We start from the raw sequence: 115,343 nt of genomic DNA on the forward strand, positions 1-115,343 counted from the left end.
GGTGTTCCTGGTCTGGTGGATGCCGTTCAACAACGGGGTCCGGCCGGAACCGGTCGCCGCGCTGGGCTCGCTGCTGGCGATCTGCGCCGTCGAGCGCGCGCTGGTGACCCGCCGCCTGCTGCCGTTGTGCCTCGGGCTGACCGCGGCCGGGTTCACCCTGGCCGCGACGCCGACCGGGCTGATCGCGGTCGCGCCGTTCCTGGTCGCCGCGCGCCCGCTGTACAAACTGGTGCGGCAGCGCGCCGAGAACGGCTGGCTGCCGGTGCTCGCGCCGGTGCTGGCCGCCGGGCTCTTGGTGCTGGTCGTGGTGTTCGCCGACCAGACCTTCGCCACCGTGCAGGAGGCGACCCGGATCCGCACCCTGGTCGGCCCGAACCTGTCGTGGTTCCAGGAGCTCGCGCGCTACCAGCTGCTGTTCGAAAGCCTGCCGGACGGCTCCGTGCCACGCCGGTTCCCCGTCCTGCTGGTGCTGCTGTGCACCGGGACCTGCCTGGTGGTGCTGCTGCGCCGCGGCCGGATCCCCGGCGCCGCGCTCGGCCCCAGCCGCCGCCTGATCGGCACGGTCGCGCTGTTCTTCCTGCTGCTGGCGCTGACCCCGACCAAGTGGACGCACCACTTCGGCGCGTTCGCCGCGGTCGGCGCGGCGATGGCGGCGTTGACCGCGCTGGCGACCAGTTCGACGGTGCTGCGGTCACGGCGTAACCGGGCGGCGTTCCTCGCCGGGCTGCTCGTGGTCGGCGCGCTGGCCGCGACCGGGCCCAACTCGTACTGGTTCGTCTCGAAACTCGGCGTGCAGTGGACGGCGGTGGCGCCGTCGATCGGCGGGATCCCGCTGTCGACGATCCTGCTGATCGCGGCCGCGATCTCCGGGGTGTACGCGTTCGTCGAGAACGTCCGCGCGCACCGGCCCGGCCTGCAGGCGGGGCCGCAGGAAGGGCGGAGCCGGTCGCTGCGGCTCGGTTCGCTCTCGCTGGTGGTCGTCTGCGGCCTGATGGCCACGGGCGAGTTCGTCAGCATGGCCTGGGCGATCCACAACCAGTCCGGGTCCTACAGCCTCGGCGCCGCGAACTTCGGGCATCTGTTCGGCAAGAGCTGCAACCTCTCCGACCACGTGATGGTGGAACGGGACGCCGCGACCAGCATCCTGCGGGCCCAGCCCGAACAGCGGACGGTCCCGGTGAAGAAGGAGGAGCCGCCCGCCGGGCAGACCCCACCGCCGCTGCCCGATCCCGAACAGGACAACGGCCGCGTGCAGACCGGGTTCCACACCCGCGCGATCGACGACAAGGACCCGCTCGCGGAACCGCCCCACGGCTTCAAACCCGACGAAGTCCCGATGTGGAGCAGCTTCCTCGACCCCGAAACGCGAGCAGGGCGGCTGCGCAGCGACTGGTACGCCCTCTCCGAAAAGCCCGCCGACGGCCAGATCGTGGTCGCCACCGCGGGCGCGGCCCGGCGGCCGACGTCGGTCAGCCTCGACTACGGCGTGAACACCAGCGAGGGCGTGAAGGTCGTCCGCAGCCAGTTCGTGCTGCCGCCCGGCGCCGGGACCAACGGCTGGAACGACACCCGGATCAACCTGCGCGACCTCCCCGCCGAGACGACGTCCGTGCGGATCAACATCGTCGACAACGACCTCACCGAGGACGGCTGGATCGCCGCTTCCGCGCCCCGCGTGCCGACGTTCACCACGCTGACCGAGAAGATCGCGGGCAAGCCGGTGTACGTCGACTGGCCCGCGTCGTTCGTCTACCCGTGCGTGCAGCCGGTGACCTCGCACGACGGCATCTCGAAGATGCCCGAGTACCGGATCACCGCCGGCGCCGTCGCCGACGAGGCGAACTGGGCGTCCAGCACCAACGGCGGCCCGATCGGCTGGCTCGAAGAGGTCGCGGCCGAACCCGAGGTGCCCAGCTACCTGATCGGCCAGCCGAGCCAGTCCTGGGGCCAGCTGCTGCAGGTCGAACCGTTCACCGAGGGGATCGCGCCGACGATCGTCCACGGCGAGAAGGTCGTCCCCGGCTGGTGGTCGCCCGGTCCCGGCCCGCGGCAGCCGAACGGCAAGGACCCGACCCGCTGAGTGGGCTGAAAGCGTCCTTCACCGCATCAGACGCGGTGAAGGACGCTTTCGTCGCGTCTCATGCGGGGAAAGCGTCCTTCAGCGCCTCCGGAAGCGGGCCCTCGTGCAGGACGCCGAGACGCTGCGTAGCGCGCGTGAGCGCGACGTAGAGCTCAGCGGCACCGCGCGGGCCATCGGCCAGGATACGTTCGGGGTCCACGACGAGGACGGCGTCGTACTCGAGCCCCTTCGTCTCCGACGCGGGCACGGTGCCCGGCACCCCGGGCGGTCCGATCACGACACTGGTGCCTTCGCGCCCGGCCTCGTCCTTGACGAACTCCTCGATGGCACCGGCCAGCGAATCCGCGTCGACCTTCCGCGCCCACGGCCGGACCCCGTTGGACCGCACCGATTCCGGCGCCCGCACCTCGGGCGCGAACTCGGCGAGCACCGACGCCGCGACGGCCATGATCTCCGCCGGGGTGCGGTAGTTCACCGTCAGCGAGCGGTAGACCCAGCGGCCCGGCACGTACGGCTTCAGCATCGCGTCCCACGAGCGCGCCCCGGCCTCGGACCGGCGCTGCGCCAGATCGCCGACGACGGTGAACGACCGGTTGGGGCAGCGCCGCATCAGCACCCGCCAGTCCATTTCGGACAGTTCCTGCGCCTCGTCGACCACGACGTGCCGGTACGTCCAGTCCCGGTCCGCCGAGGCACGCTCGACGAGGCTGCGCGTGTCGGCCTCGACGAACCGGTCGGCGAGCTCGTCGGCGAAGAGCAGGTTCTCCGCCGACAGCATGATGTCCTCGTCCATCTCCTCGCGGTCGAGTTTCATCGTGTCGAACACGCCTTCGGCGTACTCGGCCTCGGCCTTCTTCTCCCGCGCGAGCGCCATCTCGGCGGCCTTGTCCTCCGCCTTGTCACGGCCGAGCAGGTCGACGAGTTCGTCGAGCAACGGCATGTCCGACACCGTCCAGGCCTCGCCGTCGGCGCGCAGGAGCGCCTGGTCGGCCCCCGCGGCGCGAAGCCGCTCCGGGGACGAGAGCAGCGACCCCAGCAGGCTCTCGGGCGTCAGGATCGGCCAGAGTTCGTCGAGCGCGGCGGTGAACGTCTCGCTCTCCGCCAGTTCCTTCAGCAGGTCCTTCCGCAGCCGCTCCCATTCGTCACGGTCGTCCCGGCTGAGCCAGCCGCGCCCGATCCGCGCGATCGCCCGCTCGGTCAGCACGTAGGTGACGATGTCGGTGAACGTCCCGCGCGCCTCGTTGTGCGGCAGGCCGCTCTTGCGCGCCTCGTCCCTGGCCCATTCCGCGGTGTCGGCGTCGATCCGCACGGTGACGTCGGCCAGGTCGATCAGCACCGGCTCCCCGGGCAGCCGCTGCCGGTCGGCGACGGCGGCCTTGAGGACGTCCAGCATCTTCAGCGAACCCTTGAGCCGCGTGGCCTCCGGCCCGTCCTCGGCGGTGACGTGCTTGCCGGGCACGAAATCGCCGGTGGTCATGAACACCACGTCGGTCTCGCCCAGTGACGGCAGGACGCGGCCGATGTGGTGCAGGAACGCCGGATTCGGCCCGACCACGAGCACCCCGTGCCGCTCCATCCGCTCGCGCTGCGTGTAGAGCAGATACGCGACGCGGTGCAGCGCGACGACGGTCTTCCCGGTCCCCGGCCCGCCCTCGATCACCAGCACCCCGGGATGCTCGTGCCGGATGATCTCGTCCTGTTCGGACTGGATCGTCGCGACGATGTCGCGCATCCCCTCGCCACGCGGCGCGTTGACGGCCGCGAGCAGCGCCGCGTCCCCCTCCGCGTCGCCGCCGGGGCGGCCGAACACCTCGTCGGTGAACCCGAGCAGCTCACGGCCGTGCGTGTGGAACTGACGGCGACGGCGCATCTTCTCCGGCGTCGCCGCGGTCGCGGTGTAGAACGGGCGCGCCACCGGCGCCCGCCAGTCGAGCAGCACCGGTTCGTAGTCGTTCTCCTCGTCGAAGAGACCGATGCGGCCGATGTGGGCGGTCTCCCCCGCGAGACTGTCCAGCCTGCCGAAGCACAGCCCGTTGTCGACGACGTCCAGCCGCCGCGACTCCCTGGCCAGCGCGCGCACCTCGACATCACGCTCCATGGCCGTCCCGCCGGTCCCGCCCAGCGCGGCCTGGTACTCCCCCTTCACACGCGCGCGTTCGGCGTCCAGGCGCGTGTAGAGCCCGGCGACGTACTCGCGTTCGGACCGGAGCTCTTCTTCATGACCCTGAGTTGACACAGACTCCCATTTCGCCAGGTTTCGGCTACGGCGAGTGAGTCTGAGGCATCACCGGGGTCTTGTGGCAAGTCCCCCCATGCGCTATATGTTTATTACGGAGGGAGTTACTCCGTCTCTTTCTTCGGCCCCGTCGGGCCAGCTGTCCACGCCGGGCCGGTGTCATCCGCACGGTGGCGCGTAGCCGAGCCCCGGGAAGTACCTCTCCCACTCTTCCCTGGTGATCCTCGGCGTCGCCAGCCTGCAGATCTCCTCGCCCACGCGCGCGGGGTCCGTCTGCCACAGCTGGACGCCGCTGCTCCCGATCGCCAGCGTATGCCCGTCGTCCCGGTACGCCAGCGAGTTGACCGTCGCGGCGAAGCCGGTGAGCCGCGCCGTCTCCACCGGTTTCCGCGGATCGGCCAGATCCCAGACGCGCACCGTCCGGAACGCCGAAGCCGCCAGTTCCCGGCCGCCGGGGCCGAACGCGAGCGGCCCGACCCCCTCGGAGTGCCCGCCCAGTTTGACCGGCCGCGCGACGTGCGCGCGATCGGTGATGTCCCAGAGATAGACGTTCCGGTCGGTGCTGCCCGCGGCGACCGTGCGACCGTCCGGGCTGAGCGCCATCTTGAACACGTCGCCGCCGTCGGGCCGCAGGGTCGACACCAGGCTCGGCCGCCACGGGTCGGCGACGTCCCACAGGGTCACCGCGGACGAGTCCGGCCCCTGGCTCGCCACGAGCGTCCGCCCGTCGGGGGTGAACGCGAGCGACCACACCGTGCCGTCGCCGACCGGCAGATCCCGCGGCGCGGCGAACCGCGCGGGATCGCTGACGTCCCAGAGCTGGATCGGTCCGTCGTCGCGGCCGGAGGCGAAGGTCTTCCCGTCCGGGCTGAAGGCGAGCGAGTAGGTCGGCGGGACCTCGGTCGACGCCAGCGGTTTCGGCGCCGTCGGATCGCTGATGTCCCAGCGCTGGAGCACGAACTTCCCGCCGACACCGGCACCGGCGTGCGCCGCCAGCGCGAGGCTCCGCCGGTCCGGGCTCACCGCGACCGCGGTGACGGTCGCTGGGCCGGGAAGCTTCGAAAGCTGCCTAGGGGCGCGAAGATCGTCCATCGCCCAGAGCCGCACGTCGTCCCCTGTGGTGACGAGGATCCGCCCCTGTTCGAGGAACGTGCCGACGTTCCAGCCCGCGCTCGACGCCAGCGCGAGTTCGCCGACGTCCTGCAGCCGGACGGTGCGGTCGGCGCTGGTGGACACGATGGTCTTGCCGTCCGGCGAGAACGCGGTCCACCAGATGGAGTTGGTGTGCCCGGAAAGCGGCGGCAGTTCCTTCGCCGGCCCGGTCACGTCCCAAAGGCGCACGGACTGGTCGTCCCCCGCGGTCACCACCAGCCTGCCGCTCGGGCTGAACCCGGCCGCCCACACCACGGCCGGGGTGGTCAACGTCGACAACGGCCGCGGCGCCGCCGGATCGGCGACGTCCCACAGCTTCGCGGTGCGATCCCAGCTGGTGGTGAGCAGCCGCGTGCCGTCCGGGCTCCACGACGGGGTGAGCTGAAGGTCCTTGTGTCCGGAAAGGACGGAGCGCCGCCGCGGCGCGGACGGTGTGGTGACGTCCCAGAGCTCCGCGGTCCAGTTCGTGTTCGTGACCGCGAGCAGCCTGCCGTCGGGGCTGAAGGCGGCGCGCGCGAGCTGCGCGGCCGGGGTCCCGCCGAGCACCAGGAGCGGTTTCGGCGCGCCGAGGTCGGTGACGTCGGTGAGCCGCACGGTGCGGTCGTCCGATCCGGTGACGAGCGTGCGGCCGTCGGGGCCGAAGTCGGCGGAGATCACGACCTCCCGATGCCCGGTGACGTCCGCTTTCCGCACCGGACGCCGCGGATCGGTCAGCTCCCAGAGCCGGACGCGATGGTCGCGGGTGACCGTCGCCAGCGCGCGCCCGTCGCGGCTGAACGCGAGCGGCCCGCGGACCTCCTCCGAACCGGGCAGCGTCGACAGGAGCTCCGGATGCCGCGAATCGGCGATGGACCACACCTGCGTCGCCCGATAGGCGTCGGAGGTGATCATGAGCTGCCCGCTCAGCGCGACGGTGACGTCGCCGGGATCGAAGACCATCCGGGTGGCGAACGGCGCCGCCATGGACGTGAGCAGGCCGTCGTGGGTCTCCTGGATCGGCGCGAGCCGGTACGCGGCGAGGCTGAGCTGCGTCGACAGCGCCGGATTCGACTCCCGCAACGTCTTCGCGTCGACGACGGCTTTCCGCGCGAGCGCCTCGTTCCGCTGGTCGGTCGCGGTGTTCCCGGCGTCGACGGCGTACACGACGGCCACCACCGCCAGGATCAGGAGCACGTGAAGGAGCGCGACGAGTCTTCGCAGCCTCCGCGTCCGTTTGCGGCCGACAGCGGTCTCCTCGGCTTCGGCGTCGAGCCCGGCCTGAAGGAACCTCCGCTCGCGCGCGCTCAGCGCGTCCGGCTCACGCTCGGCCCACTCGGCTGCGAGCCCCAGCCGCGTGCCGCGATAGAGACTGCCTTTGTCGTGATCCAGCGACTCCCACAGCTCGGTCGCCTCGGCCAGCTGCCGGTGCAGGCGGTGCCCTTCGCGATCCTCCGCGAGCCAGTCGCGCAGCCGCGGCCAGCTGCGGATCAACGCCTCATGGGCGATCTCGACGCCTTCGCGGTCGAGGACGAGCAGGCGCGCGTCGGCGAGACGTTCGAGGACCTCCGTCGTCGCCGGATCGTCGTCGAGTTCACGCCGGTTGAGACGGCGCTTCGTGTCTTCGGTGCCTTCGCCGAGCGCGGTCAGGCGCAGGAAGATCTGCCGTACGACGCGCTGTCCGTCCGGCTCCAGATCCGTGTAGACCGCCTCCGCGGTCCGCGCGATCGCGTTGAGGATCCCGCCCGCCGCCTCGTACGCCGCGCTGGTCAGCGTGATCCCTTGCCGCCGCCGCCAGGTCTCCAGCAACGCGTGCGACACCAGCGGCAGCATCGCCGGCTGGCCGGTGGCGTCGGCGACGAGCGTCGTGACCAGCGCCGCCTCGACCCGGCAGCCCGCGCGGACGGCGGGTTCGACGATCGCGGTCCGGAGTTCGTCGGCGGTCATCGGGCCCACCATCACCTGCGCGTCGGTGAGCGCCTCGACCAGACCGGCGTGACGGCAGAGGTGACCGTAGAAGTCCGCGCGGACACCGAGGACGACCCGCGTGCCGTGCTCGTCGCGGGAGAACGCGAGCAGCGCGTCGATGAACTTCTCGCGTTCGAGCTGGTCCCGGCAGAGCGTGTAGACCTCCTCGAACTGGTCGACGATCAGCAGCCGTCCCTCGGCGTCGAGGTCCTCGTCGAGTGGATGCGCCCCCGGCGTGCGAAGGACGACAGGGCGTTCGCTCGCCGCCGCCAGCCCGGCCCGCAGGACGGACGACTTCCCCGAACCCGAAGCGCCGAAGACGCCGACGAGCCGTCGTTCCGCGAGTTTGCCGGTCAGCTCGGCGACCAGCCGCTCGCGGCCGAAGAAGCGGTCGGCGTCGGCCGTCTGGAACGCGGCCAGCCCGAGGTACGGGAGTTCGGTTTCGTCGCGTTCGCCGGAGGCCGCGGCGAGCCCGGCGGCGACCGTGCGCCAGCGCTCCTCCCAAGCCTGGACGTCGCCGCCGCACGCGGTGACGTACGCGGTCGTGACCGCGAGCCCCGGGAGTTTCCGTCCGCCCGCGGCTTCGGAAAGCGCGGCGGCCGAATAGCCCGCGCGGGTCGAAAGCTCGCGGTACGTCGGCCCGCCCGCCTTCTCACGAAGCAGGCGAAGATCGGCCGCGAAGCTCACGACGACGTCGTCGCCCGGCCCCAGCGGGCGCTCGCGTCTCGGCACCAGGCCCCCCTGATCCATCGAAGCGTTATCGAATGGACATTGTTCACCGAAAACGGCCGGACACTGTACAAAAGTTCTGCGCTACAACCGATGGCGTGCCGATTCGAACCCATGCGGTGACCGTGGTCTTCGCGGGCGTCCCCGAACCGCCCGCGTCTTCGGAGCTGGAGGTGGTCGCCCATACCCCCGACGAACGGGAAGCGGTCTGGCACGCCACCGTACTGCGCCCGGCCGTCCTTGTTCTGTCCGTCCACCCGCCCGCGCTCGACGGGCTGGCCATCACGCGCGAGGTGTCGTCCCGCTTACCGGACACCGCAGTGCTGGTGCTGACCCCGCCCGGCGACGGCGAACTCGTGGTCGCCGCGATGCTCGCGGGCGCGCGCGGCGTCCTGTCCCGGAGCGCGGGCCACGACGATCTGGTCCGCTTCATCCGCGGCGTGGCGGCGGGCGCCGTCTTGTTCGGCGAGCGCGCCGCGGACCGGCTTTACGGCCTGCTCGCCGCTTCGCAGCCGATGCGGGCGTTCCCGCGGCTGACCCCGCGCGAGCACGAGGTGCTCGACCTCCTGGCCGGCGGCCTGACGATCCCGGCCGTCGCGCGGCGGCTGGGGCTCGCGCCCAAGACCGTGCGCAACGTCGTCACGTCGATCCACGCCAAGGCCGGGATCGACGACCGTGAGGTACTGCTCGCCCAGGCCCGGAACGCCGGGCTGGGCCCGCGTCACTCGTAAGTGCGAGGTGTCCAGACGACGCCGTTCTCGGCGCGGGTCTTCGACGAGCCGATGATCAGCAGGCAGCGCATGTCCACACTGGCCGGATCGAGGGTGCCGAGGGTGACCACGCGGACGTCCTCTTCGGGGCCGCCGACATCTCGGGCGACGACCACCGGCGTTTCCGGCGCGCGGTGCCGGAGCAGGACGTCGCGGGCCTGCGCGAGCTGTGTGGTCCGCGTGCGGGACGCCGGGTTGTACAGCGCGAGCACGAGATCCGCCGCGCCCGCCGCGTCGAGCCGTCGTTCGATGATCTCCCAGGGCTTGAGCCGGTCGGACAGCGAAAGCACGCAGTAGTCGTGTCCCAGCGGCGCGCCGACCCGGGACGCGGCCGCCTGCGCGGCGGTCACGCCCGGCACGATCCGCACCCGTGCACCCGCGCCGTGTCCGGCCGCGACCTGCTCCAGCACCGCCGACGCCATCGCGAACACGCCGGGATCACCCGAAGAGACCACCGCGACCTTGGCTCCGTTCGCGGCCAGCTCCAGCGCTTCGACGGCACGTTCGGCCTCGACGCGGTTGCCCGACGCGTGCCGCTGCTGGCCCGCGCGCTGCGGCACTCGCGCGACGTACGGGCCGTAGCCGACGATGTGCTCCGCCGCCGCCAGCTCCGCGGTCGCTTCCGGGGTCAGCCAGTCCGGACCCGCCGGGCCCAGGCCGACGACCACGACCTCCCCGCCGGTATGCGTTTCCCGTTCCTGGGTGACTTCGGGTTCGTCGGCGAGCCGGGACGCGTAGGCCGGGCTGGGCAGCAGCGCCAGCGAGAAGTACGGCACCGACTCCGGATCGACGTCGGCGAACGGCTCGACGCGCTGGGCCTGCCAGGTCGCGCGTTCGACGTAGAAGGCGTCGTCCAGTTTCCCGGCTTCGGCCAGCGCCTCGCGGACGTTGCCGAAGGTGCGGCCGAGTTTGAGGACCGCCGCGGCCTGAGTGTCGGCCAGACGGCGAGCGAGTTCCGGCGCGGGCAGCGTGCCGGGCAGGATGGTGAGGACCTCGTCGCGCTGCACCAGCGGGCGGCCGAGCACCGACGCCGCCGCGCTGACCGACGTCACACCCGGTACCACGGTCGCCTCGTAGCGGTCGGCGAGCCGTTCGTGCATGTACATGTAGGAGCCGTAGAAGAACGGGTCGCCTTCGCAGAGCACGACCACGTCGCGTCCGGCGTCGAGGTGTTCGGCGAGCCGTTTCGCGCTCAGCTCGTAGAAGTCGGCGATGGCGCCTTCGTAGCCGCCGGGGTGGTCGGTGGTCTCCGTGGTGACCGGGTAGACCAGCTTCTCCTCGATCTGCCCGTCCCGCAGGTACGGCTCGGCGACCGAACGCGCGATGCTCCGCCCGTGCCGCGCGCTGTGGTAGGCGATGACGTCGGCCTCGCCGATCAGGCGCGCGGCCTTGACCGTCATCAGTTCCGGGTCACCCGGTCCGAGCCCGACACCCCAGAGTTTCCCGAGCCCGCTCATTCGACCTCACTCGCCATCGCGTTGATCGCGGCGACGGCCATCGCGCTGCCGCCGCGCCGTCCGTGCACCACCAGGTACGGGGCGGGCGCCCGCTTCGCGAGCTCCACTTTGGACTCGGCGGCGCCGATGAAGCCCACCGGGACACCGATGACCGCCGCCGGCGCGCCGACGCCCTCTTCGAGCAGTTCCAGCAGGCGGAACAGCGCGGTGGGCGCGTTGCCGATCGCCACCACGGAGCCGGGCAGCTTGTCGCGCCACAGCTCCAGCGCGGCCGCGGACCGGGTGGTGCCCATCCGCTCGGCCAGACCGGGCACCTTCGGGTCGGACAGCGTGCACAGCACCTCGTTGGCGGCAGGCAAACGTTTGCGGGTCACCCCGGAGGCGATCATGTTCGCGTCGCACAGGATCGGCGCGCCCGCTTCGAGCGCGGCCCGGCCGGATTCCACCACGTCCAGGCTGTAGCGGAGATCGTCGACCAGGTCGACCATCCCGCAGGCGTGGATCATCCGCACGGCCAGCACCGCGACGTCGTCGGGGAGGATCGCGAGATCCGCCTCCTCACGGATGGTGGCGAACGAATGCCGGTAGATCTCGGCCCCGTCCCGGATGTAGTCGATCACTGCTGTCCCTTCACTGCCAACGTTCTCGCCAGCTTGCCGACCGGGACGAACGCCCCGTCGACCAGATAACCGTCTTCCGTCGCGAGCACGTCGACGTGCTCACGCGCGGGCTTTCCGCATCGCCGTTCACAACCGGCGAAATGGGCTCGCGGGGTCCGCCCGACCCGCGCCGCGTCGGCCCGCACGTCGGCGAGCGACTTCGCGCAGCCAGGCTGCCCGATGCAGGCGCTGATCCCGAGCGACGGCGCGCCCGGATCGGTGATCAGCCCCGTGTCCGCCGCCAAGCGGCCGAGGACCAGGATCGATCGCCACGGGGTGACCACGGCGTTCCCGGCCTTCGCGATCTCGCGCGCCTGAGCCGAGGTGAGCCTGCCGAAGACCGGGGCGACGCCGACCGCGTCGCCGACCGGCCCGATCGGAAGGCCCGGGTTCGCCTCGAACTCCCGCGGCTCCGTCGTTTCGCCCGGGATGCCCCTGAACAGCGGCTCGGTGTCGGCGAGTTCGCTGATCCGCCAGGCCGTTCCCCGCGTGCGAAGGAACGCGTGCGCGACCGAGAGCAGCGTCTCGACGGCGTGCTCGGCGGTGACGCGCAGGCCGGTGTCCTCGCCGGCGAGCAGCACGGCACCGTCGCGCCAGCAGACGTCGGCGCCCTCACCGGCGACGTCACCCTGGCCGCCGTCGAAAGCGAACAGGAAGCGCCCCGGGAGTTCGGCCAGTTCCGGGGCCGCGCACAGGGCCTTGTCGAGGGCCGAGGCCAGCGTTTGCGCGGTGCCGCTCAGCGGCGAAGCGAGGATGTTGCGGACGCGTTCGTGTGACGGCGAGGGCAGGAGCCCGGCCGCGGCGAGCCTGCCCGCGAGACCCGGCCGGGTGACGCCGCGCAGCTGCACGTTGCCGCGGGAGGTCAGGTGGAGGGCGCCGTCCCCGAGCTCGTCGGCGGCGTCGGCGAGTGCCCTGAGCTGGTCCGCGGTGATGGCGCCGCCGGGCAGCCGGATCCGGGCGAGCGGACCGTCGGCCGCGTCGTGCGTGGCGAAAACACCAGGGCACGCGTCGGCTCGGACACGTGCGCTCGTGGACATGCGCTCACTGTAGATGGCCCCTTCGAGCAAGAGTATGTCTCAGATCATATGTAGCAGATGTGCTACATTCGATCGCAGCACTGAGATGGGGGTGACCTATGAGAGATCCACACGACGTGATGATCTCCGTCAAAGATCTCCGGATGCGGTACGGCACGAACGACGTCCTCCACGGCGTCGATTTCACCGCGCATCGCGGCGAGGTGATCTGCCTGCTCGGCCCGAACGGGGCCGGCAAGACCACGACGATCGAGATCCTCGAAGGCTTCCGGATGCGGTCGGAGGGCGAGGTCAGCGTGCTCGGCGTCGACCCGGCGCACGCCGACGAGAACTGGAGGGCGCGGCTGGGGGTCGTCCTCCAGGCGTGGCGCGACCACGCGAAATGGCGTGTGCGCGAACTGCTGGAGCACCTGGGCGGCTACTACGCGCCGTACTCCACGGACCGCATCAAGCGGCCGTGGGATCCGGACGAGCTGGTCGCCGCGGTCGGCCTGACCAAGCACGCGGACAAGAAGGTCCGGATGCTCTCGGGTGGGCAGCGGCGACGGCTCGACGTCGCGATCGGCATCGTCGGCCGTCCGGAACTGCTGTTCCTCGACGAGCCGACCGCCGGGCTGGACCCGGAGGCGCGGCGCGAGTTCCACGAACTCGTGCACCGGCTCACCGATGACGACGACACGACGATCCTGCTGACCACGCACGACCTCGACGAGGCCGAGAAGCTGGCCGACCGGATCCTGATCCTGAACCACGGCCGCATCGTGGCCGACGGTTCGGCCGACGCGCTGAGCAGGCAGATCGCCGGCGAGGCCGAGGTGCGCTGGACGCTGGACGGCCAGCGGTTCGTGCACTCCACGACCGAATCGACGAAATACGTGCACGAACTGTTCAAACAGCACGGGGACGCCATCGGCGATCTGGAGGTCCGGCGGGCGTCGCTCGAAGACACGTACATGACCCTGGTCCGCAAGGCCGAATCCCTCGAGGCGGTGGGCGCGCGATGAACGCGATATCGCACAGTGTCCGGCTGGGCGTCCAGCGCGGCTTTCTGGAGTCGCGCCAGACCCTGACCAACCGCGAAGACCTGTTCAACACCTTCCTCTTCCCGGCGATCTTCGTCGTCGTCATGTTCTTCATGCGCGACTCGAAGCTGCCGGGGACCGAGTTCTCGCTCGGCGCCGCCACCGTGCCGAGCGTGCTGGGCGCGTCGATCGTGTTCAGCGGCATGCTCGGGATGGCGGGCGTCCTCGCCGTCGAACGCGAGGACGGCACACTCCTGCGCGCCAAGGCGACGCCGAACGGCATGCTCGGTTACCTCGTCGGCAAGGTCATCACGATCTCGGTCGGCACCGTGATCGGGATGCTGCTGGTGCTGATCCCCAGCCTGTTCCTGTTCGACGGCATCGCACCCGGCGGGCTGACCTCGTGGCTGGGCCTGCTGTGGGTGCTGGTGCTCGGCCTGCTCGCCACCATGCCCATCGGCGCGATCTTCGGCTCGCTGACCGCGAACGCGCGCAGCATCGGGCTGATCATGCTGCCGACACTGGGCATCGGCGCGATCTCGGGGATCTTCTACCCGATCACCGCGCTGCCGGAATGGTTGCAGTACCTCGGGCAGGTGTTCCCGATGTACTGGCTCGGCCTCGGCATGCGGTCGGCGCTGCTGCCGGACTCGACGGTGGTCATCGAGATCGGCCAGTCCTGGCGGCCTTGGGAGACCCTCGGCGTGCTGTCGGTGTGGGCCGTGATCGGATTGACGCTGGCCCCGGTCGTCCTGCGGCGCATGGCGCGGCGCGAGTCCGGGTCCTCGGTGGCGGCACGACGGGAAAAGGCGATGCAGCGAATTGGCTAGCTCATGAGCGAGGTCGTTTACAACCGGATCGCGATGTTGCGGGCGGAACGGGGCATTTCCCGCCGCGAACTCGCCGATGCGCTGGGCGTGCACTACCAGACCATCGGCTACCTGGAACGCGGCGAGTACAGCCCGAGCCTCTATCTCGCCCTGCGGATCGCGGGATTCTTCGAGGTGGCGGTGGAGATCATCTTCTCCACCGCGCCTTTCCCGCGGATCGGGGACTCCTCGTCGGAGCGGTCGGCGTGAGCCTGCTGGAGCGGGCGCACGCGCACGCGGTCCGGCTGGGGCACGACCGCATCGGGGGCGAAGAGCTTCTGCTCGCGGTTCTCGACGACGGCGTCGGGTACGCGCTCCCCGGCGCTTGGGGAATCTCGCGCGATGTCCTTGTGTGGCAACTGGAGAAGGCGGCTTCGTCGCCTGCCGCCGGGACCGTCGACGGCTATCCGGTCACGGCCGAAGTCCTTGGCGTGCCCCGATCCTCCGGCCTGGTGGAACTCGTCGTCGGCCTGCTGGCGGCCGGGGCGGAGCGGCTCGCGTCCTGGGCGAACACGGGGTGACCGAGGAACGGGTGCGGGAGGCTTATGCGCGGATCTGGGCTCCCTTTCTGGATGAGAACGCCGTCTGGGGAGGTTCCGGGCCCGGTGATCCGGTGCGCGGTCCCGCCGACCCGCCTGCCGAGATCGACGTGCTGACGTCCCAGATCGCCGAATTTCGGCGACGCAAGGAAGCGGCCGTCGACGCGCAGGAGTACACCCGGGCGGCCCTCATCCGCGACGAGGAGAAAGAGGTCGTCCGGCGGCGGTCCGAGCTCATCCGGGAATGGGCGGCGACCGTCGATCCAGTGGATCTGGCGGAGGCGGTCGTTTCACTGCGGGCAGAGGTTGCCGCCCTTCGCCGCATTTAGCCGGCTAATTGCGGCAACCCCCCTTCGCGTTTAGCCGACTAACTGCGGCACGCGTTTAGTCGACTAAATACGGGGGTTGCCCAAGGTGATTCGACGTTGACGACCGTTTCACTCTTCAGTGTTGTTCGCGCGTTTCGCTGGTCGCTTAAAATTACGAACACATGTTCGATTTCTTCGGGTATGATGGAGGCGTGTCCGAGACCTTCCTCCCCGAACTGCCGCAGGAACTGTGGCGTGCCGGCAAGCTGGAGCTTGCCCATGGCGTGCAACAGTCCTTGCAGGTGATCCGGATGGCGACCGCCGCGCTGGGGCAGTTCTTGGCGGAGATCGAATCTCGGGGCGTCAAAGATTTGTATGGCCATGGCAGCACGGCCAGCTGGCTCGCGGAAATGGCAGGATTGTCCCGCGGTGAGGCCGGGGCGATCGTGAAACGGGCCATCGCCCTGAACCCCACACGGGCTCTGGACGGCACCGAAGTCCCCGCCGCTGCTCCCGCCACCGCCGCGGTCGCCGCCGAAGGACTGATCGGGAACGAACGGATCGACCAGATCCTGGAGATCCTGAAACGACTCCCCGCCGAAACCTCTGCCGAGGATCGAGCGAAGGCGGAGAAGATCCTCGCCGACCTCGCCCCGAACGCCGGACCCGCACAGCTCACCAAAGCCGAAGCAAACCTGCTGGGCTGGCTCGACCCCGACGGCAAGGAACCCAAAGACCCCGAACCCAAGGAACCACGCCGCGAAATCACCCTGGAACGCCGCAAAGACGGCTTCTGGAAACTCACCGGCCTCCTCGACGACGAAACCGGCGCCCGCACCGCCGCCGCCCTGGAAGCCCATGCCCAGCCACGGCCAGTCGACGAATTCGGCCAAGCCGACCTGCGGATGAAATGCGAACGCCTGGGAGACGCCTGGGCCGACCTCCTCGACCTGGCCATCGCCTGCCCGGACCAGCCCGGCACCAGCGGCTACCGCACCCTCGTGCACGTCACCATCGGACTCGACGAACTCAAATCCGGCCTCGGCACCGCCTGCCTCGACTTCGTCGGCACCATGACCGCACGCGAAGCCCGGCTCGCCGCCTGCGACTGCCTCATGCTCCCAGTCGTCATGAGCACCTCAGGCGAACCCCTCGACATGGGACGCCTCCGACGATTCGTCACACCCGGCCAACGTCGAGCACTCAACATCCGTGACGGTGGCTGTGCCTTTCCGGGCTGTCATCGGAAACCCAAGAACTGCCACGCCCACCACATTCACCACTGGGCAGACGGCGGACCCACAGATCTCCGAAACCTCGTCCTGCTCTGCAGCTTCCACCACCGGCTAATCCACCACGGCGACTGGGAAGTACACATGGCCGCCGACGGACTACCGGAATTCATCCCACCCCAATACCGAGACCCGCTCCGACAGCCCCGCCGCAACACCCTGCACCACCGCTGACCCCGAGGAGCCCGCCAGCCACCCAGGCGACGGGCCCCTCGGCATGCCCGCAGTCGGTGACCGTGTGGAACCTCCGAGCCCCACACCTTGATCAACCGAAGATCCGCGACATTCCGCAATCCTCCGTCGATCAAGACCAACACGCCCAACGACCGAGCACAGCCCCGAACCAACGAGTCGACAGGCCCGAGCCGCCTCACACCCCATGACCGGACCGATCACGCACGACCGTGTGGATTCCAGGTCATCCAACGCCCCGAGATCCACACAGCCCGCCGCCAACGGCCCGGTCACGACCGAAAACCGGCGCCCAACCCGAGAACCCACGGAGCCCGCCCGACACCCACACGACCGACCGACCGAGCACAGCCCAACATGAAGACCTCCTCATCCGTCCTTAACGGACGATTCAGGAGCGCGTCACAAGCTCATCACCGTGACCGCCTACACCTACACGACCAGCCCGCCACGAAAGCCCGCCAACCCCGAGAAACCCAAGAGCCGCAAGGCGATCCCAGCCGCCGTGGCAGCAGCCGCGGCGCTGAGCACCGCGCTCCTGCCCGGCGGGCCGGGCTGGCAGGGCGCGGTGGTGCTGGCCGTCTTCACCGCCGCCGTGGGCGCTTGGGTCCTGACCCCGCTGGACGACACGTGGATCGCGCTGGTGGCGGTGGCCGTCCTGGCCGTGGCCGGGGTGCTGGCGCCGGCCGATCTGTTCGCCACCCTCGGCGCGGATCTGGTGTGGCTCCTGATCGCGGCGTTCGTGCTGGCGGCCGGGCTGACCGGTTCGGGGCTGGTCGACCGGTTCGTGGCCGTGGTTCCCGCGCGGGCGCGATCGGTGCGGGGGCTGGCGCATCTGTCGACGGTCGCGTTGGTGGTCTCGTCGCTGGTGGTCCCTTCGACGTCGGGGCGGGCGGCGCTGGCCGTGCCGGTGTTCACCGCCTTGGCGAGTGCGCTCCCGCGGATGGCCAAGGCGCTCTCGGTGCTGTTCCCGACGGTGGTGCTGCTGTCGGCGGTCTCGACGCTCATCGGCGCCGGCGCGCATCTGGTGGCCGACCAGCTCCTGCGTGAAGCGACCGGCGACGGTATCGGCTTTCTGCGCTGGCTGGTGCTGGGGCTGCCGCTGGCGGTGGTCTCGTCCCATCTCGCGGCCGAGATTGTCCTGCGGCTTTTCACCACCAGGGAAGACCGCCGTGAGCGGTTCGACCTGCGCGAACGGTTTCCGCCGCGGGGCCCGTGGACGCAGACGGAGCGGTTCGCGGCGGTCACGATCGGAGCCGTGCTGGTGCTGTGGTGCACCGAGCCGTGGCACGGACTGCCGCCCGCGCTGGTCGGGCTCGTCGGCGCCTTGGCGATGTGCGTGCCGCCGCATCGGGTCACCACGGGTACGGCGCTGAAGACCGTGCCGTGGTCCTTGCTGCTGTTCACCGCCGCGACGGCCGCGCTGGGCGGCGCGCTGGTGGGGTCGGGCGCCGCGGCGTGGGTGGCGGATGTGGCCTTGAGTCCCGTCCGGGGCGCACCGGCGTGGGTGGTGCTGCTCGTCGTGATCGTGGTGAGCACGGCCGCACATCTGGCGGTGCAGTCCCGGTCGGCGCGGTCTTCGGTGCTGGTGCCGGTGGTGATCCCGCTCGCGGCGGCCACCGGGCTGTCCCCGGCCGCGGCGGTGTTCGCCTCCACCGCGGCGGCCGGGTTCTGCCACACCCTCACGGCGTCCGCCAAACCCGTCGCCCTGTTCTCCGGCATCGACGGCGTGCCGACCTATTCGTCCCGCGACCTGCTGCGGCTTTCGAGCGTGCTCGCGCCGCTGCACGTGGTCGTCGTCACCGTCTTCGCCTTGCTCGTCTGGCCGTGCCTCGGCCTCGTGCCGTGAACCATCAGGAGGAAGTCATGCGGATCGTTGTCGCCCCCAGTGGGTTCAAGGAAAGTCTCGGCGCCGAAGCCGCCGCCGACGCCATCGCCGAGGGCGTGCTTCGGGTCGTCCCGTTCGCGGAGATCGACCGCGTCCCGCTGGTGGACGGCGGGGAGGGCTCGGCCGCGGCGCTGGCCGGGAGCACCGGCGGGAGGATCGTGGACACCGTCGTCACCGGGCCGGTCGGGCTGCCGGTGCGCTCCCATTTCGCGATTCTCGGCGACGGGTCGACGGCGGTGGTCGAGATGGCGGCGGCCGCGGGTCTTCGCCTGGTTCCCGCCGATCGCCGCGATCCCGGGCGCACCACGAGCCGGGGCGTCGGCGAGCTGATGATCGCCGCGCTCGACTCGGGTTGTTCGTCGCTGCTCGTCGGCTGCGGCGACTCCGGCGTGTCCGACGGCGGGGCCGGGGCGCTCCAGGCCCTGGGCGCCCGGGTGCTCGACCGCGCCGGTCAGGAGGTGGGCCCCGGCGGGGCGGAGCTGGCGCGTGCCCGGCATATCGACGTGTCCGGGCTCGATCCGAGACTCGCGGACACCGAACTCCGGCTGGCGGTCAACCCGCACAACGTGCTGTGCGGCCCCCGCGGCGTGGCCAGGGTGTTCGGCCCGCAGAAGGGGGCCACTCCCGAGCAGGTGGAGCGGCTGGCGGCGGCGCTGGACAACTGGGCCGACGTCCTGCGCCGCGATCTGGGCGCCGACGTCGCGCTCGTGCCCGGCTCCGGCGCGTCCGGCGGTCTCGGCGCCGGGCTGTGTGCGGCGCTGGGAGCCAGGCTGCTGCCGCGGTTCGAGGTACTGCTGGACCACGTGGACCTCGACGCGAGGCTGGCGGCTGCCGATCTCGTGGTCACCGCCGAGGGCACCATCGACGCCCAGACCCCGCACGGGAAGGTGCCTGCCGAGGTCGCGCGCCGGGCCAAGGCGCACGGCAAGCCGGTGGTCGCGCTCGCCGGGCGGATCGGCATGGACGCCGACACCACTTACGCGGTCGGCATCGACGCCTTCCAGGCCATCCAGCCCGGCCCGGTGGATCTGGACGAGGCGATCCTGCGTGGCGCCGAATTCCTGACCGACGCCGCCGAGCGGATGCTGCGGATAGTGCTGGTCGGCACCCGCCTCTCCACGCCCGTTATGTGAAGATTCCTTCATCTTGTCCTCATCTTCGCCACATCGACGACCAGGAGGGTGGAGCCATGGCCCGCTCGCGAATCGCCCTGCTCGCCGCCGCCGTGGCGCTCCCGCTCGGCGCGGCGGCGGTCACCTGGGCATGGCCGGAACCGCCCGCGCCGCGGGCTCCGGTCGAAGTGAAACTGCGGGAACACCCCGCGCCTCCCCCACCGGCGAGCAGTTCCACGCCGGTGGTCGTGCCCCCACCGCCGGTGGTCCCGCCGGGAGACGACCAGGACGACGACGGTGCCGACGACGACTGAATCCAGGAAGCGAGCGGTCCCCGCGCGGATCCGGATCATGGGCTGGCTGCTGCTGCTCGTCGCCGTGGTGACGGTGTCGACCACGCTGGTCACCTACAACCTGCTGCTGCGCGAGGTCGACAGCGACGTCAACGCCGCGCTCGAACAGGAGGCCGCCGAACTGGGCCAGGTGCTGGAAGAAGGCGTGGACCGCGCCACCGGGCAGCCGTTCCCGGACGTGCGGTCCGCGCTGTCGGCGCATCTGCGGCGCCAGTACGTCGACGACGACGAGGTGGTGCTGGCCTGGACGCCGTCGTCCGGGCCGATCCTGCAGGACCGCGAGGAACCGTTCCGGCTGGGCGAGAGCCCGGCGGTGCTGGACCCGATCCTCGCCGACCCGGCGCGCAGCGGCACCGCGCGGACCCCCGCCGGGGAGATGCGCTGGATCCGCGTCGACGCGTCCGGCACCCGCGAGGGCGACCGGGGCTCCTTCGTCGTCGGCTATTTCGTGGACCGCGACCGCGCGGAGATCGCCGCCACCGTGCGGACCCTGCTGTTCGTCGGGTTGCTCGGGCTGGTCCTGGCCGGGGCTGCGGCGTGGCTGGTCGCCGGGCAGATCCTCGCCCCGGTGCGGCTGGTGCGCCGCGCCGCCGCCGAGATCACCGAACACGACCTGACCCGCCGCATCCCGGTGGACGGCCGCGACGACGTCGCCGCGCTCGCCGAACAGTTCAACGCCATGCTCGACCGGCTCGATCTCGCGTTCGCCACCCAGCGGCGGTTCCTCGACGACGCCGGCCACGAGCTGCGGACGCCCATCACGATCGTGCTCGGCCATCTCGAACTGCTCGACGACGACCCGGTCGCCCGGGCCGAGGCGATCCGGCTGTGCGTCGACGAACTGGACCGGATGAACCGCATCGTCGGCGATCTCCTGCTGCTGGCCAAGGCCGAGCAGCCCGACTTCGTCACCCTCGCGCCCACCGACGTCACCGAGCTGACCAGCGACCTTTACGCCAAGGTCCGCACCATCGGCGATCGTCGCTGGCGGCTGGAGGCACTCGGCGAAGGCCAGGTGCCGCTCGACGAGCAGCGCACGACCCAGGCGGTGGTGCAGCTGGCCCAGAACGCCGTCCAGCACACCGAAGACGGCGACGAGATCCTGATCGGCTCGGCCGTGTCCGAGGACACCGTGTCGTTCTGGGTGGCCGACCACGGTCCCGGGGTGCCGCAGGAGGACGCCGAGAAGATCTTCCAGCGGTTCAACCGGGGGCCGTCGGGCGGCCATCGGAGCGGGGCCGGGCTCGGGCTGGCGATCGTGCGCGCCATCGCCGAGGCCCAGCACGGGCTGGTGCGCCTGGAGTCGGCGCCGGGCCGCGGTGCCCGCTTCACCATCGAAATCCCTGTTCACGCCGTCGAAGGAGGCACGCCGTGGCCCGTATCCTGATCGCCGAGGACGAGGAGCGCATCGCCTCGTTCGTCCGCAAGGGGCTCATCGCCAACGGCTTCACCACCACCGTCGTCGCGGACGGTGAGCAGGCCCTCCAGTACGCCCTCGGCGACGGCTACGACCTGCTGGTGCTCGACCTCGGCCTGCCGTCGCGCGACGGCCTGTCCGTGCTGCGGACGCTGCGCGAACACCACAACACCACCCCGGTGGTGATCCTCACCGCGCACGACTCGCCGCAGACCACCCTGGCCGGGCTGGAGGGCGGCGCCGACGACTACATGGCCAAACCGTTCCGCTTCGACGAGCTGCTGGCCAGGATCCGGCTCCGGCTGCGCCGCACCGAACTCGTCGCCGAGACCACCGTGCTGCACGCGGGCCCGCTGTCGCTGGATCTGCGGACGCGCCGCGCGGACGTCGACGGCGCCGGCGTCGACCTGACCTCGCGCGAGTTCGCCCTCCTGGAGCTGTTCATCCGCCACCAGGGCCAGGTGCTGACCCGCGAGCAGATCCTCTCCCACGTGTGGGGGTACGACTTCGATCCCGGCTCCAACATCGTCGACGTCTACGTCCGCACCCTGCGCCGCAAGATCGGGGCGGGCCACATCCGCACCGCGCGCGGCATGGGGTACGCGTTCGACCCCGGTCGCACATCACCTTGACTCGCGCCGGGGCGCACCGGAGAGTGAACTCCGACCCATGCGACGGCAGAGGGAGGAACCCGGTGAGAGTCCGGGGCGGTCCCGCCACTGTCACCCTCCCGGCACGGGAGGGGAGCCAGGAACTCCGGCCGTCGCGACCACCCGACCCGGGGCGCGGACACCCCGAGTGAGGACTGCCGTGATCCTGCTTCTGTCCACTTCGGACACCGACCTGCTCAGCGCCCGCTCCAGCGAGGCCGAGTACCGGCTGGCCAACCCGGCCCGCCTGGACCTCGCGGAGCTGCCCGCCCTGCTCGACGGCGCCAAGATCGTCGTCGTCCGGATCCTCGGCTCGGAACGCAGCTGGCAGGAGGGGCTCGACACGGTCCGCGCGAGCGGCGCGCACGTGGTGGTCCTCGGCGGCGAGCAGACGCCGGACGCGCAGCTCATGAAGCTGTCCACCGTCCCGGCGGGCACGGCGGCGGAGGCGCACGCGTACCTCGCGCAGGGCGGCCCGGCCAACCTCACCCAGCTGCACCGCTTCCTGAGCGACACGCTCCTTCTGACGGGTGACGGTTTCGAGCCGCCCGCTGTGCAGCCGCTGTGGGGTGTCCTGGAGCGCGAGCCGAAGAGCACCGAGGGCCCGGTCGTCGCGATCCTCTACTACCGCGCGCATCACCTGTCCGGGAACACCGAGTTCGTCCACGCCCTCTCCGACGCCGTCGAGGACGCCGGGGGCCGCGCGCTCCCGATCCACTGCGCCTCCCTGCGCACCCGCGAGCCGGAGATGATGGCCGAGCTGGCCAAGGCCGACGCGCTCCTGGTCACCGTGCTGGCGGCCGGCGGCACCCGGCCGTCGGAGGTCGGCGCGGGCGGGGACGACGAGGCGTGGGACGTCGCCGAGATGGCCGCGCTCGACATCCCGATCCTGCAGGCACTGTGCCTCACCAGCGACCGCGAGACCTGGTCGGCCAACGACGACGGTCTGTCCCCGCTCGACGCGGGCAACCAGATGGCCGTCCCCGAATTCGACGGCCGCCTCATCACTGTCCCGTTCTCGTTCAAGGAGATCGACGACGACGGCCTCCCCAAGTACGTGCCGGACGCCGAGCGCGCGTCCCGCGTCGCGAAGATCGCGCTGGCCCACGCCCGGTTGCGCCACACTCCCCCGCCGGAGCGCCGTATCGCGCTGATGCTGTCCGCGTACCCGACGAAGCACTCCCGCGTCGGCAACGCCGTCGGCCTCGACACGCCCGCGTCCGCGATCGAACTGTTGCGCCGCATGCGTGACCAGGGCTACGACCTCGGCGAAGACCCCTTCCCCGGCGTCGTGCCGACCGGCACCGATCAGCCGGACGGCGACGCCCTGATCCACGCGCTCATCGCCGCGGGCGGTCAGGATCCGGAGTGGCTCACCGAGGAACAGCTGTCCGGCAACCCGATCCGCGTTCCCGCCGGCAAGTACCGCGAGTGGTTCGCCCAGCTTCCGGCGGAACTGCGCGAGGGCATGGAGGAGCACTGGGGGCCCGCTCCCGGCGAGCTCTATGTGGACAACGGGGACATCGTGCTGGCCTCGCTGCAGTCCGGCAACGTCGCCCTGATGATCCAGCCGCCACGCGGCTTCGGCGAGAACCCGGTGGCGATCTACCACAACCCGGACCTCCCGCCGAGCCACCACTACCTGGCCGCGTACCGCTGGCTGGAGGAGGAATTCGGCGCGCACGCCGTCGTCCACCTCGGCAAACACGGTTCGCTGGAATGGCTTCCCGGCAAGACCGCCGGTCTCTCCGACTCCTGCGCGCCGGACGCCGTGCTGGGCAATCTGCCGCTGATCTACCCGTTCCTGATCAACGACCCGGGTGAGGGCGCGCAGGCGAAACGGCGCGCGCACGCCACGATCGTCGACCACCTGATCCCGCCGATGGCCCGCGCCGAAAGCTACGGCGACATGGCCCGCCTGGAGCAGCTCCTCGACGAGCACGCCAACATCGCCGCGATGGACCCGGCGAAGCTGCCCGCGGTCCGCGCGCAGATCTGGACGCTGATCCAGGCCGCGAAACTGGACCACGACCTCGGTGTCGAGGAACGCCCGCACGACGCGGAGTTCGACGACTTCCTGCTGCACATCGACGGCTGGCTGTGCGAGGTCAAGGACGCCCAGATCCGCGACGGCCTGCACATCCTCGGCGCCGCGCCGGTGGGCGAGGCGCGGATCAACCTCGTGCTCGCCATGCTGCGCGCCCAGCAGATGTGGGGCGGCAAGCAGGGCGCGGTCCCCGGTCTGCGGTCCGCGTTGGGACTCAAGGAGAACAGCGACACCCCACTGTCCGAAGTGGACGCCATCGAGCAGACGGCCCGCTCGCTCGTCGAGGCGATGGAGGCCAGGGGCTGGTCCCCATCAGCGGTCGCCGAGGTCGTCGCCGACGTGCCGGAACACCAGGAGGTCGCTCGCGTGCTGACCTTCGCCGCCACCGAGATCGTGCCGCGGCTGGCGGGCACCGGCGCCGAGATCGACGCCGTGCTCCACGCGCTCGACGGCGGCTACATCCCGGCCGGGCCCAGCGGTTCTCCCCTGCGCGGCCTGATCAACGTGCTGCCGACCGGCCGCAACTTCTACACCGTCGACCCGAAGGCCATCCCGAGCCGCCTCGCCTGGGAGACCGGGCAGGCGCTCGCGGACTCGCTTCTCCGCCGCTACAAAGAGGACACGGGTGACTGGCCGCGTTCGGTCGGCCTCTCGGTCTGGGGCACGTCGGCGATGCGCACGTCGGGCGACGACGCGGCGGAAGTCCTCGCCCTGCTGGGAGTCCAGCCCGTCTGGGACGAGGCTTCGCGGCGGGTCACCGGCATCGAGGCGATCCCGCTCGCCGAGCTCGGCCGTCCGCGGATCGACGTCACCGTGCGGATCAGCGGGTTCTTCCGCGACGCCTTCCCGCACGTGATCACCCTGCTGGACGACGCCGTGCGCCTGGTGGCGAACCTCGACGAGCCGGACGAGCAGAACTTCGTGCGTGCCCACGCCCGCGCGGATCTCGCCGCGCACGGTGACGAACGCCGGGCCACCACGAGGATCTTCGGTTCCAAGCCGGGCGCGTACGGCGCGGGCCTGCTTCCGCTGATGGATTCCGGGAACTGGCGCGACGACAAGGATCTCGCCGAGGTCTACGCGGTCTGGGGCGGTTTCGCCTACGGCCGCGACCTCGACGGCAGGCCGGCGCGCGAGGACATGGAGAACTCGTACAAGCGGATCGTGGTCGCGGCCAAGAACACCGACACCCGCGAACACGACATCGCCGACTCCGACGACTATTTCCAGTACCACGGCGGGATGATCGCGACGGTCCGCGCGCTGACCGGCACCGCGCCCGCGTCCTACGTCGGCGACAGCACCACCCCGGACGCCGTCCGCACCCGCACCCTCGGCGAGGAGACCGCGCGCGTCTTCCGCGCCCGCGTGGTCAACCCGCGCTGGCTGGCGGCGATGCGCAAGCACGGCTACAAGGGCGCTTTCGAGCTGGCGGCGACCGTCGACTACCTGTTCGGTTTCGACGCCACCGCGGGCGTGGTCGGCGACTGGATGTACGAGAAGCTCACCGAGTCCTACGTGCTCGACGAGGTCAACCAGGAGTTCCTGCGCCAGGCCAACCCGTGGGCGTTGCGCGGCATCATCGAGCGGCTGAACGAGGCCGCCGATCGGGGGCTGTGGGCGGAACCGGACGCCGATCTTTTGGCTCAGCTGCGCGAGGTCTACTTGTCGCTGGAGGGGGATCTCGAATCCTGACATCACCCGCTGGAGCAGCCCCGTGGCACTCCCGGCGGTACCACTGTCATATGCGCAGAACTTAGCGTGACAAGGGCGGTGGGATGGAAACGATCGGGAGGACAGCGATGATCAAGCGTCTGTTGAAGGTCGTGCTTCGCCACGGTTGCTGCTCGGCGTGCACCGGTCTGGGCTGCGGCTGCTGCGACGCCTGCAAGTAGTTCAGAGGTGGACACCCGGGATATGGGTGTTCGCGCGGCGGACGTCGGCGGCGAGGGCGGGTACCTCGATCACCCGGCGTCCGGCCGCCTCCAGTGTCTCGGCGCCGACGCAGTCGACGAACACCGACGGCTCGCGCCAGGCGAAGACGACGCGCGGGATGCCGGCGTCGAGGATGAGCTGGGTGCAGCTTCGCGGATGTGACGTCCGCGAGCTGCACGGCTCCAGTGACGTGTACATCGTCGCCTCCGCCAGCCTCGGATCCCCGGGTTCGAGCTTGGCGAGGGCGGCTTCTTCGGCATGGTTGGCGGGATCGCCGTCGCCCGAGAAACCGGTGGAGAGCACTTCTCCGTCGGCGGCGGCGATGACCGCTCCGACACGGAAGGTGCGCGGCGGGCAGTTCTCGGCGAGCGCGATGGCCTCGCGCAGGTGCTGAATGTCCACATCGGACGGTTCGGGCGTCGCGTGGTACTCCAGGACGGCGATGTCGCCCAGTCTCGTGCTTTCCACCAGAGTCAGCCCGCGCGGGAACGCGCCTGGCCCGACGAAGCGCGGTGCGCGCTCATCGCCGACGAAGAACGGCGCGACGGCCAGATGCAGTTCGTCGACCAGGCCCTCGGTGAGGAACTGGGTGTGGATCGCGCCGCCGCCTTCGACCATGAGGCGCCGCACCCCGCGCGCGTAGAGATCCGCCAGCATTTCGCTTAGGCCGACCAGTTCGACGACGGTTGCCTTCACGCCCGTGACGACGCCGGGCGGCGCGTAGACGAGCTTCTCCGTGTCGCCGACAGTGAAGAACTGCGCCGCCGGATCGAGTGACCCGCTCCGCGTGAGGGTGACCTTGACCGGCTGTTCCGGACGGCCCGCCGCGACCCGTTCCGCGACGAGCTCCGCCGAGCGGACCAGCAAGCGAGGGTCGTCCGCGCGGATCGTGTTCGCGCCGACGAGGATCGCGTCCGACGCGGCGCGCAGCCCGTCCACCCTCGCCCAGTCCTCCTCGTTGGACAGCACCAGCCGGGTGTCGCTCGCGTCGTCGAGGTAGCCGTCGAGCGAGACCGCGGCGGACAGCAGGACATGAGGGCGTTCGATCACGCCCGCCAGTATGCCCCCGCCGGTCGCGGGTCGCCGAGGCTGCACGGTGGGGCTTGCGGCAGGTCCTCAGTTGCCGGAAATCGGCAAGGGCTGGGCGGGGATCCCGGGCGTCCCGGTGTCGCGTCGGAGTCGGTGTGCCGGATTTCGGCGACGGTTGGCTACGGGGTCCGGGGAGCGGGCCGATGTCAGGTGATCGGGGGCGGCACCCGTGCTGTTGCCGGAATTCGGCGACAGCCGACCCGCCGGTCTCGGGGAACGACCCGAAGCCGCGAGACCAAGGCCGACACCTGGGATGTCGCCGGAATCCGGCGACGGTTGCCCAAGGGGCCGGGAACGACCCGCAGCTGCGCGGCCGAGATCGACACCGGTGTTGTTGCCGGAATCCGGCGACAGCCGACCCGCCGGTCTCGGGGAACGACCCGAAGCCACGAGACCAAGGCCGACACCTGGGATGTCGCCGGAATCCGGCGACGGTTGCCCAAGGGGCCGGGAACGACCCGCAGCTGCGCGGCCGAGATCGACACCCGTGCTTGTTGCCGGAATCCGGCGACAGCCGCCCCGCCGGTCTCGGGGAACGACCCGAAGCCACGAGATCAAGACCCACACCTGGGATGTCGCGGGATTTCGGCGACGGTTGGCCACGGGGTCCGGGGAGCGGGCCGATGTCAGGTGATCGGGGGCGACACCGGTGCTGTTGCCGAAATCCGGCGACAGCCGCCCCGCCGGCCCCGGGGAACGACCCGAAGCCGCGAGACCAAGACCGACAGCTGGGCTGTCGCCGAAATCCGGCAACCACCACCCACCGCTCCCGCGAACCCACCCGAAGCCACGCGACCAAGACCCACACCCGTGCCATCGCCGAAATCCGGCAACCACCACCCACGGAGCACCACCGACAGCGCAACAACGGTCGGCACACCGGCGACCATTACCGAAATCCGGCAATGCAAAGGCAGCGTTCAAGAAAACCAGTCTGCGCACTGCCAGGCGCCAAGCGCACGGCCGAACATCGACGACCAGCTTCGCGCAGCCGTCCCCCTCGGCCTCCTCACGGTGCCGCGGCGGATCATCACCGCCCCGCTGTCAGGCCGGGACCAGCACCGTCGGACGCCGGTCCTACCGAGTTCGACCTGGCTCGCGAAAACCTGACGCTTCGTCGCCGGTCCCCGCGAAAACCGATCGCCACCCGGCAACCCGCGGGCTACCCTGTCGCGGTGATCTTCTGAGACGAACCTGCGCCCTCATCCACCTCCTTCGCAGGGAGTCTCATGTCTTCTTCCTTGACGCTTTCCGACGTCACCTTCACCTGGCCGGACGGTGTTCCGGTGTTCGAGCGCCTCTCGCTCACGATCGGCGCCGGTCGCACCGGCCTGGTCGGCACCAACGGATCCGGTAAGTCCACGCTGCTCAAGCTGCTCGCCGACGAGCTGCGGCCCACGACGGGTTCCATCACCGCACCGGGTGAGCTCGGTTACCTGCCACAGAACCTCGTCCTCGACACCGGCCGCCGGGTCGACGACGTCCTCGGCGTCACCGCGATCCGCGCGGCGATCAGGGCCGTCGAGGACGGTTCCGCCACCGAAGAGCACTTCGCCACCATCGGCGACAACTGGGACGTCGAGGAGCGCATCCGCGCGATCCTCGACCGGCTCGGCCTGGGCGCCGTCCGCCTGGACCGGCGGGCGGGCGAACTGTCCGGCGGCGAACTCACGCTGCTCGGGCTGGCCGCCCTGCTCCTGCGCCGCCCCGCCGCGTTGCTGCTCGACGAGCCGACGAACAATCTCGACCTGCGGGCCCGGGAGCTCGTGCACCGCGAGGTGGCGGGCTGGGGCGGGATCCTCGTGGTGGTCTCGCACGATCGGGAACTGCTCGGGCTGGTCGACCGGATCGCCGAGGTCCGCGACCGCGAGGTCACGCTGTACGGCGGAAACCTCGCGGACTACGAACACGCCGTCGAGGTCGCGCAGGAGGCCGCGCGGCGGCATGTGCGCGCGGCGGAGTCGGACGTCAAACGGCAGAAGCGGGAGCTGGTCGAGGCCGGGATCAAACTCGCCCGGCGGGCCCGCTACGGCCAGAAGATGTGGGACACCAAACGCGAGCCCAAGGGACGCATGCGCAAACGTCAGGAGGACGCGCAGATCGCCGCGGGCAAGTACCGGAACCTGCACACCGACCGGCTGGAAAACGCCGTCGAGGCACTGAAGGCCGCCGAGGAGCTGGTGCGGGAGGACGCCGAGATCCGCGTCGAGCTCCCGGAAACGACGGTCCCCCGTGGGACGGACGTACTCCGGATCGACGCCGTGCCCCGGTTCGGCCCGGCGGTGGACCTGCACGTCATGGGCCCCGAGCGGATCGCGCTCGTCGGCCCGAACGGTTCGGGGAAGACCACCCTGCTGCGGACGATCACCGGCGAGCTGCCGCCGAAGTCGGGCGAGGTGGGGCTGTTCGTCCCCGCGAGGCTGCTCCCCCAGCGGATCGACGTGCTCGACGACACTTTGTCCATTGTGGACAACGTGCGGCACGTCGCGCCGTCGCTCACGGACAACGAGATCCGCGCGAGGCTGGCCCGGTTCCTGTTCCGGGGCAAGACCGCCGACCGCGAGGTGGCGTCGCTGTCCGGCGGGGAACGGTTCCGGGCGGCGCTGGCGACGTTGCTGCTGACCGAGCCCACGCCGCGACTGCTGCTGCTCGACGAGCCGACGAACAACCTCGACCTGGCGAGTGTCCGCCGGCTCACCGAGGCGCTGCTGGCCTACCGGGGCACGCTGATCGTGGCGAGCCACGACCGCCCGTTCCTCGCCGACATCGGCATCACCCGGCGGCTGGAGCTGTAGGGCCTCGTGAGTGGTAAGGACGGTTAGAACCGTCCTTACCACTCACGAGGCGTCAGGCGTCGAAGTCCACGGTGACGGCGTCGGAGACGGGCACCGACTGGCAGGTCAGGACGAAACCGGCGTCGACCTCGGCCTTCTCCAGCGCGAAGTTGCGCCGCATGTCCACCTTGCCGTCGCAGATCTTCGCCCGGCAGGTGCCGCATACGCCGCCCTTGCAGGCGAACGGCAGATCCGGGCGGAACTTCTGCGCGCCGTCGAGCACCGAGGTGCCGCGCGGCAGCGTCATCGTCGTCGACCGGCCGTCGAGCACCAGCGTGACCTCGCTGGACGCCCCCACGACGGCCGGATCGACGTGGTGCACCGGCTCCGGCGGAGTGTCCACATAGAACAGTTCCTGGTGGATCCGCTCCTCGGCGACGTCCAGGGACCGCAGGAGTTCCTGCGCGCCGGTCACCATCTCGAACGGCCCGCACAGCCACCAGTGCGCGACGTCCTCGACCGGGATCAGCACGGAGCACAGCCGCCGCAGCTTCTCCACGTCGAGCCGCCCGGTGAACAGTTCGGCCTCGCGCGGCTCACGGGAGAGCACGTGGACGAGTTCGAGCCTCGCGGGGTAACGGTCCTTCAGATCCGCGAGGTCGTCGGCGAACATGACGGTGTCCGTGCGGCGGTTGCCGTAGAGCACGGTCACCGTCGCGTCGGAGTCGCCGAGCAGCGAAGACGCGATCGACAACACCGGCGTGATCCCGGATCCGGCCGCGATCAGCACGTGATGCCCGGCGGCTGCCAGATCGGGGCTGAAGTTGCCGGTGGGCGGCGCGACCTCGATCTCGTCGCCGGGTTTCACCTCGCGTACGAGCCACGACGAGAACAGCCCGCCCGGCACCTCGCGGACGCCGACCCGCGGCGCCGCCCCGGCGGGTGCGCAGATCGAGTACGACCGGCGCTCGTCGCGGCCGTCGATCTCGCGGCGCAACGTCAGCGACTGGCCCGGTTTGAAGCGGAAGGTGTCCGCGAGGTCTTCGGGCACGTCGAAGGTCACCGCGACGGCGTCGTCGCACAGACGCTGGACGTCGGACACCGTGAGGGTGTGGAAGCCCGTGCGGCGCAGGGTGGCGGTCACGCTAGATCTCCTTGACGTGTTCGAACGGTTCGAGGCAGAACCGGCAGCGGCGCAGGGCCTTGCACGCCGTCGCGCTGAACCTGGACTGCTCCTCGGTGTCCGCGGAACCGCAGTTCGGGCAGCGGACCGACGACACCGGCGGGCTCAGCGTGAGCGGGATCGGCCCGGTCCGCCGCGGCGCGGCCCCCGGTGGCGCGATCCCGGCCTCGGCCAGTTTCCGTTTGCCGTCCTCGGTGATCCAGTCGGTGGACCAGGCGGGCTGCAGCACCGTGCGGACCTCGACCTCGCCGTAGCCCGCGCCGGTCAGCGCGTGCACGAGGTCGTCGCGCATGGTGTCCATCGCCGGGCAGCCGGTGTAGGTCGGGGTGATCGCGACGACCACCCGTCCGTCGGATTCGGACACTTCACGCAGCACGCCGAGGTCCGCGAGCGTCAGCATCGGGAGCTCCGGATCGGTGACCGTGGCGGCCACGGCGTACGCGGTCACCATGTCGCGTCCGGATGTTCCCTGGCGACACTCTGCAGGGTCGCCAGCAGGTAGCCCATCCGCTCGGTGTGCACGCCGTCGCGGCCCATCCGGCCGGAAACCCCGGCGATGGCACCGATTTCGGGACGCTTCAGCGTCGCGACGGCCAGCACCTGGTCGAGGATCGCGTCGAACTCCGGCCGCAACGACGGCGACTCGACGAACTCGACCTCGTGCGCCGCGAAAAGCTCGTCGACGTACGGCCAGACCGCGTCGAGGCCTTCCTGCATGCGCGAGTGGGACAGCTCGGTGCCGTCGCCGAGGCGCACGGCCCATTGGGCGGCGTAGTCGCGGTGGTACGCGACTTCCTTGACGCCCTTGTCCGCGATGGCCGCCAGCACCGGATCGACACTGGTCTGCAAACGCTGGAGCAGCGCGAGCCGCCAGATCGAGAACACCAGCAGCCGCGCGATCAGATGCCCGAAGTGCCCGCCTTCGAGCTCCGCGAGCCGGACGTTGCGGTACTCCTGTTCGCTGCGGAAGAAGGCGTACGAATCCTCCGAACGGTCGCTGCCGTCGGCCTTGCCCGCGCGGGCCAGCAGCAGCCGGGCCTGCCCGAGTAGATCGAGCGCGATATTGGCGATCGCGACCTCGTCTTCGAGCTCAGGCGCGTTCGTGCACCATTCCTGCAGCCGGTGCGAGAAGATCAGCGCGTCGTCGCCGAGCATCAGGCAGTAGGCCGCCAGCCGCGCACCGTCCACACCGGACGGGACCGTGGTGTCCACACCGGACAGCGGATCCTCGAACCCGGTGCCGAAGGCCCAGCGGGAGTCGTTCTCCTCGGTGATCGCCTCGTAGGCGTTGTCGAAGCTCATGTCAGATGTGGGGAACGTTGTCGGGGATGTCGTAGAACGTCGGGTGCCGGTACACCTTGTCGCCGCTGGGCGCGAAGAACGGGTCCTTCTCGTCCGGTGAGGACGCCGTGATGTCCGAGGCCTTCACGACCCAGATCGACACGCCCTCGTTGCGGCGGGTGTACAGATCCCGCGCGTGGTGCAGCGCCATGTCGTCGTCCGCCGCGTGCAGCGAACCCACGTGCACGTGGTTCAGCCCGCGCTTGCCCCGGACGAACACCTCGTACAACGGCCAGTCGTGTTTCATCACGAACCCTTCTTCGCTGCGTGCGCCGAGGCGGCTTCCCGCACCCACGCGCCGTCTTCCTGTGCCCGCCGCCGGTGCGCGATGCGCTCGGCGTTGCAGGGGCCGTTGCCCTTCAACACGTTCTTGAACTCGTCCCAGTCGACGGCGCCGAAGTCGTAGTGCCCGCGTTCGGCGTTCCACTTCAGGTCCGGATCCGGGAAGGTGACGCCCAGCGCCTCGGCCTGCGGGATGGACATGTCGACAAAGCGCTGGCGCAGTTCGTCGTTGGTGTGCCGCTTGACCTTCCACGCCATCGACTGCGCGGTGTTCGGCGAATCCGCGTCCGGCGGGCCGAACATCATCAGCGACGGCCACCACCAGCGATTCACCGCCTCCTGCACCATCTCGCGCTGCTTCTCGGTGCCGCGCATCATGGTCATCAGCAGCTCGTAGCCCTGCCGCTGATGGAAGGACTCCTCCTTGCAGATACGGATCATGGCGCGCGCGTACGGCCCGTACGAACTGCGGCACAACGGGACCTGGTTGCAGATCGCCGCGCCGTCCACCAGCCAGCCGATCACGCCGACGTCGGCGAAGGTCAGCGTCGGGTAGTTGAAGATCGACGAGTACTTCTGCTTGCCGTTGATCAGCTTGTCCGTCAGATCCGCGCGGTCGGCGCCGAGCGTGGCGGCCGCGGAGTACAGGTACAATCCGTGCCCGGCCTCGTCCTGCACCTTGGCGAGCAAGATCGCCTTACGCCGCAAGGAAGGCGCGCGGGTGATCCAGTTTCCTTCCGGCTGCATGCCGATGATCTCCGAATGCGCGTGCTGCGCGATCTGGCGGATCATCGTCTTGCGGTAGCCCTCGGGCACCCAGTCACGTGGCTCGATGCGCTGGTCGCGCTCGATGGTGGCCTCGAAATGCCGTTCGAGGTCTTCCTCGGGCAATGTCGCGGTCATGACTGCTCCTTCGCCACCAGGGTCAGCACGTCGTACTTGGCGACCGAGTCGCCGTCGGCGTTGGTGACGTCGGCGTCCCAGCGGACCTCGCCGTACTCCTGGTCGATACGCGGGGTGATCTGCTTGGCGGTCAAGGTCACGGTCAGCGAGTCGCCCACCTTGACCGGGGTGAGGAACCGCAGGTTCTCCAGGCCGTAGTTGGCCAGCACTGGGCCGGGCTCCGGCGAGACGAACAAGCCCGCCGCGAAAGACACCACGAGGTACCCGTGCGCCACGATCCCGCCGAACAGCGGGTTCGCGGCCGCGGCCTCGGGATCAGTGTGGGCGTAGAAGGTGTCACCGGTGAACTCGGCGAAGTGGTCCACGTCCTCCTGGGTGACGGTGCGCGGACCGGCGACCACGGAGTCGCCGATCTTCAGCTCCGCCAACGACTTCCGGAACGGGTGGACGTCGCCTTCGGTCCTCGGCGCGCCGGCGACCCAGCGCCCGGTGACCGTGCTCAGCACCGCGGGCGAACCTTGGACCGCCGTGCGCTGCATGTGGTGCAGCACGCCGCGGACGCCGCCCATCTCCTCGCCGCCGCCGGCGCGGCCGGGGCCACCGTGCACCAGCTGCGGCATCGGGGAACCGTGACCGGTGGACTCCTTGGCGTCGTCGGCGTCGAGCACCAGCAGGCGGCCGTGGTACGGCGCGACGCCGAGGACGACCTCGCGTACGAACTCCTGGTCCGCCGAGACGACGGAACCCACCAGGCTGCCGCCGCCACGCGCGGCGAGCTCGATGACCTGTTCGGTGGAGGTGTACGGCAGCAGCGTCGACACCGGGCCGAACGCCTCGACCTCGTGCGGCTCGGAGCGCTCCGGGTCGGCCTTCAGCAGCACCGGCGAGATGAACGCGCCCCGCTCGGCGTCCGCGCCGACGACCTCGACCTGCTCCGGGTCGCCGAAGACGACCGTGCCGACGTCCAGCAGCGCCTTGAGCGACCGCCGGACCTCTTCACGCTGCTCCAGGCTGGCCAGGGCGCCCATGCGGACACCTTCGGCGGTGGGGTTGCCGACGGTGGTCTTCGCCAGCCGCGCGCTCGCGGCCTCGGCGACGTCGTCCACCAGGTCGGCGGGTACGAAGGCGCGGCGGATGGCGGTGCACTTCTGGCCGGCCTTGACCGTCATCTCGGTGGTCAGCTGCTTGACGAAGAGATCGAACTCGGTGGTGCCGGGTTTGGCGTCCGGGCCGAGGATCGACAGGTTCAGCGAGTCGGCCTCGGCGTTGAACCGGACGGAGTTGCGCACGATCGCGGGGTGCGCGCGCAGCTTCTGCGCCGTCGACGCCGAACCGGTGAAGGAGACGAGGTCCTGCGCCGTCACGTGGTCGAGCAGGTCGCCGACGCTGCCCGCGACGAACTGGAGCGTGCCCTCGGGCAGGATGCCGGACTCGATGATGATCTCGACCAGCCGCGCGGTGAGGTACGCGGTCTGGCTGGCGGGCTTGATCAGGCTCGGCACCCCGGCGAGGAACGCGGGCGCGAACTTCTCCAGCGGACCCCAGACGGGGAAGTTGAACGCGTTGATCTGGACGGCGACCCCGCGCAGCGGGACGGCGATGTGCTGGGCGACGAAGGTGCCGCCCTTGCTCAGCGGCTCGACGTTGCCGTCGACGTAGACGGTGTCGTTCGGCAGTTCGCGCTTGCCCTTGCTGGAGTAGGCGAACAGGACGCCGATGCCGCCGTCGATGTCGACCATCGAGTCGCCCTTGGTCGCGCCGGTGCGCGCCGAGAGCGCGTACAGCTCCTCGCGGTGTTCGCGCAGGTGGGAGGCCAGCGCCTTCAGCAGCGCGGCACGCTGGTGGAAGGTCAGCTCGCGCAGCGCCGGTCCGCCGACGCGACGGCCGTAGTCGAGCGCGGCGGCGAAGTCGATGCCGTCGGACGAGACCCGGGCGACCTCCTCGCCGGTCGAGGCGTCGTGCAGCGGTACTCCGTCACTTTCCGCCGTGTGCCATCCGCCGGAGACGTAGCTGCGCAGCAATGCCATGGGGCGACCCTTCATGGTGGATTAACAGACCGTCCGTTCAGTAATTCACTGTAGCTCGTGACCCGGGTCTTGCAAACCCCCCGATGGCGGTGGACCCTTGACATCTGCCCGAAAGCGCGCCTTTACTTGCGACACCCTTTAACAACCGTCCATTCGGTCAGTAACAAGGTGGTCTGGCTTGACTAACGCCGCGCACACGATGTTCGCCGACGACCAGGCGTCGAAGGCGCTGGGCATCGAGCTGATCGAGGCCGCCGAAGGCCACGCCGTCGCCACCATGCGGATCACCGAGACGATGGTGAACGGCCACGACATCGCCCACGGCGGCTACGTCTTCCTGCTGGCCGACACGACCTTCGCCTGCGCCTGCAACAGCCACGGCCCGGTGACCGTCGCGTCCGGCGCGGAGATCTCCTTCGTCGCCGCCGGCAAACTCGGCGACCACCTCATCGCCACCGCCACCGAGCGGACCCGCTACGGCCGCAACGGCATCTACGACGTCACCGTGCACCGGGAGACCCCCGACGGGCCGGAGGTCGTCGCCGAATTCCGCGGCCGCAGCCGCACCATCCAGAAAGCATCACGATGAACGCCTTCAGCGACGACGCCGAGAACCTGACCATCGACGAGCTGCAGGCGCTGCAACTGAAGCGCCTCCAGTGGACGCTGCGGCACGCGTACGACAACGTGCCGTTCTACACCCGGAAGTTCGACGAAGCCGGCGTTCACCCGGACGACTGCAAGGTGCTGGAAGATCTGGCGAAGTTCCCCTTCACCACCAAACAGGACCTGCGCGACAACTACCCGTTCGGCATGTTCGCCGTACCGGAGTCGCAGGTCAGCCGCATCCACGCGTCCAGCGGGACCACCGGGAAACCGACCGTCGTCGGCTACACGTCCGAGGACATCGACACCTGGGCGACGGTGATGGCGCGCTCGATCCGCGCCGCGGGCGGGCGGCCGGGCGACAAGGTCCACGTCGCCTACGGATACGGCCTGTTCACCGGCGGGCTCGGCGCGCACTACGGCGCCGAAAAGCTCGGCTGCACGGTGATCCCGGCGTCCGGCGGCATGACCGCGCGCCAGGTGCAGATCATCACCGACTTCAAACCCGAGATCATCATGGTCACCCCCTCGTACATGCTGACGCTGCTCGACGAGTTCGAACGGCAGGGCATCGACCCGCAGACGAGTTCGCTCAAGGTCGGCATCTTCGGCGCCGAGCCGTGGACCGAGCAGATGCGCGCGGAGATCGAGGAACGCGTCGGCATCGACGCCGTCGACATCTACGGCCTGTCCGAGGTGATGGGCCCCGGCGTCGCGCAGGAATGCGTCGAGACCAAGGACGGGCTGCACATCTGGGAGGACCACTTCTTCCCCGAGGTGATCGACCCGTTCACCGAGAAACCCACCGACGCCGAGGGTGAGCTGCTGTTCACCTCGCTCACCAAACAGGCGCTGCCGATCATCCGGTACCGCACGCGCGACCTCACCCGGCTGCTGCCGGGCACCGCGCGGCCGGCGTACCGGCGGATGGAGAAGGTGACCGGACGCAGCGATGACATGATCATCCTGCGTGGCGTCAACGTCTTCCCCACGCAGATCGAGGAAGTCGTGCTGGTGACCCCCGCGCTCACGCCGCATTTCCAGCTGATCCGGTCCACGAAGGGCCGGATGGACCACCTGACCGTCCGTGTCGAAGCGCGTCCGGACGCGACCGCCGAGCAGCGCGCCGAGGCCGCCGCCCGGCTGATCGCCGGGGTGAAGGACGGGGTCGGCGTGAGCGTCGGCGTCGAGGTCGTCGACCCGGACACGCTGGAACGCTCGCTGGGCAAGATGCGCCGCGTCCTCGACGAACGGGAGCGCGCTTGAGCACCCCCGCCCGCCGGGGGCGCCCCGGTTACGACCTCGAGTCGCTGCTTCAGGTCGCGGTCAAACTGTTCAACGAGCGTGGCTACGACGGCACCAGCATGGAGGACCTTTCCCGCAAGCTCGGCATCACGAAATCCGCGATCTACCACCACGTGCCGAGCAAGGAGGAGCTGCTGCGCCTCGCCGTCGACCGCGCGCTGAACGGCCTGTTCGCCGTCGCCGCCGAGACGGAGTCCTTCGAGGGCAAGGCGATCGAAAAGCTGGAGCATCTGGTGCGGGGCAGTGTCCTGGTACTGGTCGACCAGCTGCCGTTCGTCACCCTGCTGCTGCGGGTGCGCGGCAACACCAAGATCGAGCGGGCGGCGCTCGCGCGGCGGCGCGAATTCGACCGGCTGGTGACGGAACTGGTGAAACAGGCCGAAACCGAGGGCGACGTGCGGCCCGACATCGATCCCGCCGTCACCGCGCGGCTGCTGTACGGCATGGTGAACTCGCTGATCGAGTGGTACCGGCCGCGCCGGGGTTCGGCCGGGACGGAGCTGGCGGACGCGGTGTGCAAGATCGCCTTCGACGGCCTGCGGACCCAGTGATGCTGAAGGACGCTTTCACCGCATGTGATGCAGTGAAAGCGCCCTTCACCGCGTCACATGCGGTGAAAGCGTCCTTCAGCCCTTCGGGGGCCGCCGCGCCTGCCAGACCAGCGCGTCGCGCAGCTGCTGGATGAGCTGTTCGTCGTCGGCCTCCGACGGATCCACCCCGAGCGGGATCCAGCGTTCGCAGACCTCGGCTCCGTTCTCGAAACTCGTGATCACGATCCCGGCGTAGGAAACGCATTCGTCCTGGACACGGACGTCACGATGCTGCAGCCGCACACTGACCCACCGCCCGGTGCGGCGAACCGGATCGCGCTCAGCACTGGCCATTCGTCCCTACCCATGACGTCCGGTCCCCCCGCCCGAACGTCGCCATGCGGGCCCCAGGGGTTACCGGCGGGTTGTTCCGAATGGATAACGGCAGGCGGTCACGTGAAACGGTTACGCTCGGCCCATGAGCACCGATCCGGAGGAGTTCGCTCTCTGACGTCCGCACCTGGACGACAAGCGCGGTAACCTCCGAAATCGTGGAACTCCTCCCCTTCGGCGACTACGTGGCTTCTCTCAACAGGAAACGCACCGCGGCCGGCGTACTTCTCCGCGACGACCGGTCGCGGGTACTGCTGGTGGAGACCACATACAAACCCGAGTGGGAGATCCCCGGTGGCGCGGTCGAGGCGGAGGAAACGCCATGGGCGACCGCGATACGCGAACTCCAGGAAGAGCTGGGCATCACCCGCCCCCTCGGCGCGTTGCTGGTGATCGACCACATCCCTACGCAGGGGGTCATGCCGGAGGGCTTGGCGTTCATCTTCGACGGCGGCTTGATCACTGAAGAAGAAGTACGCGCGATCAAGTCGACAGACGCCGAAGTCCGGTCGGTCGGGCTGTACTCGCCAGCCGAGGCGGAACACCGGGTGAAAGCGACTCTCCATCGGCGGATCAACGCGGCGTTGCACGCGGTGAACAGCGGAGAGACGGTGTTCTGCGAGACTGGTATCCCGTCCAAGCTTCCCTTTGAAACGGTTACGCTCGGCCCATGAGCACCGATCCGGAGGCCCGGCGGCGCCGCCTCGAACCGGCCGCCCGGCGCGCCGAGATCCTGACCGCGGCCCGGCGGCTCTTCGGCGAGGGCACGTACGCCTCGGTTTCGACCTCGGACATCGCGAAGGCCGCCGGGGTGGCCCGGCCGCTGATCAACCACTACTTCGGCGGCAAACGGGAGCTGTACCTGGAAGTCGTCCGGCAGATGATGATCGTCCCGGCGCCGGTCATCGAGAACCTGCCGGAAACGACCGCCGAAGAGCGGCTCGCGATCAGCGTCCGGCATTGGATCGAGGTCGTCGAGCGCAACGAGCAGGCGTGGCTGACGGCGATCGGCCCGGAGGCGGTGGGCCGCGACCCGGAGATCGAGCGGATCATGCTGGAGGCCGATGAGATCGCCGCCGATCGCGTGCTCGCGGCCGCGTTGATGAGCGACGTCACCGAGGGTCGCGAAGAACTCCGCGCGATGATCCGTTCGTACGGCGGGATGCTGCGCGCGGCCTCCCGCGAATGGCTGATCCGCGGCACGCTCGGCCGGGAGGAGCTGCGGGTGTTCCTCACCGAGTCGATCCTGCACCTGCTGCGGGTCACCTACCCGGCCGTGCTCGCAACGCGTTCCGCCGGGCATAGGCCGCCGGAGTCATCCCCTTCCAGCGTTTGAAGGCGTAGATGAAGCTCGACGCTTCGGCGTAGCCCAGCCGCAGCGCGACGTCCTCCACGGTGAGCGCGCCGGTGTCGAGCATCTCCTCCGCCAGCGCCTGGCGGACCTCGTCGAGCAGGGCCCGGTAGCCGGTCCCGGCCTCGAACAGCCGTCGCCGCAGGGTCCGCGGGCTGAGGGCGAGCTGCCGCGCGACCTCTTCCATCCCCGCGTCGACCCCGCCGAGCCGCACCAGTCTTTCCCGGACCTGCTGGGCGATCCCGGACCGTTCCCGTTTCCGCGACACCAGCAGCTCGCATTGCGCGGCACAGACCGCGACGGTCTGATCGTTGGCCTGCGGCAGGGGTTTGTCGAGGAAGAGCGGATCCAGGGTGGCGAGCTGCGACGGAGCGGAGAACGACGGCACCAGCCCGAAGGTCCGCACATATTCGTCCACTGTGGAGGGTTTGTCGTGCCGGAAGGCCAAGGAGCGCAAGGAGATGTCCGGCAGGATGTCGCGCATGACGGTGTGGATGGCGCCGAGGTCGCGCAGCAGCAGGAAGCGGGCGACGTCGCCGGGCACGCGGCTGTCGTCCATGGCGAGCGCGAGCCGTCCGGCCTCGACGGTCACGTGCGGGATGCAGAACGTGAAGCTCAGGTCCAGGTAGCGCAGGGCGAAACGCATCGCGTCCCCCAGCGTCGGGCTGCTGATGCACGCGAAGCCGAAGATGCCGAACGCGCTGACGCGGTATCGCCTGCTCAGCCGCAGCGCGACGGCGTCCTCGCCGCCAAGCCCGCGGACCAGCGCCCGGACGACCGCGAGTTCCTGACGCGCGTCGACCTGGCCGTCCACGGGGGCGTGTTCGTAGGACTCCAGCCCCTCGACACCGTTCTCGGCGGCGAAGCGGGCCATGAGCACGATGCTCGCCGTGCCGCGCGGGTAGTCCCAGTCCCGGATCACCGGCGGCGGTAGTTCCATGGCCGGGATTATGGATCCCCGGGCGACGATCGGCCCATTGAGGACCGTAACTGTCCTTGATCCCCTTTAGGGTGAGCGGTATGTCCGACACGTTGAGCAGGCGCGCGCTGAACCGCGCCATGCTGGACCGGCAGTTGCTGCTCCGGCGTTCGAAGATGACCGCGCTCGAAGCGGTCGATCATCTGGCCGGCTTGCAGGCGCAGGCGCCGAACCCGCCGTACTTCGCGCTGTGGACCCGGCTGCACGGCTTCCGCCAGGAAGACCTGGCGAGCCTCCTGCTGGACAAGAGCGTCGTGCGCATCGCGCTCATGCGCGGCACGGTGCATCTGGTCACGCCATCGGACGCGCTCGCGTGGCGCCCCATCGTGCAGCCGCTCTACGACCGCTCGGTGCTCGGCAACACCCAGCACGGCCCCGATATCAAGGGCCTCGACCACCAGGAGATCGCCCGCACCGCCCGCAAGCTGCTGGGCGAGCGGCCGCTTTCGTCGGCGAGCCTCGGCGCGGAACTGGCGAAGCACTGGGAAGGCGTGGCGCCGTCGTCGCTGGTGCACGTCGCGCGGGCGTTGCTGCCGCTGGTGCAGATCCCGCCGCGCGGCGTCTGGGGCAAGTCCGGACAGCCGACGTATCAGACCACCGGCGACTGGCTGGGCGCCGAACCGGACACCGCTCCCTCGGCGGAGGCGATGTTTCGGCGCTATCTGGCCGCGTTCGGGCCCGCCAGTGTGCAGGACGCGCAGGCGTGGGCCGGGATCACGAAACTCGGCGACGTCGCCGAGCGGCTGCGGCCGGAGCTGCGGACGTTCCGTGACGAGAACGGCCGCGAACTCTTCGACCTGCCCGAAGCCCCTCGTCCCGATCCGGACACTCCCGCGCCCGCGCGGCTGCTGGGCCCGTTCGACCAGACCGTGCTGTCCTACGCCGACCGCACGCGGGTGATCAGCGACGAGTACCGCAAGGTCGTCATCACCCAGAACGGCCTGGTCAAGGGCACCATCCTGGTCGGCGGCCTGGTGAAGGGCTTCTGGGAGATCAAGACCGTGAAGAAGGCGGCTTCGGTGGTGATCACGCCGTTCGAGCGCGTCCCGAAACGCGATCTGGACACGCTGGAGAGTTCCGCGCACCGGCTGCTGGCCTGGGCGCATCCCCAGGCCGAAAGCCATTCGGTGGAGATCGTGGCCGAAAATCTCGATTGAGTGGCCGCTCGTGCACTTCCACCGAGGGTGACCGCTGGGTAACTTCGATCGGCATGGGCGATACCAGCGTGCTGATCGTAGGGACGGGCTTCGGCGGGGTCGGAACGGCGATCGAGCTCAAACGCGCCGGGTTCGACGACTTCACCATCCTGGAGAGCGCGGACGAACCCGGCGGCGTCTGGCGTGAGAACACGTACCCCGGCGCGGGCTGCGACATCCCGTCGCCGCTGTACTCGTTCTCCTACGAGCCCAATCCCGACTGGCCGAAGCGGTTCTCGCTGCAACCGGATATCCACGAGTACCTCAAACGGGTGGTGCGTCGCTACGGGCTCGAACCGCATATCCGGTTCGGCGTCCGCGTCACCTCTGCGTCCTTCGACGAGGAACGCGGGCTCTGGCGGGTGGAGACCGCGGGCGGCGAGACGTACGAAGCGAACGTCTTCGTCCCCGCCGTCGGCCAGCTTTCCCGGCCGGTCCAGCCGGACATCCCCGGCCAGGAGACCTTCGAGGGCGCCAGTTTCCACTCCGCGCGCTGGGATCACGACGTCGACCTGCGCGGCAAGAAGGTCGCGGTGATCGGCACCGGTGCGAGCGCGATCCAGTTCGTACCCGAACTCCAGCGCCAGGCGGGCGAGCTGACGGTGTTCCAGCGCACCGCGCCGTACATCATGGCGAAACGGGACACCCGCTACCGGCGCTGGCAGCAGCGGCTGTTCCGGCATCTCCCCGCCACCCAGCTGCTCGGCAGGCTCCGGATCTTCCTGCTCGCCGAGTACGCGACCTACGCGATGACGAAACATCCGGTGCTGGCCAAGGTCTTCGAACTGCGGACGGCCCAGCTGCGCCGCCGCCACATCAAGGACCCGGCGCTGCGCGCGAAGCTCACCCCGGACTACCCGCTGGGCTGCAAACGGATCCTGTTCACCAACGACTACCTGCCCGCGCTGGCTCAGCACAACGTCGCCGTGGAGACGCGGCGTATCAGCGCGATCACGCCGTCCGGAGTACGCACCGAGGACGGTGTCGAGCACGAGGCCGACGTCATCGTCTACGGGACCGGTTTCGCGGCGACCGACTTCCTCGGCGAGCTGAAGGTGGAGGGTCTCGGCGGAAAGGCTTTGTCGGACGCGTGGAAGGGCGGCGCGCGGGCGTACCTCGGCATGACCGTGCCGGGTTTCCCGAACCTGTTCTGCGTCTACGGCCCCAACACCAACCTCGGCGCCGGCTCCATCATCTACATGATCGAACGGCAGGCCCGCTACATCCGCCAGGCCGTCGAGCATCTCGCCAAACCCGGAGTGTCCTATATGGACGTGGTCCCGGAGGTCGAGCAACGGTACGACGAGGAGATCCAGCGTCGGCTGGGCAAGAGCGTCTGGACAGCCTGCGCCAGCTGGTACCGCCAGGAGAACGGCCGCGTGAGCACGAACTGGCCCGGTCTGGTCACCGAATACGACCGCCGGACGAAGACGCTCGACCTCGGCGACTACCGGACGGCGGGACCGCGATGAACTACGACGTGCTGGTGATCGGCTCCGGTTTCGGGGGCAGCGTGACGGCGTTGCGGCTCACCGAGAAGGGCTATCGCGTCGGCGTGCTGGAGACCGGGCGCCGGTTCGCCGACGACGAGTTCGCGAAGACCTCGTGGCGGCTGCGGAAATACCTGTGGGCACCGAAACTGGGCTGTTACGGCATCCAGCGGCTGACCCTGCTGAAGAACACGTTCGTGCTGAGCGGCGCGGGCGTCGGAGGCGGGTCGCTCGTCTACGCGAACACGCTCTACGAACCGCCGGACACCTTCTACCGGGATCCGCAGTGGGCGCACATCACCGACTGGAAGGCCGAACTCGCCCCGCATTACGACCAGGCGAAGCGGATGCTGGGCGTGGTGGAGAACCCGCTGGTCACCCCGGCCGACCGCGTGCTGCGCGAAGTCGCCGAGGACATGGGCATCGCGGACACCTACCGGCCGACCCCGGTCGGCGTCCACTTCGGCGCGCGCGACGTCGACCCGTTCTTCGGCGGCGAAGGCCCGCTGCGGAAGCCGTGCACGCACTGCGGCGAGTGCATGACCGGCTGCCGGGTCGGCGCGAAGAACACGACCGTCAAGAACTACCTGTATCTGGCGGAGAAGGCGGGTGCGGAGGTCCATCCGCTGACCACCGCGGTGTCGGTCCGGCCGATCGATGGCGGTTACGCCGTCGACACCGTCCGAACAGGACGGTGGATGCGCAAGCGCAAGCAGACCTTCACCGCCTCCGAGGTGGTATTCGCCGCCGCTTCGCTAGGCACACAACGGCTTCTGCATTCGTTGAAGGACTCGGGAACGCTGCCGAACCTGTCTCCGCGTCTCGGCCTGCTCGCCAGGACGAACTCCGAGGCCGTGCTCGCCGCGCGCTCGCTGCGGAAGGACACGGACTTCACCCGCGGCGTCGCGATCACGTCGTCGATCCATCCCGACGCCGTCACGCACGTCGAACCGGTGCGCTACGGCAAGGGCAGCAACGCCATGGGGCTGCTCGCGACGGTGCTCGTCGACGCCGAGCCGGGCAAACGGCGGTGGGCGCTGGGCGTCCGCGAGCTGTGGCGGCACCGGCGGAACCTGGTGCGGCTGCACAATCCGCGGCGCTGGTCCGAACGGATGGTCGGGCTGCTGGTGATGCAGACGCTGAACAATTCCGTGACCACCTACACGAAACGCGGGCTCTTCGGCCGCAGGATGACCACGAAACAGGGCATCGGCGACCCGAATCCCGAGTGGATCCCGGCCGGACACGAGGTCACCCGGCGGGTGGCGGACAAGATCGGTGGGCTGGCGCAGGGCGCGTGGACGGATCTGGCGAACATCCCGGTCACCGGGCATTTCATCGGTGGCTGCGCGATCGGTGACAGCGCCGAGACCGGCGTCGTCGACCCGTACCAGCGGGTGCACGGGTATCCCGGGCTGCATGTCGCCGACGGCTCGGCGATCTCGGCGAATCTCGGCGTGAACCCGTCGCTGACCATCACCGCGCAGGCGGAACGCGCGATGTCGTTGTGGCCCAACAAGGGCGAGGAGGATCCAAGACCGCCGCTCGGCTCGGGTTACCGGCGCCTGTCCCCCGTCGCACCGCTGAAGCCTGTCGTCCCACCGGAGGCCCCTACGGCGTTGCGGTTGCCGCTCACTCCGCTCTGACATGGAAAGGGCGGGGCACCGTCGCCCGCGCGACGACGGTGCCCCGCCCCGGTCTAGCGGATCATCACGGGAGGCCGGCCAGGCCCGCGCTCACCGTGTTCGACCACGCGTAGCCCTGCGAGGCGTCCCAGTTGATCGACCAGGTCATCGCGCCCCGGATCGCCGGGTACGTCGTCGAGGGCTTGAACGAGCCGCAGTTCGTGCCCTTCGCCAGGCAGTTCAGCGCGTTGACCGTGTTGCCGGGCGCCTGGTAGCCGCCACCGGCAGCCGAGCCCGACGCGGGCAGGCCGAGACCGACCTGGTCGGCCCGCAGGCCGCTCTGCAGCTGGATGCAGGCCAGCGCGGTGAGGAAGTCGACCGTGCCCTGCGAGTAGACCTTCTGGTCGCAGCCGAGCATCGTGCCGCTGTTGTAGTACTGCATGTTGACGATGGTCAGGATGTCCTTGACGTTCAGCGCCAGCTTGAAGTACTCCGCCGACGGGCTCTGCATGTCGATCGTCTGCGGCGCCATGGTGATGATCGAGCCGCCCGCCGCGTGGATGCTGCGCAGCGCCTGCGCCATGTAGGTCGCGTTGACGCCGTTCTCCAGGTCGATGTCGACGCCGTCGAAACCGTAGGTCGCGATGAGCGACTTCATGCTGTTGGAGAAGTTCGTCGCCGCGGCCGAGGAATCGACGCGGATCGTGCCCTTCTCACCGCCGACGGACAGGATGACCTTCTGCCCGCGCGCCTGCGCCGTCTTGATGTCGGCCTTGAACTGCGCGTCGGTGTAGCCGCCGAGCTGGCTCGACAGACCGGAGTCGAGGGTGAAGCTGACCGCGCCCGGCGTGGCCGTCGCGTCGGCGAAGGACACCGCGATGATGTTGTACTTCGTCGGGACGTCGGCGAGCTTGAGCGCCTTCGCGCCGTTGTAGAAGTTCTGCCAGTAGCCGGTGATCACGTGCTTCGGCAGGTTCCCGGTGGGCGGGGTGCTGGTCGTGGTGGTCGGCGGGTTCGACGTGGTGGTCGTCGGGCTCGTGGACGTCGTCGGCGTGGTCGGCGTCGTGGTGGGTGAGCCGCCCGGGCCGTCGAGGTTCACGTCGTCGGCGAAGTACGCCGGCTGGCCGTACCAGCCGTGCAGGTAGATCTCGACGCTGCTGGTGGACGCGCCGGTGGTGAAGCTCAGCGAGAGCTGCGACCAGCTGCCGCCGCCCGGGGTCCAGGTGTTCTTGTCACCCGTCCCGGTGCCGGTGACACCGAGGTAGGTGTAGCTGCCCTGCACCCACGCCGAAAGCGTGTACGCGGTGTTGGCCTTGACCGGCACGCTCTGCGAGCAGCGGGCGTTGTCCTGTCCGGCCGGGGTGGCGCTGAGCGCGCGGCTGCCCGAGTGGACCGGCGTGGTGACCACGGAGGACGCGCCGGAGCAGGTCCAGCCGCTCGTGGTCCCGAGTTCGAAGCCCGGATTGGTCAGGATGTTGGCGGCCGAGGCGTTGCCCGAGACCGCGAAAGTCACCCCCAGGCACACGGCCAGTGACGACAGCAGGGCGAGGAACGCGTGTTTCGGCTTCACTTTCACACTGGCCTCCACGAACGGGTGCGGTCGGGGCCACATCAAAATGGTACAGACCAATACAACTGTCAAGGGTTCGGTTAGGGGAGGCCATACGAAAGTCGGCTCGGCGCGAGCGGCAGAATGCAGGGTCCGAGAGCACCCGAGGGCGGATTTCAGGAGCGTGGGAGTGAGCGTGCAGGGCCTGCAGACAGTCGAGCAGAAGATCGCCGAAGAACTCGGCGTGCGCGAAGGGCAGGTCAAGGCGGCCGTCGACCTGCTGGACGGCGGATCGACCGTGCCGTTCATCGCCCGGTACCGCAAAGAGGTCACCGGGATGCTGGACGACACCCAGCTCCGCACCCTCGAAGAACGCCTCCGCTACCTGCGGGAACTCGGCGAGCGCAAGGTCGCGGTGCTGGAGTCGATCCGCAGCCAGGGCAAGCTGGACGAGGCGCTCGAAGCGTCGATCATGGCGGCGGACACCAAGTCCCGCCTCGAAGACATCTACCTGCCGTACAAGCCCAAGCGGCGGACGAAGGCGATGATCGCCCGCGAGGCCGGCCTGGAGCCGCTCGCCGACGGGCTGCTGAGCGACCCGAACACCGACCCGCAGGCCGCCGCCGCGGTGTTCGTCGACGCCGACAAGGGCGTCGCGGACGCGCAGGCCGCGCTGGACGGCGCCCGCGCGATCCTCGTCGAGCGCTTCGCCGAAGACGCCGACCTGATCGGCGAGCTGCGCGAGAAGATGTGGGCGGAAGGCCGCCTCGCTTCGAAGGTCCGTGACGGCAAGGCCGAAGAGGGCGCGAAGTTCTCCGACTACTTCGAGTTCTCCGAGCCCTACACCAAGCTCCCCTCACACCGGATCCTCGCGATGTTCCGCGGTGAGAAGGAGGAGATCCTCGACCTGTCGATGGAGTCGGAAGAGCCTTCGGAGGAGCCGAAGACCGGGCCGACCGAGTACGAGAACCGCATCGCCCACAAGTTCGGCATCGCCAACGAAGGCCGACCGGCCGACAAGTGGCTCGGCGACACCGTCCGCTGGGCGTGGCGTACGAAGATCCTGCTGCACCTGGGGATCGACCTGCGGATGCGGCTGCGCCAGTCGGCCGAGGACGACGCCGTTCGCGTGTTCGCCGCGAACCTGCGCGACCTGCTGCTCGCCGCACCGGCGGGCACCCGCGCCACGATGGGCCTCGACCCGGGCTTCCGCACCGGCGTCAAGGTCGCCGTCGTCGACGCGACCGGCAAGGTCGTCGGCACACACGTGATCTACCCGCACCAGCCCGCGAACAAATGGGACCAGTCCATCGCCGAACTGGCCGCGCTGTGCGCCCGGCACAAGGTGGACCTGATCTCGATCGGCAACGGCACCGCGTCCCGCGAGACCGACAAGCTCGCCGGCGAACTGATCAAGAAGCACCCGGAACTGAAGCTGACGAAGGCCGTCGTCTCGGAGGCGGGCGCGTCGGTCTACTCCGCGTCGGCGTTCGCTTCGCAGGAACTGCCGGGCATGGACGTCTCGCTACGCGGCGCGGTCTCCATCGCGCGCCGGCTGCAGGACCCGCTGGCGGAACTGGTGAAGATCGACCCGAAGTCGATCGGCGTCGGGCAGTACCAGCACGACCTGTCGGAGATCTCGCTGTCGCGTTCACTCGACGCGGTGGTCGAAGACTGCGTGAACGCCGTCGGCGTGGACGTCAACACGGCCTCGGCGCCGCTGCTGACCCGCGTCTCGGGCATCACGACGACGCTGGCGGAGAACATCGTCGCGCACCGCGACGAGAACGGGCCGTTCAAGACCCGCAGCGGGCTCAAGGAGGTCGCGCGGCTCGGCCCGAAGGCCTTCGAGCAGTGCGCGGGCTTCCTCCGCATCCCGGACGGCGACGACCCGCTCGACTCGTCCTCGGTGCACCCCGAGGCCTATCCGGTGGTGCGGCGCATCCTTTCGTCGACCGGCACGGACATCCGTTCGCTGATCGGCAACACGCGGACACTGCAGGCGCTGAAGCCGTCGGAATTCGTCGACGACACCTTCGGGCTCCCCACGGTGACCGACATCCTCGCCGAACTCGACAAACCGGGCCGCGACCCGCGACCCGCGTTCAAGACCGCGACCTTCGCCGACGGCGTCGAGAAGATCGGCGACCTCAAGCCGGGGATGCGGCTGGAAGGTGTCGTGACGAACGTGGCCGCGTTCGGCGCGTTCATCGACGTCGGCGTGCACCAGGACGGGCTCGCGCACGTGTCGGCGCTGTCGAAGAACTTCGTCAAGGACCCGCGTGAGGTCGTGAAACCGGGCGACATCGTCAAGGTGAAGGTGCTGGAGGTCGACGTGCCGCGCAAGCGGATCTCGCTGACCCTGCGCCTCGACGACGAGCCCGGCAAGCCCGCTCGCGAAAACGGCGGTGGCGGCCGGGACCGCGGCCAGGGCGGCCAGCGTCAGGGCGGCGGCAACCGAGGCGGCCAGGGCGGCCGTGGCGGCGGCCGGGACCGCGGCGGGAACTCCGGTGGCGGCGGCGCCATGGCGGACGCGCTCCGGAAGGCCGGCTTCGGCAAGTAGAGCTGCTGAAGGGCGCTTTCCCCGCATGCGATGCGGGGAAAGCGCCCTTCACCGCGTCGGATGCGGGGAAAGCGTCCTTCAGCTCACGGGTTCATCGCGTAGGCGCCGGAGAGATCGCGGACCAGGGACCACACGTGGTCGAAACGGTCCGCGTCGACCACCGGCTTCCGGATCGAAGCGAGCGCCAGCGCCTGCTGCGCCTCGGTCGAGGACGACTTCCCGTGCAGGTCGATCGCCGCGACGCTGAAGTCCTGCACCAGCACGGCGAAGATCTGGTCGACGACCTCGGTCTCGATCCCGGTGATCTCCGCCTGCTCCAGCACCAGCTGCCCGTACACGACCAGCGTGAACAGCTCGGTCAGCGCGAGGCCGAAGTCGAGGTCCTGCTGCTGCGCCTCGTCCGGGGCCGCGTCGGTGAACAGCTTCACCAGAGCCTCGGCCTGTTCGGTGAACCGGGCGACGTTCGGGATCGCGGACGCCTTGGCGTAGGCCTCGCGCCAGTCGTGGAACCGCACCTTGGACAGCCCGCGCGCGGGGCCCTGGCGGAAGAGGAACTCGTCGTCCGCCGCGTCGGAGCGGGTCGGCACCGGCTCGTACGCCTGCGGCGCGAACAGGTACGCGGGAACGAACTTCGCGATCAGCGCGAGGTTCACCGCCACCGTGCCTTCGAGCTTCGGCAGGCCGTCGATGTCGTTCTTCGACATCGCGAGATAGGTGTCGGCCTCGAAACCCTTGGCCGCCACCACGTCCGCGACCAGGCCGATGACCTTCTGCGCCTCGGTGGTCACCTTCATCTTGGTGATCGGGTTGAACAGCAGGTACCGGCGGTCGTCCGCGTTCGCGCTGCGGAAGTAGTCCACCGCGCGGTCGGAGAACAGCTTCATCGCGACGAGCCGCGCGTACGCCTCCACGAATTCCCGGCGCACGTGCGGGAAGTCGGTGACCTTCTTGCCGTAGAGCACCCGGTTGTGCGCGTGCGTGATCGCCTCGTACAGCGAGTGCGTCGACATCCCGATGCCGCCGAAGCACAGGTTGAACTTGCCGATGTTGACCGTGTTCAGCGCCGCGGAGAACGCTTCGGCGCCGACGTGCAGAATGTCCTCTTCGGACACCGGGTAGTCGTTCAGCTCGAACTCGGCGACGTACATCTGCGACGGCACGACGTTCTTCACCACGCGGTAGTTCGGGTGTTCCGAGTCCGCGTAGAAGAACACGTACTGGTCCGGGCCCTCGACACCGTCGATACGGCCGAACACCGACACGGTCCGCGCACAGTTTCCGTTGCCGATGTAGTACTTCGACCCGTTCGCGCGGTAGCCGCCCTTGCCGTCCGGGGTGAGCACGAGATCCGACGAGTAGATGTCGGCACCATGGTCCTTTTCGGACAGTCCGAACGCGGCGACGCCACCGGCCGCGAGCGAGTCCGCCGCGCGTTTGCGGGCGGCCTCGTTCGCGCTCTGCCACACCGGGCCCAGGCCGAGGATGGTGACCTGCCACGGGTACCAGTAGTTCAAGCCGTAGAAACCGAGGATTTCCGACAGGGCCGCGACCCGCGCGGTGTCCCAGCGCTTGTCGGGATTCCCCTCGGCGTTGGCGCCGGGAGTGAGGAACGTCGAGAACAGGCCTTCCTTGCCCGCGAACTCGATGAAGTCCGCGTAGAAGGTCCGGTCGTGGTAGTCCTCGACGAGCTTGCGTTTGCCACGCTGTTCGAACCACTCGATGGTGGCACGCAACAGGCGACGCGTCTCCGGGTCGAACTGCTGGGGGTCGTACCCACCCGGGTTCAGCAACAACGCGGTCGCCTTTTCGCTCATGGTCACTCCTGGTCAGCCGAAGTTACTACCCGGTAACCGTAGCGCCTCGCTTCGCCGTCCGGCCACCGAACTCGACCGAAGTCACCCGTCCACGCTCGTCGCGCAGGAACCGCGCGGTGGGCTTGCGGGTGTCCGCGGCCGGGGCGATCGCGTCTCCGCCGACGAACACGGCCTCGAACGGCGGAGGCGACGGGAAGTCCTCGATCTCGGCGACCAGCTGGGCCCAGAGGGCGCCGTCCCGGTCGCTGACCACGAACGCCAGGTCACCGGTCTGGTAGCGGCCCAGGTACTCGGCGAGGTCCGGCTGGGCCACAGGCGGAGGGCTCACGAGCGGAGGCAGCCCGACCACGTGCTCCAGGCACCAGTCGACGATCTTGGCGCCCAGCGCGGACCCGCCCGCGCTGTTGGTCAGCACCGTGACGGCGAAATCGTGCTCCGGCAAGGTCACGAAATCCGACAGCTGCAGATTGCTCACGTTGCCGCCGTGCCGGACCAGCCGGGCCTCGCCGTGGGTGGTGTGCAGCCAGCTCAGCCCGACCTCCTCGAACCGCAGCGCGGCCTTGCGCTGCGGCGCGCGCATGAGGTCGCGGGTGGCCTCGCTGAGCGGCGGTTTCCCCTCGGCCTCGCCGGTGAGAAAGAACCGCGCCCACTTCAGCTGGTCGCCCGCCGTCGACCACAGGCCGCCGCTCGCGCTGTCGGCCCGGGTCAGGCCGACGGTGTGCTCGACCGCCGGCCCGCCGTCACGCAGCACGTGACCGACGGCGTGACGGCGCGTGAGCACCTCCCACGGCAGGTAATACGACTCGGTCATGCCCAGCGGTTCGAGCAGCCGGGCACGCACGACGTCCTCGAAGGCCTCGCCGGTCGCCACCTCGACGACCCGCCCGGCCAGCTGGAACCCGGCGTTGCAGTAGGAGAACACCTCACCGGGCGCGAAGTTCTGCGGGAGGTCGCCGAACCGCGCGATCGCGAGGGCCAGCGCGTCGTCACCCCACCCGGTGGTGAAGTCCACGTCGCCGAGGAACCCGGCCGAATGCGTGAGCAGATGGCGCAGGGTCACCGTCTTCCGCGCCACCGGATCCGCCAGCGGGAGATCGGGAAGGTGCTCGACGACCGGCCGGTCCAGGTCCAGCGTCCCGTCTTCGACCAGCGCCATGACGGCGGCCGCGGCGAACGTCTTGCTGGTGGAGCCGATCATGAACAACGTGCCGGGATCGACCGGGAGCCCGGTGTCCACACTGGACACTCCGGTGGCGAACACCGACTCCTCGCCCCGGTACGTCACCCCCACCACGGCCCCGGGGACGCTCGCGCGACGCGCCTCCTCGTCGAGCACCCCTTGCAGTTCCTGAACGTTCGACACCCGTGTCCCCTTTCGTACCGGTCAGGCCAGCGTTCCACCGCGAGGCCGGGTCCGGCTCGTACGAACCGACGAACATCACCGGGCCGGTGCGGGCGATATCACGTAGCCCGGGAGATCACGACCCAGTACACTGGACGACGCGGTCCGCTCAGTTCTGCCTCGGGCCGCGTTTCGTTGTCGAAGACCACGCGCCGCGGCCCCCCGAGGTCTGCGCCGGGCAGGACAACCGTTTCTACTCTTACGGAGATACCAGGGCGCCCGTGCGCCCACACGCTTATGAGCACACCTACTTTCACCGAACTCGGCCTGCCCAAGACCCTCGTCGACGCACTCGCCGAACAGGGCGTCACCAGCCCGTTCCCGATCCAGGCCGCCACGCTGCCGCATTCGCTGGCCGGCCGGGACGTCCTCGGCCGCGGCCGCACCGGCTCCGGCAAGACGTACGGCTTCGTGCTGCCCGTCCTCGCCCGGCTCGCCGAGGGCCCGACGCGGCGCCGCCCCGGCCGCCCGCGCGCGCTGGTCCTGGCGCCGACGCGCGAGCTGGCGACCCAGATCGAGGCGTCGTTCCTGCCGCTGGCCAAACCGCTCGGCCTCAAGGTCACCACGATCTTCGGCGGGGTCAGCCCGAACCCGCAGATCACCCGCCTGCGTGACGGCGTGGACATCGTCGTCGCCTGCCCCGGTCGCCTCGCCGACCACATGCGCTCGGGCGAGGCGAAACTCGACCACGTCGAGATCACCGTGCTGGACGAGGCCGACCACATGGCCGACCTCGGCTTCCTGCCCGACGTGCGGCGCATCATGGCCGAGACCCCGGAGCGCGGGCAGCGGCTGCTGTTCTCCGCGACCCTCGACGCGGGCGTCGACGTGCTGGTCAAGCGGTTCATGCACGACCCGGTGACGCACAGCGTCGACTCGGCGCAGTCGCCGGTCTCGACCATGAAGCACCACGTGCTGCATCTGGAGGAGACCCACCGGCTGCCGGTGCTGATCGACCTCACCGCCGCCCCGGGCCGCACCCTGGTGTTCACCCGGACGAAGCACCGCGCCAAGCAGCTGACGCGCAAGCTCATGGCCTCCGGTGTGCCGGCGGTCGAACTGCACGGCAACCTCGGTCAGACGGCGCGGACCCGCAACCTGGAGGCGTTCGCGTCCGGCGCGGCGAAGACGCTAGTCGCGACCGACATCGCCGCGCGCGGTATCCACGTCGACGACGTCACGCTCGTCATCCACGCCGACCCGCCGGTCGAACACAAGGCGTACCTGCACCGGTCCGGCCGGACGGCGCGGGCCGGGGCGTCCGGCACCGTCGTCACGCTGATGACCGACGCGCAGGTCGGCGACGTCCGCGACCTCACCCGCAAGGCCGGTATCAAGCCGACCACGACGCAGCTCGGCCCCGGCCACCCGCTGCTGTCGGAGCTGGCGCCCGGTGAGCGTTCGTTCACCGCGTCGCCGCGGCGGCCGATCGTGGACACGCGGCCGAAGAAGGTCACCGCTTCCGGTGAGGCCATCCCGGCCAGGGGCGAGGACGAGGACCGTCCGGCCCGCGGCGGGCGCGGTGCCCGTGGTGGTCGTGGCCGTGGTCCCTCGGCCGGTGGCCGTGGTCCCTCGGCCGGTGGCCGTGGTGCTTCCGGCGGACGTCGCGGTGGCTCCTCGGACGGCCGTTCGCGTCAGCCCCGTACCGAAGGCGACCGTCGCGGCGCTTCCGCGGGCCAGGGCCGTCGCGCGGCCGAGCCCACCGGACGTCGCGAAGGCGCGCCCAAGGGCGGCCAAGGCCGCCGCGCCGCCGCCGAGTCACAGCCGCGCCGCGGCTCCGGCGCGTCGAAGTCGCAATCCTCGCGGAACCAGTCCGGCGGTGCTCCGGCCCGCCGTGGCGGTGCCGCCGCGTTCTCCTCGGGAACCCGCGCCGGCTCGCGCCGCTCGCGCTAGCTCTCCCGGCCCCTTCACGCGAGTCCCGGCGGACGACACACACGTGTCGTCCGCCGGATCACGCGTGTCGTCCATCCGATCACACGTGCCGTCCGCCGGATCACGCGTGCTTGAAGCCGTAACTCGCGTGCCTGAAGGCGTAACTCGCGTGCTTGAAGGCGTAACTCGCGTGCTTGGAGCCGGATCACGGAGTTACGTCTCCAAGCACGCGAGTCACATCCCTGAGCACGCGAGTTACGGCTCTGCTCACGCGTGGCGGGCGGCGGCGCGGGCTTCGGCGGCCGCGCGACGCTCTTCGAAGCGCGAAGCCTGGGTGTCGAGGGCCTTCAGGAACTGGTCGAGCTCGTCCCGCGCCTTCTCCCCCACCTCGCCGAGCCCTTCGAGCTCGAAGATCTTCCACTGCCGCAGCAACGGCCAGATCACCTCGTCGTGGTGGATCCGCAGGTCGTAGATGCCCGCCTTCGCGATCAGCGCGGCCTTTCGCACGAAGCTCGGGATCACCGCGCCCGGCATCTGGAACTGGACGACCTCGTCGGTGATGGCGCGCATCATCGCGTCGGGTGAAAGCTCCAGCGACGCCTGCACCAGGTTCCGGTAGAAGAGCATGTGCAGGTTCTCGTCCATCGCGACCCGCGCGAGCAGCTTCTCGCACAACGGATCCTGCGTGTACTTCCCGGTGTTGCGGTGCGAGATCCGCGTCGCCAGCTCCTGGAACGACACGTACGCGAAGACGTTCAGCAGCGCCTTGTCGCCACTGTCGTACCCCGCCTCCATGGTCTGCATCCGCATACGCTCCAGCTCGACCGGATCGACCGCGCGCGTCACCAGCAGATAGTCGCGGATGCAGATGCCGTGGCGGCCCTCCTCGGCGGTCCAGCGGTGCACCCACGTGCCCCACGCGCCGTCGCGGCCGAAGGCGCGCTCGATCTCGCGGTGATAGCTCGGCAGGTTGTCCTCGGTGAGGAGGTTGACCTCCAGGGACGTCCGCGCGATCGGCGACACCCGCGACTGCCCGGGATCCCACGCCTCGCCGCCGAGGTCGGCGAAGTTCCGGCCCTCGTCCCACGGCACGTACTCGTGCGGCATCCATTCCTTGGCGACCGAGAGATGCCGGTTGAGGTTCTCCTCGACCGTCCCTTCGAGCTCGAGCATCAGCCGGGTGGTTTCGGGGACCGCCATGCGTTTCGTCCTTCCAGGGTACGGAAAACGCTACCTACGACACCGTAACTTACGGTGTCGTAGGTTTGCCACCCGCGGAAGGTGAACGCTCAGGAGCCGGGGACGGCCGCCACCTTCGGCACCAGCTGCTCGATCGCGTACGGGATGCTCAGCACGGTGTTGAACGAGATCGCGGCGCCCACCGGCGGATTCTCGTAGGTGATGAACAGATCCCGCTTCTCCGCCGACACCTTCAGCTTCCGGTACACCGGATCGGCCCGCACCCGGGCCTCGGCGCCGACGTCGGAGTTCAGCCACACCAGGCGGTCCGCGTCGAACAGGTCGAACCGCTCCGACGTGACCTCCACGACGTTGTTCTCCGGTTTGCTCAGCGCCTTGACCGGCTCGAAGGGCCGGAAGCCCAGCTCGGTCATGAAGATCATCTTCGGGTCGGTCGTGGTGAACGCGGAGAACTTGCCCGCCTCGAAGGTGTCGGCGACGACCATCGTCAGCTTCGCGAATTCGGGGTGTTCCGCCCGCGCCCGCGCGAAGCGGCTGTCGATTCCGGCGATCAGCTCGTCCGCTTTCCGCGGCAGCCCCAGCGCGCGGCCGACCATCCGGGTCGTCTCCTGCCACGGCGCCGCGTAGTCCGCGTACTTCGGCGGCTGCGCGACGACCGGAGCGAGCTGCGTGAGCTTGTCGTACTGCTCCTTCTTCATCCCGCTGTACTGGGCGAGGATCAGATCCGGCTTCAGCGCGGCGATCTTCTCGAAGTTGTAGTCGTCGCGCTCGCCGACGATCTCCGGCGCCTTGTCGCCCCAGCGCGCCTGGGTCCACGGCCACTTCCCGTAGGGCCGCTCCTTGAACCAGTCGACGGCGCCGACCGGCCGGATCCCGAGCGCCAGCACGGCGTCATGGTCGGACAGGCCGAGCGTGACGATCCGCGACGGCTGCTTCTCGACCGTCGTCGACCCGTACTTGTGCTCGACGGTCACCGGGAAGGTGCCGCGGGCCTCCGGCGGCACCAGGGTTTCGTCGGCCGAGTGCGAAGAACCGCAACCCGCCACCAGCAACGACATCATCAGCGCGGTCAGGAACGCCTTGACCCGCACCCCAGGAACAGACATGCGGGTAAGGCTAGCCTGTCCAAAGTCCTAAAGGGACGCGGTGAGACCACGGGCACGCAGGACCGAACGTTCCAGCGGACGGAACACCAGCAGTTCGATGCCGACGCCGACCAGCAGGATCAGGAAGATCGCCGAGATCACGCCTTCCATGCTGTTGAACGACGAGCCCTCGTTGAGGTACGCGCCGAGCCCCTTGCCCAGCGCCGGGGACAGCGCGATCAGCTCGGCGGCCATCAGCGAACGCCACGAGAACGCCCAGCCCTGCTTGAGCCCGGCCAGGAAACCCGGCAACGCGGCGGGCAGCAGGATGTGCCGGGCCGACGAGAGCCGGTTCGCGCCCATCACCTGGCCGACACGCGGCAGGATCGGCGGGATCTGGTCGATGCCCGAGACGAGACCGTTCGCGATGGAAGGCACCGAACCCAGCAACACCACGAAGTAGATCGAGGCGTCGTTCAGCCCGAACCACAGGATCGCCGCCGGCACCCACGCCACCGACGGAAGGCTTTGCAGCCCGGTCAGGAACGGCCCGACCGCGGCGCGCACGATGCGGACCTTCGCCACCAGCAGGCCGAGCGGGGTTCCGATGACCACGCCGATCAGGAAGCCCAGCGCGGCCCGGTGCACCGACGTCCAGACGAATTCGAAGATCTCGCCGTCGACGGTGATGCCGACGAGTTCGTCCCACACCGTGAGCGGCGCGGGCAGCATCGACTCCGGCCAGAACGCGGCGGCCCACAGCGCCTGCCACAGCGCGACCAGCAGCGCCAGGAAGACCACCGGCGGCACGAAGCCGCGCAGGAACCGCTTCCCCCGGCTTTCCCGGCGTTCCCCGGTCGGGGTGTCGAGTGAGTCGAGCCCCGCGCCGACGGCCTCGTCGGCGTCTTCCGCCGCGGTTTCGGGGCGGTCAAGCCGCGGCATGGGTACTGATCACCTCCCGGAGGTGACCGGTGATCTCCAAGGTGAGCTCTTCGGCGTCGGAGGTCTGGACGTCGCGCCATTCCCGCACGACGCGGCCCGGCCGCGACGAAAGCAGCACGACCCGCTGGCCCAGCCGGACGGCCTCGCGGACGTCGTGGGTCACGAACAGCACGGAGGTGCCGGTGCTGCGGTAGACGCGCAGCAGCTCACCCTGCAGGACGTCGCGGGTGATGGCGTCGAGTGCGGCGAACGGCTCGTCCATCAGCAGCAGCGCCTGCTCCGTGTCACCGCCGACGCGCAGGGTCGCGGCCAGCGCCCTGGCGAGCGCGACGCGCTGCCGCATCCCGCCGGACAGCTCGTGCGGCCGCTTGTCGCCCGCGCCGCCGAGACGGACGAGTTCGAGCAGTTCGGCCGCCTTCTCGCGGCGCTCGGCCCGGCCGAAACCGGCGAGCCGCAGCGGCAGTTCCACGTTGCGGGCCGCGGTCAGCCACGGCATCAGCGCGGCCTCCTGGAACATGACCGCGGGCCGGGAGGTCTCGAGCGTGATCGAGCCCGCCGTCGGCCGGTCGAGCCCGGCGACCAGGTTCAGCAGCGTGCTCTTGCCACAACCGGAGGCGCCGAGAAGGCAGACGAACTCGCCGGGCGCGACCGTCAGGTCCACCCCGTCGAGGGCCACGACGGCGCGGCCGGTCGGCCCGAACGCCTTCCGCACCCCGTCGAGCCGCACGGCGACATCGGTGGACAGGCCGGGCTCCAAGGTGGTCGTCATTCGCTGATCCCCTCCGGTCACTTCGTCAGCCCGGGCGCGTTCACGCCGGGCTTGCCCTGCTCGGAGAGCACGGCGTTGAGCGGGCCGAAATCGGCGAACCCCTTGAGGTCCACCGCGGACTTCACCACGCCCGCGGTCACCGAGTCCTGCGCGAGCTGGGTGAAGGTCGACGCCACCGGATCGATGCCGAGTTCGATGCCGGAGAACGCGCGGTCGAGAACGGCCTCGCTCAGTGTGCTGCCCGCGAGCGCCTTGAGTTCTCCGTTGACCACCTTCTTCGCCTCGGCGGGGTTGGTCTTCGCCCACTCGATCGCGGCGAGTTCACCCTTGAGGATGGCGGTGACGGTCTCCGGGTGCTGCTGCAGGAACTCGCTGCGGACGATCACGACCGTGGTCGGGAACTTGCCCTCCGGCCACAGGTTCTTCTCGTCCAGCAGGACCTTCGCGCCCGCGTCCAGCACGAGCCGCGAGGACCACGGCTCGGGCAGCCAGCCGCCGTCGAGTTCGCCCTTCTTGAAGGCGTCGAACGTCTTCGGGTTGTCGAGGTTCGTGACCTTGACGTCCGCCAGCTTCTTCTCGGCGACGAACTTCTTGAGCGCGACGTCCTGGGTGTTCGCCAGCGACGGGGTCGCGATGTTCTTGCCGCTGAGCTGCTCGGGCGTGGTGATCTCGGGCTTCACCACCAGCTGCGCGCCGCCGGTGACGGCGCCGGAGACGAGCTGGATGGCGCCCTTGGACTTGGTGAAGGCGTTGATCGCGGGCCCTGAGCCGATGAAGGCGATGTCGAGCGAATTGCCGAGCAGCGCGTTGACCTCTTCGGGACCGGCGTTGAACGTCTGCGTGGTGAGCTTCGTCGAGCCGAGTTCCTTGGCGAAGAAGCCGTTCTTGGCGCCGATCAGCGCGGGCGCGTGCGTCACGTTGGGGAAGTACCCGACGCGCACCTCGGCCGCGGCGCCCTGGCTCTTCTGTTCCACCTCGGTGCCCCGATCGGCACGCGAACACCCCGCGATCCCGCCGGCCAAGGTCAAGGCGGCGAAGGCCGCGGCCAGCAAGCGGGCTCTGTGGTGGGTGCGCACGGGAGGTCGCCTTTCGGAGGGTACGACTCGGCTCGGGTGATGGCGCGAGAGTCGCATGTCCACCCACATGCCTGCATCGCCATCCGAATGACGGGAAAGATGCTGAGAAAGCTTGACACCTGACGGAACAGCTGTTCCACATACCAGGACCGGTGTAACGGTTCGGGCCGAACGGACGAATCACGCTTAGTGGTGACGCACCCTCGGACCGTCGCGATGGCGGGCGTGCTGGCCGCCGGGATCGGCATGGGCGTCGTCGCGACGACCCTCAAGATCGCCGACGGCGGGCACACCGTGCTCGACACCACCCTGTCGTCCGCGACGGGGTTCCTCTTCCTCCTCGCCGGCGCCGTCGCGCACGTCCGCCGCGCCTCGAACCCCATCGGCCTGCTCATCGCCCTGGTCGGGCTCGCGTTGTTCACCGAGGATCTCCAATTCGCCGACGAGCCGCTCACCCACACCGCCGGCTTGGCGCTGGCGGCCGCGTCCAGCCCGGTGATCGCGCATCTCGTGCTCGCCTTCCCCCGCGGAAGGCTCCGATCGCGCGGGGAGCGGGTGCTCGCGATCTCCGCGTACGCCGTGGTCTTCGGGTCGGCCGTCCTCGGCCTGCTGGTCAACGACGATCCGCGGAACCTCGCCGCGGTCGCCGCCTCACCGGAGGCCGAGCACCTGGTCAAACGGCTGCTGGAGCTCGTCGGCGCGCTGATCGGCGGCGGGATCGTGGTGGTGCTGCTCTACCGCTGGCTCACCGGGCGGCTCCCGCAGCGGCGGCTGCTCTCCCCCGTCCTCGCGATCGCCGTGGTCGGCGCGGTGAGCACCACGATCGGCAGCGCGCTCGGCTCCGGGCATCCGTTGTCCGAACCGCTGCTGGACGTCTACCGGATCTCGTTCTGCCTGTGGCCGCTGACCTTCCTGATCGGGGTGCTGCGGGCGCGGGTCGGCAACGCGGAGATGATCCGGCTCCTGCTGGAACGCGACGGCTCCGGGCTGGCGGCGCTCGTGCAGGACGACGAGGTGTGGAAGGACAGCCGGTCGATCGACGCGCTCAACGCCGCGGCCGGGCTGGTACTGGACAACCAGCGGCTGGCCGCGGAACTGGAGGAGCGGCTCGTCGAGGTCCAGGCCTCCCGCGCCCGTATCGTCGCCGCCGCCGACGACGAGCGGCGGCGGGTCGAGCGGGACTTGCACGATGGCGCGCAGCAACGCCTGGTCAGTGTCGTACTGCTGCTGCGGATGGCGGAACGGCGGCTCGGGGACGACCTCACCCCCGCCGTCTCGACCCTGCTGAGGAGCACGATCGACGAACTGCAGGCCACCGTCACCGAACTGCGCGAACTCGCGCGCGGGCTGCGGCCGCCGATCCTCACCGAGGCCGGGCTGATCCCCGCCGTCCGGTCGCTGCTGGACCGGGTCCCGATCGCCGTCGAGCTCGCGGGGGCGGACGTGCCGCGGCTCAGCGGCGCGGTCGAGGCGACGGCGTACTTCGTCGTCTCCGAAGCGGTCACCAACGCCTTGAAACACGCGCGGGCCGAGCAGGTCCGGGTGTGCATCCGCGTCGAAGAGGACGGCCTGCGGGTGGACGTCCACGACGACGGCACCGGCACGGCCGACATCGGCGGCGGTTCCGGGCTGCACGGCCTTCGCGACCGGGTCCGCGCGCTCGGCGGCGAGCTGACCGTCGCGAGCGAACCCGGCTCGGGCACCACGGTTTCGGCCGTCATCCCGCTGGACGGCTAGGCACCTGCCCGGTGTCCGCGGCGCACGAACAGCGCCGCTAGGCCAGCCCGCGGATCGCGCGCGCGGGCGGCCGTACCCCCTGGATCGACGCGACCATCTCCAGCACCTGCCGGGTGCGCCGCACTTCGTGTACCCGGAACACCTTCGCGCCTTCGGCCACCGCCCAGGCGGTCGCGGCGAGGGTGCCGTCGACCCGCTCCGCGAGCTCCACGCCGAGCGTCTCCCCGACGAAGTCCTTATTGGACAGTGCCATCAGCACCGGCCAGCCGGTGTCCGCCAGCTCCCGCGCGTGCCGCAGGAGCGCCAGGCTGTGCCACGTGTTCTTGCCGAAGTCGTGCGTCGGGTCGATCAGCACTCCTTCACGCGGGACGCCGAGCGCCACGACGGCTTCGGCGTGGGCCGTCGTCTCCGCGACGACGTCCGCGACGATGTCCGGGTAGCGCACCCGGAACGGGCGCGTGCGCGGGACGGCGTTCCCGGTGTGCGAGCAGACGTAGCCGGTGCCGAACTCGGCGGCGACCTCGGCCAGTTTCGGATCGGCTCCCGCCCAGGTGTCGTTGATCAGGTCCGCGCCTGCCTCCGCGGCGCGCCTGCCCACCTCGTGGCGCCAGGTGTCGACGCTGATCACCAGGTCGGGGTGCAGTTCGCGGATCCGCTCGACGAACGGGACCACCCGTCGGATCTCTTCCTCGACGTCGACGTCCGCGCCGGGGCCCGCCTTGACCCCGCCGATGTCCACGATGTCGGCACCCTCCTCGACCGCCCTGGCGACGGCGGCGAGCGCGTCCGGATCCGAGAAGGTCGCGCCCTTGTCGTAGAACGAATCGGGGGTCCGGTTGACGATCGCCATGACCAGGGCGCGGTCCCGGGCGACGTGGCGCCCGCGGAAGGTCAGCTCGTTCACGCACCGATCCTAGGCGAGCGGGCGCCCAAGGAAGGGGAATGCCGCCCAGCGGGACCGTCCCGGCGACCGGGAGCGCCCATTCGAGTGGCGTATCTGATATATGACGTAAGAGATCGGATCTCTCTTGACTCGCCGCCGAACACGCGGGTAGACGTTGTTCAGCCGGGATGGCGACGGACGGCGGATCGGCATCCCGGCCACTCATTCCCCCGGTTTCCCCGGCGCAGGAAGGACCTCGAATGGCACCGGATCCTCTTCGCGCGGCACGGCTTTCCCGGCGCACCGTACTGGCGGGAACCGCGGGCGCCCTCGGCGCGCTCACCCTGCCCGGCGTGGCGGCCGCGGCCCCGGTGGACTGGTCCAGGGCGGTCGTCGACTCGACGATGAAGCGCCACACCCCGGCCACTCTCGGCGGCTGGGGCTACACCCGCGGCCTCTACCTCTACGGCCAGTACCTCGTGTACCGGCGCACCGGCGAGAAGTCCTACCTCGACTACATCCTCGCCTGGTACGACCGCTTCGTCACCGACAGCGGGATTTCCAACGGGTTCACCAACCTGGACGCCATGCGCTCCGGGCAGATGTTCCCCTTGCTGTACACCGAAACCGGGCAGGCGAAGTACAAGACCGCGGCGGAGCAGCTGCGCGGCCGCTTCCCGTCCTATCCCCGGACGTCCGACGGCGGGATGTTCCACGCCACGAGCCGGGTCGGGCAGCTGTGGGCGGACGGCGTGTACATGGCGCAGCCGTTCCTCGCCCTGTACGGCAAGACCTTCGGCGACGCCGGCTACTGCTACGACGAAGCCGCGAAGAACGTCAGCGTCTACTTCGACCACCTCAAGGAACCCGCCAAGGGGCTGCTCTACCACGCCTACGACGAAGACGGCTCGGAACCGTGGGCTTCGGGCACCGGACGGCATTCGAAGTACCACTGGGGCCGGGCCATCGGCTGGCTGGGGATGACGGCGATCGACCTCCTCGAAATCCTCCCCGCGACCATCCGCGACGACGTCGTCTCGTGGACGTCGTCAAATTCCTCGCGGCCGGCTACACGCGCTGGCAGGACCGCGCTTCGGGCCGCTGGTTCCAGGTCGTCGACCGGGGTGGCGACAAGGACAACTGGCTGGAGACGTCGGCTTCGGCGATGTACACCTTCCTGCTCTCCCGCGCGGTGCAGCGTGGCTACGTCGGCCCGGAGTACGGGCCGGTGGCCGCGAAGGGCTACCGCGGCGTCCTTTCCCAGGTTTCGACCGGTTCCGACGGATTGACCGATATCGCGAACATTTCCGAAGGCACCAACGTCGGCGACACGGCGTATTACTACGCGCGAAAACGCAACACCAACGATTTCCACGGTCTCGGCGCGTTCCTCATCATGAATGAGCAACTCGCCCGCTGAGGTCGCCGCACCGGCCGAAGGGCGCCTTCCCCGCTTCCGACCTGGGGAAAGCGCCTTTCGGTCGTTTTCGTGGGCGGGTGCCGGGTATTGACCGGAGGCGCTAACATCGCGTGCTGCGACGCCCACTCCCAGGAGGGACGACCGGATGCGCGAGACGCCGCCCCCGGCTTCTTATACCCGGCTCGAACTCGGTGACACCAGCACGATCCCGGTCGGTGTGACGGTTTCCCCGCACATCTCACTGGTTTCGATGCTCGTCGAGGTCGTCGGCGGGTACGACCGCGGCCTGCCCGCCGCCTGGCGCCGTCAGGTGGGCTCGGCGATCCCCGAGCAGGGGTACCGCGCGGCGGGCGCGCTCGCCCGCCGCGGCACCTCCGTGCAGCCGGACTTCATCGTCCCGATCAGCCCCGGCGAGGACTCTTCCGCCGCCGCGCAGGCGGAGATGCTGCGCGAACTGCCGGAAGCCGACGTACTGAAAGGCCTGGAAGAGGTCTTCGGCGACCGGTTGCCCGCACAGTGGCGGCAGGCCGCCGACCATCCGAGACGCTGGGTCGCCTCGCTCGCGGACGCCTTCACCGCGACCAGGCTGGCGACCGAGAATCTCTGGACCAAGGCCCGTCCCCTGCTCGACCGCGAGATCGAACGGATCGGCGTCGCCTCCGTCCGCGGCGGGACGGACGCGGTGCTCGGCCTGCTGCGGCCCCATTTCCGGTTCAGCAACGGGTGTCTCCTGCTGCCCGACGCCGAACCGGCGAAGTACACCACCCGCGGCCGCAAGCTGATCCTCGTCCCGATGCTCGCGGGCAGCCGCTCGGTGGTGTCCAACTTCGACGAAGAGGACGCCATCTGGATCGGCTACCCGCTGCCGGGGCTCGACGGTCTGCTCGACGGCGGCAAGACCGAACCGGCCCCCGGCGTCGACGGGCTCGACCTGGTGGTCGGCGCCCACCGCGCGAAACTGTTGCGGCATCTGGGAAAACCCGCCCGGATGGGCGAGATCGCGAATCTGCTGTCCTGCGCCGCGAGCACCGCGACCTACCACTGCGAACAGCTCGTTTCGGCGGGTTTGATCCAGCGGCACCGCGAGGGCCAGATCGTCCTCGTGGTCCGGACTCCTCGCGGTGACGCGCTGGTGGACCTGCTGTCCTGACTCGTGAGTGGCAAGGACGGTTAGAACCGTCCTCAACACTCACGAGGCCCTAGACCCGCTGCAACCCCGGCTTCCCCGCTTCGACGACGTAGGAACGGTCCGCGGCTAGGATCACCTTCGAGTAGTCGTACTCGGTGGTGTCCGAAACCGTCATGAAGTCCGCCCGCATCTGCGTTTGCGACGCCGTCACCCGGACATAGCCGCGCTTTCCCCGGCAGTACTTGATATGCGGGTTGTTCGAAAGCCACGTCGACGACGGATCGGTCGCGGTGTCGCTGTTGCTGGTGACGGAGGTCGTCACGAGTTCCGAACCGAACACCGGGTCGCTGTGGTTGAAGTAGTCGCGGCGCAGATCGGCCGCCCAGTGCCGGTGGACGTCGCCGGTCAGCACGATCGGGTTCGGCACCTTGCGGTCCACGATGCCCTTCGCGATCCGGTCGCGCGAGGCCTCGTAGCCCTGCCAGGAATCCGGGCTCTCGCACGTCGCCTTGTTGCCGTCGCCGTCACGGGTGGCGAAGAAGACCTGCTGGCCGAGGAAGTCCCACTTCGCCGGGTGCGTCTCCAGTGCCTTCAGCAGCCACGCTTCCTGTGTGGTGCCCAGGATGCTGCGAGACGTCGACCGCATGTCGGTGCACGACGGTCCCGTCGTTCCGGACGGGTCGGGCACCTGCGCGTTGCGGTACTGGCGGGTGTCGAGCATGTGGAACCGGGCGAGGTTCCCCCACGTGAACTGGCGGTAGAGCCGGATCGACGAGCCGCTCGGCTTGGCCGTGGAGCGGATCGGCATGTTCTCGTAGAACGCCTGGAAGCCGGCGGCCTTGCGGTCGGCCGTGGCCGGGCTGGTGGTGCCGTTCCAGTTGTTCATCACCTCGTGGTCGTCGAAGACCACGACCCACGGCGCCATCGCGTGCGCGTTCTGGAGGTCGGCGTCGGTCTTGTGCTGGGCGTGCCGGGCGCGGTATTGGGCGAGCGTCGTCACGTCTTCGGTGAAGGCGAGCCGGCGCGGGTTGCGTTCGGCGGCGGCGCGCCCGGACTTCTTCTCGTACATGTAGTCGCCGAGGAACAGCACCAGTTCCGGGTTGTCGGCGAGCATGCCCTTGTACGAGTGGTACCAGCCTTCCTCCCAGTGCTGGCAGGACGAGAAGCAGTACTTCAGCTGATTCACCGCGGCACCGGCGGCCGGGGCGGTCCTCGTCCGGCCGACGGGCGAAATGTAGCCACTGGTCTTGAACCGGTAGAAGTATTCACGTCCCGGCTCCAGTCCGACCGGTTCGATGTGCACGCTGTGCCCGGAGGCGCGGGCCGCGGTCGCGGTGCCCCGCTGCACGATCGAGGCGAACGCCTGGTCGTTCGCGAGTTCCCAGTCCACTGTGTACGAAGCGTCCGGCATTCCGCCGAAACCGTCGGGGTTCAGCGGGGCGGGAGCGAGCCTGGTCCACAGCACGACGCTGTCCGGCAGCGGGTCACCGGAGGCGACACCGAGCTGGAACGGATCGTGGATGGCGGGCGCCGCCGCCAGTGTTCTCGCGTTCGCCCACGAAGGCACCGTCGACGACAACGCCGCCGCCGAAACCGCCGCGGCACCGCCGAGGAGTACCGCACGCCGATTCACCTGGCCCATGAAAATTCAACCTTTCGAAGTGGGGAAAGAACGGGGAGGGATTTCACGCGGCGTAATCGGTGATGCCGCCACTGCAGGCTTCGAGCGTCGGATTGGCGGCGGCGTCGGCGACACAGACCTTGTAGTAGACCCACGATCCCTTCGCGACCGGCACGGCCTTGTCGACGTGGGTGCCGTTGCCGCCGGAGGCCCAGACGTAGAACGGGCCGGCGCCGCCCTTCAGCCAGTAGGCGACGACGGCGGACTTGCCGTCGGCGTTCCGGTCGTAGACGAGGAAATGCGCATCCGACGAACGGAACTGCCCCTCACCCGCGCAGACCCCGGTGGAGCATTCGGCGCTGCCGGAACCGACTCCGCAGTCGGGCGCGATCCGCTGATCCGAGCCCGTGTAGACGTAGCTGTCCGAGATGTAACCGCCGAGCGCGGGAACGTAGTCCCACAACGTCGTCGTGCCCAGCGGGCCGGTGACCGAGGTCCCGATCGTCTGGCAGTCGATGGTCACCGTGGCGCCGTTGGCCACCGTGCGCACCGCGGTCGCGGAGGTGCTCGGGGCGCGGCGGACGTTCAGCGGATCACCCGCCGTCTTCACGGTCCCGGTGGCCGCGGCCACCGCGGGAGTGGCTCCGGCGAGGCCCATGGCACCCGCCGTCACCAGCACGAGAAAGAAACCGGCGAGCCGCCGGACACTTGAACGCTTCATGACCGCAGCGTCGACCGGCGTCGTACACATCACGTACAAACGCCGACGGCTGTCTGCACATGCATGCGAATGGATCTAGCCAACCATGGCGGGACGGCAATATTATCGGCGGATATGGGGCTCCTGCCGTATTGGCGGTTTAGGTGCCTATTCTCGGGTTTCGCGTTCTCGGTCCGCTCGAAGTGGCGGTGGACGGGCAGGTGGTGCCGCTCGGCGGCCCCAAACCACGTCTGCTGCTGGCCGCTCTCCTGCTCCAGCCCAACGTCGTCGTCTCCACCGAACTGCTGATCGAGGTCCTGTGGCCTTCCTCGGCTCCCCGTTCGGCGGCCGCGAACATCCGCACCTACGTCCATTCACTCCGCAAACGCCTCGCCGACCACGACCCCGCGCTCGGGGAACGCATCGGGAGCCGGGCGTCCGGATACATCCTCAAGGCCACGCCCGAGGAGATCGACCACATCCGCTTCGGCGAATTGGCCGCCCGCGCGCAGGACGCGCTCGGCCACGGTGAAGCCGAATCCGCTCTCGACCTGCTGGATCAGGCCGAAGCCCTGTGGCGCGGAGAAGTACTCGAAGGCCTCCCCCACGACCACGGCTGGGGCGCGACGGTGGCGCGGCTGTCGGAATTGCGGCTGGCGGTGCAGGAACAGCGGCTGCGGGCGAGGATCGAACTCGGCCGGACCGCCGAGGCCGTCGCCGAACTGCGGGGACTGGTCACCGAGCATCCCCTGCGCGAGGAGCTCTGGCAGCAGCTGATCGTCGCGCTGCGGGCCGACGGCCGCACGGCCGACGCGATCGAGGCCTACGAAACGGCGGAGAAGGTGCTGGCCGAGGAGCTCGGCACCGAACCGGGCCCGCGGCTGAGGGAGCTGCGGGCCTCGCTGGTCCTCACGCCGTCCGCGACCCAGGACGCGGTGTCCGCCGCCCTCACCCGGCCGATGGCGCCGGTCTGCCAGCTCCCGCTGGACCTGCCGGACTTCACCGGCCGCGACGACGTCGTCGGCGAACTCGTCGGCCTCTTCCGCGAGCGCCGCGCACAGGGAACGCCGTCGATCGCGGTGCTTTCGGGGGCGCCGGGGATCGGCAAATCCTCCGTCGCGATCCGGGTGGCGCACGCGGTCCGGGACGATTTCCCGGACGGTCAGCTGCACGTGGACCTGGCCGGGACGTCGTCCTCGCCCCGGCCACCGATGACCGTGCTCGCCGAGCTGCTCCGCGCGTTGGGCGTCCCCGACGCGGGGCTGCCGCGTGATCTTCCCGAACGCGCGGCACTGCTGCGGTCCCGGCTGTCGACCATGCGGATGTGCGTGGTCCTCGACGACGCGGGCAGTGCGGCGCAGGTCCGGCCGCTGCTGCCCGGCGCGGGTTCGTGCGCGGTGCTGATCACCAGCCGGATCCGGATGCCGGATCTGGCCGGGGTCACCCCGGTCGACATCGAGCTCCTCCCCGAAGCCGAGGCCGCGAAGCTGCTCGAAGGCATCGTCGGTGCCGAGCGGGTCGCCGCGGAGCCTGAGTGCGCGACCGCGATCCTGCGCCACTGCGGGTATCTGCCGCTGGCGATCCGGGTCGCCGGGGCGAAGCTGACGCACCGGCCGGGCTGGACGTTGCGCCTGCTGGCGGACCGGCTGCGGGACGAGAGACGAAGATTGGACGAACTCCGCGTCGGCGACCTCGCCGTACGGGCGAGTGTCACCCTCAGCTACGACCTGCTGCCCATGTCGGCGGCGACCGCGTTCCGCGGCCTCGGCGGGCTCGGCTCGGTGCAGTTCCCCGGCTGGGTGGTGGCGGCCCTGCTCGGCCGCGAGCACGGGGACGACGTCCTCGACGTGCTGGTGGACGCCCATCTGGTCGAGCTGAGCGGCTCCGACTCCACCGGCGAGCCTCGCTACCGCCTGCACGACCTGTTGCGGTGCTACGCCCTCGAACTGCGCGCGCAGGACGTCCCGGCGAAGGCGCACGCCGCCACGAAACGGGTGTTGGAGGGCTATCTCGCGCTCGCGGTCGAGGCCGCGGACCGGCTGCCGATCCATTTCTTCGGCCTCTACCGGGACGACACCGCGGTCCAGCCGGCGGTCCCCCGGGGTACCGAGCATCTGCTCGACGATCCGGCCGCGTGGTTCGCCGCCGAACGGCACACCTGTGTCGCCGCCGTCTCGCTGGCCGCGGATCTCGGCTTCGACGCGCTGGCCTGGCGGCTCGCCGCCGCGCTGGCGCCATACTTCGACCAGCGTGGTCACCAGGACGACTGGCTGCACACGCACGCCGTCGCGCTGGCCGCCGCCCGCCGGTCCGGCGAGGTCCGCGGCGAGGCGATCATCCAGCGCAACCTCGGGCAGATCCAGCTGTACCAGGACAGTTACGCCGAAGCCCTGATCGCGTTCGAGCAGTCGCAGCTGCTGTTCGACAAGGTCGGCGACGCGCAGGGCGCGGCGATCGCGCTGGCCGGGCTCGGCACCGTGCTGCGGATCAAGGGCGAAGACACCGTCGCGCTGGAGCATTGTCACGCGGCGTTCGACCAGTTCTCCGCGGCGGGCGACCCGCACGGCGAGGCCGTCGCGCGGATCGCGATCGGCGCGGTGTGGCTGGCGCGGCGCCGGTTCACCGAAGCGGAACGCTGGTTCACCGAAGCGCTCGACCAGTCCGCCCGGATCGGGGACCGGCATCGGGAGGCGCACGCGTTGAAGCGGCTCGCGATGCTTCGCCAGCATCAGGGCGATCTCGCGGGCGCGCGGGAATGGGTCGACCGCGCCATCGCCCTCTTCAACGAACTCGGCGACGACCACTGCGTCGGCTACGCGAACCAGAATCTCGGCGAGCTGTACCTGCACAGCGGCGATCTGGCGCACGCGCAGCTGCTGCTGGTCAATTCGCTGAGCGTGCACCGGCGCAACGGGGACCGCCGGTCCGAGGCCGAGGTGTCGCAGTTGCTCGGGAACTGCACGAGGCGCTGAGCCAGCCCGAGCGGTCGCGGACCTATTCGGAACGCGCGCTGGCGTTGTGGCGGGAACTCTCCGCACGCCCACAGGAATCCGCTCTCGCTTCGCGCCTTCAGGAGTCGGCCGAAGCATCCTACAACGACTCCGCGAGCGCCTGACCTTTTCGCCATCCGGCACCTGATCGCGATGTTCACGCACCGCGATCAGGTGCCGACTTGCTTTTGTATCGATCGTGTACAGGCCCCGGCGAAGCTCCCTTCGTAGCAACCGAGAGTGCTCGAAGGGAGACCGGAATGGTCCGGACCGTTAAGGCCCGCCGGGTGATGGCGGCCGTCCTGGCCGTGGGGGCGGTCACCGCCTTGGCCGCCAGCCCCGCGAACGCGGCGCCCGAAGGAAGCTGGCGCGCCGACCTGTCCACTGTGGACGGCGACGACGTCAACGTCCGCAGCGACGGTGGCGTGCTGAGCCTGGAAAACGCCGCCTGGCACAGAAAACCCGACTCCATCGGCAGCCAGGGCTACCTGCTGCTGGCCGAGCAGAAGCTCGGGAAGCCGGTCAACCGCGTCACCGCCCAGGTGACCGCCGACGCGCCGAAGGGCACCGAGGTCGAGGTCGACGTCCGCGGCAGGCTCAACGCCAACGACTGGACCGAGTGGACGCCCGCCAATGGCGACGCCGCCCAGCTGTCCGCTTCGGTCTCCACGGTCCAGGTCCGCATCGGACTGCGCACGGTGACCGACGGCGTGACCGCGAAGGTCAGCGACGTCACCCTCCAGGGTGATCTCAGCCCGCAGGTGAACGCGATCGGCGCGCTCGCGGCCCCGCTGACGTACAAGGTCTACGGCACCCGCGAGGGCCTCGTCGGCGGCACCACCGCCAACGGGCACGTGATCAAGTCCCGCGACCACTTCGTCGCCCTCCCCTCGGGCCGCGGCCTGGCGCCCAAGAACACCGGCAACTACACCGTCCGCATCTGCCGCACCGACAACAGCCGCTGCGAATACGCGCCGGTGTGGGACGTCGGCCCGTGGAACACCAAGGACGACTACTGGAACCCGTCGGCCACCCGCCAGATGTGGAAGAACCTGCCGCAGGGGAAGCCCGAGGCGCAGGCCGCGTACCAGGACGGCTACAACGGCGGCAAGGACGAGTTCGGCCGCCGGGTGGCCAACCCGGCGGGGATCGACCTCGCGGACGGCACCTTCTGGGACGGCCTGAAGATGACGGACAACGGCTGGGTCAACGTCTCCTACCTGTGGACCGGCTCCGGCCCGACCGGCGTCGTCAGCACGGCGGGCGACCCGATGAACGTCCGCGCGTCGGCGAGCACCTCGGCGGCGATCAAGGGCCTCGCGGCGAACTACGCGAAGGTCAACATCGAATGCTACGTCGAGGGTGAGACCGTCACCGGCAAGTTCGGCACCAGCAACGTCTGGGACCGGATCGGCCCGGGGCACTACATCTCCGACACCTACCTGCAGACCGGATCGGACCTGCCGGTGGCGCCCAAGTGCTCGTGACGCACTCCTGAACCGAAGGCCCGGCGTACCCCATAACGCCGGGCCTTCGCCCTTTCGTCCGCCCTTTTTCCCGCTCGTGCGGACCTGGGGCCGGGGCGTCCGCCATCGAGACTTGCGGTAGCCACGACCTGAGGGGGTCCGCATGAATCCGCCGGAAACGACCACGCTGCGCGAAAAACTGTCCGGCACGGTGGTCACCGCCGCCGATCCGGGCTACGACGCCGCCCGCGCCGTGTGGAACGGCGACATCGACCGGCGCCCGGCGGTGGTCGCCGAATGCGCCACGCGCGAGGACGTCGTCACCGCGTTGGCCTTCGGCCGCGAAAAGGGCCTCGAGATCACCGTGCGCGGCGGAGGGCACAGTTTCAGCGGTTCCGCCGTGGTCGACGACGGGCTGGTGATCGACCTCGGCGGACTGCGCGGGATCACCGTCGATCCCGGCGCCCGCACCGCGCTGGTCGGCGGCGGCGCGGTCTGGGCCGACGTCGACGAAGCGACGCAGCGGTACGGGCTCGCGACGGTCGGCGGCACGGTGAGCGACACCGGCGTCGGCGGTCTCACGCTCGGGGTGGCTTCGGCTGGCTGACCGCGAAACACGGGCTCACGATCGACAATCTGCTTTCGGCGGAGGTCGTGACGGCCGACGGCCGGATCCTGCGGGCCTCCGCGGCGGAGCATCCGGATCTGTTCTGGGCGTTGCGCGGCGGTGGCGGGAACTTCGGCGTGGTCACGGAATTCGAGTTCCGGCTGCACCGGGTCGGCCTCACCGAGGTCGGGTTGTTCTTCTGGACACTGGCCGACGCGCCCGAGGCGATGCGCTTCGCGAAGGAGGTGATCGCGACGCTTCCGCCGGGCACCGGTTCCATGCTCGTCGGGATCACCGCGCCGCCCGCGCCGTTCGTCCCGCCGGAGCACCACTTCGCGCCAGGGCTCGCGCTGGTCGTCGCCGGCTTCGACGGCCCCGAACGGCACGCCCGGCTGGCCGAGCGGATCCGGGGCGGGCTGCCCGCGGCGTTCGAGCTGGTCACGCCGATGCCGTACGCGGATCTGCAGAAACTGCTCGACCCGACCGCGCCGCGGGGCATCCTCGCCTACGAGAAGTCGCTCTACGTCTCCTCACTGTCCGAAAAGGTCATCGACGTGATCGCCGCGCGCCTGCCGGACAAGGCGTCGCCGGGCACCGTGATGCCGATCGTGCCGCTGCAGGACGCCTTCTCGACGGTTCCCGACGACGCGACCGCGTTCGGCGGGCCGCGGACGCCCGGTTTCGTCATCGGCATCGCGGCGACCGCCCCGACGCCGGAACTCCTCGCCGCTGACCGTCTCTGGGCGCGGGCGCTGTGGGAAGAACTCCTGCCGCATTCCAACAACCACGGCGGCTATCTGAACTTCATGAACGAATTCGACGAAGACCGTGTCCGCACGGCTTTCGGGACGGCGAAGTACGCGCGGCTGGCCGCCATCAAGGCGGTGTACGACCCGGACAACGTGTTCCGGTACAACGCGAACATCCGTCCCGCTGAGTGAGCCCTCTATTCACAACCATGAATGGCCTTCACAAGCCCGTAATCGTCGTGCGAAACTCCCGTGACGCATTCCCACTGACGAATGGCGGGCATTGTGAGCGTTTCCCGGCGAACCCTGTTGACCACCGCTGCCGGTGCCGCCGTCGCGGCGACGACGATCACCCCGGCCGCCAGTGCGGCCGAGGAAGCCACTGACAGCCTAAGGACTTTCCGCCGAACGGCCGACTACGCGGTGACCAAACTGCGGGCCGTCGCCCCCGGCGTCACGGCCTTTCCGGAGATCACCCGATTCGAGAAATGGACCTATTCGCAGAACGGCGGCTGGATCGGCGGATTCTGGCCGGGCACTTTATGGCTCGCCTCGATCTACAGCGGCGATCCCCAATTCCGCACGCTCGCCATGGCGTCGGCGGAAAAACTCGCCCCGCGCCAGTACGAGACACGGGACCACGACCTCGGATTCCTCTTCTACCCGTCCTGGGTGACCGGCTGGCGGCTCACCGGCGACGAGAAGTGGCGCACCGGCGCGCTCAACGCCGCCGCGTCGCTCATCCAGCGCTACAACGAAAAGGGGAAGTTCATCCGGGCGTGGGGCGCGCTCGGCACGCCGGGCAACGCGGGCCGGGTCATCGTCGACACGATGATGAACCTGGACCTGCTGACCTTCGCGAGCGAGCAGACCGGAGACCGGAAGTACCTCGACATCGCCGTCTCCCACGCGAAGACCACCGAGCGGGTCTTCGTACGCCCGGACGGTTCGACGCCGCACGTCTTCGATTTCGACCCGGACACCGGCGCCGAGATCGGGCCGAACACCGTGCAGGGTTACAGCCCGACGTCGTGCTGGTCCCGCGGCCAGGCCTGGGGGATCTACGGGTTCACCACGATGTACCGGCGCTCCGGGGACCCGCTGTTCCTGCGGACCGCGCAACGCCTGGCCGACTTCGCGCTGCGCGCCCTGACCCGGACAACGTGCCCGTGTGGGATTACCTCGCCCCGCAGGCGCCGCACGACATCAAGGACTCCTCCGCCGGCGCCGTGATGGCGTGCGGGCTGCTCGACCTGGCGAAGGTCGCGAACCGGCCCCAGTACCGCGAGGCGGCGATCCGGATCCTCACCGCGTTGTGCGACACCTGCCTGACCACGAAGTCCACCCGCGCCGAGGCGATCGTGGCGCGGGGAACGCGCAACCGCCGGGCCGAGGACGGCGTCGAGGTTTCGTTGCCGTACGGCGACTACTACCTGCTGGAGGGCATTCTGCGGGTGCTGATGCCGAAGGAGATCGACAAGGCCATCGACCTGTCGAGCGTCTGAGCCCGGATTTCGCGTGACCGCAGGGACGACACGCGTGATGGAACGGACGCCACGCGTGATCCGACAGACGACACGCGTGGCGTCCGTTCCGTCACGTGTGTCGTCCGTCCAGTCACGCGAAACCGCCGCTCACGACCAGCCGGACCCACCGCGGCCCCGTGGTGCGAAACCGGGCTCAGTGCGCGGCGTGGTGCGCGTGGACCTTCGCGTGCCCCAGGCCGCGCCCGATCATCCGCTTGTTCACCGGCACCGTCAGCACGAACGCGACGGCCAGCGAGAACGCCAGCGCACCCCAGAACAGCAGGCTCCCGAGCCCGGCGTCCATCGCGCCCGGCACCACCAGCATGACCGCGTTGTCGACGATCTCCATGACCGCGATCGACACGGTGTCCGCGGCCAGCGCCACCTTGAGCGCGGCGCCGAACGGCAGCCCCGACTTGAGGACGCCACGCATGGTCAGCGCGTAGCCGAAGACGAAGGCGAGCGCCACCGCGAGGACGATCGTCGCCAGGTTGCCGAGGCCGAGCGCCGTACCGATGACCATGCCGAGGACCTCACCGATCGCACAGCCGGTGAGGCAGTGCAGGGTCGCCGACGCCGCCATCGACCAGCTCGCTCCATGCCGTGTGTCGTCCATACGCGCGACCATACCCCCTACCCGTATAAGACGCGCGCTGAACTCGCGCCGCCCGATCGCTCACCGTCACCCCCGTAGGCCGACTGGGTAATCGGCCCAGGTCGATGAACTCACTTCCGTAACCCTTTGCGCTCATCCGGTTGACCGGGGTAACCGGGGGCCCTAGTTTCGCCGGAGGTCTCCACCGCGCGTAGACCGATCGGCTGGTTCAGATGGTTCCGTGACTATGGGGTGGAGATGCGAGGGCCGACGAAGACGCTCGTCGTTGCCACTGTGCTGGCTTTGGGCATGGTGTTCGGGCTGGCCGGCTGCGGCGGCGAAGAACCGGCGGGAATGGCGGCCAAGCCGATCCGGATCGTGTTCGTGCCGAAGGTCGCCGGCATCCCGTACTTCGAGGCGATGAACACCGGCGGGCAGGCCGCGGCCAAGCAGCTCGGTGTCGAATGGTCCTCGACCGGTCCGGTCACGGTGGACCCCGCGGCGCAGGTCTCGATCGTGCGCGGGCTCGTCGACCAGCAGGTGGACGTCATCGCGATAGCGCCGAACGACCCCAGGGCGATCGCGCCCGCGATCACCGACGCGCGAGCCAAGGGCGTGCACGTGATCACTTCGGACACCGACGCGCCCGGCACCGATCGCGAGCTCTTCGTCAATCAGGCGACCCCGGAGGGCATCGGCAAGGCGCTCACCGACGCGCTGATGAAGAAGATGGGGAACGCGGGCAAGTACGCGATCGTCTCCTGCGGCGAGACCGCCGAGAACCTCAACGCGTGGATCGCCGTCCAGCGTGCCTATACCGCTACGGCGTACCCCCATGCCCAGCTCGTCGAGACGGTCTACGCCGGCGAGGACAAGGACAACGCCACCGCGCTGGCCAAACAGCTGATGACCAAGTACCCGGACCTCACCGGCCTGGTCGGCGAATGCACGACGTCCGCGCCGGGCGTCGCCGAAGCGGTCCGCTCGCAGCAGAAGATCGGCCGCGTCTTCACCGTCGGCGTCGGGACACCGCAGGCGATCAAGCCGTACCTGCTGGACGGCTCCGCGTCGCTCTCGGTGCTGTGGAACGTCGAATCGCTCGGCTACCTCACCGCCTGGGCGGGCAAGCAGATCGCCGAGGGCAAGCAGCTCGGCCCGTCCAACAAGGTCAATCTCGAACTCCCCGCGATCAAGTACGAGGAAGACACGAAGACCCTCCTGCTGGGCGACCCGCTCCTGATCACGCGCGAGAACGTGGACCAGTTCAAGTACTGACTCACCGGCCCCGCCGGACGGCACCGGCCGCCGCGCCACCACCGATGATCAGGACCAGCGCGGTCAACCCCCAGCGCCGCTTCTCCTTCGTGCGGGCATGCGTATCGGTCTCCTCCGCCTCCTTCCGTTCCCGGGGCGCCGCCGAACGCGACGGCTTCCGCGCGGAGACGGGCGGCTGCGGCGCCACCTGAGGAGCGGAAGTGGGCGCCGGGCTCGACGACGACGGCGAGGAAGTCGGAGTCGGGCTGGGGGAAGACGACGGACTCGGCGACGGCGGCGTAGAGGTGGGAGAAACCGTCGGTGTCGGTGTCGGCTTGGGTGGTTCAGGCTTGGGTGGTTCGGGCTTCGGAGGTTCGGGCTTCGGCGGCTCCGGCGCGGTGAGGCAGCCCGCGGCGTCCGAACCCGCCAGCGGCGGTCCCGAAAGCACCACGGTCACCTGCCCGCTCCGGTCCAGGCGATAGAGCACGCTGCGCCCGCCGATCCGGTTCGCCGTGGCGTACAGGGCGCCGTCGCGGCCGAGCACGACCGAGCCGTAGACGTCGGCGGGCGGGAAACGCGCGTCTTCGGCTTCACGGACCTTGCCGGACTCCGGGTCGATGGTGATCACGGCGCCTTTTCCGCGCCAGGTGGTGGAAACGCCGTACAGCAATCCGTTGTGGTACGCGAAATCGTTGACGTCGTGGGCGAGCGTGATCGGCCTCAGGAACACCGTGCTGATCACCCGCAGATACCGCTCCCCCGGCGACAAGTCCACTGTGTACAGTGTGCCGTTCCTAAGCAGGTACCAGGAATCCCCGCCGATCGCGCCGGCGGTCACCCCGGCGACGGGGCTCCACACCGGCAGCCGGTTCCCCGCGCGGGTGATCGGGCCGAGGTCCCGGGTCTTCCCGTCGCGGTCGATCGTCACCGCGTGCGCGCCCCGGCCGAGTCCTTCGGCGACACCGAAGACCAGGTCCCGTTTCGCGGAGTAGCCGAGCGCGTTGAGCCGGTAGCCCGGCTCGGTCACCCGCGACGTCGCCCCCGAACCGGCGTCGAGCCAGCGCAGCTTCGAATTCCCGTACGACCCGGTCTCGGCCCGCACCACCAGACAGGACTCGGCGGCTCGCGCGGCCATCGGCGCCAGGAACGACGACGCCCCCACCAACCCGGCGACGCCCACCGTCGCCGCCGCCCGGGTCACCCGGTCCACAGTGCTCACCGGCTCAAGAGATCCTCGCCAGCGCGGCGGTGAACGCGTCCGGCGGGATCCGCACCCCACCGCCGAACGGGTTCTGCAGCTGGTAGATCGCGAACAGCAGCAACGTGACCGTGCCGGCCAGGGTGGACACGATCACCAGATGCGCGGCCAGCCTGGTACCGCCGAACAGGTTGGGCAGCAGCGCCGAGACGAGGCTGCCGAGAATGAGCGCGAACCACACGACGCCACCGACCCGGCCGCCCACGACCGCGTTGAGGCGGTCCTGGCGGGCCTCGTACACCTGCCAAAGCTGCGTATTCGCCTCGGTCTTGCGCTCACGGAGCCAGTCGTCGTCCGACGGCGCCTTGTCCACCGCCTTGCGCAACCGGTCGAGCTGCGTCCAGCCGAGGTCCGGGAGGGTCGTCTGGCCCCCGGCCATCAGCGGCCACTCCTTCCGCTCGACCGTGGTGATGTACTCCGCGCTCAGCTTCCGCACCTCGTCCTTGACCTCGGTCCCCAGCGAATCGGCGGCCCAGACGGCGGCGACCAGGCTGTCCGCCTCGTGGTACGAGCCTTCGCGTGCCGCGCTCGCGGAGTCGAAGAGGGAGATCAGGATGAACGCGACCAGGACGGCGTGCAGGCCGCCGACGATGGTGAACACCTGGCCGGCGGCGTCGTTGTTGTCGGGCCGTCCTTCGTCCCAGCCGAACTTGCGGACGAGGTAGCCGACGAGCCCCGCGAGGGCCGCCGCGCCGACGACCCAGGCGATGCCGGTCAGGTAAATACCCATTCGAGTCCTTCCAGGCGGAGACTGCTGAAACTAGTTCACGCTTCGCCGAGCGGAAAAGACCGGTTGAATCAATTCATACCAGCGGCGGACGAGCATAAGTCGATCATCACCGGCTCGGCCCAATTTCCCACGACTCGAAACCATTTCCGATACGCGCCGGAAAGGCCCGTCACCGGTCGGAGAGCGCCGCTTCACGACCGAGTGATCGGCCACCACGAGACGTCACCGACCTCGCCACAGACCGGCATTTCGCGCAGCGTCGGCACCCGATCGGCCGCCGGTGAACGCGCATCCGGCCCAATCCGGCAAACAGGTGAACCTCTCCGTAGACCCGATCGAGCTGTTTGACCGGGCATTACCCCTTGCTATGTTGACTTTGCGCCCGCCCCACTCGAATGGGTATCCGCGAATTGCGAAAAACTGCAGTTCACCGGGTCGACTGAAAGGGAGTCCGTTGACGACCATCGAGACCCATACCGGCGCCCGTCCCGCCGGCGAAGTACTGACCTGGAGCCGGAATCTTCTCGACCCGGCGCTGCGTGAAGCCGTCGACGGATTGCCCGAGTCGATGCGGCTCATCGCCGGTTATCACTTCGGCTGGTGGGACGAACACGGCCGTCCGTCCACTTCGGACAGCGGGAAGGCGCTGCGGCCCGCGCTGGCGCTGCTGTCGGCGCGGGCGGTCGGCGGGGACGCCGAGCTCGCCGTCCCGGTGGGCGTCGCGGTGGAGCTGGTGCACAACTTCTCCCTGCTGCACGACGACGTGATGGACTCCGACACCACGCGGCGGCACCGCCCGACGGCCTGGACCGTCTTCGGCACCGGCGCGGCGATCCTCGCCGGGGACGCCTTGCTGTGCCGGGCCTTCGAGGTGCTGGCCCCGTTCGGGCAGACCGCGCTGCGGGTGCTCAGCACCGCCGTGATCGACCTGCTCGAAGGACAGAGCGCGGATCTGAAATTCGAGGAACTCGGTGACGTCGACACCGCCGAATGCGTCCGCATGGCCGAGGGGAAGACCGGCGCGTTACTCGGTGCGTCGTGCACGCTCGGCGCGCTCGCCGGGGAAGGGAGGCAGGATCAGGTCGACCGGCTGACCGAGTACGGGAGGGCACTCGGGTTGGCGTTCCAGCACATCGACGATCTCCTCGGGATCTGGGGCGATCCGGCGGTGACCGGGAAACCGGTCCACTCCGATCTCTCCAACCGGAAGAAGTCCCTGCCGGTGGTGGCCGCGCTCCACTCGGGGACGGACGCCGGGCGAGAACTGGATGCCTTGTACCGCAAGGAAAACCTCGACGCCGCGGAATTGCCCCACGCGGCGGAACTGGTGGAACGCGCGGGCGGCCGGACGTGGAGCCAGGAGCAGGCCGACGCGCTCCTGACCGGCGCGCTGCACCATCTCGCCGTCTCGAACCCGGTGCCCCGCCCAGGCGCCGAGCTCGCGGCCCTCGCGAAACTGGTGGTGCGGCGACGATATTGAAGGCGGGCGCGGTAAGGCAGGGGTGGGCGGGAAGAGCCCACCCCTGTCCTCTCAGATCGGCGAGATCAGCGGCCGGGGCGGGTCAAGCCCTTCTCACCGGCGCCACGGCTGAGCACGACCTCGTCGGTGGCCTTGAGCGCTTCCGCGCCGGCGTTCCCCGCCTGCCCCGCGGTCAGGTCGAGCAGCCGGATCGGCGGACCGAGCTGGACCAGCGTCGGCACGTATTCGGCCTTGTCGACCTTCCAGCGTTCACCGTCCCGCACGAACCGGAACCGCGCGGCGGCGCCCTGTTCGGTCGAGCCCTTCGGCTCCGAATGCCGGGCGACGCTGTTGCCCAGGCCGTAGGCGACCCATTTGCCGTTGATCTGCTCGAAGGGCTGCACGACGTGCGCGTGGTGGCCGATGATCAGGTCGATCGAGTCGTCGCCGAGGAGTTTCTTCGCCAGCGTGCGCTGTTCGGCGGTCGGGTCGTGCTGGTATTCGGTGCCCCAGTGCAGGCTCGCGAGGACGACCTGCGCGCCCGCCTTGCGCGCGGCCTTGGCCTCGGCGATCACGTCTTCGGCGTCGATCTGGTTGACCAGCCAGGGTTTGCCCGCGGGCACCTTGATCCCGTTGAACCCGTAGGAGAAGGAGAGCTGGGCGACCTTGACGCCGTTCACGTCGACGATCAGCGGCTTCTTCGCCTCTTCCGCCGAACGCGCCGAACCGGTGTGCTTGATCCCCGCTTCGTCGAGCTTGTCGAGGGTGCGGGTCGCGCCGTCCACCCCCTGGTCGATCGTGTGGTTCGACGCCGTCGAGCAGTTGTCGTATCCGGTGTCCTTGAGCGCGTCGACGATCTCGGGCGGCGCGCTGAACGACGGGTAGCCGCTGTACGGCCCGCCCTTCGGGGCGAGCGGGGTCTCGAGGTGGCAGATGCCGAGGTCGGCCCCGGAGATCAGCGGTTTGATCCCGGCCAGCAGCGGCCGGTAGTCGATCTTGCCGTTTCCGTCCTCCTTCGCCTGCTCGGTCAGCGCGGGGTGGATCAGCACGTCGCCGGTGGCGACCACGGTGAACGACCCGTCCGGCGCCCGGCTCGCCGGTGGCGCTTCGGACGCGGCGGGCGGCGACTGTTGCTCAGGGGTGCCGCTGCACGCGGCGAGCACGACGGCGGCGCCGAGGAGGGCGGTGGTCTGGCGGACGCGGGAGCTGAACATCGATTCCCTCGATCGGGTGAAGGTCCCTCCATCCTGCCTTACGCGCTGTAGGCGCGATACTCAACCGAAGTCAACAAGATCGATCGGACAAACTTCGGACAAGTTCCACAGGATCACTCGCGTTCCTGACCGGCGATTAGTGCGACCAGAGCCGATGATCGTGACCGGATCGCGCCTTGACGTCGCGAAGAAGTGTGTTTAGTAATACAAGTCACACTCTTCCGCTGCGCACTGGGAGCATCGATGTCCACAGCTTCGCACAGGTCCCTACCCTGGCGCATTGTTGGTTCTTGTTTGATTGCCGGTGTCGTAGTGGCCGGCTGCTCGCCCGGAAAGGAGGCCGCCGCTCCTCAGCAGCAGGCGCCCGCGAGCGGCAAGATCACCCTGTTCTACCTGCAGAAACAGGGCGACCAGCAGTACTTCGTCGAGCAGGCGCAGGGAGCACAGGAGAAGGCGAAGGAACTCGGCGTCGAACTCAAGGTCGTCAACCTCGGGCAGGACGCCAACAAGGCGATCACCGAACTCGACGCCGCGGTCGCCCAGGGCGCCAACGGCATCGCGATCGTCGTCCCGGACCAGGCCATCGGCCCGCAGGTGCTCGACAAGGCGAAGAGCGCGGGCATCCCGATCATCGCCTCCGACGACGTGATCAAGGACGGCGCCGGGACGAAGTCGCCGTTCGTGGGCTTCAACGGCTCCCAGATGGGCGATTCGGTCGGCAAGGAGGCCGCGAAGCTGTTCAAGGCGGCGGGCTGGACCGCCGCGGACACCAAGATCATCAGCGCCTACAAGCAGGATCTGACGGTCTGCTCGGACCGGGTCACCGCCGCGAAGGCCGCCTTCGACAAGGAGGCAGGCGCGCAGGTGCCGGTGATCGAGGTCGGCACCGACAACACCCCGGTCGACGCGCAGAACCGCACCGGCGCGGTGATCGGCTCGAATCCGGGCGTCAAGCACTGGGTGGTGTGGGGCTGCAACGACGAGAACGAGACCGGCGCCGTCACCGCGCTCGCGAACTCCGGCGTGCCCGCGGCCGACATCATCGGCGTCGGCCTCGGCGCGTATCTGACCTGCAAGGACTGGGCCGCGGGCAAGGACACCGGCAACAAGTCGGCGCTGTTCATCTCCGGCGCCGAGGTCGGCCGCACGGCGATCCAGCTGCTCGTGGACAAGGTGAAGAACGCCAAGGAGCTGCCCCGGAGACGATCGCGAAGACCCAGATCGTCACCAAGGACAACTACAAGCAGGCCGGCGTCAACTGCATCTGACCCCGCGTGGAGGCGGTTCCATGGCCCTATCCGAACCCGCGGCGGTGCTGACCGCCGAAGGGATCAGCAAACGGTTCTCCGGGGTGACCGCGCTCGACGGCGTCACCCTGGACTTCCGGCCCGGCGAGATCCTCGCGCTGATGGGCGAGAACGGAGCCGGCAAGTCCACCCTGCTCCGGGTGCTCTCCGGCGACCACGGTCCCGACGACGGGCACCTGCTGATCGACGGCGCTCCCGTGACGTTCGACAGCCCGCGGGCCGCGATGGCCGCCGGGATCCGGGTGATCTATCAGGAGCCGGAGATCATCCCGCACGTTTCGGTGGCGGAGAACGTCTTCGTCGGCGAGCTGCCCGCGCGGGGACGGCTGGTCAACCGCCGGACCCTGCATCGGATGACACAGGAAGCGTTGCGGGAGTATGGATTCGAGGGCGTGCTGCGGCCGGAGACGCTCGGGAGCAGGCTCTCGCCCGCGCAACGGCAGCTGGTCGAGATCCTGCGGGTGCTCACCGCCGCGTCGCCGCCGAAGGTGATCGCGTTCGACGAGCCGACGTCGTCGCTGTCCGAGCACGAGGTCGACGCGTTGTTCGCGCTGATCCGGCGGCTGCGCGGCAGCGGGGTGGCGGTCGTCTACGTCTCCCACCGGATGAAGGAGATCTTCCAGCTCGCCGACCGGGTCGCCGTGCTGCGCGACGGCAGCCTGATCGGCGTCGAGGACGCCGCCTCCACCGACGAGAACCGCTTGGTGCGCATGATGATCGGCCGCGATCTGTCCACTTTGGAGCGACGGGCCACACAGGAGACCGGCCGGGTGGTGCTACGGCTCGACCGGGTCAGCACCGACGACGTCACCGACATCTCGCTCCAGGTCCGTGCCGGCGAGGTCGTCTGTCTCGCCGGGCTGGTCGGCGCCGGGCGTTCGGAACTCGCGCACGCGATCGTCGGCGATCTGCCGGTGCGCTCGGGAACCGTCGAACTCGACGGGAAGCCGTTGCGTGCCCGCACTCCCGGCGACGCGGTGAAGGCGGGGATCGGGTTCGCGCCGGAGGAACGCAAGACCGACGCGTTGCTGATGCAGCGATCCGTGCGGGACAACGTCTCCATCGCCGTCCTGGACCGGCTGCGCCGGTTCCGGGTGGTGCGGCGGGCCAAGGAACGCGAACTCGTCGCCGAATACGTACGCGAACTGCGCGTGCGGACGCCGTCGATGGAGCAGGAGGTCCGCAAGCTCTCCGGCGGCAACCAGCAGAAGACGGTGCTCGCGCGCTGGCTCGCGCGGCGCCCGAAGCTGCTGATCCTCGACGAGCCCACCCGCGGTGTCGACGTCGGCGCGAAGGCCGAGATCTACCGGATCATCGACGGTCTCGCCGCCGAAGGCATCGCGCTGCTGGTGATCTCGTCGGATCTGCCCGAGGTGCTGAGCCTCGCCGACCGGATCGTCGTGCTGCGCGCAGGCCGGGTCGCCGGCGCGCTCGACCGCGACGACGCGACCGAAGAAGCCGTGCTGACCCTGGCCATCCCCGAAACCGAAGACACCGAGGAGATCGCCTCGTGACCACCATCGCCCACCCGGTGTCCCCGTTCCGCCGGACGGTGACCGCGATCGGCGTGCAGAACTCGAGCCTGCTGCTCACCCTGATCGCGCTGGTGATCCTGATGAGCTCGCTCAACGAGAACTTCTTCCGCACCAACAACCTGCTGCTGATCGGCAGCGCGATCACCATCATGGGCCTGCTGTCGCTGGTGCAGACACTGGTGATCATCCTCGGGGCGCTGGACATCTCGGTCGGCTCGATGGCCGGGCTCGCGTCGGTGGTGTCGGCGATGGTGTTCACCTCTACCGGGAGTTCCGCGGTCGGCACCCTCGCGGCGATCGGTGTCGGCGTGGTGTGCGGCCTGATCAACGGCATGATCATCATCTTCGGCCGGGTGAACCCGGTGGTCGCGACGCTGGCGATGCTGGCGACGTACAAAGGCGTCGCGCAGGTGATCTCGGACGGCAAGGCGCAGGGCTACACCGGCGCGGACGACCTGTTCATCTTCCTCGCCAAGGGCTCGATCGCGGGGCTGCCGACCCTGGTGTGGGTGTTCCTGCTCGTCGCGGCGGTGCTGCATTTCCTGTTGCGCTACACCGACATCGGCCGCAACATCTACGCCATCGGCGGCAACGACACCGCCGCGCGCCTGGCCGGGATCAACATCAACCGTTACATCATCGGCGTCTACGCGCTGGTCGGCGTCGTCGCGGCGATCGCGGGGCTGCTGATCACCGCGCGCACCGGCTCCGGGCAGCCCACGTCCGGCTCCGAGGGGCTCGAACTGCTCGCCGTCACCGGCGCCGCGCTCGGCGGCACGATGCTCAAGGGCGGCAAGGGATCCATCGTCAGCACCGTGCTGGCGGTGATCATCCTGGGCGTGCTCAACAACGGGATGTCCGGGCTCGGCGTCAACCCCTTCTGGCAGAACATGGCCACCGGGACGCTGCTCGTCGTCGCCGTCGTGCTCCAGCAGGTCCGCGGCGGGGAGCGCCGGGTCGGCCTGCCCGGATGACCCGGCATGCCCGGATCGTCGACGAGCTGGGCAGGCTGATCGTTTCCGGTGCCTTCGGGGCGGGGCGGCCGATCGTCCCCGAAGACATCGGCCGCCGGTTCTCCGCGTCACGCACCGTGGTGCGGGAAGCGTTGCGGGTGCTGGAAGCCAAGGGCATGGTCGTGGCGCGGCCGCGGGTCGGCACCTGGACGCGGCCGCCGGAGCACTGGGACGCGATCGATCCGGACGTCATCGCCTGGCGGGCCGGCGGCCCCGAACGCGTCCGGCAGCTGGCGGACCTGCGCGAACTGCGGCGGGCGATCGAACCGCAGGCCGCGGGAATGGCGGCGTGGCATCGCCGCCCGGACGAACTCGCGGTCCTCGTCGCGGCGCACGGGTTGCTGGAGGACGCCGCCGACGTCCGGGCTTTCCGTGAGGCCGACCGCGCCTTCCACACGGCCCTGCTCCGCGCGTCCGGCAATCCCTTGATCGCGCGCTTGCACGTGCCGGTCGTCGCGGCGCTGGACGAGGTTCCCGGCGACGGCGTGCGGTCCGCGCATTCGCTGGTCCTGGCGGCGGTGCTCGGGAAGGACGCCGACGAGGCGGAATCGGCGACGCGGCGCTTGCTGGACATCGTGGCGCCCGATCGCCGAGTATCGCTGCCATGACCGCGTACTCCAGGCTGGGCCTGATCGGTTTCGTCGTCGTGACGTTCTGGGTGACCGCCGCCTGCGGTTCGTCGCCCGACAGAACGACGGCGGACGGCACGGCCGGGGCGATCGCGAACGCGATGACCGACGGCGACAACCCCGCCCTGCTGGCGTTGACCTGCCCGCGCACCCCGGACAAACCGGCCGCTCCCGATGAGCTGGTCTCCGGCGAAACACCGGTCACCGTCGGCACTGTGGACCAGAAAGGGCAGGCCGCCATGGCCGTCCTGAACGACCAGCGGAACGAGAAACGCTCGTACGGCGCGTTTCTGGTGCAAGGCGACGACGGGAACTGGTGCATCTTCGGTTTCCGCAACTGCCCGCGCGAGGTCAAGGTGACGAGCGTGAACTTCGTGACGGTCTGCCGCACCTGATCTCGCGTGCGCAACGGCGTAACTCGCGTGCTTAGAGACGTAACTCGCGTGCTTGAAGGCCGCACATGTGAGTTACGCCTTCAAGCACGCGAGTTACGTCTTCAAGCGCCCGAGTTACGCTTTCAAGCCAGGCAGTCGCCGGGTTCTCCCCGGCGCAGCGCCGGATCCTCCTGCGGGAACGTTCGCGCCACGCCCGGCCCGCTGGATCGCGTCTCGAAGCGGACGGTCACCCGGCCGTGTCCGGCGCCCTGTACCCAGCCGGTGCCGAACTCGTCGTGCACGACGTCGTCCCCTGGCCGCCAGCTCGACGAGACCACGGGCGCCGGCGCGGGTGCCCGCTCGATCACCGGCACGTCCGAAACCGGAACGGAAAGCGTGAACAGCGGATCCTGATGCGGCACCGAAAGCCCGGACAACGCGACACCGGCCAGCCGCACGCCGCCGAATTCCGCCGGGTCGATCAGCAGCCGTTCCGCCATCGCGGCGAGCTGGTCGAATTCGTCGGTGGGCGAAGCCATCGTCTCCGAACGGGTCACCGTGCTGAAATCGGTGTGCCGCAGCTTCACCACCACCGTCCGCGCGACCCGGCCGGCGTTGACGAGCCGCCGGTGCGCGTGCACGGCGAGGTCGCGGACCTCGCGCCGCAGGCTCGGCAGGTCGATCAGATCCCGGTCGAACGTCGTCTCCGCGCTGACCTGCTTGAGCTCCGCGCGGTCGGATACCGGCCGGTCGTCGACGCCGGTCGCCAGCCGACGCAGGTCCCGCCCGACCACACTGCCCAAAGTGGACACCGCGTCGGCGTCGGAGAGCGCGGTCAGCTGCCCGAGTGTCCGGACGCCGATCGCCCGCAGTTTCCCCTCCGCCACCGGGCCGATCCCCCACAGCACCCTGGTCGGCAGCGGAGCGAGGAAGTCGCGTTCGGTGCCCTGGTCGACGACGAGCAGCCCGTCCGGTTTCGCCAGATCCGAAGCGACCTTCGCGACCTGTTTCCCCGACGCCGCCCCGATCGACGCGACCAGGCCGACGTCGGAGCGGATGTGCTCCCGCAGGCGGGCACCGAATTCCCGCACCTCGTCCGACGACGCCCCGGCCAGTGACGGCGGCTCCGCGAAGGCCTCGTCGAGGGAGATCCGTTCCAGCACGGGCGCGTAGGTGGCGACGAGGTCGAACACCCGGGTGCTCAGCAGTTCGTACAGTTTGAACCGCGGCGGGAGGATGACCCCGTTGGGCGGCAGCAACCGACGGGCCTGCGACATCGGCATCGCCGATTTGATCCCGTGTTCCCGCGCCTGGTAACTCGCCCCGGCGACCACGCCGCGCGGGCCCGCGCCACCGACCAGTACCGGACGCTGCGCCAGTGTCGGCCGGGTCAGCTGTTCACAGGAGGCGTAGAACGCGTCCATGTCGAGGTGGATGACCCACCGGTCATGCCCGCCCATCGCCCGGCACCTCGAGAAGACGGTGCAGGGCCTTCGTGTACTCCTCGAACGCGGCGCGGCCACGCGTGGTCAGCTCGACCAGCGTCACCGGCGTGCGATGTTCGAAGGCCTTGGTGATCCCGACGTAGCCGGCGTCCTCGAGTTTGCGCAGATGCGTCGACAGGTTGCCCGGCGTCATGTCCAGCAGTTGCTGCAACCGCGGGAAGGTGATGCTGTCCCCCGGTCCCAGGCTCGACAGGGCCACGGTGACCCGCAGCCGCGCCTGCGCGTGGATCACCGGATCGAGCTGGGGCAGCCCGTCCTCGCTCATCGCGCCCGCACCAGGAAGACCAGGGACGCCACCAGGAAGCCACCGCCGCCCGCGACGCTCAGCACGAGGAAGTTGTACGGTCCCCCGGCCAGCACGCTCGCCGCGCCGCACGCGATGATCCACACGCCGAGGCCGTACTGCAGCTTGCTCTGCCACAGCATTCCGCCGGCGAGGTACATCAGGCCGGTCAGCATGAGCGCGGTCCCGGACCACAGCAACGGGATCAGCTCGGCGTCGAGGCCGAGCCGGATCAGCGCGGTGTTCACCACCGTCAGCCCGCCGAACGCGATCATCCAGCTCCACCCGTACATCGCCCCGACGAGCCGGGACGGTCCTCGTACGCCACGGCTCGAGCGGATGCCGTAGATCGCGGAGTACGTCATGGCCCCGGCGAAGCCGACGACGGTGAGCACGGCGGCGGCCCACAGCGGCATCAGGGCGGTCGGCGGGGCGGAGACGTAGATCAGCCCGAAACCGAACAGCCACACCAGACCCCAGACGCCGAGCAGCACGGCCGGATTCGGCCCGATCTCGCGCCGGGTCCGCTCCGACTGCGTGGCGATGAGCGCGAGCGACTCCTCGGGCGTCATCGGCCGCTCGTCGCCGTCCCGTTCATCCTCCACCACCGGGGAAAACTAACACGGGTTCACAGTCTCGCCGTGTCGAGCCGGAACCTCGCCATCACCACGAGCGCGGGCACCACCAGCCACGCCGCGAGCACTCCGACGGCGGTCACCAGGCCCGTACCGCCGAGCACCGGCGCGCGGCCGATCTCGCCGAGCCAGTACGTCGGCATGAGGTGCCCGGCGGTGTTCATCCAGCCGGGCAGGACCTGCAGCGGGATCCACAGCCCGCCGAACATGCCCAGCGGCAGCATCAGCGCGCCGGTCACCGCTTGGACGGTGTCTCCCTTGCCGAACAGGCCGATCATCAGGCCCAGCACGGCGAAGGGCAGCGTCCCGAGCCACAGCGTGCCGAAGATCGTGAGCCACTGGCCGGTTTCGAGCCGGATGCCGCGGATCATCCCGGCCGCGAAGATCACCAGCAGGACGGGCAGGGCGACGAACAATCCGGCCGACACCTTGACCATCAGGTAGCCGGGCGCCCGCATCGGCGTCAGCCGCAGGGTGCGCTGCCAGCCGTCGGTGCGCTCGGTGGCGACGCGGGTGCCGGTGAACAGTGCGGCGGTCATGGCGCCGTACGCGGCCATGTTCACCATGGTCACCGTCGCGGTCGAGATACCCGGAGCGATCTCGCGGGCGCCGAAGATGCCGCCGAACAACAGGAACATCGCCAACGGCATGCCGATGGTGAACAACGCGAACTGCGGGCTGCGGACGATGCGCTTGATCTCCAGCGCCAGATAGTTCAGGTTCATCTCAAGGCTCCCTCAGCCGCATCGGCGGTGAGCGCGATGAAGGCTTCTTCCAGTCCCACAGCGGTGATTTCGATGTTCGCGGCGAGCGGGAACTCGCGCAGCAGGCCGCGGATGGCGGCGTCGGAGTCGGCACAGCTCAGTTCCGCGTGCCCGGCACGCAGCACGGCGCGCGAGACCCCGGGCAGCGCGGCGAGCGCGGCTTCGGTGGCTTCCGGGACGACGGCCCGCAGTACCCGTCCGGCGACCGCGGCCCGCACCTCGCCGACGGGACCGTCCGCGACGACACGGCCGTGCCGCATGAGCACGACGCGGTCCGCGTAATCCTCGGCCTCGGCGAGGTAATGCGTCGCGAAGAGGACCGTGCGGCCCGTCTCGGTGTACTCGCGCATGGACGCCCAGAACCGGCGCCGCCCGTCGACGTCCATGGCCGCGGTGGGTTCGTCGAGCACCAGCAGGTCCGGATCGCCGACCAGCGCGAGCGCGAACCGGACCCGCTGCTGCTCGCCGCCGGAGAGCTTGCCGCAGCGGCGGTTCGCGTACTCGGTGACGCCTGCCCGCGCGAGCACCTCGCGGACCGGCAGCGGATTCCGGTGCAACGAGGCGAACAGCCCGACGAGCTCGGCGACCGTGGCGTCCCTCAGCAGCGTCCCGTTCTGCGCCATCGCGCCGACCATCCCCCGATCCATCGCCTCGGCCGCGCCGAGCCCGGCGACCCGGACCTGCCCGGCGTCCGGCCTGCTGAGGCCCAGCAGCATGTCGATGGTGGTCGATTTGCCCGCGCCGTTCGGCCCGAGCAGCGCCACCACCTCCCCTGGCGCGACCCGCACACTGACGTCTTCGACGGCCAGGACGTCACCGAAGCGCTTGACCAGCCCTTCGAGGCTGAACGCGTCCGCCATGACTCTCCCCCTTCGAGCACTCTGAACTACAAAGCTCACTCGCACTTTGTAACACAAAGTCCCCTGTCGTGGAAACCCCAGAAGTCCGTGAAGGCCTCCTTGAGGGACTCTGGGTCCCTCAAGGAGGCCTTCACGGACTTGGGTTAGGCGGGCACCCGGGAGAGTGCCGCGTCGGGGGCCGAAGCGGGTGCCGGAGGCGGCACCGGGAGCGGCAGCGGCGCGCATTCGACGTCGGCCGTACGCCCCGGCTTGCGGTCGGGCAGTGCCCCGGTCGCCAGGTAGTCGGCGATCCGGTTGTCGACGCAGGCGTTTCCGCGCGGGGTGATGGCGTGGCTCGTGCCGCCCGGCTCACCGATCAGGCGAGCGCCGGGGAACCGGCTACGAACTTCGAGGCTGCCCTCGTACGGCGTCGCCGCGTCGAGCGTCTCGCCGATCATCAGCACACTCGGCACCTTCGAGCCGTCGACCTTCACCGGCTTGGCGGGCTTCGCCGGCCAGTACAGGCAGGGCGCGTTGAACCAGGCGTTCTGCCACGTGAAGTACGGCGCCTTCTCATAGGTGCGCCAGTTGTCGCGCTTCCACTGCTGCCAGCTCGGCGGCCACTTCACGTCGGTGCACTGGACGGCGAGGTAGACGGCGTACCCGTTGTCGTCACCGCGGCCGCCGAAGGCCTCGAACAGCCCCTTCATCGTCTGCCAGTCGCCCTTGTTGACGAACTTCGCGAGCGCGTCGCCGAGCAGCGTCCAGCGCAGCTGGTAGTACGACGCCTGCTGGAAGACGTCGAGGAGCTCGTCCGGCCCGATGAAACCGCCCGCCGGGACGGCGGCCACCTTCTTCAGCTGCTCGTCGAACACCTGCTTCACCGCGGCCTGCGTCTTGCCGAGGTGGTAGACGCCGTCGTGCTGGGCGACCCAGCCGAACCAGATGTTCAGGTTGACGTCGAAGGCCACGTCCTGATTGAGGTTCGCCTGGTACCAGACGTTGCGGGGGTCCACAGTGGAATCGAGGACCATCCGCCGGACGTGCTGCGGGAACAGCGTCCCGTAGACCTGGCCGAGATAGGTGCCGTAGGAGTACCCGTAGAAGTTCAGCTTCTCGACGCGAAGCGCCTTGCGGATACTTTCCATGTCCTTGACCGTGTCGGTCGTCTTGATGTTCTCCAGCAGCGCGCGGCTGTTCTTCTCCGCGCACGCGTCGGCGTAGGACTTCGAGCGCTGCAGCCAGGTCTTCTCCAGCTGCCGCGTCGTCGGCACGTAGTTCGGCCGGTTGTAGTCCATGTAGTCCGGGATGCACGAAAGCGCGGGCTTGCTGGAGCCGACGCCGCGCGGGTCGAAGCCGACCCAGTCGTAGGCGTCGCCAGCGTGGTTCGGCACGCGAGTGCCGCGGGTGGCCAGCAGCAGCCCGGAACCACCGGGGCCGCCGGGGTTGGTGAGCATGACGCCCTGATACTGCGCCTCGGGCGTCTTGTGCTTGACGCGGCTGAGCGCGAGCTGGATCTTCTCGCCGCGCGGCCGCGAATAGTCCAGCGGAACGGACAGGTAACCGCATTCGGCGCCGGCGTTGATCAACGTCGGGTCGGTGCACGCTCCCCAGGTGATCGTCTCGACGGGCTGTGCCGCCTCCGCCGCGCCCGCGGGCGCGGTCACCGCGACCGAGGCGAGCGTGGCCGCGGTCAGCGCGGTGATGAGAACACGTCTCAAGGTTTCTCCCTTTCCCTCCAAAGGTGAAAGCCCCGAAACCCTATCCACGTCCATGACCTGCGGAAGCCTTCCGGCGAAGGTCCCTACCAACGGCGGGTCCCGATCGCGGCAAACCGGGCAACCGGTTAATCGGTTGGGAGGCCGCGCTGGACTCGCTACGCTGTCGATCATGATCTGCCGCATCCGCATGCGCACCGCCTGAGACGGCGTGACCGCAGGGCCGCCCGCGATCGAGTGGCCCCTCTTCTGCGCGCCGTCTGACGTCCCTTCACGGATCCGGACAGGACATCATGCAGAACCAGCACATCGCCATGATCGGCTCCACCGCGCCGAGTCATATCTATCCCTCGCTGGCGATCATCCGTGAGCTGGTCGCTCGCGGGCACCGGGTCAGCTACGCCGTGGGCGAGCCGCTCACCGGGTTGATCGAACCGACCGGGGCCGAGGTCGTCCCGCACCCTTCGATCCTCCCGCTCGGCGATCAGTCGGCGTGGCCGGAGGATCCGGCGTCGCAGATGCGGGTCTTCCTCGACGAAGGCATCCAGGCGATGCCGGTGCTCACCGATTTCTACGACGAGAACCGCCCGGACCTGCTGCTGTACGACATCGGCGGGCTCCCGGCGCCGCTGCTGGCCAGGCGTTACGGCGTTCCGGCGGTGCAGCTTTCCCCGACGTACGTCGCCTGGGAAGGCTACGAAGAGGACATGGGCGAGATGCTGACCGCGATCCGGACCTCACCGTCCGGAAAGGACTATTCCGCCACTTTCACCCGCTGGCTGAACGAGAACGGTATCGAGGCCGACGCCTGGGACTGGATCTCCCATCCGCCGCAGGTGCTCGCGCTGCTGCCGAGGGCGATGCAGCCGAACGTCGAACGGGTGCCCTCGTCGGTCCGGTTCGTCGGCCCGGCGCTGGACCCGGAACGTCTCGCCGACCGGAGCTGGACCCCGCCGTCGAACGGCAGGAAGGTCCTGCTGATGTCGCTCGGCACGGCGTTCACCGACCAGCTCGACCTGTTCCGCGCCTGCGTGGACGGGTTCCGCGATTCGGTATGGCACGTCGTCATCTCGATCGGCCAGACCGATCCGGCCGAGCTCGGGCCGCTGCCGGACCACATCGAGGTCCATCGGTTCGTGCCGCAGCTCGCGGTGCTGGAGGCCGCGTCGGCGTTCATCACGCACGCCGGCATGGGCGGCAGCACGGAATCGCTGTGGTACGGCGTGCCGACCGTCGCGATCCCGCTGGCCACCGACGGCTTCGGCAACGCGGCGAAACTGGCCGAACTCGGCGTCGGTGAGCAGCTTGCGGCCGACGAGGTGACGGCCTCGACGCTGCGTGCCGCTGTCGAGCGAGTGGCCGGTTCGCCCTCGGTGGCCGCGCGGCTCGCCGAGGTGCGGGCCGAGACTCGCGGGAACGGCGGCATCGACAAGGCGGCGGATGCCGTGGAGTCCTTCCTCGCCTAACCCCTCGTGAGTGGTAAGGACGGTTAGAACCGTCCTTACCACTCACGAGACGAATCAGCCCCGGATCTCGTTCAGGTAGTTGTAGATCGTGTACCGCGTGACGTCGAGCTCCCCGGCGAGGTGGTCCACCGAGTCCTTGATGAGGAAGAACCCCGCCTCGTCCAGTTCCCGGACCACGGCCGCCTTGTGCCGTTTCTTCATCAGGTCCACCGGGATCCCGGCCTTCGCCACCGCGCGCCCGACCAGGAACCGCTGCAGGCTGTCGACGTCCGGCGGGAACGTCTCGGGTTCGTGCCCGTTGGCCTTCGGCGCGCCGTCGGACAGCCGGTTGACACACAGGCAGCCGATCGCGACCCCGTCGGCGTCCCGCAGGAACAGCGTCGACGACCGGATCGCGCGCCCGTCGGGACCGTGGGTCTCGTAGTTCGTCAGATCCTGCGTGGTGCCGCGGCGGACCAGGCCCAGCAGCAGATCCGTCATCGGCCCGCCGACCGTCCGGCCGGTGAGGTCCCCCGCGATGGCGACGATCGAGTCCGGCAGCCTGCTCAGGTCGTGCAGCAGGACCTCGTTGCCCGGCCCCAGCATCGCCGCGAGCGCGTGCACCGCCGGGACGAGCGCGGTGAGCAGATCGCCCGAGGCCGCGGATGCGACGACCGGCGTTTCGAAGACACGAGCCGGTTTCTTCAGCCGCTCCAACGCCGAACGCACCTGTTCCGCCGCGCTCGCCGGGGTGGACGCGTGCGGCGACAGCCGGACGTGTTCCGGCCGCACGGTCGCCGCGATCCCGGCGTTCGCCAGCGCGGAACCCACCTGTTCGGCCGCGTGCCCCGGCAGCGTGAAGGCGAGGATCCCGGCCCGCCGCTCGACGGCCGAAACCACTTCCCCGCCGGCGGATTTCACGACCTCTTCGAGCTCGCCGACCCGTTCGGCGATCCGCCCGGCGATGGCGCCGACGCCCGCTTCCTCGACCAGTTCCAGCGCGGCCGCGAACGCGCCCGAGGTGATCGGGCTCAGGTTCGAGATCGACCACGCGGCCGCGGTGTCGTCCGCCGGATGGATCTCGTCGTCGAACAGGCCGGGGTCGCGGGCACCGGTCCAGCCGGAGAGGATCGGCTCCATCCGCTCCAGCGCGCGATCGGACAGCACGGCGAAACCGGTTCCCCAGCCCGCCCGCAGCCACTTCTGCCCGCCGACGACGAGCACGTCCGCGACCTCCCACGGCGCCTCGGTCACGCCGAAGCCCTGGATCCCGTCGACCACGAGAAGCCGGTCCCCCACCACCTCGCGGATGGCCGCCAGGTCGGCGCGGTACCCGGTGCGGAAGTCGACCGCGCTCACGCTCACCAGCGACGTCTCCGGGGTCAGCGCCGCCTTGACCGCGTCCGCGGTGACGTTGCCCAGCGGCAGCCGTCGCACGGTCAGCCGTCCCGCCTGTTCCGCGCGGGCCCACGGATAGGTGTTGGCCGGGAACTCCGCCGCCGACACCAGTGCCTCGCCACCCGGCGCGTTGAACGCGGCCTGGAACAAGCCGAGACTGGTGTGCGGCAACAGCACCGTGTGGTCGGTGTCGCTGCCGGAAAGCCGCGCGGCGGCGGCCTTGGCCCTGGTCTCCTGCCGCATCAGGTCGTCCACAGTGGACGGACCGGCCTTCGTCGAGGCGTCGAGCAGGCTCGCCGTCGTGTCGAGCACGGCGTGCGACGGCGGGCCGAACCGGGCGAAGTCGAGGTACCCGGCCGGTTCGCCGAACTGCAGCAGGTACCGCGGCGAGATCCGCGTCATGCGAGGACCCTGGCCAGGAACTGCTTGGTCCGCTCGTGCTTCGGGGAGCTCAGGAGCTCCCCCGGCGGGCCGGTCTCGACGACCGTGCCGTCGGCCATGAACACCACCTCGTCCGCGGCCTCGGCCGCGAACCCCATTTCGTGCGTCACCACGACCATCGTCATCCCCTCCGCGGCCAAACTACCCATCACCGCCAGCACCTCGCCCACGAGTTCCGGATCCAGCGCCGACGTCGGCTCGTCGAACAGCATCAGCTTCGGTTTCATCGCGAGCGACCGCGCGATCGCGACCCGCTGCTGCTGCCCGCCCGAAAGTTGCGCCGGGTACGCGTCGGCGCGGTGCGCGAGACCGACCCTGTCGAGCAGGTCGAGCGCCTGCTCCCGGGCCTCCTCCAGGGGGACGCCGAGCACCCGCACCGGCCCCTCGACGACGTTCTGCAGCGCCGTCCGGTGGCCGAACAGGTTGAACCGCTGGAACACCATGCCGATGTCGCGCCGCTGCCGGGCGACCTCGCGTTCCTTCAGCTCGTACAGTTTGCCGTCGCGCAGCCGGAACCCGATCGGTTCGCCGTCGACCCAGACCTGCCCGGCGTCGATCGTCTCCAGATGGTTGACACAGCGCAGGAAGGTGCTCTTCCCCGCGCCGGACGGGCCGAGCAGGCAGACCACCTGTCCTTTGTGGACTTCGAGGTCGATCCCGCCCAGCACCTCGGTGTGGCCGTAGCTCTTGCGGACGCCGACGGCCTTGAGCAGTGGCTCAGACACGTTCACTCCTCACCAATGGCGCGGTGCGCAGGGCCTTGGCGGCGCGGGAGAACGCGCTCCGCGACCGGTCTTCGGAGTCGAAGGCGCGCTCCAGGTAGTGCTGTCCCACCCCGGCAACGGTCACCACGACCATGTACCAGACGGCGGCGGCCAGCAGGGTCTCCATCACCAGCAGGTTGTTGGACGAGATGTTGTTGGCGGCGTGGATCAGTTCGGTCACGCCGATCACCGACGCCATCGACGTCCCCTTGAGCATGTTGATGAAATCGTTGCCGGTCGGCGGGATGATCACCCGCATCGCCTGCGGCAGCACCACGCGGCGCAGGGTCGCGCCCGGCGACATCCCGATCGACTTCGCCGCCTCGGTCTGTCCACTGTCGACACTGTTCAGCCCGGCACGGACGATCTCCGCCATATACGCGCTTTCGTTGAGCGCCAAGCCGAGCAGCGCGGCGGTGAACGCGGTGATCAGCACGTTGGTCTGCTCGTGCAGCAGGTAGCCGCCGAACGGCAACGGGATCGAGATGAACTCGAAGACCAGCGCCAGGTTGTACCAGATCAGGATCTGCAGCAGCACCGGAAGCCCGCGGAACAGCCAGATGTAGCCCGCCGCGAACCAGCGCGCCACCGGATTCGCCGAGCGGCGCATCAATGCGATCACGATCCCGATGACGATCGCCGCCCCCTGCGCGATCACCGCGAGCAGCACGGTGTTGAGCAGGCCGACCGCCATCACGCGGTACCACAGGAACTCGGGGACCGAATCCCACTGGATCTGCGCGTTGCCGAGCGCGATCCCGAGCAGGATCAGCAGCACCAGGATGATCGCGGCGCTGATCCACCGGCCCCAGTGTTTGCGCCGGACGATCGGCAGCGGCTCTGCCACTGACCGATCAGCTTCCGCCATTGAGCTTCGCCTCCTTGAGCGCGCCCTGCTCGACGCCCCAGGCCTGGAGGATCTTGCCGTAGCCGCCGTCGGCGATCAGGGACTGCAGCGCCTTCTGGATCGACTCGGCGAGCGGCTTGTTCTCCTTGTTGACGCCGATCCCGTACGGTCCGCCGTTGATGGGCTCGCCGGGGACGACCTCGAAGAACTTGCCCTCGCCCGCGGTCCGGGAGATGTAGACCGCGCTGGGCAGGTCGTTGAGGATGGCGGCGACCCGGCCGGTGCGGAGCTGGTTTTGGTTCTGGGTGTCGGAATCGGTCGCGGTGACGGTCAGCGCGGGCTTGCCCGCCTGCGCGCACTTGCCGTTCTGCTCTTCGGCGAACTTCTGGTGGCTGGTTCCCTGCACCACCGCGACGTTCTTGCCGCACAACGTGTCCGGCCCGGAGATCTGGTCGGGGTTGCCCTTGCGGACCATGATCGTGATGCCGGACGAGAAGTAGTCGACGAAATCGATCTGCGCTTGCCGGGTCTTCGTGTCGTTCATCGCGGCCATCGTGAGGTCGACCCGGCCGGACTGGAGGCTCGTGATCAGCGAACCGAACGCCATGTCCTGGTGGTGCACGGTGACGCCCAGCTTCTTGCCGATGGCCTTGGCGAGGTCGACCTCGTAGCCGATCGGGGTCTTGCCGTCGGCGGCGTAGAAGTTGTTCGGCGCGGACTGGAGATTCGAGGCCAGGTGCAGCATCCCGGCCTGCGTGTACTTCGCGGGCAGGGTGCCGGCGACGGCGGCGTCCTTCTGGACGGACTCGATCAGCGCGGTCGTGTCCGGGATCGCGGCGGGCGCGCCCGGCGCCGCGGGCTCCTGGCCGCCGGCTCCGTCGGGCCCGCCTCCGCAGGCCGCGGTGACGAGCGCGGCAAGGCCGGTGAGCACGGCCAAGCGCCAGGTTCGGTTCAGGGTGAGCGGCGTCGACGGCATGACGGACCTCCACGGTGCCTCGGGTGGTCGCCGACGCTACAACTGCGTGTTGAAGAGGTCAACAGGCGGTTGAATTCTTGTCTTGCTGATGTCACGAAAGGGTCGTTCAGGACATTTTGTGTCCTGAACGACCCTTTCCTGGCAGTTCAGTGCGCGGTCACCGCCGCCGGATCAGACCGCGATGTAGTTCCCCGACAGGATGATCAGGACCTGCACGGTGATGCCGGTGCCGTAGTAGTCGTCAGCCTGCGGCGACCAGGACGTGACGCGGGTCCACAGCTTGTCCAGCCAGGCCTGGCTGCCCGGGTCGTTCATCGCCGCGATGGCGAACGACGCGGTGAAGCAGGGGTGCTCGCCGGACTCGCCCGAGATCTTGGCGCCCGACAGCGTGTAGCCCTGGTTGATCTTGGCGGGGTCGCCGCCGGTGGCCTGCTGGATCCAGGTGTTCATCTTCCGCACCTGCCCCTGCGCCGGGCTGCCCGACACGGTGATGCCGTCGACGCCGAGACGCCACGGGTCGCGGCAGGCGTTCCAGCTGAAGTGCTGCGGGTGGTCCTCCATGTAGTCCGCCGGAGCGGGCTTCGGCGTGGAGTTGGTGTTGACGACGAAGTCCGGGATCAGGCCGGTCTTCGGCGCGTACTGCTGCTGCAGCTGCGTGACCGCCTTCTCCTGCCGGGTCCGGACCTGACCCCAGAACGAGTCCCCAGTGGCCTTCTCGAACGCGCGAAGATGCCCCGGCATCCAGTCCGAGGAGCGCGAACCGTTGATGTACTTGCCGCTGTCGGCCCAGTCCGCCAGCCGCATGAACTTGGTGTCGGGGTTGACCTCGCTGCGCTTGATCGCCTTGATGATCCGCAGCGCCTCGGCCTTGTAGTTGACCGAACCCCCGCTGCCCCAGACCTTGTCGGCGAGGAGCAGGCCGTAGGCGATCTCGAGGTCGCCGTCGGTCGCCGAGTCACTGCCGTTGACGCTCTTGCAGTTCGGATCCTGTTCGGCGGCGTGCAGGTCCTTGTCGATCACGGACGGGTGCGCCTTCACGAACTTGAGGATGCCGTCGAAGACCGTGCGCGCCTGCGGGTCCTTGGCGCCCATCATGGCCGCGATGGTCATGCCGTAGCCCTGGCCCTCGGCCACGAAGGCGTGGTCGGCGTCCGGCGCCTTGACCGCGTAGGTGCCCGCGCCACACTTGGTGGTCAGGAAGTTCTTCTTCCAGAAGTCGTAGTACTTGGCCAGCGCCGCGTCCTGCGCCGACTGGCTCGCCGACGGGCGCAGAACGCCCGGCAGGTAAGGGGTCCCCTGAGTGGTCACCGCGATGGCGGGGGCGGTCGTGGCGACCAGCCCGGCGGTCAGCGCGGCCGCGGCCAGCACTGTCCGAACGGTCTTTCTCATGGCTCCTCCGGGAAACGTCGTTGGTGGCGGCGGCGCGTTCCGAGAGTGACATCCGGATCAGGCAAAAACAAGAGAGTTAAGAAAGTTTCCTTACTATTACCTCAAATGACGCCTGTGTGACCGGTGCCCTAGCGTTGACACCATGAAGATCGACCTGAGCGAACGCGGCGAAGCCTTCCGGGAATTCTGGACCGAACGGCAGCTCGCCACCCTGACCACCGTCCGCCCGGACGGAACCCCGCATGTCGTCGCGGTCGGGGTCACGGTGGACTTCGAGGCCGGGATCGCCCGGGTGATCACGTTCCGCTCGTCCAAGAAGGCCCGCCTGGTCAAGGAAGCGGGCGAAAACGGCATTCCGGTCGCCGCTTGTCAGCTCGACGGGCCTCGCTGGTCCACTTTGGAGGGACGCGCGGTATTGCGCGAAGACCCGGAGTCCGTGCGCGACGCCGAGAATCGCTACGCCGCGCGCTACCGGCAGCCCAAGCCGAACCCGGAACGCGTGGTCATCGAGATCACCGTGACCCGGGTGCTCGGCAACGCCTGAAGGACGCTTTCCCCGCATCTCACGCGGTGAAGGACGCTTTCGCCGCGTCGCATGCGGTGAAAGCGTCCTTCAGCTCCCGCTCTGGCCGGCGAGCACCAGCCGCGTGTATTCGTCCAGGATCTCGCCGAGGTCGGTGAACTCGCCCGCCGAGGCCACCTGCTGGTAGCCGACCAGCAGCGCCAGCCCGAGCGAGGTCACGACCTCGGCGCGACGCCGGTCGGGGATCAGCTCGGCCACCACGCGCCCGACCGTCTTGACCCGGGCGTCGTCGACGCGTTTCTGCGCCACGCGAACGGTTTCGTCGTTCGCCGCCCAGGCGCGGATGGCCGCTTCCGCACGATGGCGGAGTCCGCGCGTCAGGCTCATCAGCGCGGCGAAGTCCGCCTCGGGGCCGCCGGAACCGAAGTCCAGTTCGCGCAGGATCCGCACCTGCCGCTGCGCCCAGAAGTCGAGCAGGGCGCCGACGAACCCGGGCCAGCCGCCGAAATGGTGGTAGAACGATCCGCTGGTGACGCCGAGGCGTCTGCCGAGCGCACCGACGTTGAGCCCGGCGAACCCGGACTCGGCGAGGATCTCCAACGCCGCGTCGAAGTACTGCTCGCGGCTGACCGTGGCCGGCATCAGACGGCGCGCTCCCGCCCCTCCCAGTACGGGCGCCGCAGGGTGCGTTTGAGGATCTTGCCGGTCGCGTTGCGCGGCAACGCCTCCACGATCTCGACCGTCCGCGGGCATTTGTAGTGCGCCAGGCGTTCCCGGCAGTACTCGACGAGTTCTTCGCCGTCGACCCGCTCCCCCTGCGCCGGGGCGACCACCGCCTTGACCTGCTCGCCCCAGCGATCGTCGGGGATCCCGATCACGGCGACCTCGCCGACCGCGGGATGTTCGGCGATGACCCGCTCCACCTCGGGCGAATAGACGTTCTCGCCACCGGTGATGATCATGTCCTTCACCCGGTCTTCGATGAAGACGAACCCGCCGTCGTCGACCCTGCCGACGTCACCGCTGCGGACCCAGCCGTCGACGATCGTCTCGGCGGTCGCCTCGGGTTTGCCCAGATAGCCCGCCATCGCCTGATCGGTCCGGAACCACAGCTCGCCAGGGACGCCCGGTTCGACGTCTTCGAGAGTCGCCGGATCGACGACGCGCATCCCCACCGCGGGCAGCACCGTGCCCGCCGACGCCAGCCGCTCCGGCCGGGCGGGGTCGCGATGCGCGTCCGGACCGAGCGTCGTCACCACCCCGGACAGCTCGGTCATACCGTAGACCTGCACGAACCGGGTGTCCGGCCAGGCCGCGAGCGCCTTGCGCAGCAAGGGAAGCGGCATCGGAGAAGCTCCGTAGCCCAGGTACTTCAACCGCGCGAACGCGGCGACGGCCCGCTCCCCCGCCTGCATGATGCCGGCGACCACGGCGGGCACCAGGAAAGCGTGCGTGACCCCTTCGGCGAGCGCGCCCAGCAGCGACTTGCCGTCGGGCTCGCGCGTCATCGTCGTCGGTTGCCCATAGTGGAAACCGATGATCGCGTAACAACTCCCGCCGACATGGAACAGCGGCATCGCCACCAGGTTGCGGTCGCCGTCGCCCATCGGGAACGCGGCCCCCGCGTTGCGGCTGTGCGCCAGCAGGTTCCGGTGCGTCAGGACGGCGCCCTTGGGGAATCCGGTGGTGCCGCTGGTGTAGATGATCAGCGCGCCGTCGTGTTCGTCGACCTCGGATGCCATCCCGGCGGGCGTCGCGTCGGCCAGGAAGTCCTCGTACTGATCGTCTTCTCCGCCGACGACGATCACGCGCTCGACCGACGGCAGCCGATCGCGCAGCGCCTCGACGGCGGGCAGCAGTTCCGGACCGGCGAAGACGACCCGCGCGCCGCTGTCACCGAGGACGTACGCCAGCTCCTCCGGGGCGAGACGCCAGTTGACGACCGCGTTCGCCGCCCCGAGCGACGACGCGCCGAAGGTCACTTCCAGGCAGGCGGGCGTGTTCTTGTCGACGAAGGCGACCCTGTCACCTCTGCCGATTCCGGCGGCGGCGAGCGCGCCGGTGACGCGCCTCGCCCGCTCGTCGAGCTCGGCCCAGGTGAGCCGCCGCCCTGAGAACGAGAGGGCCTCCCGCTCGGGAATCGTCTTCGCCCAATGCGCGAAAAGTTCACCGAGAAGCCGCACATCCGGACGCGCGTCGTCGGGCATGCCGGACCCCTTTCAGCTGGTCAGAGCCGCCATAGAGTGCTCTATGGTGACTCGGCGACCGGCAGGCGTCAAGCCACGAACAGGCTGAGCAGTCCCTCGACCGAGCGCACGATCACCCGGGCGGCGGCGCGTTCGGCGTGCGCGGCGTCGGCTCGTTCCGCCTCGTGCCGCCAGCGGACGAGCGCGTTTTCGGCCGCCGCGTGGATCTCGGCCGGATCCGCGTCGGGTTCGAGACCGAGCCGTTCGGTGGGCGCGAGTCCCTGCGCGCCGAGCAGCCGGACGGCTTCCTCCGCGCTCTCCCCGGACAACGCCGTGCGGCCACCGCGGATGCCCGCGATGAGCCGCAGTTCCCGGAAGTCGTGCGCGGCCGCGGCGAAGCGTTCCACGCGGGCGGCCAGCCGATCACCATGCGGGAGAGGTTCCGCGGCGAGAAGGCCTTCCAAGCGCACCACCGCCGTGCGCGCCTTCAGTGCCTCGGCTCGCGCGACGAAACACCCCGCGAGCGTGTCCCTCAGGTCGCCGAGACCGCTGCGGTGCACGAGTTCCGCCGAGAGTTTCAGCCTGTTCTCGCAACCGGTGCGGATCAAGGTGATCGCCAGCCGGACCCCGTAGAGCCCGAACCGCGACACCAGGTGTTTCCGCGATTCCGGCGAGACCCCCACCGGGAACGGATCGTCCACAAAGGAATCCACGGACAGGAGATACCGCTCCAGTTCCGGCCGGGAGACCGACGCCAGCGCGCGCAGCACCTCGAATTCGTCGTCCCGCAACGCTCGTCCCGCGTAGCCCAGCTGTCCGGCGACCGCGATGACTCCCTGGAATCCCGCGCAATCCGGGTTCTCGCGCCAAGCGCGGCGGGCCAGCTGTTTCGCGGTGAGCAAGGCGTCGATCCGGCCCGCGCCGACCTCGTCCGCCCTGCCGAGCACGAGCACCGAGTTCACCGCCGTCTGCCGCGCGAACGCCGAACCGCCCACCGGCCGGGTGCCGGCGAGTTCGTCGGGTTCGAGATGGCGCACCAACCGCACCGTCGCGTCGACGTGTTCGGCGAAAGCCGGGGTGTCGAACAGATCGATCTCGCGCAAGGCCCGCGTCGGCCATTCCGCCAGCGCGGAGACCAAAGTGGACTTCCCGGTTCCCGGCGTGCCGATGAAGCCGACGCGCAGTGGTTCGTCCAGCCGCTCCAGGCATTCCCGCAGCATCGCCACCGCGTGCGGGCGGTCCCGGTAATGCGCGGCGGCCTCGTTCAGCAGTTCCCGGACATCGAGAGTGGTCACGCCGACAGCTCCCGGCGCGGCGCGGCGCCGGTGCCGAGTGCCCCCGCCTTCCGGTGCAGGGCGGCCAGCCGGTCGATCTCCTTCTTGACCCGCTGGGTACGCCGGTCCCGTTCGGCGGAGCCGGCGATGATCAGTTCCCGTTGCCGCGTCAGCTCTTCCGAGAGCTGGTCGGACAGCGCGGCGAAATGGTCGCGCAGACGCCGCTGCACCTGACGGACCTCGTCCTTGATCTCCTTGCTGAACCGGATGAACACGTCGTCGACGTGGCGCTGCGCCGCGGCCTTCGCCAGCGCTTGGCGGCGCTGCAACCGCATCCCGCCTTCGTCGCGGACGCTCTTGGTGGCGAACGCGACACCGGCGCCGAGCGACACCGGGTTGATCAACGGCAGCCCGGCGAGACTGGTGACCAGGCCGAACATCAGCACGCCGCCATAGGAACCGCGCAAGCCGGTGAAGAGTTTCTGGCCGATCTTGAACCGCTCGATCTTGGGGGCGCCGACCTCGGGGATCGAGTCCACCCCGGACCCGGTCAGCGGCAGTTCCGGCGCGTGGCCGTAATGCGGCCCGAAGGTCGAAGCGACGGCTTGCGCGATCCACTCCGACCGGTCGGACACCCAGTTGTAGTTCGTCTCGACGGCCTCGGCGAGATTCTCCTCCAGCCAGGTCTGGAAATCCGGCCAGATCTGTACCGGGTCGCCCTCGTCGAAGGTGCGGTCGACATGCCGCACGATCACCCGGGTCCGCTCACGCAGGTCGTATTCGGCGTCGGAGATCAGATCGGTGATCTCGTCGGACAACATGTTCTGCCAGCGGACGTTCTGCCGCCGCAGTTCCTCGGTGCGCCGTTGTGCCTGGTGCAGCAGGGTGACCTGGTCGATGCCGTTGTCCTGCGAGACGGCGTTCAGCCTGGTCTGCAGCGTCTCGACCAGTTCGACCGCCGCCGCGCGCACACTCACCGCGGCGGCGAGCGCGCGGGTGCGTTCGATCGGGCGCGCGGCCTGTTCTCCCACCCAGTTCAGGAGTTCCGGGAAGCCGGACCGTCCGTTGAGGGCGGCGTCACCGGACTTCGCGGCGGCTTGACGGACCGTCGCGGACACGGGGAAGACGTCGGCGACGACACCGGTCTCCGACAGCGCGGCCCGATTGCGGGCGGCTAGTTCCCGCCAGTCCGGGCTCGCGTCGATCTTGGTCAGTGCCAGCACCAGCGCCGGGCACCAGGTGCGGATATGCCTCGCCAGCGCGAGTTCGGCGGGCTGGAGTTCCTGTGTCGCGTCGGAGACGAGGATCACCGCGTGCGCGTCGGCGAGGACGTCGAGGGTGGCCGCCGTACGCGGGACCGGGGATCCCCGATCGCCGGGGTGTCGACGAGCACCAGCCCCGTGCCGAGGAGTTCGCGTGGCAGGCCGACTTCGACCCGGCGCAGCGAACCGGGCGGCCGGACCTCGAGTTCCTTGGCGAGATCGCCGACCGGCACGTTCTCCCTGGCGCGCCCGACCAGGACGGCGGCGGGGTCGGCGGCGTACCCGATCTCCGTGGGAACGGCGGGCGTACTCGCGTCCCCGACCGCGCAGACCGGCGCGTTCAGCAGCGCGTTGAGCAGGTAACCCTTGCCCTGTTTGGGAAAACCGACCACCGCGATCCGGGTGCCCGGCGCCCGCTGGTCCCGTCTGCGCCGGAGCCGTTCGGCCAGGTCGGCGCGACCGTGGGCGGCACAGGCGTCCAAGGTCTCGTTGAGCACGTCGAGCCAGGCGGGGCTGTCACGGGGATGCAGTGTTCCCTTAACCAAGCGCGGAATCAATGTGGCATGGGCCAACATGCCGTGCGGGCCCCGCGACCTGCTGCGGTCGCGGGGCCCTGACACAGAGCTGAAAAATGTTCAGATCAGCCGATGTGGATGTCGTTGTTCGACGCGATGTCGCCGGTGCCGATGTTGACGTCGTTGAGGTTGCCGATGGTGTGGCCGATGTTGTTGCCGACCTCGGAAACCGTGTCGTGGACGTCGGAGACGCCCGCGTGGTTCGCGACGTTGGCGACCTCGTTGGCCACGTTGCCGGTCACGTCGCCGTTGTTGTGGGCGATGTTGTTGGCGATGTCACCGTTGCCGTAGTTGTTCGCGATGTCGTGCACCTTGGTGGTGACATCGGCGACGTCGACGTGACCGATGGTGCTGGTCAGGTCGCCGACCTCGGAGAGGAAGTTCGGGGCGTCGCCCGCGACACCGTCGGCGCGCGGCAGGTCGCTGGTCAGGTCGCCGACGGCCGGGACCGAGTCGACGGCGGGCAGGGCGGCGGCGTCGACGGCCGGGACGCCGTGGGCCACGTCGGTCGCGGTGTCGAGGGCACCGGTGGCGAGGTCGCCGGCCTGGCCGACGGAAGCGGCGTCGAGACCACGCGAAAGGTCGTCGGTCAGCCCGAAGCTGCCGACGGTGTTCTGCGCGAGGGCGGTCACGCCGGCGGCGGCGTTCGACACGTCGGTCACGTCGGAGACGGCCGGCACGGCGGACAGGCCGGGGACGTCGACCGGCAGGTCGCCGACGGCGGGCACGGCCGGGACGGCGGGCAGGTCACCCAGCTCCGGCAGACCCGGGACGGCCGGGACACCCGGGAGACCGGCCTCGGGCAGGCCCGGCAGGGCGCCGGCACCGGGGACGGCGACCGGCAGGCCGGCGGTCAGCGCGGTGAGCTGGTCGATCGCGCCCTGGACACCGTCGGCGCACTCGCCGTCGGTGCCGTTGACGGCGTTCGTGACGCCGCCGAAGCCCGCCAGGTTGTCGGCGGTGGCCGCGGTGGCACCGGTGAGGTCGGTGGCGGTGCCGACCGGGACGAAGTCGAGCACCAGCGGGACGACCTCGTGCACGTCGGCGGCGTTGATGTCGCCGAGGCCGGCGTCGGCCAGCACCTGCTGCGGGTTGTTGGCGAACGCCGCGCGGGCCGCGGTGTCGTTCAGCAGGTTCAGCGTGAAGTCGTGCAGGGTCTGGACGGAACCCATGAAAGGACTCTCCTGAGGGTCTAGGTCGGTGGGGCGCGCCCGGCGGCCGGAGGGCACGGCTGAGCGCAGGTCACCGAAGTTAGTGAGCCGGTGCCCATGGGCACATCGGGGATCACTCCTGGTCGTCGCTCACTCAGCCAATAGGGGATCGGTATGACATCGTTAGGGCGTTAGGGGCTTAACCGAGACGCACTCGGTTGGGTTTAATGCCAACCCTCACCCGGATGGGTCAAGCCGTTCAGGTGAGTGGCCCTATTTGGTCCTTAGGGGCTGGTCAAGCGAAGGAGGATGCTCGTTGCCCTACGTCCTCGGCATCGATATCGCCTCGACCCGCACCACCGCCGCCACCTGCGTGAACTCCGGCGACGGCTGGAGCGTGCCCGAGCCGTCGTGGCTCGGCGCGCGTGGCCCGGCGGCGGCGTCGGCGGTGTTCCTCGACGACGACGGCTACCTGCTCACCGGGGACGCCGCGGTCGAGGCAGGCCGGTCCGCGCCCGCCCGCCTGCTCACCGGGTTCCACGAACGGGTCGGCGACGACGTCCCCGTGATCGTCGGCGGCGAGCGGTTCCCGGCCGAATCCCTCAGCGCGGTCCTCGTCGACGCGGCGGTGGATCAAGCGGCCGAACGCTTCGGGGAGAAACCGCACCACATCGTGCTCACGCATCCCGTCGGCTGGGGTTCGTTCCGCCGGGACCTGCTGCGCCGGGCACTGGCCGAAGCCGGATTCCCCCGTGCCGCGCTGGTGGCGGCGCCCGTCGCGGCGCTGCACGCGTACCTCGCCCCGCACGGCGACGTCACCGCCGGTGTCTGCGAATTCGGCCCGGACGGCGCGGTCGTCACGATCGCCGCCGCCACCGTCAACGGCTGGCAACCGATCAAAACGCTGGAGGGTGTCGACCCCACCGAGGCCGTCGGCAAGGTCTTCGAACTCGCGCACGGCGCCGGGGTGCCGCCGCAGGCGCTGGCGGGCATCGTGCTCTGCGGCGAGGCACCGCCGGTTCCCGGCCGGACACCGTGCCCCGTCTTCGTGTCGAGCGACCCGGTGCTGACGGTGGCGACCGGTGCGGCCAACATCGCCGCGCGACGTGACCTTCCTCAACCCGGCGGGGCGGGATCGCGCGCCGTCGCGACCGTCGAAACCACCCTGCTTCCCCGGGTCGACACGCCCGAAGAGCTCACCGAGCGGCCCGAACGGCCGCCGGTGGACATCACCCCCTTCCCCTTGCCAGAACGCACCGGGGCGGCGAAACTGCTCAGCCGGCGCAAGCCCCTCGTCGCCGGTGCCGCGGTCGTGGTGCTCGCCGCGACCACCCTGCTGCTCACCCTGACCACTCGAGAAGCCACCGCCGACAAGGGTCCCGAAGCCCCTCCCACCACTTCGAGTTCGTGCGCACCGCCCACCCCCGGCGCCACGCCGTCCACTCCCGAAGGTCGCTGTTGAACGCACTGCTCGACAAGCCCGGCATCATCCATCCGGGTGCCCGGCGCCTGCTCGACGAGGTGACCACCGCTCCGGAAGCCCCGGTGCGGGTCGCCGTCGTCGCCCCCGGCGGGCACGGCAAGACGCATCTGCTCGGCCTGCTCGGACGTCGCTACGCGGACGCCGGGATCGAGGCCCTGCTGATCGACGACGCCGACCAGCTCGACGACGACGAGATCGCGAAGATCAAAGCGCGAGCGGAGGAAACGACGGCGCCCGTCGTCCTCGCCTTCCGGACCGCAGCACGGACGAAAGCGCTGCGCGCGCTCGCCGATTCCTTCGGCAGGTCGGTGCCCTTGGGGGCTTTCGGCGTCGACGACGTCCGGCGGCTCGTCGAGTACGCCGGCGGCGACGCGGCCACCGCGGCGGAGGTCCACGCCAGAACCGGTGGTGTGCCGGGACTCGTGGTGCGCGCGGTCACCGGACGGCTCGCGGACTTCCGCGGCGAACTGGAACAGCTGGACGACGACGTGCACCGCTACCTGATCGCGGCGGAAGCGGGCGCCGGCCGGAATCTCGATCTTCTGGCCGCGCTCCTGAACCGGGATCGCGAAGGTCTGCCCGAGATCTTCGACAGCGCCAGGGCGACCGGTCTCCTCGGCGAGGACGACGTCCTGCTGCCGATCGCGGCCGAAGCCATCCGGGCCTGGGGTTCGCCGGGGCGACGGCTGACGGTGCTGCAGCGGCTGGTGGAACTCCAGCTCCGGGACGGGCTTCCGGTGCTGGACCTCGCCCGGTCGTTGCTGGGAACGGGAAGTTCGGGCGCGAGCGCGGCGGCGGCCTTCGAAGCGGCCGCACGCGAGGCGATGCCCGACGACACGAAACTCGCGGCGCGGTTCTACGAGGCCGCGTCCGAGGCCGGTGGGCGCGGCGCGGCGCTCACCGTCGGCTGGGCGCACGCCTCGGCGCTGGCCGGGGACCTCGACACCGCATTGCGGCTCGGTGACGGCATGCTCGGCAGCACGTCGGACACGGACGCCAGGGCCGCGGGCGCCGAAGTGGCCGCTACCGTGCTGGCGCATCGCGGCGAACTGGCGCACAGTGCCGAGCTGTACCAATGGTCCGGGCGGGCGGCGTCGAAGGCGTTCGCCGCGATCGCGTTGCTGGGCACCGGAAAACTCGAGGCCGCCCGGGGTGTGCTGGAAACCCCCGAGGTCCCGACCCTGTTCGCCGGAGCCGCCTCGCGGATGGCACGGGCGATCACCGACTCCGTGTCGGGTTGCGGCGCCGAGACCCTGTCCGCACTGCTGGGCGCGGCTTCGATGCTGGAATCGGCGGGCGCTCCGGCTCCGCTCCCGGACAGCCCGGCGGCCCTGGCGGCGTTGGTGGGCCTGCATTCCGGCGAACTCGCACTGGCCGAGTCGGTGTTGAGCCGCGCGGAGAACGGCCGGATCGGTGGCGACCTGCTCGCGAAGCGGCACCGGCTGCTGCTCGGCTGGGTCGCGATGACCGCGGGCGACCTCAAAACGGCCGCCGAGGCCCTGATGCCGCCGGACGGCCTCGAAGCGCGCGACGAACTCTTCGCCGCCACCCTGCAGCTGGGCCTGGCACGGCGCGCGAGCGATCTTCCCGGCCTGCAACGCTCCTGGGACCGGGCGTATCAGGCTTCGATGCGCCAGCAGCCGGACCTGTATTCGCTGCTACCACTGGGAGAACTCGCGATCGCGGCCGCACGGGGCGGTGCGAGCGCCAAACTGGCCGGACAGCTGGAGCGGGCACACGCCGTGCTCGACGCGCTCGGCAATCCTCCACTGTGGACAGCCACCCTGCGCTGGCACGAACTGCACGCCGCCATCACCGTCGAGGACCACGCGTCGGCCGGGGAACATCTGGCCGCGTTGACCGATTTCGCTTCCTGCGGCCGCTATCCCGCGGCCCTCGCCGCCGCCGCGACCGGCTGGCTCGCGGTCTTGACCGGAAACTTCGATCCGGAATCGATCACCGCGTCCGCGTCGGAACTGCACGAACTCGGGCTGTGCTGGGACGCTTCCCGGCTGGCCGGGCAGGCGGCGATCCGGACCTCCGACCGGAAGGCGATGGTCCAGCTGCTCGAAGCGGCCCGGCAGTTCCAAGGCCGGGCGCCGGAGCCCGTCGCGGCCACCGGGTTGAACGCCTTGAGCGAACGGGAACTGGAAGTCGCCCGCCTCGTCGTCGGCGGGCTGACGTACAAGCAGGCCGGGAGCGAACTGTTCATCTCGGGGAAGACCGTGGAACACCATATGGCGCGGATCCGGGGGAAACTCGGGGCCGGGGACCGGCGGGAGCTGCTGGCGATGCTGCGCGAACTGCTCGCGGCGGGCGAAGGTTGAGTTTCGTCGGCCGCCGGGCCCGGCGCGGCAGCCCGCGTGGAGGAGCCGCTATTCGCCGGTCTCCACGGGATAGACGAGGTGCGTGACCTTCTTGCCCTGGATGACCTGGGGATCGCCGAACTCCAGGGGAGCGGCGCCGAGCGTGTCCACGAAACGGACTCCGTCTCCGAGCATGTACGGCACAAGGTCGACGCGGATCTCGTCGAGCAACCGTTCTTCCAGCGCTTCGCGGGCCACGACGCCCGGGCCCACGCCGACGTTCTTGTCCCCGCGACCGCCTTGGCCCGGTCGATGGCGGCCTTGACTCCGCCCTCGGTCACGAAGACGAACTCGGCGCTTTCGGGAGCCCAGCCTTCAGGCACCGAATGAGTGACCACGAAGACCTGCACGCGCATGGGGTGCTGTCCGCCCCATCCGTCCATGCCGTCGAACTGGTTTCGCCCGACCACCAGCGCCCCATAGCCCTCGATCATGTCGCGGACATAGTCGGCGGACGCCTCGGCCACTTGGTACGACCGGCCCGGCGACGCGGTGGGCACCTCGACATCACCGGCCCGGCACCACGCGAACAGGTACTCGAACCCGCCGTTCTCCGGACCGGCGATGAAACCGTCCAGCGACACCGATGCCTGAGTCACCACCTTCGGCATGAGAAATCCCTTCTGACGCACTGAATCGAGACTTCTCGACCGCTCGACACTGGCACCGTGACCGGTCGTTGTCCACTTCTCCCGTGCTCTACGACACGACTGTCGGAGGCGGGCTGTTCAACGACGCGGCCACGCGACGTCGTCGATGGCGAGCCAAGGCGCGACGGCCACGATCGACGGCGTGAGCCCGGTGAACGCCTTGACCTCACGGTGGAGGTGCGACTGGTCGACGTAGCCGCTCTCGGCGGCGACACCGGCGGCCGCATGACCGTTCGCGAGGAGGTGGGCGGCGTGGTCGAACCGCACCAGCCGGATGGCGCGTTTGGGGCTGATTCCGAGCTGGGACCGGAAGCGGGACCACAGGCGCTTGCGGTCCCAGCCGACCTCGCCTGCCAGGCTGTCGACCTGTACCCGCCCTCGGCTGGTGAGCGTCCGCCGCCAGGTGTGGGCGACCTCCGGTTCGACCGGCGGGCGGGCGCGCAGCCGCCGGCCGAGGACCTCGGCCGCGATGGTGAACCGTTCGTCCCACGACGCGGCGGCGCGCAACCTGTCCTCGAACCGTCCGGCGTCGCGTCCCCAGACGTCCGCCAAGGGCGCCATCGTCCCGCCGAGATCGGGTGCCGCGTCGAACACCGCGGCCGCCACGTCCGGCTCCAGCCGGATCTGAAGACATTCGCCCACACGGCCACCTGCCCGCAGATCGCCGGGCGCGAGCCCGATGACAACGCTGCCCCGCTCGTGCCGGCCGCGGCTGTCGCAGACGATGCCTTCTCCCTCGCTCAGGTCGATGAGCAGGGTGACGGAGGGGTGCGCGACCATGGCGATGTCCACGGGGACCGGGACACGCTGGCGGAACCCGGCCATGCTGACGCCCGGCAGCCGATCCGACCGGCGCGGGACCGCGATGTCCATCTTCGTCCAGTCCGGTGGTGCCCCGGTCGACAACATACGACCAGTCTAGGCATCGGCGGCCAGAGGCGGGGTGCCGCCGATCCGCTGCCGCGAAGTCCAGTCCAGCAGCAGTTCGCCGGTCGTCTCGGGTGCTTCGAACATGGGGAGGTGCCCGACGCCGGACAGCAGCTCGATCCGCGCGTTGGGGACCGCCTCGTACCGGTGCACCGACGACGGGTCCCAGCGGGGATCGGCAGCGCCGAAGATCGCCAGTACCGGGACGGTGAGGGCGGCGAGACGATCGGCCACGCCGCGCTCGGCGAGGTAGGCGACATTGCTGCGCGAAAGCGACCTGAACGCGTGGTACGAGGTGCGCTTGAAATCGGCGACCGTTTCGTCGGGCAGGTCTACTGGGCGAGCGGTCGTTGCCAAAATTCCCTTCCGGATCATGGCGTCCGAACGCCTCGGCCAGATCAGCCGGCCGAACGGCGGCCCCAGCAGGAGCCGAAGGATCAACGGCTGGGGAAGCAGCGCGTCGAGATGCGGGCCGCAGCTGATCAGCGCGACCGACCGCACCAGGTCGGGGCGCTGTTCGGCAAGGGCGGTGGTGACATAGCCACCACTGGAGTGCCCGACGACGGCGACGTCACGCAGGCCGAGGTCGTCGAGAACCGCGGCCACCCGGCTCGCCTGCCCGGGCACCTCGTACGACGGCGGGGGCGGTGACTGGCCGCAGCCCGGGAGGTCGACCCGGATGACGTGGTGGTGACGGGCAAGTGCCGGGACCACCGGGCTCCACGAGGCACCCGAGGCGCCAGATCCGTGAATGAGCACCAGCGGCGGCGCCTCCCGCGGGCCGTCGTGCACCACGTGCATCCCGTGCGAATGCTCAACACCGTTCTCGCTCATACGAGGATGGTGCACGGCCGTCGACCACCGGTCTTGGACAAATGTCGTCGCACGACCGGGCTCGTCCTCGACCCTGTGCGGCATGAGCGGACAGCCCGAATCGGCGGCGAGTCGTCTGCCGTCGCCTCGCTACCCGCCAACGGGCTGGACGATGTCCGGGCCGCCGGTGTGCGGCATAGGGACGTAGCCTCGCGCCGGCTCCGGCAGCGCCGCCGGCGACCTGTGGCCGCTTGCCACCATTCGGCATGCCAAGCCCTCTTGTTCCGCGACAGTCCCGATCTGGTCGAGCTCCGCCTCGGCCAGTGTGTCGACAGGTCGGCCTCGGAAGTCTCGTGGTCGCCCCGTAGCCGTACTCGGCGGCGATCGCCTGCCCGCGCCACCGACACTTCTCGGTCTTCCAGCGGTCTGGGGTAATCGCCGCTCACCCTCCCATTCGATCAACCGCACCGGTGACCGCGCCCGAGCATGAACAATCGGTCGTCACTGGCCCGTTCACGCTCCGCGCAAATTCGATTACGATCTCGATGGCACTCGAACGCCCGTTCGACTATGATCATCCGCATGACCACTACTCTCGCTTATAACCCGAAAGCCGCTCGCTTTCTTGACACCGCGTTCGACGAAGAGCTTTCACTTCGGCGAACGCAGGGACGTCAGGTACGAGCGTTAGCCGACTTCGCCGCTCACGGTGGATCACGAAGATCCGTGACCGAGGAGGTCGCCTTGCGCTTCTCGGTCACCCACAATCACGCGTACCTGCTCGTCGAGACCTCGTGCGCGCTGGTCTCCCGCCTGCCGAACACACTGGCGGCGCTGGATCGTGGCGATATCGACCTGTACAAGGCTTCCAAGGTCATGCAGCTGACCAGGGAAGTGTCGGACGAAGTCGCGGCACAGGTCGACGCCTGGCTGATCGATCGTCTCGCCAATCGTGATCCCGGCGCGATCCGGGGCTCGGTGAGACACGCCGTGCAGAAATTCGATCCCGACGGCTATCGCGAACGAGCGGCCAAGAAACGCGCGTTGCGGCATATCTCGTTGACACATGAAGACGAGACCATGTCCACGCTTTCCGGCCATCTTCCCACGGAAGTCGCCAGTTCCATCTACGCCTCGATGAGCCGGACCGCGAAAGCCCGGCGGAACAAGGACAAATCCCGGACGCTCGACCAACATCGCGCCGACATCTTCGCCGAACGCCTCTTGGCCGAGGACGGGCACGGCAGGCCGCGTGCCCATATCCACGTCTATGTCGATTTCTTGACACTCGTCGGCGCGCGCGATGATCCCGCGACACTCGCCGGGTACGGGCCCATCCCCGACTGGCTGGTCCGCGAAATCGCCTCCGCCCCCGAGTCGACCTGGTCTCGCCTGATCACCGACCCCGCCACGGGTCAACTGCTCGAAGCGGGCGGCGACAAGTACCGATCACCGGCGTCCTTGGCCCGCTTGATCAAGGCGAGGGATCGCGAGTGCACACAACCGGGCTGTCATCTGCCGGCCGAGGCCTCCGAGATCGACCATATCGTCGCGCGGGCCCGCGGTGGAAAGACCAATCATCACAACTGTCACATCCACTGCAAGAACCACAACCTGCTCAAAGAGGAGCCCGGCTGGTCGGCCGTGCCCACCGGCGACGGCGGCATGATCATCACCACGCCGAGCGGCCATACCTACGAGACAACGCCAGAGTCGTTCCACGAACCACGCACAGGGCCTGAGGATGACGAAGCAGAGACCTGAGCTCGGAAACGGCTGGCCTCAAAGGCTCCCAAACGTCCATCCGAGGCCTTCGCGGCCCGCCAGGTCCGACGCCCGATGGCAGCGAACGTCAGGCCCGTGTCCCCAACGCCTTCAAGGCCGCCCTGACCACGCGGCGCGAAGGATCCTCGACCATCGACCTCACCGAATCGACCGGGACGGCATCAAGAATCCGAAGTGCCCCAACGGCTTGCGCTCGAACCCTGGCCGCGGGGTGCCTCAGCAACGGGTACAGCAGTTGCCCGTCCTCTTCCCGCCCCGACTCGGCGAGCCCCGCGATGGCGCCGAGAGAAGGGTTCGCACCGGAAACAGCCGACCGGTACCAGTCGACAGCGTCGACACCTTTACGCCGGGCGGCATCCCGTGCGAGCGCACGGATCAGCGTGGAACTGTCGTCCAGCAGGCCGGCGATTTCCTCCCAGTGGCCGAGGCGCGCGAGTCCGGTCAGCGCGCTGATCCGCACTTCGCCATAGCGGCAGGCGGCCAGCTTGCGCAGGACGTCCACCCGACCGGTCCACACGGCTTCGCGGGCGACGGCCTCACCGGCTCGGGCGCGGACGCCCTTGTCGGAGTTCGTCAGGGCAAGCCGAACCAGTTCGTCGATTTTGAGATCGCCACGCCGAGTCCTGACCTCGAGCACGAACCTCGGCACCGCGGAGTTCGCCGAGCACATCAGCTGTTCGAGCACCGCCACGGGGGCGTCGTAAGCGGCCGCGTACAGCTGCTGCACGCCGAAGCCCCCGCGACGACGGCGTCGCAGGTGAAGCATCGTTTCGGCGGCGGGCCGCAAATAGGTCGACGGATCATCGTGCAGCAGCCGGACGACACCCAGGCGGGCGACGTCACGGACCGGCGACGCCCAGTCCGTCATGCGCACCAGGAGGAACGGAAGCATCTCCGGGCGCGGATTCGCCAGCATCCTCGTGACCGCCAGCTCCCGGACCCGGCCGTTGCCGTGCGAAGCGGCGATCGCCGTCGTCAACGGCCCGGCCTCACCTGTCATGAGCCGGTGACCGGCGTCGACCAAGGCCCGCTGATACCGGCAGTACACGTCGAGCGTCACGACGAGTGCCGGTGTCTCGGTGATCGTCGCGAAGGCGGCCGTGATTTCGGAGGCGTCGCCGGACTTGTCGACGCGCACGAGCGCATCGACGAGCACGCCGACATCGTGTCCCCGGCTCTCCAGAGTTTCCTGGAGCGCCTCGGCCACAGACTTCCTTCTCTCGAAGATCACCTGGTGATCCTCCCCCATCGCCCGCCCACCGCGCTCATCCTTTTCGCGGGTAGACGCCCGAACGCAGGGCGCGTAGGAACGGAGAATGGCTGAGGAAAGGTCCAGACGAGTTTTCCTGTCCACGTCGGCCGCGCTCTCGGCGGCCGCCCTGTCATCGACGGCTCTCTCACCGGCCGCGGCCGCCGAGGTCCCGGCAGGCGCCGAGAAACCCGGCGAACGCCTCACCCCGCAACGACCCGACGCGGAACTCCGGGCGATCCTCCGGGAGATAGACGAACACCGCATCGAGGCCACCGTACGCAGACTCGCGGCCTTCGGAACCCGGCACACGTTGTCGTCGCAAACCGATCCCGTCCGGGGAATCGGCGCCGCCCGCGACTGGATCCTCGCGGAGATGACGAAATCCGCGGAAAGGTCCGGCGGCCGGATGACGGTCCAGCTGCAGTCGTATCTGCAGCAGCCCGCTCCGCCCCGGATCCCGGTCGCGACCACGATCACCAACGTCGTCGCCACCTTGCGCGGCTCCACGACCCCGGAGCGGGTCTATGTCGTGTCAGGCCACTACGACTCTCGGTGTTCGGATCCACTCGACGCGACGAAGGACGCGCCGGGCGCCGACGACGACGCCTCCGGAGTGGCCGTCGCGATGGAGCTTGCCCGGGTGCTCGCCACTCGCCGTCCGGCCGCGACCATCGTGTTCGCCGCGGTCGCCGGTGAGGAGCAAGGCCTGTTCGGCGCGCGGCACATGGCCACACTGTTCAAGACGGCGGGCACGAACGTGCAGGCGATGTTCACCAACGACATCGTCGGTTCGAGCCGGGCGGACGACGGGACGCGGGACCCGCGCACGATCCGGTTGTTCGCCGAGGGCGTGCCGACGTCG

General features: G+C 69.6%; 94 protein-coding genes, 3 pseudogenes and 1 riboswitch (2 of these 98 only partly in view). Of the genes and pseudogenes, 47 read left to right on the forward strand and 50 right to left on the reverse strand.

Annotation, left to right across the window (positions count from 1 at the left end):
* Positions 1-2,080: the 3' portion of an arabinosyltransferase domain-containing protein gene (locus tag MJQ72_RS32660; RefSeq protein WP_240594846.1), read on the forward strand. The gene continues 1,025 nt to the left of window position 1, outside the view; the window shows 2,080 of its 3,105 coding nt (coding positions 1,026-3,105); its start codon lies beyond the left edge, outside the window; its stop codon occupies positions 2,078-2,080.
* A 58-nt stretch (positions 2,081-2,138) separates the two neighbouring features.
* On the opposite strand, the gene helR is transcribed toward MJQ72_RS32660, so the two are convergent.
* Positions 2,139-4,316 (reverse strand): RNA polymerase recycling motor ATPase HelR, encoded by a 2,178-nt coding sequence (gene helR / locus MJQ72_RS32665; RefSeq protein WP_240594847.1) that lies wholly within the window; start codon positions 4,314-4,316, stop codon positions 2,139-2,141.
* Between the two features lie 159 nt (positions 4,317-4,475).
* Complete coding sequence (locus MJQ72_RS32670) at positions 4,476-8,144, reverse strand: hypothetical protein (RefSeq protein WP_240594848.1); 3,669 nt, start codon at positions 8,142-8,144, stop codon at positions 4,476-4,478.
* 95 nt (positions 8,145-8,239) lie between these two features.
* Between MJQ72_RS32670 and MJQ72_RS32675 the strand changes: the two genes are divergently transcribed.
* Positions 8,240-8,872: a LuxR C-terminal-related transcriptional regulator gene (locus MJQ72_RS32675; protein ID WP_240594850.1), complete on the forward strand. Its 633-nt coding sequence runs from the start codon at positions 8,240-8,242 to the stop codon at positions 8,870-8,872.
* On the opposite strand, the gene MJQ72_RS32680 is transcribed toward MJQ72_RS32675, so the two are convergent.
* The 3 genes from MJQ72_RS32680 to MJQ72_RS32690 are packed head-to-tail and all read right to left on the reverse strand — an operon-like array spanning position 8,863 to position 12,064.
* Positions 8,863-10,368: a precorrin-2 C(20)-methyltransferase gene (locus tag MJQ72_RS32680; protein WP_240594852.1), complete on the reverse strand. Its 1,506-nt coding sequence runs from the start codon at positions 10,366-10,368 to the stop codon at positions 8,863-8,865. The genes MJQ72_RS32675 and MJQ72_RS32680 overlap by 10 nt on opposite strands.
* Positions 10,365-10,988, reverse strand: a complete 624-nt coding sequence (locus MJQ72_RS32685) for a precorrin-8X methylmutase (RefSeq protein ID WP_125681114.1) — start codon at positions 10,986-10,988, stop codon at positions 10,365-10,367. Before MJQ72_RS32685 ends, MJQ72_RS32680 begins: the two co-directional genes overlap by 4 nt.
* The gene (locus MJQ72_RS32690) at positions 10,985-12,064 is read right to left on the reverse strand and encodes a precorrin-3B synthase (protein WP_240594853.1); all 1,080 of its coding nucleotides are present in this window, start codon (positions 12,062-12,064) and stop codon (positions 10,985-10,987) included. The genes MJQ72_RS32685 and MJQ72_RS32690 overlap by 4 nt, the downstream gene beginning before the upstream one ends.
* Before the next feature lie 98 nt (positions 12,065-12,162).
* Between MJQ72_RS32690 and MJQ72_RS32695 the strand changes: the two genes are divergently transcribed.
* The 12 genes from MJQ72_RS32695 (at position 12,163) to cobN (ending at position 25,448) form a co-directional block, all read left to right on the forward strand.
* Positions 12,163-13,068, forward strand: coding sequence for an ABC transporter ATP-binding protein (locus MJQ72_RS32695; protein ID WP_240594854.1), 906 nt, complete (start codon positions 12,163-12,165; stop codon positions 13,066-13,068).
* Positions 13,065-13,916, forward strand: a complete 852-nt coding sequence (locus MJQ72_RS32700; protein WP_240594855.1) for an ABC transporter permease — start codon at positions 13,065-13,067, stop codon at positions 13,914-13,916. The genes MJQ72_RS32695 and MJQ72_RS32700 overlap by 4 nt, the downstream gene beginning before the upstream one ends.
* A 3-nt stretch (positions 13,917-13,919) precedes the next feature.
* Positions 13,920-14,165, forward strand: coding sequence for a helix-turn-helix transcriptional regulator (locus MJQ72_RS32705; protein ID WP_240594857.1), 246 nt, complete (start codon positions 13,920-13,922; stop codon positions 14,163-14,165).
* Positions 14,162-14,476, forward strand: a complete 315-nt coding sequence (locus MJQ72_RS32710; RefSeq protein ID WP_240594858.1) for a Clp protease N-terminal domain-containing protein — start codon at positions 14,162-14,164, stop codon at positions 14,474-14,476. The genes MJQ72_RS32705 and MJQ72_RS32710 overlap by 4 nt, the downstream gene beginning before the upstream one ends.
* Positions 14,473-14,823, forward strand: coding sequence for a UvrB/UvrC motif-containing protein (locus MJQ72_RS32715; protein ID WP_240594859.1), 351 nt, complete (start codon positions 14,473-14,475; stop codon positions 14,821-14,823). Before MJQ72_RS32710 ends, MJQ72_RS32715 begins: the two co-directional genes overlap by 4 nt.
* A 191-nt stretch (positions 14,824-15,014) precedes the next feature.
* Positions 15,015-16,268 carry an HNH endonuclease signature motif containing protein gene (locus tag MJQ72_RS32720; protein ID WP_240601475.1) on the forward strand — a complete coding sequence of 418 codons (1,254 nt, stop codon included), beginning with the start codon at positions 15,015-15,017 and terminating at the stop codon, positions 16,266-16,268.
* Between the two features lie 436 nt (positions 16,269-16,704).
* Complete coding sequence (locus tag MJQ72_RS32725; protein ID WP_240594861.1) at positions 16,705-18,135, forward strand: SLC13 family permease; 1,431 nt, start codon at positions 16,705-16,707, stop codon at positions 18,133-18,135.
* 17 nt (positions 18,136-18,152) lie between these two features.
* Positions 18,153-19,307 carry a glycerate kinase gene (locus tag MJQ72_RS32730; RefSeq protein WP_240594862.1) on the forward strand — a complete coding sequence of 385 codons (1,155 nt, stop codon included), beginning with the start codon at positions 18,153-18,155 and terminating at the stop codon, positions 19,305-19,307.
* A gap of 56 nt (positions 19,308-19,363) precedes the next feature.
* Entirely contained in the window at positions 19,364-19,600 is a 237-nt protein-coding gene (locus MJQ72_RS32735; protein WP_240594864.1) for a hypothetical protein, read from the forward strand.
* Positions 19,584-21,026, forward strand: a complete 1,443-nt coding sequence (locus MJQ72_RS32740) for a HAMP domain-containing sensor histidine kinase (RefSeq protein ID WP_240594866.1) — start codon at positions 19,584-19,586, stop codon at positions 21,024-21,026. Before MJQ72_RS32735 ends, MJQ72_RS32740 begins: the two co-directional genes overlap by 17 nt.
* Positions 21,011-21,688: a response regulator transcription factor gene (locus tag MJQ72_RS32745; RefSeq protein WP_240594867.1), complete on the forward strand. Its 678-nt coding sequence runs from the start codon at positions 21,011-21,013 to the stop codon at positions 21,686-21,688. Before MJQ72_RS32740 ends, MJQ72_RS32745 begins: the two co-directional genes overlap by 16 nt.
* 52 nt (positions 21,689-21,740) lie before the next feature.
* A riboswitch (cobalamin riboswitch) is annotated at positions 21,741-21,813 on the forward strand.
* A gap of 53 nt (positions 21,814-21,866) precedes the next feature.
* On the forward strand, positions 21,867-25,448 hold the full coding sequence (gene cobN, locus MJQ72_RS32750; RefSeq protein WP_240594868.1) for a cobaltochelatase subunit CobN: 3,582 nt from the start codon (positions 21,867-21,869) through the stop codon (positions 25,446-25,448).
* 201 nt (positions 25,449-25,649) lie between these two features.
* Here cobN and MJQ72_RS32755 read toward each other — a convergent pair whose 3' ends face one another.
* Positions 25,650-26,738: a dihydrofolate reductase family protein gene (locus tag MJQ72_RS32755; protein ID WP_240594869.1), complete on the reverse strand. Its 1,089-nt coding sequence runs from the start codon at positions 26,736-26,738 to the stop codon at positions 25,650-25,652.
* A gap of 1,268 nt (positions 26,739-28,006) precedes the next feature.
* Between MJQ72_RS32755 and MJQ72_RS32760 the strand changes: the two genes are divergently transcribed.
* The gene (locus tag MJQ72_RS32760) at positions 28,007-29,572 is read left to right on the forward strand and encodes an ABC-F family ATP-binding cassette domain-containing protein (RefSeq protein WP_240594871.1); all 1,566 of its coding nucleotides are present in this window, start codon (positions 28,007-28,009) and stop codon (positions 29,570-29,572) included.
* 52 nt (positions 29,573-29,624) lie between these two features.
* Here MJQ72_RS32760 and paaE read toward each other — a convergent pair whose 3' ends face one another.
* Genes paaE through paaZ form a run of 6 tightly spaced genes read right to left on the reverse strand, consistent with a single transcriptional unit; the run spans position 29,625 to position 35,287 of the window.
* Entirely contained in the window at positions 29,625-30,695 is a 1,071-nt protein-coding gene (gene paaE, locus MJQ72_RS32765) for a 1,2-phenylacetyl-CoA epoxidase subunit PaaE (protein WP_240594872.1), read from the reverse strand.
* 1 nt (position 30,696) lies between these two features.
* The gene (paaD, locus tag MJQ72_RS32770) at positions 30,697-31,185 is read right to left on the reverse strand and encodes a 1,2-phenylacetyl-CoA epoxidase subunit PaaD (protein WP_240594874.1); all 489 of its coding nucleotides are present in this window, start codon (positions 31,183-31,185) and stop codon (positions 30,697-30,699) included.
* Positions 31,179-32,036 (reverse strand): 1,2-phenylacetyl-CoA epoxidase subunit PaaC, encoded by an 858-nt coding sequence (gene paaC, locus MJQ72_RS32775; RefSeq protein WP_240594876.1) that lies wholly within the window; start codon positions 32,034-32,036, stop codon positions 31,179-31,181. Before paaC ends, paaD begins: the two co-directional genes overlap by 7 nt.
* A gap of 1 nt (position 32,037) precedes the next feature.
* Positions 32,038-32,322 (reverse strand): 1,2-phenylacetyl-CoA epoxidase subunit PaaB, encoded by a 285-nt coding sequence (gene paaB, locus MJQ72_RS32780; RefSeq protein WP_240594878.1) that lies wholly within the window; start codon positions 32,320-32,322, stop codon positions 32,038-32,040.
* Positions 32,322-33,260, reverse strand: coding sequence for a 1,2-phenylacetyl-CoA epoxidase subunit PaaA (gene paaA, locus MJQ72_RS32785; protein ID WP_240594880.1), 939 nt, complete (start codon positions 33,258-33,260; stop codon positions 32,322-32,324). Before paaA ends, paaB begins: the two co-directional genes overlap by 1 nt.
* Positions 33,257-35,287, reverse strand: coding sequence for a phenylacetic acid degradation bifunctional protein PaaZ (paaZ, locus tag MJQ72_RS32790; protein WP_240594881.1), 2,031 nt, complete (start codon positions 35,285-35,287; stop codon positions 33,257-33,259). Before paaZ ends, paaA begins: the two co-directional genes overlap by 4 nt.
* 199 nt (positions 35,288-35,486) lie before the next feature.
* Here paaZ and paaI point away from each other — a divergent pair, with 199 nt between their 5' ends.
* From paaI to MJQ72_RS32805, 3 genes are read left to right on the forward strand one after another with little or no spacing between them, the layout of a single operon-like run.
* On the forward strand, positions 35,487-35,876 hold the full coding sequence (gene paaI / locus MJQ72_RS32795; RefSeq protein WP_240601476.1) for a hydroxyphenylacetyl-CoA thioesterase PaaI: 390 nt from the start codon (positions 35,487-35,489) through the stop codon (positions 35,874-35,876).
* Positions 35,873-37,159 (forward strand): phenylacetate--CoA ligase PaaK, encoded by a 1,287-nt coding sequence (gene paaK / locus MJQ72_RS32800; protein ID WP_240594882.1) that lies wholly within the window; start codon positions 35,873-35,875, stop codon positions 37,157-37,159. Before paaI ends, paaK begins: the two co-directional genes overlap by 4 nt.
* Positions 37,156-37,749, forward strand: coding sequence for a TetR/AcrR family transcriptional regulator (locus MJQ72_RS32805; protein WP_034323145.1), 594 nt, complete (start codon positions 37,156-37,158; stop codon positions 37,747-37,749). The genes paaK and MJQ72_RS32805 overlap by 4 nt, the downstream gene beginning before the upstream one ends.
* Before the next feature lie 75 nt (positions 37,750-37,824).
* On the opposite strand, the gene MJQ72_RS32810 is transcribed toward MJQ72_RS32805, so the two are convergent.
* A complete protein-coding gene (locus tag MJQ72_RS32810) occupies positions 37,825-38,082 on the reverse strand; it encodes a hypothetical protein (protein WP_240594883.1) in 258 nt (85 codons plus the stop codon).
* Between the two features lie 197 nt (positions 38,083-38,279).
* On the opposite strand from MJQ72_RS32810, the gene MJQ72_RS32815 reads away from it, so the two are divergent.
* Positions 38,280-38,795, forward strand: coding sequence for an NUDIX hydrolase (locus MJQ72_RS32815; protein ID WP_240594884.1), 516 nt, complete (start codon positions 38,280-38,282; stop codon positions 38,793-38,795).
* Positions 38,792-39,457, forward strand: a complete 666-nt coding sequence (locus tag MJQ72_RS32820) for a TetR/AcrR family transcriptional regulator (RefSeq protein WP_240594885.1) — start codon at positions 38,792-38,794, stop codon at positions 39,455-39,457. The genes MJQ72_RS32815 and MJQ72_RS32820 overlap by 4 nt, the downstream gene beginning before the upstream one ends.
* Here MJQ72_RS32820 and MJQ72_RS32825 read toward each other — a convergent pair.
* Positions 39,384-40,412, reverse strand: coding sequence for an AraC family transcriptional regulator (locus MJQ72_RS32825; protein ID WP_240594886.1), 1,029 nt, complete (start codon positions 40,410-40,412; stop codon positions 39,384-39,386). The genes MJQ72_RS32820 and MJQ72_RS32825 overlap by 74 nt on opposite strands.
* An 80-nt stretch (positions 40,413-40,492) precedes the next feature.
* Between MJQ72_RS32825 and MJQ72_RS32830 the strand changes: the two genes are divergently transcribed.
* Genes MJQ72_RS32830 through MJQ72_RS32840 form a run of 3 tightly spaced genes read left to right on the forward strand, consistent with a single transcriptional unit; the run spans position 40,493 to position 44,783 of the window.
* A complete protein-coding gene (locus MJQ72_RS32830; protein WP_240594888.1) occupies positions 40,493-41,608 on the forward strand; it encodes a winged helix DNA-binding domain-containing protein in 1,116 nt (371 codons plus the stop codon).
* A 53-nt stretch (positions 41,609-41,661) separates the two neighbouring features.
* The gene (locus MJQ72_RS32835; RefSeq protein WP_240594889.1) at positions 41,662-43,119 is read left to right on the forward strand and encodes an NAD(P)/FAD-dependent oxidoreductase; all 1,458 of its coding nucleotides are present in this window, start codon (positions 41,662-41,664) and stop codon (positions 43,117-43,119) included.
* Positions 43,116-44,783: a GMC oxidoreductase gene (locus MJQ72_RS32840; protein WP_240594890.1), complete on the forward strand. Its 1,668-nt coding sequence runs from the start codon at positions 43,116-43,118 to the stop codon at positions 44,781-44,783. Before MJQ72_RS32835 ends, MJQ72_RS32840 begins: the two co-directional genes overlap by 4 nt.
* 64 nt (positions 44,784-44,847) lie before the next feature.
* Here the strand turns inward: MJQ72_RS32840 and MJQ72_RS32845 are convergent, their stop codons facing one another.
* The gene (locus tag MJQ72_RS32845; RefSeq protein WP_240594892.1) at positions 44,848-46,338 is read right to left on the reverse strand and encodes a chitinase; all 1,491 of its coding nucleotides are present in this window, start codon (positions 46,336-46,338) and stop codon (positions 44,848-44,850) included.
* 163 nt (positions 46,339-46,501) lie between these two features.
* Between MJQ72_RS32845 and MJQ72_RS32850 the strand changes: the two genes are divergently transcribed.
* Positions 46,502-48,874, forward strand: coding sequence for a Tex family protein (locus tag MJQ72_RS32850; protein WP_240594893.1), 2,373 nt, complete (start codon positions 46,502-46,504; stop codon positions 48,872-48,874).
* An 83-nt stretch (positions 48,875-48,957) separates the two neighbouring features.
* Here MJQ72_RS32850 and MJQ72_RS32855 read toward each other — a convergent pair whose 3' ends face one another.
* Both MJQ72_RS32855 and MJQ72_RS32860 read right to left on the reverse strand, forming a co-directional pair.
* Positions 48,958-50,688: an acyl-CoA dehydrogenase gene (locus MJQ72_RS32855; RefSeq protein WP_240594895.1), complete on the reverse strand. Its 1,731-nt coding sequence runs from the start codon at positions 50,686-50,688 to the stop codon at positions 48,958-48,960.
* 25 nt (positions 50,689-50,713) lie between these two features.
* Positions 50,714-52,051 carry a serine hydrolase gene (locus tag MJQ72_RS32860; protein ID WP_240594896.1) on the reverse strand — a complete coding sequence of 446 codons (1,338 nt, stop codon included), beginning with the start codon at positions 52,049-52,051 and terminating at the stop codon, positions 50,714-50,716.
* Between the two features lie 276 nt (positions 52,052-52,327).
* On the opposite strand from MJQ72_RS32860, the gene MJQ72_RS32865 reads away from it, so the two are divergent.
* Positions 52,328-53,983, forward strand: a complete 1,656-nt coding sequence (locus MJQ72_RS32865) for a DEAD/DEAH box helicase (RefSeq protein ID WP_240594898.1) — start codon at positions 52,328-52,330, stop codon at positions 53,981-53,983.
* A 246-nt stretch (positions 53,984-54,229) separates the two neighbouring features.
* Here MJQ72_RS32865 and MJQ72_RS32870 read toward each other — a convergent pair whose 3' ends face one another.
* The 5 genes from MJQ72_RS32870 to MJQ72_RS32890 form a co-directional block, all read right to left on the reverse strand.
* Entirely contained in the window at positions 54,230-55,162 is a 933-nt protein-coding gene (locus MJQ72_RS32870) for an acyl-ACP desaturase (protein WP_240594899.1), read from the reverse strand.
* Between the two features lie 89 nt (positions 55,163-55,251).
* Complete coding sequence (locus MJQ72_RS32875; RefSeq protein ID WP_240594900.1) at positions 55,252-56,268, reverse strand: iron-siderophore ABC transporter substrate-binding protein; 1,017 nt, start codon at positions 56,266-56,268, stop codon at positions 55,252-55,254.
* 27 nt (positions 56,269-56,295) lie between these two features.
* Positions 56,296-57,189 carry an ABC transporter permease gene (locus tag MJQ72_RS32880; RefSeq protein WP_240594901.1) on the reverse strand — a complete coding sequence of 298 codons (894 nt, stop codon included), beginning with the start codon at positions 57,187-57,189 and terminating at the stop codon, positions 56,296-56,298.
* Complete coding sequence (locus tag MJQ72_RS32885) at positions 57,176-57,958, reverse strand: ABC transporter ATP-binding protein (protein ID WP_240594902.1); 783 nt, start codon at positions 57,956-57,958, stop codon at positions 57,176-57,178. Before MJQ72_RS32885 ends, MJQ72_RS32880 begins: the two co-directional genes overlap by 14 nt.
* 17 nt (positions 57,959-57,975) lie before the next feature.
* Positions 57,976-59,034: an ABC transporter substrate-binding protein gene (locus MJQ72_RS32890; protein WP_240594904.1), complete on the reverse strand. Its 1,059-nt coding sequence runs from the start codon at positions 59,032-59,034 to the stop codon at positions 57,976-57,978.
* Between the two features lie 216 nt (positions 59,035-59,250).
* On the opposite strand from MJQ72_RS32890, the gene MJQ72_RS32895 reads away from it, so the two are divergent.
* A complete protein-coding gene (locus MJQ72_RS32895; protein WP_240601477.1) occupies positions 59,251-60,771 on the forward strand; it encodes a sensor histidine kinase in 1,521 nt (506 codons plus the stop codon).
* Positions 60,772-60,808: 37 nt separating this feature from the next.
* On the opposite strand, the gene folP is transcribed toward MJQ72_RS32895, so the two are convergent.
* A complete protein-coding gene (gene folP / locus MJQ72_RS32900; protein WP_240594905.1) occupies positions 60,809-61,675 on the reverse strand; it encodes a dihydropteroate synthase in 867 nt (288 codons plus the stop codon).
* Positions 61,676-61,914: 239 nt separating this feature from the next.
* Between folP and MJQ72_RS32905 the strand changes: the two are divergent.
* Positions 61,915-63,074, forward strand: a pseudogene (locus MJQ72_RS32905) (glycoside hydrolase family 105 protein).
* Between the two features lie 145 nt (positions 63,075-63,219).
* Positions 63,220-64,224: a helix-turn-helix domain-containing protein gene (locus MJQ72_RS32910; RefSeq protein ID WP_240594906.1), complete on the forward strand. Its 1,005-nt coding sequence runs from the start codon at positions 63,220-63,222 to the stop codon at positions 64,222-64,224.
* Positions 64,225-64,273: 49 nt separating this feature from the next.
* Here the strand turns inward: MJQ72_RS32910 and MJQ72_RS32915 are convergent, their stop codons facing one another.
* Positions 64,274-65,845, reverse strand: a complete 1,572-nt coding sequence (locus MJQ72_RS32915) for an alkaline phosphatase (protein WP_240594907.1) — start codon at positions 65,843-65,845, stop codon at positions 64,274-64,276.
* 43 nt (positions 65,846-65,888) lie between these two features.
* Positions 65,889-66,545 (reverse strand): hypothetical protein, encoded by a 657-nt coding sequence (locus MJQ72_RS32920; RefSeq protein WP_240594909.1) that lies wholly within the window; start codon positions 66,543-66,545, stop codon positions 65,889-65,891.
* Between the two features lie 143 nt (positions 66,546-66,688).
* On the opposite strand from MJQ72_RS32920, the pseudogene MJQ72_RS32925 reads away from it, so the two are divergent.
* From MJQ72_RS32925 to MJQ72_RS32945, 6 genes and pseudogenes are all read left to right on the forward strand, one after another.
* Positions 66,689-69,639, forward strand: a pseudogene (locus tag MJQ72_RS32925) (BTAD domain-containing putative transcriptional regulator).
* Positions 69,640-69,774: 135 nt separating this feature from the next.
* Positions 69,775-71,001, forward strand: a complete 1,227-nt coding sequence (locus MJQ72_RS32930) for a hypothetical protein (protein WP_240594910.1) — start codon at positions 69,775-69,777, stop codon at positions 70,999-71,001.
* 142 nt (positions 71,002-71,143) lie between these two features.
* The gene (locus MJQ72_RS44935; RefSeq protein ID WP_315860772.1) at positions 71,144-71,587 is read left to right on the forward strand and encodes an FAD-dependent oxidoreductase; all 444 of its coding nucleotides are present in this window, start codon (positions 71,144-71,146) and stop codon (positions 71,585-71,587) included.
* Positions 71,588-71,634: 47 nt separating this feature from the next.
* The gene (locus MJQ72_RS44940) at positions 71,635-72,528 is read left to right on the forward strand and encodes a BBE domain-containing protein (protein ID WP_315860773.1); all 894 of its coding nucleotides are present in this window, start codon (positions 71,635-71,637) and stop codon (positions 72,526-72,528) included.
* Between the two features lie 117 nt (positions 72,529-72,645).
* Complete coding sequence (locus MJQ72_RS32940; protein WP_240594912.1) at positions 72,646-73,569, forward strand: glycoside hydrolase family 88 protein; 924 nt, start codon at positions 72,646-72,648, stop codon at positions 73,567-73,569.
* Entirely contained in the window at positions 73,500-73,841 is a 342-nt protein-coding gene (locus MJQ72_RS32945) for a hypothetical protein (RefSeq protein ID WP_240594913.1), read from the forward strand. Before MJQ72_RS32940 ends, MJQ72_RS32945 begins: the two co-directional genes overlap by 70 nt.
* A 175-nt stretch (positions 73,842-74,016) precedes the next feature.
* On the opposite strand, the gene MJQ72_RS32950 is transcribed toward MJQ72_RS32945, so the two are convergent.
* Positions 74,017-74,445: a DUF4396 domain-containing protein gene (locus MJQ72_RS32950; protein ID WP_240601478.1), complete on the reverse strand. Its 429-nt coding sequence runs from the start codon at positions 74,443-74,445 to the stop codon at positions 74,017-74,019.
* 270 nt (positions 74,446-74,715) lie between these two features.
* On the opposite strand from MJQ72_RS32950, the gene MJQ72_RS32955 reads away from it, so the two are divergent.
* Positions 74,716-75,732 carry an autoinducer 2 ABC transporter substrate-binding protein gene (locus MJQ72_RS32955; protein ID WP_240594915.1) on the forward strand — a complete coding sequence of 339 codons (1,017 nt, stop codon included), beginning with the start codon at positions 74,716-74,718 and terminating at the stop codon, positions 75,730-75,732.
* Between the two features lies 1 nt (position 75,733).
* Here MJQ72_RS32955 and MJQ72_RS32960 read toward each other — a convergent pair whose 3' ends face one another.
* On the reverse strand, positions 75,734-76,930 hold the full coding sequence (locus MJQ72_RS32960) for a DUF6923 family protein (protein WP_240594917.1): 1,197 nt from the start codon (positions 76,928-76,930) through the stop codon (positions 75,734-75,736).
* A 4-nt stretch (positions 76,931-76,934) separates the two neighbouring features.
* Positions 76,935-77,699 carry a DUF4239 domain-containing protein gene (locus MJQ72_RS32965; RefSeq protein WP_240594918.1) on the reverse strand — a complete coding sequence of 255 codons (765 nt, stop codon included), beginning with the start codon at positions 77,697-77,699 and terminating at the stop codon, positions 76,935-76,937.
* 454 nt (positions 77,700-78,153) lie between these two features.
* Between MJQ72_RS32965 and MJQ72_RS32970 the strand changes: the two genes are divergently transcribed.
* Positions 78,154-79,179: a family 2 encapsulin nanocompartment cargo protein polyprenyl transferase gene (locus MJQ72_RS32970; protein ID WP_240594920.1), complete on the forward strand. Its 1,026-nt coding sequence runs from the start codon at positions 78,154-78,156 to the stop codon at positions 79,177-79,179.
* Positions 79,180-79,244: 65 nt separating this feature from the next.
* Here the strand turns inward: MJQ72_RS32970 and MJQ72_RS32975 are convergent, their stop codons facing one another.
* On the reverse strand, positions 79,245-80,372 hold the full coding sequence (locus MJQ72_RS32975) for a CapA family protein (RefSeq protein ID WP_240594922.1): 1,128 nt from the start codon (positions 80,370-80,372) through the stop codon (positions 79,245-79,247).
* A 243-nt stretch (positions 80,373-80,615) separates the two neighbouring features.
* Between MJQ72_RS32975 and MJQ72_RS32980 the strand changes: the two are divergent.
* From MJQ72_RS32980 to MJQ72_RS33000, 5 genes and pseudogenes are all read left to right on the forward strand, one after another.
* Positions 80,616-81,512, forward strand: a pseudogene (locus tag MJQ72_RS32980) (substrate-binding domain-containing protein); the annotation flags it as partial.
* A gap of 148 nt (positions 81,513-81,660) precedes the next feature.
* A complete protein-coding gene (locus MJQ72_RS32985) occupies positions 81,661-83,193 on the forward strand; it encodes a sugar ABC transporter ATP-binding protein (RefSeq protein WP_240594924.1) in 1,533 nt (510 codons plus the stop codon).
* Complete coding sequence (locus tag MJQ72_RS32990) at positions 83,190-84,188, forward strand: ABC transporter permease (protein WP_240601479.1); 999 nt, start codon at positions 83,190-83,192, stop codon at positions 84,186-84,188. Before MJQ72_RS32985 ends, MJQ72_RS32990 begins: the two co-directional genes overlap by 4 nt.
* Positions 84,185-84,835, forward strand: a complete 651-nt coding sequence (locus MJQ72_RS32995; protein WP_240594925.1) for a FadR/GntR family transcriptional regulator — start codon at positions 84,185-84,187, stop codon at positions 84,833-84,835. Before MJQ72_RS32990 ends, MJQ72_RS32995 begins: the two co-directional genes overlap by 4 nt.
* The gene (locus MJQ72_RS33000) at positions 84,832-85,251 is read left to right on the forward strand and encodes a hypothetical protein (RefSeq protein ID WP_240594927.1); all 420 of its coding nucleotides are present in this window, start codon (positions 84,832-84,834) and stop codon (positions 85,249-85,251) included. The genes MJQ72_RS32995 and MJQ72_RS33000 overlap by 4 nt, the downstream gene beginning before the upstream one ends.
* Before the next feature lie 122 nt (positions 85,252-85,373).
* Here MJQ72_RS33000 and MJQ72_RS33005 read toward each other — a convergent pair whose 3' ends face one another.
* The 6 genes from MJQ72_RS33005 to MJQ72_RS33030 form a co-directional block, all read right to left on the reverse strand.
* Positions 85,374-86,690: a DNA polymerase IV gene (locus MJQ72_RS33005; RefSeq protein WP_240594928.1), complete on the reverse strand. Its 1,317-nt coding sequence runs from the start codon at positions 86,688-86,690 to the stop codon at positions 85,374-85,376.
* A complete protein-coding gene (locus tag MJQ72_RS33010; RefSeq protein ID WP_016332004.1) occupies positions 86,677-87,000 on the reverse strand; it encodes a transcriptional regulator in 324 nt (107 codons plus the stop codon). Before MJQ72_RS33010 ends, MJQ72_RS33005 begins: the two co-directional genes overlap by 14 nt.
* Complete coding sequence (locus tag MJQ72_RS33015; RefSeq protein WP_240594929.1) at positions 86,997-87,626, reverse strand: hypothetical protein; 630 nt, start codon at positions 87,624-87,626, stop codon at positions 86,997-86,999. Before MJQ72_RS33015 ends, MJQ72_RS33010 begins: the two co-directional genes overlap by 4 nt.
* Before the next feature lie 20 nt (positions 87,627-87,646).
* Positions 87,647-88,378, reverse strand: a complete 732-nt coding sequence (locus tag MJQ72_RS33020; protein WP_240594931.1) for an ABC transporter permease — start codon at positions 88,376-88,378, stop codon at positions 87,647-87,649.
* Complete coding sequence (locus MJQ72_RS33025; RefSeq protein ID WP_240594932.1) at positions 88,375-89,277, reverse strand: ABC transporter ATP-binding protein; 903 nt, start codon at positions 89,275-89,277, stop codon at positions 88,375-88,377. Before MJQ72_RS33025 ends, MJQ72_RS33020 begins: the two co-directional genes overlap by 4 nt.
* Positions 89,278-89,420: 143 nt before the next feature.
* A complete protein-coding gene (locus MJQ72_RS33030) occupies positions 89,421-90,977 on the reverse strand; it encodes an alpha/beta hydrolase (RefSeq protein ID WP_240594934.1) in 1,557 nt (518 codons plus the stop codon).
* A gap of 290 nt (positions 90,978-91,267) precedes the next feature.
* Between MJQ72_RS33030 and MJQ72_RS33035 the strand changes: the two genes are divergently transcribed.
* Positions 91,268-92,440, forward strand: coding sequence for a macrolide family glycosyltransferase (locus MJQ72_RS33035; RefSeq protein WP_240594935.1), 1,173 nt, complete (start codon positions 91,268-91,270; stop codon positions 92,438-92,440).
* Positions 92,441-92,494: 54 nt separating this feature from the next.
* On the opposite strand, the gene MJQ72_RS33040 is transcribed toward MJQ72_RS33035, so the two are convergent.
* From MJQ72_RS33040 to MJQ72_RS33060, 5 genes are all read right to left on the reverse strand, one after another.
* On the reverse strand, positions 92,495-94,219 hold the full coding sequence (locus MJQ72_RS33040) for an aminotransferase class V-fold PLP-dependent enzyme (RefSeq protein WP_240594937.1): 1,725 nt from the start codon (positions 94,217-94,219) through the stop codon (positions 92,495-92,497).
* Positions 94,216-94,983: an amino acid ABC transporter ATP-binding protein gene (locus tag MJQ72_RS33045; RefSeq protein ID WP_315860774.1), complete on the reverse strand. Its 768-nt coding sequence runs from the start codon at positions 94,981-94,983 to the stop codon at positions 94,216-94,218. The genes MJQ72_RS33040 and MJQ72_RS33045 overlap by 4 nt, the downstream gene beginning before the upstream one ends.
* Positions 94,976-95,890, reverse strand: coding sequence for an amino acid ABC transporter permease (locus MJQ72_RS33050; RefSeq protein ID WP_240594938.1), 915 nt, complete (start codon positions 95,888-95,890; stop codon positions 94,976-94,978). Before MJQ72_RS33050 ends, MJQ72_RS33045 begins: the two co-directional genes overlap by 8 nt.
* The gene (locus tag MJQ72_RS33055) at positions 95,877-96,845 is read right to left on the reverse strand and encodes an ABC transporter substrate-binding protein (protein ID WP_038518006.1); all 969 of its coding nucleotides are present in this window, start codon (positions 96,843-96,845) and stop codon (positions 95,877-95,879) included. The genes MJQ72_RS33050 and MJQ72_RS33055 overlap by 14 nt, the downstream gene beginning before the upstream one ends.
* Positions 96,846-97,016: 171 nt before the next feature.
* Positions 97,017-98,234 carry a glycosyl hydrolase family 8 gene (locus tag MJQ72_RS33060; RefSeq protein ID WP_240594940.1) on the reverse strand — a complete coding sequence of 406 codons (1,218 nt, stop codon included), beginning with the start codon at positions 98,232-98,234 and terminating at the stop codon, positions 97,017-97,019.
* Positions 98,235-98,376: 142 nt separating this feature from the next.
* On the opposite strand from MJQ72_RS33060, the gene MJQ72_RS33065 reads away from it, so the two are divergent.
* Positions 98,377-98,778 carry a PPOX class F420-dependent oxidoreductase gene (locus tag MJQ72_RS33065; protein WP_240594941.1) on the forward strand — a complete coding sequence of 134 codons (402 nt, stop codon included), beginning with the start codon at positions 98,377-98,379 and terminating at the stop codon, positions 98,776-98,778.
* Positions 98,779-98,847: 69 nt separating this feature from the next.
* Here the strand turns inward: MJQ72_RS33065 and MJQ72_RS33070 are convergent, their stop codons facing one another.
* The 6 genes from MJQ72_RS33070 to MJQ72_RS33095 form a co-directional block, all read right to left on the reverse strand.
* Complete coding sequence (locus MJQ72_RS33070) at positions 98,848-99,399, reverse strand: TetR/AcrR family transcriptional regulator (protein ID WP_240594942.1); 552 nt, start codon at positions 99,397-99,399, stop codon at positions 98,848-98,850.
* Positions 99,399-100,964, reverse strand: coding sequence for a long-chain-fatty-acid--CoA ligase (locus MJQ72_RS33075; protein ID WP_240594943.1), 1,566 nt, complete (start codon positions 100,962-100,964; stop codon positions 99,399-99,401). Before MJQ72_RS33075 ends, MJQ72_RS33070 begins: the two co-directional genes overlap by 1 nt.
* A 68-nt stretch (positions 100,965-101,032) precedes the next feature.
* On the reverse strand, positions 101,033-102,238 hold the full coding sequence (locus MJQ72_RS33080; RefSeq protein ID WP_240594944.1) for a GTPase: 1,206 nt from the start codon (positions 102,236-102,238) through the stop codon (positions 101,033-101,035).
* Complete coding sequence (locus tag MJQ72_RS33085; RefSeq protein ID WP_240594945.1) at positions 102,235-103,527, reverse strand: isoniazid inducible protein IniA; 1,293 nt, start codon at positions 103,525-103,527, stop codon at positions 102,235-102,237. The genes MJQ72_RS33080 and MJQ72_RS33085 overlap by 4 nt, the downstream gene beginning before the upstream one ends.
* Complete coding sequence (locus MJQ72_RS33090; RefSeq protein ID WP_240594946.1) at positions 103,524-104,024, reverse strand: dynamin family protein; 501 nt, start codon at positions 104,022-104,024, stop codon at positions 103,524-103,526. The genes MJQ72_RS33085 and MJQ72_RS33090 overlap by 4 nt, the downstream gene beginning before the upstream one ends.
* A 95-nt stretch (positions 104,025-104,119) precedes the next feature.
* Positions 104,120-105,226 (reverse strand): IniB N-terminal domain-containing protein, encoded by a 1,107-nt coding sequence (locus tag MJQ72_RS33095; RefSeq protein WP_240594947.1) that lies wholly within the window; start codon positions 105,224-105,226, stop codon positions 104,120-104,122.
* Positions 105,227-105,521: 295 nt separating this feature from the next.
* On the opposite strand from MJQ72_RS33095, the gene MJQ72_RS33100 reads away from it, so the two are divergent.
* Complete coding sequence (locus tag MJQ72_RS33100) at positions 105,522-106,667, forward strand: molecular chaperone DnaK (RefSeq protein WP_240594948.1); 1,146 nt, start codon at positions 105,522-105,524, stop codon at positions 106,665-106,667.
* Positions 106,664-109,015, forward strand: coding sequence for a helix-turn-helix transcriptional regulator (locus MJQ72_RS33105; RefSeq protein WP_240594949.1), 2,352 nt, complete (start codon positions 106,664-106,666; stop codon positions 109,013-109,015). The genes MJQ72_RS33100 and MJQ72_RS33105 overlap by 4 nt, the downstream gene beginning before the upstream one ends.
* Positions 109,016-109,063: 48 nt before the next feature.
* Here the strand turns inward: MJQ72_RS33105 and MJQ72_RS33110 are convergent, their stop codons facing one another.
* The 3 genes from MJQ72_RS33110 to MJQ72_RS33120 all read right to left on the reverse strand — a co-directional run bounded on the left by MJQ72_RS33110 (position 109,064) and on the right by MJQ72_RS33120 (position 111,465).
* Entirely contained in the window at positions 109,064-109,267 is a 204-nt protein-coding gene (locus MJQ72_RS33110; RefSeq protein WP_240594950.1) for a hypothetical protein, read from the reverse strand.
* A 515-nt stretch (positions 109,268-109,782) separates the two neighbouring features.
* Positions 109,783-110,613, reverse strand: a complete 831-nt coding sequence (locus MJQ72_RS33115) for an AraC family transcriptional regulator (RefSeq protein WP_240594951.1) — start codon at positions 110,611-110,613, stop codon at positions 109,783-109,785.
* Positions 110,614-110,622: 9 nt separating this feature from the next.
* Positions 110,623-111,465, reverse strand: coding sequence for an alpha/beta fold hydrolase (locus MJQ72_RS33120; RefSeq protein WP_240594952.1), 843 nt, complete (start codon positions 111,463-111,465; stop codon positions 110,623-110,625).
* Between the two features lie 705 nt (positions 111,466-112,170).
* On the opposite strand from MJQ72_RS33120, the gene MJQ72_RS33125 reads away from it, so the two are divergent.
* Entirely contained in the window at positions 112,171-113,208 is a 1,038-nt protein-coding gene (locus MJQ72_RS33125; protein ID WP_240601481.1) for an HNH endonuclease signature motif containing protein, read from the forward strand.
* Between the two features lie 88 nt (positions 113,209-113,296).
* On the opposite strand, the gene MJQ72_RS33130 is transcribed toward MJQ72_RS33125, so the two are convergent.
* Positions 113,297-114,460, reverse strand: a complete 1,164-nt coding sequence (locus MJQ72_RS33130) for a HEAT repeat domain-containing protein (protein ID WP_240594953.1) — start codon at positions 114,458-114,460, stop codon at positions 113,297-113,299.
* 85 nt (positions 114,461-114,545) lie between these two features.
* Between MJQ72_RS33130 and MJQ72_RS33135 the strand changes: the two genes are divergently transcribed.
* Positions 114,546-115,343: the 5' portion of a M20/M25/M40 family metallo-hydrolase gene (locus MJQ72_RS33135; protein WP_240594954.1), read on the forward strand. Its footprint extends 627 nt past the window's final position; the window shows 798 of its 1,425 coding nt (coding positions 1-798); its start codon is at positions 114,546-114,548; its stop codon lies off the right edge, out of view.

Origin of the sequence: Amycolatopsis sp. EV170708-02-1 (assembly GCF_022479115.1) — a bacterium.
GTDB lineage: Bacteria > Actinomycetota > Actinomycetes > Mycobacteriales > Pseudonocardiaceae > Amycolatopsis.

Excerpts from the sequence above, each read along its gene's own strand:
- MJQ72_RS32680 (WP_240594852.1), bottom strand. The coding sequence starts at position 10,368 with ATGAGCGGGCTCGGGAAACTCTGGGGTGTCGGGCTCGGACCGGGTGAC.
- MJQ72_RS32690 (WP_240594853.1), bottom strand. The coding sequence starts at position 12,064 with ATGTCCACGAGCGCACGTGTCCGAGCCGACGCGTGCCCTGGTGTTTTC.
- MJQ72_RS32695 (WP_240594854.1), top strand. The coding sequence starts at position 12,163 with ATGAGAGATCCACACGACGTGATGATCTCCGTCAAAGATCTCCGGATG.
- MJQ72_RS32700 (WP_240594855.1), top strand. The coding sequence starts at position 13,065 with ATGAACGCGATATCGCACAGTGTCCGGCTGGGCGTCCAGCGCGGCTTT.
- MJQ72_RS32705 (WP_240594857.1), top strand. The coding sequence starts at position 13,920 with ATGAGCGAGGTCGTTTACAACCGGATCGCGATGTTGCGGGCGGAACGG.
- MJQ72_RS32730 (WP_240594862.1), top strand. The coding sequence starts at position 18,153 with ATGCGGATCGTTGTCGCCCCCAGTGGGTTCAAGGAAAGTCTCGGCGCC.
- MJQ72_RS32735 (WP_240594864.1), top strand. The coding sequence starts at position 19,364 with ATGGCCCGCTCGCGAATCGCCCTGCTCGCCGCCGCCGTGGCGCTCCCG.
- MJQ72_RS32760 (WP_240594871.1), top strand. The coding sequence starts at position 28,007 with ATGTCTTCTTCCTTGACGCTTTCCGACGTCACCTTCACCTGGCCGGAC.
- paaD (WP_240594874.1), bottom strand. The coding sequence starts at position 31,185 with ATGGTGACCGCGTACGCCGTGGCCGCCACGGTCACCGATCCGGAGCTC.
- paaC (WP_240594876.1), bottom strand. The coding sequence starts at position 32,036 with ATGAGCTTCGACAACGCCTACGAGGCGATCACCGAGGAGAACGACTCC.
- paaB (WP_240594878.1), bottom strand. The coding sequence starts at position 32,322 with ATGAAACACGACTGGCCGTTGTACGAGGTGTTCGTCCGGGGCAAGCGC.
- paaA (WP_240594880.1), bottom strand. The coding sequence starts at position 33,260 with ATGACCGCGACATTGCCCGAGGAAGACCTCGAACGGCATTTCGAGGCC.
- paaZ (WP_240594881.1), bottom strand. The coding sequence starts at position 35,287 with ATGGCATTGCTGCGCAGCTACGTCTCCGGCGGATGGCACACGGCGGAA.
- paaI (WP_240601476.1), top strand. The coding sequence starts at position 35,487 with ATGTTCGCCGACGACCAGGCGTCGAAGGCGCTGGGCATCGAGCTGATC.
- paaK (WP_240594882.1), top strand. The coding sequence starts at position 35,873 with ATGAACGCCTTCAGCGACGACGCCGAGAACCTGACCATCGACGAGCTG.
- MJQ72_RS32810 (WP_240594883.1), bottom strand. The coding sequence starts at position 38,082 with ATGGCCAGTGCTGAGCGCGATCCGGTTCGCCGCACCGGGCGGTGGGTC.
- MJQ72_RS32820 (WP_240594885.1), top strand. The coding sequence starts at position 38,792 with ATGAGCACCGATCCGGAGGCCCGGCGGCGCCGCCTCGAACCGGCCGCC.
- MJQ72_RS32825 (WP_240594886.1), bottom strand. The coding sequence starts at position 40,412 with ATGGAACTACCGCCGCCGGTGATCCGGGACTGGGACTACCCGCGCGGC.
- MJQ72_RS32830 (WP_240594888.1), top strand. The coding sequence starts at position 40,493 with ATGTCCGACACGTTGAGCAGGCGCGCGCTGAACCGCGCCATGCTGGAC.
- MJQ72_RS32835 (WP_240594889.1), top strand. The coding sequence starts at position 41,662 with ATGGGCGATACCAGCGTGCTGATCGTAGGGACGGGCTTCGGCGGGGTC.
- MJQ72_RS32840 (WP_240594890.1), top strand. The coding sequence starts at position 43,116 with ATGAACTACGACGTGCTGGTGATCGGCTCCGGTTTCGGGGGCAGCGTG.
- MJQ72_RS32855 (WP_240594895.1), bottom strand. The coding sequence starts at position 50,688 with ATGAGCGAAAAGGCGACCGCGTTGTTGCTGAACCCGGGTGGGTACGAC.
- MJQ72_RS32865 (WP_240594898.1), top strand. The coding sequence starts at position 52,328 with ATGAGCACACCTACTTTCACCGAACTCGGCCTGCCCAAGACCCTCGTC.
- MJQ72_RS32870 (WP_240594899.1), bottom strand. The coding sequence starts at position 55,162 with ATGGCGGTCCCCGAAACCACCCGGCTGATGCTCGAGCTCGAAGGGACG.
- MJQ72_RS32875 (WP_240594900.1), bottom strand. The coding sequence starts at position 56,268 with ATGTCTGTTCCTGGGGTGCGGGTCAAGGCGTTCCTGACCGCGCTGATG.
- MJQ72_RS32880 (WP_240594901.1), bottom strand. The coding sequence starts at position 57,189 with ATGCCGCGGCTTGACCGCCCCGAAACCGCGGCGGAAGACGCCGACGAG.
- MJQ72_RS32885 (WP_240594902.1), bottom strand. The coding sequence starts at position 57,958 with ATGACGACCACCTTGGAGCCCGGCCTGTCCACCGATGTCGCCGTGCGG.
- MJQ72_RS32895 (WP_240601477.1), top strand. The coding sequence starts at position 59,251 with ATGGCGGGCGTGCTGGCCGCCGGGATCGGCATGGGCGTCGTCGCGACG.
- MJQ72_RS32910 (WP_240594906.1), top strand. The coding sequence starts at position 63,220 with ATGCGCGAGACGCCGCCCCCGGCTTCTTATACCCGGCTCGAACTCGGT.
- MJQ72_RS32915 (WP_240594907.1), bottom strand. The coding sequence starts at position 65,845 with ATGGGCCAGGTGAATCGGCGTGCGGTACTCCTCGGCGGTGCCGCGGCG.
- MJQ72_RS32920 (WP_240594909.1), bottom strand. The coding sequence starts at position 66,545 with ATGAAGCGTTCAAGTGTCCGGCGGCTCGCCGGTTTCTTTCTCGTGCTG.
- MJQ72_RS32930 (WP_240594910.1), top strand. The coding sequence starts at position 69,775 with ATGGTCCGGACCGTTAAGGCCCGCCGGGTGATGGCGGCCGTCCTGGCC.
- MJQ72_RS44935 (WP_315860772.1), top strand. The coding sequence starts at position 71,144 with ATGAATCCGCCGGAAACGACCACGCTGCGCGAAAAACTGTCCGGCACG.
- MJQ72_RS32950 (WP_240601478.1), bottom strand. The coding sequence starts at position 74,445 with ATGGCGGCGTCGGCGACCCTGCACTGCCTCACCGGCTGTGCGATCGGT.
- MJQ72_RS32955 (WP_240594915.1), top strand. The coding sequence starts at position 74,716 with ATGCGAGGGCCGACGAAGACGCTCGTCGTTGCCACTGTGCTGGCTTTG.
- MJQ72_RS32965 (WP_240594918.1), bottom strand. The coding sequence starts at position 77,699 with ATGGGTATTTACCTGACCGGCATCGCCTGGGTCGTCGGCGCGGCGGCC.
- MJQ72_RS32975 (WP_240594922.1), bottom strand. The coding sequence starts at position 80,372 with ATGTTCAGCTCCCGCGTCCGCCAGACCACCGCCCTCCTCGGCGCCGCC.
- MJQ72_RS32985 (WP_240594924.1), top strand. The coding sequence starts at position 81,661 with ATGGCCCTATCCGAACCCGCGGCGGTGCTGACCGCCGAAGGGATCAGC.
- MJQ72_RS32995 (WP_240594925.1), top strand. The coding sequence starts at position 84,185 with ATGACCCGGCATGCCCGGATCGTCGACGAGCTGGGCAGGCTGATCGTT.
- MJQ72_RS33000 (WP_240594927.1), top strand. The coding sequence starts at position 84,832 with ATGACCGCGTACTCCAGGCTGGGCCTGATCGGTTTCGTCGTCGTGACG.
- MJQ72_RS33005 (WP_240594928.1), bottom strand. The coding sequence starts at position 86,690 with ATGGGCGGGCATGACCGGTGGGTCATCCACCTCGACATGGACGCGTTC.
- MJQ72_RS33010 (WP_016332004.1), bottom strand. The coding sequence starts at position 87,000 with ATGAGCGAGGACGGGCTGCCCCAGCTCGATCCGGTGATCCACGCGCAG.
- MJQ72_RS33020 (WP_240594931.1), bottom strand. The coding sequence starts at position 88,378 with ATGAACCTGAACTATCTGGCGCTGGAGATCAAGCGCATCGTCCGCAGC.
- MJQ72_RS33025 (WP_240594932.1), bottom strand. The coding sequence starts at position 89,277 with ATGGCGGACGCGTTCAGCCTCGAAGGGCTGGTCAAGCGCTTCGGTGAC.
- MJQ72_RS33035 (WP_240594935.1), top strand. The coding sequence starts at position 91,268 with ATGCAGAACCAGCACATCGCCATGATCGGCTCCACCGCGCCGAGTCAT.
- MJQ72_RS33040 (WP_240594937.1), bottom strand. The coding sequence starts at position 94,219 with ATGACGCGGATCTCGCCGCGGTACCTGCTGCAGTTCGGCGAACCGGCC.
- MJQ72_RS33050 (WP_240594938.1), bottom strand. The coding sequence starts at position 95,890 with ATGGCGGAAGCTGATCGGTCAGTGGCAGAGCCGCTGCCGATCGTCCGG.
- MJQ72_RS33055 (WP_038518006.1), bottom strand. The coding sequence starts at position 96,845 with ATGCCGTCGACGCCGCTCACCCTGAACCGAACCTGGCGCTTGGCCGTG.
- MJQ72_RS33060 (WP_240594940.1), bottom strand. The coding sequence starts at position 98,234 with ATGAGAAAGACCGTTCGGACAGTGCTGGCCGCGGCCGCGCTGACCGCC.
- MJQ72_RS33065 (WP_240594941.1), top strand. The coding sequence starts at position 98,377 with ATGAAGATCGACCTGAGCGAACGCGGCGAAGCCTTCCGGGAATTCTGG.
- MJQ72_RS33070 (WP_240594942.1), bottom strand. The coding sequence starts at position 99,399 with ATGCCGGCCACGGTCAGCCGCGAGCAGTACTTCGACGCGGCGTTGGAG.
- MJQ72_RS33075 (WP_240594943.1), bottom strand. The coding sequence starts at position 100,964 with ATGCCCGACGACGCGCGTCCGGATGTGCGGCTTCTCGGTGAACTTTTC.
- MJQ72_RS33095 (WP_240594947.1), bottom strand. The coding sequence starts at position 105,226 with ATGGGTTCCGTCCAGACCCTGCACGACTTCACGCTGAACCTGCTGAAC.
- MJQ72_RS33115 (WP_240594951.1), bottom strand. The coding sequence starts at position 110,613 with ATGTTGTCGACCGGGGCACCACCGGACTGGACGAAGATGGACATCGCG.
- MJQ72_RS33120 (WP_240594952.1), bottom strand. The coding sequence starts at position 111,465 with ATGAGCGAGAACGGTGTTGAGCATTCGCACGGGATGCACGTGGTGCAC.